The sequence below is a fragment of the Azospirillum brasilense genome (assembly GCF_008365405.1).
Lineage (GTDB): Bacteria > Pseudomonadota > Alphaproteobacteria > Azospirillales > Azospirillaceae > Azospirillum > Azospirillum brasilense_D.
Genome location: NZ_QOKV01000018.1, coordinates 56,547 through 138,273 on the forward strand (window position 1 = coordinate 56,547; position 81,727 = coordinate 138,273).

At 67.3% G+C, this 81,727-nt stretch carries 70 protein-coding genes, 1 tRNA gene and 1 rRNA gene (1 of these 72 running past the window's edge); 38 read left to right on the forward strand and 34 right to left on the reverse strand.

Going from position 1 to position 81,727, the window contains the following annotated elements; all coding sequences use genetic code 11:
- Window positions 1-164, reverse strand: the 5' portion of a protein-coding gene (locus DS837_RS23305) for an acyl-CoA dehydrogenase (protein ID WP_149166920.1). It extends 1,039 nt beyond the left edge of the window; only the first 164 of its 1,203 coding nucleotides appear in the window; its start codon is at window positions 162-164; the stop codon falls past the left edge of the window.
- A gap of 108 nt (window positions 165-272) precedes the next feature.
- Between DS837_RS23305 and DS837_RS23310 the strand changes: the two genes are divergently transcribed.
- From DS837_RS23310 to DS837_RS23330, 5 genes are all read left to right on the forward strand, one after another.
- On the forward strand, window positions 273-1,190 hold the full coding sequence (locus DS837_RS23310) for a LysR substrate-binding domain-containing protein (RefSeq protein ID WP_149166921.1): 918 nt from the start codon (window positions 273-275) through the stop codon (window positions 1,188-1,190).
- A 301-nt stretch (window positions 1,191-1,491) separates the two neighbouring features.
- Complete coding sequence (locus DS837_RS23315; protein WP_247890090.1) at window positions 1,492-2,589, forward strand: ABC transporter ATP-binding protein; 1,098 nt, start codon at window positions 1,492-1,494, stop codon at window positions 2,587-2,589.
- A 95-nt stretch (window positions 2,590-2,684) separates the two neighbouring features.
- The gene (locus tag DS837_RS23320; RefSeq protein ID WP_149166922.1) at window positions 2,685-3,731 is read left to right on the forward strand and encodes an ABC transporter substrate-binding protein; all 1,047 of its coding nucleotides are present in this window, start codon (window positions 2,685-2,687) and stop codon (window positions 3,729-3,731) included.
- Window positions 3,732-3,884: 153 nt separating this feature from the next.
- On the forward strand, window positions 3,885-5,147 hold the full coding sequence (locus DS837_RS23325) for an ABC transporter permease (protein ID WP_149166923.1): 1,263 nt from the start codon (window positions 3,885-3,887) through the stop codon (window positions 5,145-5,147).
- Entirely contained in the window at window positions 5,144-5,974 is an 831-nt protein-coding gene (locus DS837_RS23330; RefSeq protein WP_014198219.1) for an ABC transporter permease, read from the forward strand. The genes DS837_RS23325 and DS837_RS23330 overlap by 4 nt, the downstream gene beginning before the upstream one ends.
- A 62-nt stretch (window positions 5,975-6,036) precedes the next feature.
- Here the strand turns inward: DS837_RS23330 and DS837_RS23335 are convergent, their stop codons facing one another.
- Window positions 6,037-6,621, reverse strand: a complete 585-nt coding sequence (locus DS837_RS23335; RefSeq protein WP_145679236.1) for a cupin domain-containing protein — start codon at window positions 6,619-6,621, stop codon at window positions 6,037-6,039.
- Between the two features lie 140 nt (window positions 6,622-6,761).
- Between DS837_RS23335 and gabD the strand changes: the two genes are divergently transcribed.
- The 4 genes from gabD (at window position 6,762) to DS837_RS23355 (ending at window position 12,591) form a co-directional block, all read left to right on the forward strand.
- Window positions 6,762-8,222, forward strand: coding sequence for an NADP-dependent succinate-semialdehyde dehydrogenase (gene gabD, locus DS837_RS23340; RefSeq protein WP_211102395.1), 1,461 nt, complete (start codon window positions 6,762-6,764; stop codon window positions 8,220-8,222).
- Between the two features lie 28 nt (window positions 8,223-8,250).
- Window positions 8,251-9,537: a 4-aminobutyrate--2-oxoglutarate transaminase gene (gabT, locus tag DS837_RS23345; RefSeq protein WP_149166924.1), complete on the forward strand. Its 1,287-nt coding sequence runs from the start codon at window positions 8,251-8,253 to the stop codon at window positions 9,535-9,537.
- A gap of 145 nt (window positions 9,538-9,682) precedes the next feature.
- Complete coding sequence (locus tag DS837_RS23350; protein ID WP_149166925.1) at window positions 9,683-10,543, forward strand: hypothetical protein; 861 nt, start codon at window positions 9,683-9,685, stop codon at window positions 10,541-10,543.
- Window positions 10,544-10,920: 377 nt separating this feature from the next.
- Entirely contained in the window at window positions 10,921-12,591 is a 1,671-nt protein-coding gene (locus DS837_RS23355) for a methyl-accepting chemotaxis protein (RefSeq protein WP_282187584.1), read from the forward strand.
- A 111-nt stretch (window positions 12,592-12,702) separates the two neighbouring features.
- Here the strand turns inward: DS837_RS23355 and DS837_RS23360 are convergent, their stop codons facing one another.
- Genes DS837_RS23360 through DS837_RS23375 form a run of 4 tightly spaced genes read right to left on the reverse strand, consistent with a single transcriptional unit; the run spans window position 12,703 to window position 14,678 of the window.
- Complete coding sequence (locus DS837_RS23360) at window positions 12,703-13,068, reverse strand: DUF1428 domain-containing protein (RefSeq protein WP_149166927.1); 366 nt, start codon at window positions 13,066-13,068, stop codon at window positions 12,703-12,705.
- 39 nt (window positions 13,069-13,107) lie between these two features.
- Window positions 13,108-13,542 carry a VOC family protein gene (locus DS837_RS23365; RefSeq protein WP_149166928.1) on the reverse strand — a complete coding sequence of 145 codons (435 nt, stop codon included), beginning with the start codon at window positions 13,540-13,542 and terminating at the stop codon, window positions 13,108-13,110.
- 34 nt (window positions 13,543-13,576) lie between these two features.
- Window positions 13,577-14,041, reverse strand: coding sequence for an SRPBCC family protein (locus DS837_RS23370; RefSeq protein WP_149166929.1), 465 nt, complete (start codon window positions 14,039-14,041; stop codon window positions 13,577-13,579).
- Window positions 14,028-14,678, reverse strand: coding sequence for a TetR/AcrR family transcriptional regulator (locus DS837_RS23375; protein WP_149166930.1), 651 nt, complete (start codon window positions 14,676-14,678; stop codon window positions 14,028-14,030). Before DS837_RS23375 ends, DS837_RS23370 begins: the two co-directional genes overlap by 14 nt.
- On the opposite strand from DS837_RS23375, the gene DS837_RS23380 reads away from it, so the two are divergent.
- Window positions 14,677-14,964: a hypothetical protein gene (locus tag DS837_RS23380; protein WP_149166931.1), complete on the forward strand. Its 288-nt coding sequence runs from the start codon at window positions 14,677-14,679 to the stop codon at window positions 14,962-14,964. The genes DS837_RS23375 and DS837_RS23380 overlap by 2 nt on opposite strands.
- 113 nt (window positions 14,965-15,077) lie before the next feature.
- Here the strand turns inward: DS837_RS23380 and DS837_RS23385 are convergent, their stop codons facing one another.
- Complete coding sequence (locus DS837_RS23385) at window positions 15,078-15,716, reverse strand: calcium-binding protein (protein WP_247890092.1); 639 nt, start codon at window positions 15,714-15,716, stop codon at window positions 15,078-15,080.
- Window positions 15,717-15,983: 267 nt separating this feature from the next.
- Between DS837_RS23385 and DS837_RS32835 the strand changes: the two genes are divergently transcribed.
- Complete coding sequence (locus tag DS837_RS32835; protein WP_247890093.1) at window positions 15,984-16,742, forward strand: hypothetical protein; 759 nt, start codon at window positions 15,984-15,986, stop codon at window positions 16,740-16,742.
- A 79-nt stretch (window positions 16,743-16,821) separates the two neighbouring features.
- Here the strand turns inward: DS837_RS32835 and DS837_RS23395 are convergent, their stop codons facing one another.
- The 3 genes from DS837_RS23395 to rocF all read right to left on the reverse strand — a co-directional run bounded on the left by DS837_RS23395 (window position 16,822) and on the right by rocF (window position 20,261).
- Window positions 16,822-17,937 carry a M14 family metallopeptidase gene (locus DS837_RS23395; RefSeq protein ID WP_149166932.1) on the reverse strand — a complete coding sequence of 372 codons (1,116 nt, stop codon included), beginning with the start codon at window positions 17,935-17,937 and terminating at the stop codon, window positions 16,822-16,824.
- A 104-nt stretch (window positions 17,938-18,041) separates the two neighbouring features.
- Window positions 18,042-19,259 (reverse strand): ornithine--oxo-acid transaminase, encoded by a 1,218-nt coding sequence (gene rocD / locus DS837_RS23400; RefSeq protein WP_149166933.1) that lies wholly within the window; start codon window positions 19,257-19,259, stop codon window positions 18,042-18,044.
- Between the two features lie 36 nt (window positions 19,260-19,295).
- On the reverse strand, window positions 19,296-20,261 hold the full coding sequence (gene rocF / locus DS837_RS23405; RefSeq protein WP_149166934.1) for an arginase: 966 nt from the start codon (window positions 20,259-20,261) through the stop codon (window positions 19,296-19,298).
- Between the two features lie 130 nt (window positions 20,262-20,391).
- Between rocF and DS837_RS23410 the strand changes: the two genes are divergently transcribed.
- Window positions 20,392-20,820 carry an Lrp/AsnC family transcriptional regulator gene (locus DS837_RS23410; protein WP_149166935.1) on the forward strand — a complete coding sequence of 143 codons (429 nt, stop codon included), beginning with the start codon at window positions 20,392-20,394 and terminating at the stop codon, window positions 20,818-20,820.
- 1 nt (window position 20,821) lies between these two features.
- Here the strand turns inward: DS837_RS23410 and DS837_RS23415 are convergent, their stop codons facing one another.
- From DS837_RS23415 to hisG, 16 genes are all read right to left on the reverse strand, one after another.
- Window positions 20,822-21,901 carry a ParA family protein gene (locus DS837_RS23415; RefSeq protein ID WP_247890094.1) on the reverse strand — a complete coding sequence of 360 codons (1,080 nt, stop codon included), beginning with the start codon at window positions 21,899-21,901 and terminating at the stop codon, window positions 20,822-20,824.
- Between the two features lie 131 nt (window positions 21,902-22,032).
- Window positions 22,033-22,818: a galactosyltransferase-related protein gene (locus tag DS837_RS23420; protein ID WP_149166937.1), complete on the reverse strand. Its 786-nt coding sequence runs from the start codon at window positions 22,816-22,818 to the stop codon at window positions 22,033-22,035.
- Entirely contained in the window at window positions 22,815-25,301 is a 2,487-nt protein-coding gene (locus DS837_RS23425; protein WP_149166938.1) for a tetratricopeptide repeat protein, read from the reverse strand. The genes DS837_RS23420 and DS837_RS23425 overlap by 4 nt, the downstream gene beginning before the upstream one ends.
- A gap of 10 nt (window positions 25,302-25,311) precedes the next feature.
- Complete coding sequence (locus DS837_RS23430) at window positions 25,312-26,034, reverse strand: hypothetical protein (protein WP_149166939.1); 723 nt, start codon at window positions 26,032-26,034, stop codon at window positions 25,312-25,314.
- A gap of 19 nt (window positions 26,035-26,053) precedes the next feature.
- Complete coding sequence (locus DS837_RS23435) at window positions 26,054-27,031, reverse strand: glycosyltransferase family 10 domain-containing protein (RefSeq protein WP_149166940.1); 978 nt, start codon at window positions 27,029-27,031, stop codon at window positions 26,054-26,056.
- A gap of 165 nt (window positions 27,032-27,196) precedes the next feature.
- Window positions 27,197-27,272 (reverse strand) — tRNA-Phe (locus DS837_RS23440).
- A gap of 98 nt (window positions 27,273-27,370) precedes the next feature.
- On the reverse strand, window positions 27,371-27,556 hold the full coding sequence (gene yacG, locus DS837_RS23445) for a DNA gyrase inhibitor YacG (RefSeq protein ID WP_149166941.1): 186 nt from the start codon (window positions 27,554-27,556) through the stop codon (window positions 27,371-27,373).
- Window positions 27,557-27,559: 3 nt separating this feature from the next.
- Window positions 27,560-28,801, reverse strand: coding sequence for a ribonuclease E/G (locus tag DS837_RS23450; protein WP_149166942.1), 1,242 nt, complete (start codon window positions 28,799-28,801; stop codon window positions 27,560-27,562).
- On the reverse strand, window positions 28,798-29,403 hold the full coding sequence (locus tag DS837_RS23455; RefSeq protein ID WP_149166943.1) for a Maf family protein: 606 nt from the start codon (window positions 29,401-29,403) through the stop codon (window positions 28,798-28,800). The genes DS837_RS23450 and DS837_RS23455 overlap by 4 nt, the downstream gene beginning before the upstream one ends.
- A gap of 56 nt (window positions 29,404-29,459) precedes the next feature.
- On the reverse strand, window positions 29,460-29,678 hold the full coding sequence (gene infA / locus DS837_RS23460; protein WP_014198195.1) for a translation initiation factor IF-1: 219 nt from the start codon (window positions 29,676-29,678) through the stop codon (window positions 29,460-29,462).
- Between the two features lie 142 nt (window positions 29,679-29,820).
- Window positions 29,821-30,888: a lysozyme family protein gene (locus DS837_RS23465; protein ID WP_149166944.1), complete on the reverse strand. Its 1,068-nt coding sequence runs from the start codon at window positions 30,886-30,888 to the stop codon at window positions 29,821-29,823.
- Between the two features lie 110 nt (window positions 30,889-30,998).
- A complete protein-coding gene (locus DS837_RS23470) occupies window positions 30,999-33,305 on the reverse strand; it encodes a hybrid sensor histidine kinase/response regulator (RefSeq protein ID WP_149166945.1) in 2,307 nt (768 codons plus the stop codon).
- A 135-nt stretch (window positions 33,306-33,440) separates the two neighbouring features.
- The gene (locus DS837_RS23475) at window positions 33,441-33,902 is read right to left on the reverse strand and encodes an arsenate-mycothiol transferase ArsC (RefSeq protein ID WP_149166946.1); all 462 of its coding nucleotides are present in this window, start codon (window positions 33,900-33,902) and stop codon (window positions 33,441-33,443) included.
- Between the two features lie 16 nt (window positions 33,903-33,918).
- Window positions 33,919-34,401, reverse strand: a complete 483-nt coding sequence (locus DS837_RS23480; RefSeq protein WP_149166947.1) for a UPF0262 family protein — start codon at window positions 34,399-34,401, stop codon at window positions 33,919-33,921.
- The gene (gene hisD / locus DS837_RS23485; RefSeq protein ID WP_149166948.1) at window positions 34,398-35,705 is read right to left on the reverse strand and encodes a histidinol dehydrogenase; all 1,308 of its coding nucleotides are present in this window, start codon (window positions 35,703-35,705) and stop codon (window positions 34,398-34,400) included. Before hisD ends, DS837_RS23480 begins: the two co-directional genes overlap by 4 nt.
- Window positions 35,689-36,423 (reverse strand): ATP phosphoribosyltransferase, encoded by a 735-nt coding sequence (gene hisG / locus DS837_RS23490; RefSeq protein WP_425599272.1) that lies wholly within the window; start codon window positions 36,421-36,423, stop codon window positions 35,689-35,691. The genes hisD and hisG overlap by 17 nt, the downstream gene beginning before the upstream one ends.
- 528 nt (window positions 36,424-36,951) lie before the next feature.
- On the opposite strand from hisG, the gene DS837_RS23500 reads away from it, so the two are divergent.
- The 7 genes from DS837_RS23500 (at window position 36,952) to DS837_RS23530 (ending at window position 44,309) form a co-directional block, all read left to right on the forward strand.
- A complete protein-coding gene (locus DS837_RS23500; RefSeq protein WP_014198188.1) occupies window positions 36,952-37,152 on the forward strand; it encodes a hypothetical protein in 201 nt (66 codons plus the stop codon).
- A 73-nt stretch (window positions 37,153-37,225) separates the two neighbouring features.
- Window positions 37,226-38,005 (forward strand): MetQ/NlpA family ABC transporter substrate-binding protein, encoded by a 780-nt coding sequence (locus DS837_RS23505; protein WP_149166950.1) that lies wholly within the window; start codon window positions 37,226-37,228, stop codon window positions 38,003-38,005.
- Between the two features lie 197 nt (window positions 38,006-38,202).
- The gene (locus tag DS837_RS23510) at window positions 38,203-39,873 is read left to right on the forward strand and encodes an acyl-CoA synthetase (protein WP_149166951.1); all 1,671 of its coding nucleotides are present in this window, start codon (window positions 38,203-38,205) and stop codon (window positions 39,871-39,873) included.
- Entirely contained in the window at window positions 39,870-40,934 is a 1,065-nt protein-coding gene (locus DS837_RS23515; RefSeq protein WP_149166952.1) for a methionine ABC transporter ATP-binding protein, read from the forward strand. The genes DS837_RS23510 and DS837_RS23515 overlap by 4 nt, the downstream gene beginning before the upstream one ends.
- A complete protein-coding gene (locus tag DS837_RS23520) occupies window positions 40,900-41,568 on the forward strand; it encodes a methionine ABC transporter permease (RefSeq protein WP_149166953.1) in 669 nt (222 codons plus the stop codon). Before DS837_RS23515 ends, DS837_RS23520 begins: the two co-directional genes overlap by 35 nt.
- 10 nt (window positions 41,569-41,578) lie before the next feature.
- Window positions 41,579-42,379: a MetQ/NlpA family ABC transporter substrate-binding protein gene (locus tag DS837_RS23525; protein WP_051140568.1), complete on the forward strand. Its 801-nt coding sequence runs from the start codon at window positions 41,579-41,581 to the stop codon at window positions 42,377-42,379.
- A gap of 187 nt (window positions 42,380-42,566) precedes the next feature.
- Window positions 42,567-44,309 carry a hypothetical protein gene (locus tag DS837_RS23530; protein ID WP_149166954.1) on the forward strand — a complete coding sequence of 581 codons (1,743 nt, stop codon included), beginning with the start codon at window positions 42,567-42,569 and terminating at the stop codon, window positions 44,307-44,309.
- Between the two features lie 106 nt (window positions 44,310-44,415).
- Here the strand turns inward: DS837_RS23530 and DS837_RS23535 are convergent, their stop codons facing one another.
- Both DS837_RS23535 and DS837_RS23540 read right to left on the reverse strand, forming a co-directional pair.
- Window positions 44,416-45,708: a pentapeptide repeat-containing protein gene (locus tag DS837_RS23535; protein ID WP_149166955.1), complete on the reverse strand. Its 1,293-nt coding sequence runs from the start codon at window positions 45,706-45,708 to the stop codon at window positions 44,416-44,418.
- Between the two features lie 112 nt (window positions 45,709-45,820).
- Window positions 45,821-47,992, reverse strand: a complete 2,172-nt coding sequence (locus DS837_RS23540) for a hybrid sensor histidine kinase/response regulator (RefSeq protein WP_149166956.1) — start codon at window positions 47,990-47,992, stop codon at window positions 45,821-45,823.
- A 570-nt stretch (window positions 47,993-48,562) separates the two neighbouring features.
- Here DS837_RS23540 and glgX point away from each other — a divergent pair.
- Complete coding sequence (gene glgX, locus DS837_RS23545; RefSeq protein WP_149166957.1) at window positions 48,563-50,848, forward strand: glycogen debranching protein GlgX; 2,286 nt, start codon at window positions 48,563-48,565, stop codon at window positions 50,846-50,848.
- 210 nt (window positions 50,849-51,058) lie between these two features.
- Window positions 51,059-51,256, forward strand: a complete 198-nt coding sequence (locus DS837_RS23550; protein WP_149166958.1) for a Nif11-like leader peptide family natural product precursor — start codon at window positions 51,059-51,061, stop codon at window positions 51,254-51,256.
- Between the two features lie 15 nt (window positions 51,257-51,271).
- Here DS837_RS23550 and DS837_RS23555 read toward each other — a convergent pair whose 3' ends face one another.
- Together DS837_RS23555 and DS837_RS23560 are read right to left on the reverse strand one after the other, a co-directional pair.
- Complete coding sequence (locus tag DS837_RS23555; RefSeq protein ID WP_149166959.1) at window positions 51,272-51,613, reverse strand: hypothetical protein; 342 nt, start codon at window positions 51,611-51,613, stop codon at window positions 51,272-51,274.
- 12 nt (window positions 51,614-51,625) lie between these two features.
- On the reverse strand, window positions 51,626-51,904 hold the full coding sequence (locus tag DS837_RS23560) for a MarR family transcriptional regulator (protein ID WP_236778250.1): 279 nt from the start codon (window positions 51,902-51,904) through the stop codon (window positions 51,626-51,628).
- Window positions 51,905-52,128: 224 nt separating this feature from the next.
- On the opposite strand from DS837_RS23560, the gene gpmA reads away from it, so the two are divergent.
- Window positions 52,129-52,890, forward strand: a complete 762-nt coding sequence (gene gpmA / locus DS837_RS23565) for a 2,3-diphosphoglycerate-dependent phosphoglycerate mutase (RefSeq protein ID WP_149166960.1) — start codon at window positions 52,129-52,131, stop codon at window positions 52,888-52,890.
- A gap of 37 nt (window positions 52,891-52,927) precedes the next feature.
- Here gpmA and DS837_RS23570 read toward each other — a convergent pair whose 3' ends face one another.
- Complete coding sequence (locus DS837_RS23570; RefSeq protein WP_211102396.1) at window positions 52,928-53,590, reverse strand: hypothetical protein; 663 nt, start codon at window positions 53,588-53,590, stop codon at window positions 52,928-52,930.
- A gap of 110 nt (window positions 53,591-53,700) precedes the next feature.
- On the reverse strand, window positions 53,701-56,001 hold the full coding sequence (locus DS837_RS23575; protein ID WP_149166961.1) for a helicase-related protein: 2,301 nt from the start codon (window positions 55,999-56,001) through the stop codon (window positions 53,701-53,703).
- Window positions 56,002-56,549: 548 nt separating this feature from the next.
- Here DS837_RS23575 and DS837_RS23585 point away from each other — a divergent pair.
- The 5 genes from DS837_RS23585 to DS837_RS23610 all read left to right on the forward strand — a co-directional run bounded on the left by DS837_RS23585 (window position 56,550) and on the right by DS837_RS23610 (window position 64,869).
- Complete coding sequence (locus DS837_RS23585) at window positions 56,550-57,242, forward strand: WecB/TagA/CpsF family glycosyltransferase (RefSeq protein WP_145679165.1); 693 nt, start codon at window positions 56,550-56,552, stop codon at window positions 57,240-57,242.
- Between the two features lie 63 nt (window positions 57,243-57,305).
- Window positions 57,306-59,627: a GumC family protein gene (locus tag DS837_RS23590; RefSeq protein ID WP_247890095.1), complete on the forward strand. Its 2,322-nt coding sequence runs from the start codon at window positions 57,306-57,308 to the stop codon at window positions 59,625-59,627.
- 190 nt (window positions 59,628-59,817) lie between these two features.
- Complete coding sequence (locus DS837_RS23600) at window positions 59,818-61,086, forward strand: endo-1,4-beta-xylanase (protein ID WP_149166963.1); 1,269 nt, start codon at window positions 59,818-59,820, stop codon at window positions 61,084-61,086.
- Between the two features lie 146 nt (window positions 61,087-61,232).
- Window positions 61,233-62,159, forward strand: a complete 927-nt coding sequence (locus tag DS837_RS23605) for a class I SAM-dependent methyltransferase (protein ID WP_149166964.1) — start codon at window positions 61,233-61,235, stop codon at window positions 62,157-62,159.
- A 229-nt stretch (window positions 62,160-62,388) separates the two neighbouring features.
- Entirely contained in the window at window positions 62,389-64,869 is a 2,481-nt protein-coding gene (locus DS837_RS23610) for a cellulase family glycosylhydrolase (RefSeq protein ID WP_149166965.1), read from the forward strand.
- 169 nt (window positions 64,870-65,038) lie between these two features.
- Here the strand turns inward: DS837_RS23610 and DS837_RS23615 are convergent, their stop codons facing one another.
- Entirely contained in the window at window positions 65,039-66,520 is a 1,482-nt protein-coding gene (locus tag DS837_RS23615) for a lipopolysaccharide biosynthesis protein (protein ID WP_149166966.1), read from the reverse strand.
- Window positions 66,521-67,282: 762 nt separating this feature from the next.
- Here DS837_RS23615 and DS837_RS23620 point away from each other — a divergent pair.
- The 11 genes from DS837_RS23620 to DS837_RS23675 all read left to right on the forward strand — a co-directional run bounded on the left by DS837_RS23620 (window position 67,283) and on the right by DS837_RS23675 (window position 81,462).
- Window positions 67,283-68,728, forward strand: a complete 1,446-nt coding sequence (locus DS837_RS23620) for an exopolysaccharide biosynthesis polyprenyl glycosylphosphotransferase (protein WP_145628309.1) — start codon at window positions 67,283-67,285, stop codon at window positions 68,726-68,728.
- Window positions 68,729-69,010: 282 nt separating this feature from the next.
- Window positions 69,011-70,348, forward strand: coding sequence for an O-antigen ligase family protein (locus DS837_RS23625; protein WP_149166967.1), 1,338 nt, complete (start codon window positions 69,011-69,013; stop codon window positions 70,346-70,348).
- A 61-nt stretch (window positions 70,349-70,409) separates the two neighbouring features.
- Window positions 70,410-71,372, forward strand: a complete 963-nt coding sequence (locus tag DS837_RS23630) for a glycosyltransferase family 2 protein (protein ID WP_247890096.1) — start codon at window positions 70,410-70,412, stop codon at window positions 71,370-71,372.
- A gap of 7 nt (window positions 71,373-71,379) precedes the next feature.
- Entirely contained in the window at window positions 71,380-72,588 is a 1,209-nt protein-coding gene (locus DS837_RS23635) for a glycosyltransferase family 4 protein (RefSeq protein WP_149166968.1), read from the forward strand.
- A 78-nt stretch (window positions 72,589-72,666) separates the two neighbouring features.
- Complete coding sequence (locus DS837_RS23640) at window positions 72,667-73,794, forward strand: glycosyltransferase family 4 protein (protein ID WP_149166969.1); 1,128 nt, start codon at window positions 72,667-72,669, stop codon at window positions 73,792-73,794.
- Between the two features lie 117 nt (window positions 73,795-73,911).
- Complete coding sequence (locus DS837_RS23645; RefSeq protein WP_149166970.1) at window positions 73,912-74,823, forward strand: polysaccharide deacetylase family protein; 912 nt, start codon at window positions 73,912-73,914, stop codon at window positions 74,821-74,823.
- A 441-nt stretch (window positions 74,824-75,264) separates the two neighbouring features.
- Window positions 75,265-75,561, forward strand: coding sequence for an acyl carrier protein (locus tag DS837_RS23655; RefSeq protein ID WP_145628296.1), 297 nt, complete (start codon window positions 75,265-75,267; stop codon window positions 75,559-75,561).
- Between the two features lie 64 nt (window positions 75,562-75,625).
- Window positions 75,626-77,185, forward strand: coding sequence for a class I adenylate-forming enzyme family protein (locus tag DS837_RS23660; RefSeq protein WP_149166972.1), 1,560 nt, complete (start codon window positions 75,626-75,628; stop codon window positions 77,183-77,185).
- Between the two features lie 54 nt (window positions 77,186-77,239).
- The gene (gene asnB / locus DS837_RS23665; protein WP_149166973.1) at window positions 77,240-79,258 is read left to right on the forward strand and encodes an asparagine synthase (glutamine-hydrolyzing); all 2,019 of its coding nucleotides are present in this window, start codon (window positions 77,240-77,242) and stop codon (window positions 79,256-79,258) included.
- 93 nt (window positions 79,259-79,351) lie between these two features.
- Window positions 79,352-80,359: an NAD(+) synthase gene (gene nadE / locus DS837_RS23670; protein ID WP_149166974.1), complete on the forward strand. Its 1,008-nt coding sequence runs from the start codon at window positions 79,352-79,354 to the stop codon at window positions 80,357-80,359.
- The gene (locus tag DS837_RS23675) at window positions 80,356-81,462 is read left to right on the forward strand and encodes a GNAT family N-acetyltransferase (RefSeq protein WP_149166975.1); all 1,107 of its coding nucleotides are present in this window, start codon (window positions 80,356-80,358) and stop codon (window positions 81,460-81,462) included. Before nadE ends, DS837_RS23675 begins: the two co-directional genes overlap by 4 nt.
- 138 nt (window positions 81,463-81,600) lie before the next feature.
- Here DS837_RS23675 and DS837_RS23680 read toward each other — a convergent pair.
- Window positions 81,601-81,727, reverse strand: a 23S ribosomal RNA gene (locus DS837_RS23680); the annotation flags it as partial.

Below are 81,727 nucleotides of genomic sequence, written 5' to 3' on the forward strand. Positions count from 1 at the left end.
CGGTTGGCCTCGGTCACACGCGGCAGCAGCTTGTCCTGGCAATAGCTGCGCGCGGCGTCGCGGATCATCCGCTCGTCCTCGGTCAGCTGCTCGTCGAGAAGCAGCGGGTCTTCCCAGGCGAAGGAAGCGAGCTTGGCGGAGGCGGCTCCGGTCTTGGCGGCCATAATTGATGTCTCCCTAGGTCCGATGCGCCCCAACATGGCGCGGTCGCTTTCATGGTTCAAATACATTTATCAGGGGACTTTAATATGATCCTCATATAAGACACGGGCATGGATCTGCGCCATCTTCGCCATTTCGTCGCCGTCGCCGAAGAGCTGCATTTCAGCCGCGCCGCCGCCCGGCTGGGCATCGGGCAGCCGCCGCTCAGCCAGTCGATCCAGGCGCTGGAGGCCGAGCTGGGCGCCCGCCTGTTCGAGCGCACCAAGCGCCGGGTCGAACTGACCGAGCCGGGCCAGCTCCTGCTGGGCGAGGCGCGGGAGATCCTGGCGCGGGCGGAACGCGCCGCCGTGCTGACCCGTCGCGCCGCCAAGGGCGAGGTCGGCGAACTGCGCGTCGGCTTCACCGCGGCGGCTCCCTTCCTGCCGATGGTGCCGCGGATCATCGACGCCTACCGCCGCGCCCATCCCGATGTGCATCTGACCCTGGTCGAGCTGCCGTCCAAGCAGCAGTTGACGGCGCTGGCCGACCGCCGGCTCGACGTCGGCTTCATCCGGGAGCCGCGCTTCGTCCCCGAGCCCGAGTCCTTCCGCTTCCACGACGTGGTGCGCGAGCCGCTGCTGGCGGTGATGCGCGCCGACCATCCGCTGGCCGGGCGGGAGGTCGTGCCGCTGGCCGCGCTGCGCGACGAGCCCTTCGTCTTCTACCCCGCCGATTTCGGGACCAGCACGCACGAGCAGGTCTTCGCGCTGTGCGCCGCCGCCGGATTCCGTCCCAACGTCACCCAGGACGCGCGCGAGGCCTTCACCATCATCGGGCTGATCGCCGCCGGGCTGGGCGTGTCGATTCTGCCCGGCCAGCTTCGGCAGGTGGCCCTGGAGGGGGTGGTGTACCGGCCGCTCGACACGCCGGACGCCGTCACCACCCTGCAACTGGCGCAACGGAGCAACGAAAGCTCGCCTCTGGTGAAAAAATTCACCGGCCTCGTGGAGCGGATCGTTCCGTTTGTTCCGCCCGTTCCCGGCGCGTGAACGGCGACTCGGGAAAAATCGCCCGTCCAGACCCTAAACCTCCCAAAGTCTGGGTTTTCAAGCGGTCAAGGAAGGAGCAAACTCCCGTTCAAACCGCGTGCACAGCCTTCGCAGATGCACAAAATTTCGTCAGACCGATGCCGAACCGTTGAGTTGATCACAATGCGAGCATCGGGCTTGTCGAATTTATTAAACGGGTATACCGTCTGGCCCACTGCATAGGTCCTGTGTCGGGAACGCAACCCTGACTCCGGACCGCGCTCGGGACACCTCGGACGGGGGGAGGATGATGGACGGCGGCATGGTCACGACCGCACAGGCACTGGTGCGCTTCGTCGGGGTCCAGAAGACCTATGACGGCGAACACCTCGTGGTGAAGAACCTCGACCTCGACATCAAGAAGGGCGAGTTCGTCACCCTGCTCGGCCCTTCGGGCTCGGGCAAGACGACCACGCTGATGATGCTGGCCGGCTTCGAGGTCCCCACCCACGGCGATATCTATCTCGCCGACCGGCCGATCAAGAACATGCCGCCGCACAAGCGCGACATCGGCATGGTCTTCCAGAACTATGCGCTGTTCCCCCACCTGACGATCGAGGAGAACGTCGCCTTCCCGCTGACCGTGCGCAAGATGCCGCGGTCGGAGGTGAAGGAGCGGGTGCGCTCGGCGCTGCGCATGATCAAGCTGGAGAACCTGGCGCACCGCCATCCCGGCCAGCTGTCGGGCGGCCAGCAGCAGCGCGTGGCGCTCGCCCGCGCGCTGGTCTTCAACCCTCAGCTCGTCCTGATGGACGAGCCGCTGGGCGCGCTGGACAAGCGGCTGCGCGAGCACATGCAGCTCGAGATCAAGCAGCTGCACGAGACGATGGGCATCACCGTCGTCTACGTCACGCACGACCAGAGCGAGGCGCTGACCATGTCGGACCGCATCGCGGTGTTCAACGACGGCATCGTGCAGCAGATCGACAAACCGGACGCGCTGTACGAACGCCCGGTCAACAGCTTCGTCGCCAACTTCATCGGCGAGAACAACGTGCTGGCCGGCACCGTCGAGAATATCGAACAGGGCTTCTGCCGGGTGGCGCTGGCGTCGGGCGGTTCGGTTGTGGCCCAGGCGGTCAACGTCGCCGGTGCGGGTGCGGCCACGGCGCTGTCGGTCCGGCCGGAGCGCATCAGCATCCTGACCGACGGGCAGGTGCCGGACGGCATGAACGCCCTGCCCGCCCATGTCCAGGACACCATCTATCTCGGCGACCACGCGCTGGCCGTGCTGAAGGTCGCCGGCAACGGGGAATTCATGGTCAAGCTGCCGCCGGGCGCCCACGCGGGACTCAGCCACGGCCAGAGCGTGTCCATCGGCTTCCGCCCCGAGGACTGCCGGGCGCTCGATCCCGTGTGATCGGCCGCACCCGTCCGTCCGGTCTCTCCGGGAGGGGGGACCGGGGGCGCGCAACACCTCCTGACGCAACCACGCATAATGAAGGAACGGGGACGATGTCGAAGCTTAAGGTGGCAGTTGGGTTCCTTGCGACGTTCACCGCCAGTGTGGCGCTGGCCACCGCCGCGCAGGCCCGCGACCTGACGGTCGTGTCCTGGGGCGGCGCCTATCAGGAAGCCCAGAAGAAGGTGTTCTTCGAGCCGTTCAAGAAGGCCGGCACCCCGATGAACGACGAGTCCTGGGACGGCGGCATCGGCGTTCTGCGCGCCAAGGTCCAGGGCGGTGCGGCGACCTGGGACGTCGTGCAGGTGGAAAGCGAGGAACTGGCCGTCGGTTGTGAAGAGGGCCTGTTCGAGACGATGGAGTTCAACCGGATCGGTGGCGAGCAGGCCTACCTGCCGCAGACGGTCGACGCCTGCGGCGTCGGCGCGATCGTGTACGACTTCGTGCTCGGCTACGACAAGGACAAGCTGAAGGACGCGCCGAAGAGCTGGGCCGACTTCTTCGACACCACCAAGTATCCGGGCAAGCGCGGCCTGCGCCAGGGCGCCAAGACCACTCTTGAGATCGCCCTGATGGCCGACGGCGTCGCGCCGAAGGACGTCTACAAGGTTCTGGGCACCGAAGAGGGCCTGGAGCGCGCCTTCAAGAAGCTCGACACCATCAAGAACGACATCGTCTGGTGGAAGGCCGGCGCCCAGCCGCCGCAGCTGCTCGCCTCGGGCGAAGTGGCGATGACCTCGGTCTACAACGGCCGCATCGACGCCGCCAACAAGGCCGAGAAGAAGAACTTCGGCATGGTGTGGAACGGCGCGCTCTACACCATCGACAGCTGGGTGATCCTGAAGGGCAGCCCGAACAAGGAAGCCGCCTACAAGTTCCTGGAGTTTGCCGGCAAGGCGGAGAACCAGGCCAAGCTGTCCGAGAACATCGCCTACGGCACCTCCAACAAGGACGCCCCGTCCAAGCTGGCGCCCGCCGTCCTGAAGGACCTGCCGACCGCTCCGGAAAACATGAAGAACGCGGTCGAGATCAGCGTTCCCTTCTGGCTGGAGAACATCGACCGGCTGACCGAGCGCTTCAACAAGTGGGCGGCGAAGTAAGCCGCTGAGCAGTGCCCCCACCCTAACCCTCCCCCGCTGACGGAGGGGAGGGGATCAATCTCCCTCCCCCGCCCAGCGGGGGGAGGGCCGGGGTGGGGGCCCACCTCGACCACACCGCACACGTCTCTACCGCATTTTCGAAATAGGCCGCCCATGACAGCCGCGTTCGTCGCCGGCGCCGATGCGTCGCCCGAGGTGCCTCTCAAGCGCCGCCTGAAGCGGGCGGAGCGGACGCGCCGGCTCAAGGCCCTGGCGCTGATCCTGCCGCTCCTCCTCTTCCTGCTGTTCACCTTCCTCGGTCCCATCGCCGGCATGCTCTGGCGCTCGGTCGACGACTGGGAGGTGCGTCAGGTCATGCCCCACACCGTCGCGGCCCTGGCCGACTGGGACGGCATGGACGTTCCCGGAGAACCGGCCTTCGCCGCGCTGGCGGGCGACATCCGCACGGCCCGCGAGGCCGGCACCATCGCCATCGCGTCCAAGCGGCTGAACTACGCGCTGAACGGCTTCCGCACCATCATGTCGGGCACGGCGCGCAATCTGAAGACCCTGCCGGAACCCGGCACCGCCAAGGACACCCTGATCGGCATCAACCCGGCCTGGGGCGAACGCGCCACCTGGGCGGCGATCAAGGGCGCCAGCGGGCCGCTCACCAGCTTCTACCTTCTGGGCGCGCTGGACCTGACGCGCAACCTGGACGGCGCCATCGTCGCCGCCCCCGAGGAGCAGGCGATCTACCGCGACGTCTTCGGGCGCACCTTCACCATCAGCTTGGGCGTGACGGTCCTCTGTCTGATCTTGGGCTTCCCGGTCGCCTACATGTTGGCGACGCTGCCCACGGGCCAGTCGAACGTGCTGATGATCTTCGTGCTGCTGCCCTTCTGGACCTCGCTTCTGGTGCGCACCTGCGCCTGGATCGTCGTGCTGCAGAGCGAGGGCATCGTCAACGACAGCCTGCGCTGGATCGGCCTGATCGACGAGCCGCTGCGGCTGATCTACAACCGCTTCGGCGTCTATGTGGCGATGACGCACGTGCTGCTGCCCTTCATGATCCTGCCGCTCTACAGCAGCATGAAGTCGATCTCCCCGGCCTACATGCGGGCCGCGGCGTCGCTCGGCGCCTCGCCGGTCACCGCCTTCCTGCGCATCTACCTGCCGCAGACCGTGCCCGGCATCGGGGCGGGCAGCCTGCTCGTCTTCATCCTGGCCATCGGCTACTACATCACGCCGGCCCTGGTGGGTGGCGCCGCCGACCAGATGATCAGCTACTTCATCGCCTTCTACACGACGGAAACCGTCAACTGGGGTCTGGCCTCGGCGCTGGGCGCGGTGCTTCTGCTCGCCACGCTGCTGCTCGCCGTCGTCTATGGAAAGCTGGTCCACGGCCAGCAGGTCACGGGAGGGATGAAGAATTGAGCGACAACCACGCCCCCCGTACGGCCAGCCAGCGCGTCGCCTGGATCACCACCGTGGTCGTCGCCTCGCTGGTGCTGGTCTTCCTGATGGCGCCGATCCTGGCGATCATGCCGCTGTCCTTCAGCTCCGGCTCCTACCTGACCTACCCGCTGCCGGGCCTGTCGCTGCGCTGGTACGAGGATTTCCTGAACTCCCCGCGCTGGGTGTCGTCGCTGAAGAACAGCGTCATCATCGGGGTGGCCTCGACCATCCTGTCGATGGTGCTCGGCACACTCGCCTCGCTCGGCCTCGCCCAGTGGAAGAGCAAGTTCAAGCCGCTGGTGCTGGCCATCGTGCTGTCGCCGGTCGTCGTGCCGGGCGTCATCACCGCGGTCGGCCTGTACTTCTTCTTCGCGCCGCTGGGGCTGACCGGCAGCTACGCCGGCCTGATCCTGGCGCACACGGCGCTGTCCACGCCCTTCGTGGTCATCACGGTCAGCGCGACGCTGCAGAGCTTCGACATGAACCTGGCGCGGGCCGCGGCCTCGCTCGGCGCCTCGCCGATCTACGCCTTCCGCCGGGTCATCCTGCCGCTGATCCTGCCGGGTCTGGCCTCGGGCGCCCTGTTCGCCTTCGCCACCAGCTTTGACGAGGTGGTGGTGGTGCTGTTCATGGCGGGACCGGAGCAGCGCACCCTGCCCCGCGAGATGTTCAGCGGCATCCGCGAGAACATCAGCCCGACCATCACGGCGGCGGCGGTGATCCTGACGACCATCTCGGTCATCCTGCTCGCCACGCTGGAGGCGCTGCGCCGCCGCAACGAGCGGCTGAAGGGCAACCTGCGCTGACATGAAAAAGCCGGGCGGCCCGATGGGCGGCCCGGCCTTTCCTCAAATCCGGTGGAGTGATGTCACAGGTACGGCGGGGTGCAGGCGCTGATGATTTCGCATTCCTCGTCGCCGAGGTTGCGAAAGCGGTGCGGGATGCGGCTGTCGAAGAGATAGGCGTCGCCGGGGCCGAGGATTTCCTTGCGGTCGCCGACCGTCAGCTCAATCCGGCCCTTGATGATGACGCCGCCCTCCTCCGATTCGTGCTGGAGCATGGTGCGGCCGCCGGTGTCGGCGCCGGGGGCGTACTTCTCGTGCAGCACCTGAAGGTTGCGGCCGCGCAGGTCGCCCACCTGCCGGAAGGAGATGGAGCCGACCCGGCTCTTCACCAATCCGGTCAGTTCGACCAGATCGCCGCCCTTGAAGAAGATCTGCTCGCGCGGCGGCAGGTCGTCGGAGGAGAAGAACTCCGCCAGGGTCATCGGAATGCCCTGGAGCACCTTGCGCAGCGAGGAGACGGACGGGCTGCACCGGTTCTGTTCGATCAGCGAGATGGTGCCGTTGGTCACGCCCGCCCGTTGCGCCAACTGGCGCTGGGACAGGGCGTGCGCTTCCCGAACCTGCTTCAGGCGCGCGCCCACGTTGAAATCGACAGCGTCCACATCCATGGATCGGTTCCTCGCTCCTGACCGGAAGGCATACCGGATTCGCGTGTGTGCGTCATCAAAAACTCAACACCCGATTAGGGTTGTTTAATTTATTAAACATGGGTACGCTCCCTTCACATCGCAAATCGAGGCTGATTTCCATGCTGTCGCTGAACGACCAGAGCCTTCTTCGGACGCAAGCCTATGTGAACGGCGCGTGGCGCGACGCCGTCTCCGGCAAGACCTTCGCGGTCACCAACCCGGCGACGGGCGAGGAGCTGGCCCGGGTCGCCGACGTCGGCGCGGAAGAGACGCGGCAGGCTATCGAGGCCGCCGACGCCGCCCTGCCGGCGTGGCGCGCCAAGACCGCGAAGGAGCGCGCGGCCATCCTGCGCCGCTGGTTCGAGCTGATCATGGCGGCGCAGGAGGATCTGGCCGTCCTGATGACGCTGGAGCAGGGCAAGCCGCTGGCCGAGGCCCGTGGCGAGGTTGCCTACGGCGCCAGCTTCATCGAGTGGTTCGCCGAGGAGGGCAAGCGGGTCTACGGCGACGTGATTCCCAGCTTCGCCGGCAACAAGCGCATCGTCGTCCTGAAGGAGCCGATCGGCGTCGTCGCGGCGATCACCCCGTGGAACTTCCCCAACGCGATGATCACCCGCAAGGTCGGCCCGGCGCTGGCCGCCGGCTGCACCATCGTGGTCAAGCCGGCCGAGGACACCCCGCTGTCCGCACTGGCGCTGGCCGAACTGGCCGAGCGCGCCGGGGTGCCGGCCGGGGTGTTTAACATCGTCACCGGGTCCGACCCGGTCGCCATCGGCGGCGAGCTGACCGCCAGCCCGATCGTGCGCAAGCTGTCCTTCACCGGCTCGACCGAGGTCGGCAAGATCCTGATGCGCCAGTCGGCCGACACGGTGAAGAAGGTCTCGCTGGAGCTGGGCGGCAACGCGCCCTTCATCGTGTTCGACGACGCCGACCTGGACGAGGCGGTCAAGGGCGCGCTCGCGTCCAAGTACCGCAACTCCGGCCAGACCTGCGTCTGCGCCAACCGCCTGCTGGTCCAGGCCGGCGTCTACGACACCTTCGCCGCCAAGCTGGCCGAGGCGGTAAAGCAGATCCGCGTCGGCAACGGCATGGAGGCCGGGGTCACCCAGGGCCCGATGATCAACGGCCAGGCCGTCGAGAAGGTCGAGGAGCTGATGGGCGACGCGCTGGCCAAGGGCGCCAAGGTCGCTCTCGGCGGCAAGCGCCATGGCCTGGGCGGCACCTTCTTCGAGCCGACGATCCTGACCGGCGTCACCACCGAGATGCGCGTGGCCCGCGAGGAAATCTTCGGCCCGGTGGCCCCGCTGTTCAAGTTCGAGACGGAGGCCGACGCCATCCGCATGGCGAACGATACCGAGTTCGGTCTGGCGGCCTATTTCTACAGCCGGGACATCGGCCGGGTGTGGCGCGTGGCCGAGCGGCTGGAATACGGCATGGTCGGCATCAACGAAGGCATCCTGTCGACCGAGGTCGCGCCGTTCGGCGGCATCAAGCAGTCGGGCATCGGGCGGGAAGGCTCCAAGTACGGTGTGGAGGACTTCCTGGAGATCAAGTACCTGTGCGTCGGCCTGGGCGCCTGACGCCATCCTTTCCAATCGGGGGTTTGAGATGAGCAACCAGTCCTTCCAGGATCGTCGCAACGTCGCCGTTCCGCGCGGCCTTGCCAACGCCATGCCGGTCTATGTCGACCGCGCCGAGAACGCCGAGCTGTGGGACGTCGAGGGCAACCGCTTCATCGACTTCGCCGGCGGCATCGCGGTGCTGAACACCGGACACCGCCATCCGAAGATCATCGAGGCGGTGAAGGCCCAGCTCGACCGCTTCACCCACACCTGCGCGATGGTCACGCCCTACGAGTCCTTCGTGACCCTGGCGGAGCGGCTGAACGCGCTGGTTCCGGGCTCCACGCCGAAGAAGACCGCCTTCTTCACCACGGGTGCGGAAGCCGTCGAGAACGCCGTGAAGATCGCCCGCGCCCACACGGGCCGTCCGGGCGTGATCGCCTTCAGCGGCGCCTTCCACGGCCGCACGCTGCTGGCGATGGCGCTGACCGGAAAGGTCGTGCCTTACAAGGTCGGCTTCGGCCCCTTCCCGGCCGAGGTCTACCACGCACCCTTCCCCAACGCCTACCGCGGGGTCAGCGTCAAGGACAGCCTGACGGCGCTGGAGCAGCTGTTCAAGTCGGACGTGGACGCCACCCGCGTCGCCGCGATCATCGTGGAGCCGGTGCAGGGTGAGGGCGGCTTCAACATCGCCCCGCCGGAGTTCCTGCAGTCCCTGCGCAAGATCTGCGACGACAACGGCATCCTGCTGATCATCGACGAGATCCAGACCGGCTTCGCCCGCACCGGCAAGATGTTCGCCATCGAGCATTCCGGCGTCGAGCCCGACCTGATGACCATGGCGAAGAGCCTGGCCGGCGGTTTCCCGCTGTCGGCGGTCACCGGCAAGGCGGAGATCATGGACGCCCCGATCCCCGGCGGCATCGGCGGCACCTACGCCGGCAGCCCGCTGGCGACCACCGCGGCGTTGGCCGTGCTGGACGTCATCGAGGAGGAGAAGCTGATCCAGCGCTCCAACGACCTGGGCGAGCGCATCGCCGGCCGCTTCCGCACCATGGCCCAGCGCAACACGCTGTCGGTGATCGGCGACGTGCGCAACCTGGGCGGCATGATCGCCATGGAGCTGGTGAAGGACCGCGGCACCAAGGAGCCGGCGCCGGAGCTGACCAAGGCGCTGGTCGCCAAGGCGGCGGAGAAGGGCCTCGTCCTGCTGTCCTGCGGCACCTACGGCAACGTGATCCGCATCCTGGTTCCGCTGACCGCGTCGGACGCGCTGGTGGACGAGGGCCTGGACATCATCGAGCGCTCCCTGGAGGAGCTGGTCTCTGCGTAAGGCTGGGGCCTGATTTTTCAGGCCTGATTTCTCAGCGATGTCCCCTGACTGCACGCCCTCCTTCCCACATGGGAAGGAGGGTTTTTTTTTGTGCGCCCGCCCGCCCACGCTTTAGGATGAGGGCACGGGGCGGAGGGGCGAGCGCATGGCCGGCGGGATCGACATCGTCATCATCAAGAAGAACGGGCTGGGCGACGCCGGGGCCAGCGTCTTCGCCGAGGTCGCGGAAACCCTGCGTTTCGCGCTGCGTCGCCTGGGCATCGACGCGGAGATCGTGTGGAACCGCGTCGGCCGCCGACGCCGCGCCATCGTCCTGGGCGGGCACGACCTGACGCCGGAGGAAGGCGACCGGTTGCCCAGCGGCACCATCCTCTACAATCTGGAGCAGATCGCCACACTCCACCTCCGCAACGCCCATTATCTGGACCTGCTGCGCCGCTGCCGGGTGTGGGACTACAGCCCGCGCAACATCGCCGATCTGGCTCGCCAGGGCATCCGGGCGCGCCTCGTCCCCATCGGGTATGCCGACGAGATGACCCGTATCCCGAACAGCCCCGCCCCCGGCATCGACGTGCTGTTCTACGGCGCCGTGAACCCGCGCCGCCGCGCCATCCTCGACGCGCTGGGCGAGCGCGGCCTGACCGTGGTCAGCCTCCAGCATTATTACGGGGCACTGCGCGACCGCTTCGTCGCCGACGCGAAGCTGGTGCTGAACCTGCATTACTACGAGGCGGGCATCTTCGAGATCGTCCGCGTCTCGCACCTGCTGTCGAACCGCAAGGCGGTGCTGGCCGAGCGCCACCCCGACACCGAAATCGAGCCCGACCTGCTGGACGCCATGGCCTTCGCCCCCTATGACGGGTTGGTCGAGGCGGCCTGCGCGCTGGTCGCCGACGGTGCGCGGCGGGAGGCGCTGGCCGAGGCGGGGTTGCGGTGCATGAAGGGGCGGGATGCGGTGGAAGTGATGTGCGGCGCCGCTGCGGACCTCGGCATCTCTGACTTTTGAATGGGCATGCACAACCGGCCCACGAGGGAAGCGGACGTCCTTGGCCCCCTTCCCTCCGCCAAAGGAAGGTTCATCTCCCAGCGCAACACCTGCGCGATCCGATCCTCAGGAGAAAGCCCTTTTTGATTGTATTCCCTGTTTGTGTGTTTACGAAGACGCCGCGCGCTCATCAATTCTCTATTGCGACAAGAATTCAGAGAGCAATTATCGAGAATTACAAAAATATGAGCGGTGATTTTTCAAATTTAATCCCACCTCTTTTGATTTTTATTAACTTGCCCGCTTTAGGTCTCATGGCATGGGAGGATGAGCGCCGCTCTGAAAGACACCTCTTCATAAGATTGGAACCGACGGAAGGGATTGGAACGTTGTCCAAGTTGACCATAAAATCAAAAGTTGCGATTGTTTTCTTCATTCTGGCGGCGGTGACGATCGGTTCCAACCTCCTGTCCATCAACCGCCTCTCGGCCGTGAACGATCTCACGACGGAGAGTGAGGAGAATTGGATGCCGAGCGCGGTGCTTTTGGGCACGCTGAACACCAACACCTCCGATTACCGCATCCTGGAAGTGTCGCACATCCTGGCCGCCAGCGCCGAGGAGATGGTCACGATCGAGCGGAACCTCGCGGCCATGAAGGCGACGGTGCAGAACAGCCGCGCCAAGTATGAAACGTTCATCTCCTCCCCCGAGGAGCGCCGCGTCTACGAGCAGTTCGGCCAGAACTGGGACCGCTATCTCACCCTCGGCAGCCAGGTCATCGAACTGTCCCGCAACAAGGACACGGACAAGGCGGCGGATATCCTCCGGAATGCGTCGCGAACGCTGTTCGACACGGCGTCCGGCAATCTGATCGAGTTGATCGGCATCAACGCCCAGGGATCGGCGGAGGCCAGCCGGCAAGGCGACGCCATATACGGCACCGCCCGCACGCTTCTGATCGCGGCCTTCATCCTCGGCGCGCTCGTCTGCCTGGTCGGAGCGCTGACGATGATCCGCGGCGTGTCGGCCCCGATCGCCGCGATGACCGAGGCGATGCGGCGTCTGGCCGGCGGCGACAGGACCATCGCGATCCCCTCCGTCGAACGGAAGGACGAGATCGGCGCCATGGCTTCGGCCGTCCAGGTCTTCAAGGAGAGCATGATCGAACGCGAACGCTTGGCCGCCGAGCAGGAAGCCGAGCGGATCGCCAAGGAAAAGCGCACCATGGAGGTCGAGCGCCTGATCGAGGGCTTCGACCGGACGGTGTCGAATGTCCTGGGCAGTGTGGCGTCGGCTTCCACCGAACTCAGCCGGACGGCCGGAAGCATGGTCGAACTGGCCCACCAGACCAACCAGCAGGCCGGCTCGTCGGCCGCCGCCGCGGAACAGACGTCCGCCAACGTGCAGACGGTCGCCGCGGCGACGGAGGAAATGGCCGCCTCCACCCAGGAGATCGCCCGTCAGGTGTCGCGGTCCACGGAGGTCGCCGAGCGGGCCGTGCAGGAGGCCCAGCAGACCGGGGTGACGGTGCGCGGTCTGGCGGACGCGACCAACCGCATCGGCGAGGTGGTGAAGCTGATCAGCGACATCGCCAGCCAGACCAACCTTCTGGCGCTGAACGCGACCATCGAGGCCGCAAGGGCCGGCGAGGCCGGCAAGGGATTCGCCGTCGTCGCCAGCGAGGTGAAGGCGCTCGCCAACCAGACGGGCAAGGCCACGGAGGAGATCGCCACGCAGATCGCCAGCGTCCAGTCGGCCACGAGCGGCACCGTCACCGCCATTGAGGGAATCGGGCAGACCATCACCAGCATCAACGAGATCGCCGCGACCATCGCCGCCGCCATCGAGGAGCAGAACGCCACGACCGGCGAGATCACCCGCAACGTCCAACAGGCGGCCCAGGGCACCCAGCAGGTCAGCGACAACGTCCTCCAGGTCAACGAGGGGGCCACGCAGACGGGTGCGGCGGCAACGCAGGTGCTCGGCGCGTCCGACGAGCTGGCGCACCAGTCCGAAACCCTGCGCCGCGAGGTCGAGACCTTCCTCGCCGGCATCCGCGCCGCCTGACGCGGCCCAGGCGGTCGCCCAGCGAACGAGGCCCTTCCTTGCCGGCACAGCAAGGAAGGGCCTTCGTTTCACGTCAGCTTTTGGGGCGGCGTCCGGGTCAGCCGGGATCGCTCACAGCTCGACGACCGGCGCGAACCCGCCGAAGATCAGCCGCTTCCCATCGAAGGGCATCGGATTCGTCTCTGGACTGAACCGCTCGTCGGTCTTCATCAACTCCTCCATCCGCTTCATGGCGGCGTCCCGCGTCGCCTTATCCGGCCATTCGATCCAGGAGAAGACGACGGTCTCGTCCTCCGTTGCCTGCACCGCCCGGCGGAAATCGGTGAGCTTTCCGTTGGGCACGTCATCGCCCCAGCATTCGAGGACACGCGTCGCGCCAAGCTCCTTGAACACGCTGTCGGCCTTGTTCGCGTGATCGATGAAGGCCTGCTTGTTGGCCGTCGGAACGGCGATGACGAACCCGTCGATGTAAGCCATGTCTTTCCTCCCTTTTGTTTGAAGTTGCGGCTCCGTCCATCAGGGCGCCGCTGCCTCCGGGCATTTTGCACCGGTGTGGTTCAGCATCCAGGGCGTGCCGAAGCGGTCGGTGACCATGGCGAAGCGCTCGGCCCAGAAGGTCTCGCCCGGCGGCATCTCCACGGACCGGGCGTCCTTCGCCAGCACCGCGAAGATACGGTCGAACTCGGCGAGCGACGGCGGGGCGATCTGCACCCGGAATCCCTGCGGCGTGCTGTACATGCTGTCCGGCGAATCGGACGCCATCACCGTGGTCGCCCCCAGTTTCACCATCATGTTCATCACGAGGTGATCGCCGCCGGGCATCCGGCTGTCCGCATCCGGGGCGTCGCCGTTGCGGAACACATAGACGACCTCGCCGCCGAGGGTCTCGGCGTAGTGGGTCATCGCCTCCAGGCAGGTCCCGTTGAAGAACAGGTAAATCGTCGGTTCCATGGTTTCGTTTCCTCCCGGTAAGACTGTTTTTGAATCAGAGCGTTTTGGCGAGGGCTTCGAGCTGATCGGTCGCTTTGCCCCAGCCTTCGTGGAAGCCCATCGTCTCGTGCTCGTCGCGGGCCTCGGCGCTCCAGTGCATGGCGCGCGCGGTGTAGAGGGTCTGGCCGGCGCCCGCGTCCTCGAACCGCACGTCGGCGGTCATGAAGGCCCGGCCCGACGGCCGCCAGCCGGGGCGGAAGGCGTCGGTGAAGACCAGACGCCGCCCCTCCTCCACGTCGAGGAAGACGCCGGGCTCGCCGAAGGATTCGCCGTTCGGGCCGTTCATCAAGGTGAAGAACTCGCCGCCCGGCCGCAGGTCCATCCGTGCCTCGGACACGAACCAGGGCTTGGGGCAGAACCACTGTTTCAGCAGCTCGGGTTCGCTCCAGCAGCGCCACAGCGCGCCGCGCGGCGCGTCGAGGCTGCGGGTCAGAACGAGGTCGCGCTCAACATCCGTCATGGGGAGTCCCTTTCGAACGGGGCTGTGAAAAGAGCAGCGTGAGGTAGCGCTTCAGGTGATCGACGCTGTCCAGCGCCTCGTCCCGCCCGCCCGTCGCCTTGGCGAGGATGAAGGCGCCCTGGAGCACGGCCTGGGTGTGCCGCGCAAGGCTCGCCGGGGTCCAGTCGGCCTCGATCCCGCGCGCCGCCATGGCCGCCGCGATGTCCGGTTCGAGCGTCGCCGCGTGGCCGAAGATGCTGGCGGCGCAGGCGTCGCGGATCGCCGGATGCGACCCGTAGACCTCCTGCGTCATGGTCCCGACGAGACAGGTGAATTCGGCGGGATCGCCGTCGATGATCGCCTTGCGGAACTCGACATAGCCGAACAGCCGGTCGAGCGGGTCTTCAAGCCGCCGGTACGGCGCGTTCGCGAAGAAGGCCGAGGTGGTTTCCGCCCAATAGGCGGCGGCGGCGACGCCGAGCGCTTCCTTGGTCTCGAAATGATGGAAGAACGCGCCCTTGGTGACCCCCGCCGCCTTGCAGAGATCATCGACGGAGGTCGCCGCGAAGCCCTTGGCCCGGATGACGTCCCGCGCCGCTTCGAGAAGCCGGGTGCGGGCATCGCCGCGTTCGGGGTGATGTTTGGCGGGTCTCGGCATGGCTGAACCATACCGGCCGGTTGGTATGTGCGTCAAGCATGAGAAGCCCCGCCACGAAATCCGCCGCGCGATTCTCGACGCGCTGGGCGGGCGCCTGCCAACGGCCGTCTGCCGCCGGCATTGTTGCGGAGGGCTCCGCAATCGCTCCGCCACCGACGCGAATCTGGTGCTGAACCTGCATTTCTTCGAGGCGGGCATCTTCGAAGCCGTCCGCGCCCACCTCCTATCGAACCGCAGAACCGTACAGCTCGGGTGCGATGCCGTGGTTCACCTTCAAATGGCCTGACGCTTCCAGCCACAATCTGTTTGGAGCAGACATGATCTCAAAATGTTCATTAGATAAAATGAACTGGCGAAAATCATATCCGCCAGTTCATTTTTTATTTTATTCTCAATGTATCATGGCAGGCCGAGATAGCCCCAGAGGGATGTCGTATAACTGCCCACCTGAATATATTCGACCTCTCCGGAACCATGCCCAGCGCCATTGAAATAACCCTGGATCACCACTCCGTCGCTGATACCATTGGCCGCATCAGCATCCGTATATATAACCAAGTTGTTCGAATTGCTTGAATCCAAAGCAAAACGAAGGTCGTAAATAGAAGAAACATCATTGATCACAAGCTTATCGCTTGTTCCACTGGCATCGGCAATCCAAGAAAGGCCAGTATCGTTATAATAGTGAATATACGTATCATTCCCATCGCCGCCGGCAAGGACATCGCGAAAGCCCGAAGCGCCGCCATTGAGCGTATCGTTACCAGCCTCCCCTTCGAGCCAGTCGTCTCCGCTGCCACCGAGAAGGTTGTCATTGCCGGTCCAGCCTAACAGCGTGTCATTGCCGGCACCGCCATTGAGCAGGTCATTACCCGGATTGCCATCAAGGTAATCGTTGCCGTCGCCACCGTCGATGTAATCGTCAAGATTCCCGCCAACAATATAGTTGTCGAGGTTATTACCATAAATAGACCAAGACTCACTTGGGTTGCTCGCAGTCCAGCTAACCTGAGTAGACGTGAGAGAGTAATATCCCATTATGCGCACTCCTTGTTTCTTTGGTTTAAGACAGCGATACGGTCACAGCTATCTCATGGAATTGCCGTAACCACAATGAAATTTTATTCATGCATATGAATTACTTAGAAACCGAAGCATTTCAATGAAGTCAGAATTAAGAGTGTATTAACATGTTTACGCGAATATATGCGTTGATGATGCATCTCTTAGATACCTAATGCTTAGTTTTCTAAGCAATATCTGTACAACAGGCGCATACAACGCATACGGACGAAGGAGGAGAAGGTGATTATCTCGGATTTATCAGGAACCGCCGGTACGGCAAGGACAACCACGGCATTGCCCCCCTCAGGCACCGCAGCAGCAAAAAACGCGGGCGCTCAGGCTGTCAGCCAAGAAAACCCCCAAAGAGATTCTGTTTCTCTTAGCCCTCTTGCTTCTGAATTGAAGGGAGATTCACTTAAAGTATTTTCGCAATTATCCACCGAGGACCGAACAAAGCTTGGCAGTCTGGTTGCAACCGGAGCGATGAGTGCGCAGGAAGTAGGACTTGCTTTAACCAGCCAGTTGAAGCAACAGCGTGCGACCACATTCTGGAGCGAGGCATCCAAAGCCGTTGCATCCCTTTCGGGTCAAGCCGGCACTCAATCATCCGGATCACTCGACATTTCGTTCGACGAGCTTTCTCGCACATCGGCGCGCCGTTCCGCAGTCAAGAACAGCGGCATGTCTGGCAACGAAGAACTCAATGCCATGAAACAAATGCAGAAAGAATTCTTTGGCAATAATAAAGATCTCGATTCCTTTGAATCCGCCAAAAAATCATTTGGAAATCTTGATACGCCATACTTCATGAATGCTGGCGACGAACGCTATGTACAAAGAGACGAAGAACGTGAGGCGGGTCGACGGTTAAACGAGCTTGGGTTCAAATCAGAAAATTTTGATTCGGCCATCTCGATGCTGGCGCAGGCGGATGTGAACGAACACATGAAGGAAAACGAAAAACTTCTTGATAAGATCAAATCTGGATCGGCACCGTAATAGAACCCGGTCTTGTGAGCGTATTCAACGCTGCCACGTCGAAGTCAAATCTCGTAGAAACTCAGAAGGCGATGACGGCTCACGCGCTCAGCAACGGCCCCGTCCGCCGCAGCGTCGTCCCCGCCACCTTGGCGATCCGCTTGCCCGCCAGGGTGAAGCGGGTCGCGCTGTGGGCGTAGAGCACGCCCGCCGACTCGCTGCGCACCGGAGTCAGCGCGCCGGTCAGCGGGTCGAGGATGTCGGCGACCACGGCGCCGGCCGCCACGCGGTCGCCCGCCTTGTGGTGGAAGACCACCACGCCGCCCACTGGGGCGGTCAGGGGTTCGGAGGATTCCAGCGGGGTCGGGGCGCACAGCGGCTCCGGCAGGTTCGGCGGCTCGCCGGACAGGACGCCGGCATGGGTGAGGAAGCCGGCGATGGCCTGGGCGTCCGCTTCGCCCTGGGCGTGCTCCACGTCGGCCTGCCCGCGCAGTTCCACGGTCACGGAATGGCAGCCGAAGGGGATCGGGCGGTCGGGCCAGCGCTTGGCAAGCTCGTTCCAGGGGCGGCTGACCGCCTCGTCAAAGGGGTCGCCCCCGGATTCCTCGGCCAGGAACACCGCCTGCGCGCCCAGAAGCCGTTGCAACGGGGCGAAGGCCTCCGCCGAGGGCGTCAGGGTGTAGAGGTGCATCACCGCTTCCAGGTCGCAATGCAGGTCCAGCACCCAATCGGCCTGGAGCGCCAGTTCCAGAAGACGGTGCTTCATATGCTCCGTCTCGGTGCGCGGGCGGCGCTCGGCCAGGGACTCGGCCAAGGCGGCGCGGATGGCGGCCTTGTTGGCCTCGCCGTCGTCGGTCAGCCGGTCGGCCACGCGCTCGGCCACCGCCTCGGTCAGGTGGGGGTAGTCGCGGTTGAAGTTCTTGCCGTCGTCCTGGTCGAAGCGGCCCAGGTGATGGTCCATCAGCGACTGGCCCAGCCCCACCGGGTTGGCGACCGGGACGAGGATCACCTCGCCGGCGATCCGCCCCTCGGCCTCAAGCGTGGTCAGGATGCGGCGCAGCTTGTCGGCCACCAGCATCGCCGGGATCTCGTCGGCGTGCAGCGACGCCTGGATGTAGGCGCAGGGCCGCGCGCCCGCCGTGCCGAAGCGCTGGACGGTCAGGGTCCGCCGGGTGCCGGGGGTGGCGGACGGGAGGTCGATGATGGCGCTGTGCATGGCGGATCGCTGCCGGATGAATGAGAAGCCCGCCCCACCGTGGCGAAGGCCGGGGCGGGCCGCAAGCGCCTTTTGCGCCGGGCACCCTTTCCGCAGGCCCCCCTTTACGGAAGGGCGGTTCCCGTCAGCACGGCGTCGAACTGCTCCAACGCCCAATCGACTTGCTCGCGGGTAATGACCAGCGGCGGGGCGATGCGGATGGTGTGGTCGTGGGTGTCCTTCGCCAGGACGCCGCGCGCCCGCAGCGCCTCGCAATAGCGGCGCGCCCCGCCCGCCTCCGGGTGCAGTTCCACCGCCAGCATCAGGCCGCGCCCGCGCGCCTCGCGGATCACGTTGCTGCGGATGGCGCCGAGTTGCTCCAGGAAATAGGCGCCCTGGGCGGCGGCGTTGTCGATCATCCCCTCCTCCACCAGCACCCGCATGGCGGCGCGGGCGACGGCGCAGGCCAGCGGGTTGCCGCCGAAGGTGCTGCCGTGCTGGCCGGGCTTCAGCACGCCCAGCACCTCGGAGTTCGACAGCACCGCCGACACCGGGTAGAAGCCGCCGGACAGCGCCTTGCCGATCAGGGTGACGTCGGCCTCCACTCCCTCATGCTCCTCGGCCAGCAGCTTGCCGGTGCGGCCCAGCCCGGTCTGGATCTCGTCCAGGATCATCACGACGTTGCGCTCCGTGCACAGGTCGCGCACCCGGCGCAGATAGCCGGCGGGCGGGATGACCACCCCGGCCTCGCCCTGGATCGGCTCCAGCAGGACGGCCACCGTGTTGGGGGTCAGCGCCGCCTCCAGCGCCGCCGCGTCGCCGAAGGGCACGGTGCGGAAGCCCGGCGTGAAGGGGCCGAAGCCGCCGCGGGCGTCGGGGTCGGTGCTGAAGCTGACGATGGTGATGGTGCGGCCGTGAAAATTGTCCGAGCAGACGATGATCTCCGCCTGGTTCTCCGGCACGCCGCGCACCTCGTAGCCCCACTTGCGGACCGTCTTGATCGCCGATTCCACCGCCTCCGCCCCGCTGTTCATCGGCAGAATCTTGTGGGAGCCGGTCAGCGCCGCCAGTTCCTCGTAGAACGGCGCCAGCTGGTCGTTGCGGAAGGCGCGGGAGGTCAGGGTTAGCTTGGAGGCTTGTTGCACCATCGCTTCCAAAATCTTCGGGTGGCAATGGCCCTGGTTGACGGCGGAATAGGCCGACAGGCAGTCGAGGTAGCGGTTGCCCTCGGTGTCCCAGACATACACGCCCTCGCCGCGCGCCAGCACGACGTCCAGCGGCTTGTAATTGTGGGCGCCCAGGCGGTGTTCGGTCCCGATCAGGTCGGCGGCGTGCTGAAGCATGGCGTTCTCTCCGGGGGGTTGTTTCTTATCAGAACGTCAGACGGCTTGGCCGCCGATCTGCGACTGGGTGACGGCGGGGTCGATGATGCGGCGCCCGAACAGGCTCGCCACCAGATCGACCAGCAGCAAGGCGCTCTTGCCCCGCTCGTCCAGGAAGGGGTTCAGCTCCACCACGTCCAGCGAACCGACGACGCCCGCGTCGTGCAGCATTTCCATGATCAGGTGCGCCTCGCGGTAGGTCGCTCCGCCCAACACCGCCGTGCCCACCGCGGGCGCGATGGCGGGGTCGAGGAAATCCACGTCCAGGCTGACGTGCAGGTGGCCGCCGGCCTGCCGCACCCGCTCGATGATGCGGCGCATGTGGACGCCGACGCCGTGCTCGTCGATCAGCCGCATGTCCACCACATCCACCCCGCGGGCGCGCAGCAGGCGCCGCTCGCCGGGGTCGAGGGAGCGGATGCCGAACAGATGGACGTGCGCCGGGTTCACCGTGGCCCGCTGCTCCGGCGGGAAGACGTCGTCGAAGCCGTCTTCTCCGCAGAGCAGGGCCACCGGCATGCCGTGCATGTTGCCCGACGGCGAGGTGTGGGGCGTGTTGAAGTCGCCGTGCGCGTCCAGCCACAGAACGAACAGAGGCTTGCCGGCCTCCCGGCAATGGCGGGCCACCCCGGTGACGGAGCCCATGGACAGGCTGTGGTCGCCGCCCAGGAACACCGGCACCCCGCCCGTCCGCATCATGGCGTAGGAGCGGTCGGCCAGCGCCCGCGACCAGGCGGTGATCTCCGCCAGACGGGCCGTGGCGGCGTCGCCCTCGCTCCAGGGGTCGGGCGTCAAGTCACCCAGGTCGCGCACCTCGTGCCCCAGCTCGCGCAGGGCGCGGACCAGCCCCGCCGTGCGCAGCGCCGCCGGCCCCATCAGGGCGCCGGGATGGCCGGCCCCCGCCTCGATGGGAACGCCGATGATCTCCACGAAGCGCTGATCGTCCTGATCCCCCGACGCCATGCCGTCCCTCTCCCTGTGCGTTCGTGCCTCCCATGACTATCAGGGGCGGGAGAGGCGGCAGAAAGACGGAAAAGTGCCAACGAACGGCAGCCTTTTTGACAGTTTGGCAAGCCCGGCTTATCATTTTGGCATGGACGACCTGGACCATCGCCTGCTGGGCCTGCTGCGCGCCGACGCGCGCCGGCCCGTCGCCGGCCTCGCCGCCGCGCTGAAGGTGTCGCGCGCGACCGTGCGCGCCCGCATCGACCGTCTGGTCGAGAGCGGGGTCATCGCCGGCTTCACGGTGCTGCTGCGCAAGGATCTGCGGCCCGCCATGGTCCGGGCCATCACGATGATCGAGGTCGAGGGCCGCGCCGCCGAGACGGTCATCGCCCGCCTGCACGGCTTCCCGGAGGTGCGGACCGTCTACACAACCAACGGGCGCTGGGACGTCGTCGCTGAAATCGAAACGGAGTCGCTGGAGGCCTTCGACGACACGCTGCGCCGCGTCCGGCAGATCGCCGGCATCGCCTCCACCGAGACCAGCATCCTGCTCTCCGCCCGCAAGGCGGTGCTGTAGCTCAGCCGCCGAGCCCCGCCAGCACGCCCCCCAGGAGCGGCTGGCCGAACAGCGCGCCAAGGGCGAATCCGACGATCAGCCCGACCGCCGCCGCGACCAGCGCCCGGCCGCCGCCGCCCTTCGGCGCCTCAGCCCCAGCGCTGCGCCCGTTGCCGCCGCCCGTGGAGTCGTCGCCCTCGTCCGGCGCCGCCGCGCGGCGGGCGCTGTAGGAGGAGTCGGTGTCGGCGTGCCACGCGCGGATGCGGTCCTGCGCCGGCTTCAGCTGCTCGTCGGTCGGGGAGGAGCCGCGGCCGTGGACGATCTCCCAGCCCAACGCCAGGAAGCGGGTGGTCGTCCGCCCCTCCGGGCTGAAGATCGCGGCGGGCATCCGACGGTAGGTCGCCTTGACCACGTCCACGTCGTAGGGGATCGCCGTGCGGAACATCAGCTCCGGGAATTCGGAGCGCAGCAGGGTCAGCGATTCGCGCCCGACCTCGTCGTTGGTGATCGACAGCATCAGGATGCCGGCCACCGACAGGTTGGGGTTCATGCCTTTCTGGATGTGCTCGACCACCGACAGGGTGCGCTTCAGCCCGTCCAGCGCGTAACGCCCCGGGAAGACCGGAAGCACCAGCCGGTCCGACGCCGCCAGCGCGCCCGCCGCCAGATGGCCGAGCGCCGGCGGGCAGTCGATCACCACGTAATCCGGCGGGTTGCGCGAGAAGTGCAGCGCCTTGCGCAGGCCGCGCTGCGAGCCGCCGCGGGCGTCCAGCGCGTGTTCCAGCGAATAGAGCTTCCGCGCCCCGACGATCATCGACAGCCCGTCGAAGCTGGTCGGGGTGATGGCGTCCTCGACGAAGGTGTCCTGGCTCAGCAGGTCGTTGATGCCGACGCGCGCCTTCTCCCGCAGCAGGAAGTTGCTGGTGGCGCTGCTCTGCGGGTCGAAGTCGATCAGGACGACGCTCTTGCCCAGCGCGGCCAGCGCCAGGGCGAGGTTCACGGAGGTGGTCGTCTTGCCGACGCCGCCTTTCTGATTGTACACCGCCAGGATGGTCGGCTGCCGCGTCTCCGGCGCGTCGAAGACGTCTTCGTGGCTGGTCATGTCCATTCCGCTTCGTCGTTTCGCGGGGGTTCGTCCTGCGGGCCAAGAGCCGCCGAAAGCGGCGCACTATACGCATTGGAACGCGCCGGTGTCTTCCCGCAGATGCGCCGGTGTCCCGAAAGGTAACAGGTTCAGCGTGCCTTGAAGGCCGCCATCTGGCCGGGCAGCGGCGCCATGGTCAGGCGGACGCGCACGATCTCCCACCGTCCTTCGGCGCCGGGATGGCATCCGTCGCAGGGGCGGCGGTCGAGAATCTCGAAGGGCAGGCTCGACAGGCCGTCCTCCTCCGGGATTGTGCCGCCGGCCCAGTTGGCCTGGAAGACCCGCTTGTTGACCCGCGAGATGGGCGAGGCCGAGGCGTCGGGGTTGAAGCCCTCGTTGTCGTGGTCGAGCGGCTCGAACCGGCCGGGCCGCCGCGCGGTCGGGATGCGACGGGAGCGGATGCGCAGCGACAGGTCGAAATCCTCGTAGCCCCAGCCCCAATAGGCGTTGGAATAGCCGTCGATCCGCCGGAACACGTCGTTCGGCATCAGCAGGACGCCGCCCATCGTGCTCTCCAGGTCGGTGGTCACCGTCTGGTCCGAGCGGCCCGGCGCCACCGGCCGCTGCTCCGCCCCGAAGGACAGGATGGGGGTCGGCCGGTCCACCCAGGAGTAATCGGCGTCCACGGGCAGATAGTCGATGTCGTGCAGGCAGGTGTAGCCGCTCTCCGCCTCGCCCAGCAGGAAGCCGACATTCTTGATGGCGCCCCGGTTGAAGGGCAGCCCGGCCTCCTGCTCCACGATGGTGACGCGGTAGTCGATGGGATCGGGGAGCGTTGCGAAGTAAGCGCCGACCCGCGGCACGAACTCCCGCAGATGCGCCGCGCGGTCGCGGTAGGGCACGACGATGTGAAGCCGCCGGTCCATGGTCGTCATCGCGGGTCTCCTGCCGGTGCGAAGCGTTGCCAGATCGCCCGATAGGCGTCCTCCAGATCGCGGGCGAAGCGGTCGCCATCGAACAGCGGGCTGGCCGCCCGCGCCGCCGCCAGCCGCGCCTTCAGCCCGGCCAGCCGCTGCGGATCGCGGGCGAGGTCGAGGGCCAGCGCCTCGTAGGCCGCCAGTGAGTCGGTCACCAGTTCCGGCAGCCCCACCGTGTCGAGCAGGCTGGCCGCCACCCGCCCGGCGAAGGTCCCGCCGCGGCAGGTCACCACGGGAAGCCCGGTCCACAGCGCGTCGCTGGCCGTGGTGTGGGCGTTGTAGGGCAGCGTGTCGAGGAACAGATTGGCCAGCCGGTGCCGCGCCAGATGCTCCGCCAGGGGCCGCGGCGGCGCGAAGACGAGGCGCTCCGGTGCCACCCCGCGGGCCGCCGCCTCGCGCCGCAGGTTGCCGGCGACCAGCGGGTTGCCGGCGTAGAGCCACAGCACGCTCCCCGGCACGGCGCGCAGCAGCCGCGCCCAGACGTCGAACACAGCGGGCGTCAGCTTGTAGGGGCTGTTGAAGCAGCAGAAGACGAAGCCATCCTCCGGCAGGCCGCAGTTGGCGCGCGACGGCGTGCGCTCGGCGATGGCCCGGTGGCGGTCGTTGGGCTGGTAGCAATGGGGGAGCCGCACCACCGCCTCGCTGTAGAAGTCCTCCTCGCCCGGCGGGATGGTCACCGCGTCGGCCAGGATCACGTCGATGAAGTCCGCCCCCATGGTGCCGGGATAGCCCAGCCAGTTCACCTGCACCGGGGCGGGACGCGCCGCCAGGATCGCCGTGCGGGCGAAGGCCGTGTAGCCCTTGAGGTCCACCAGGATGTCGATGCCGTCGGCGGCGATGGCTTGCGCGGCGTCGCGGTCGGAGCGGTCGCGCAGATCCACGAAGCGCTCGACCGCCGCGGTCAGTCGGCGGCGCATTGGGCTGCCGTCGTCGATGCCGGTGGAATAGGCGGCGACGGCGAAGCGCGTCCGGTCGTGCCGCTCCAGAAGCTCCGCCATCAGATAGGCGGTGGCGTGCTCATGGAAATCGGCGGAGAGGTAGCCGATGCGCAGGCGCCCGCCGGCAGGGACGGCAGGCCGGGCCACCGTCGGCACGCCGCGCGCCTTCTGCCGCGCCCAATGCTCCGCCGCCGCCCGCTGGTCCGCCGGGGTCGTGTCCACCGCCAGCAGGCCGAAGGGCGGCACACCCAGCGCCCCGGCGCGCATCCGTCCGATCAGGTCGCGTTCCAGCGCCGGCAGGTCGCGCCAGTCGCAGGCGTGCCTCTGCTGCTGCACCAGCTGCGCCAGCGCCGGGTTGTAGGCGGGGGAGAGCCGGCGGACGCGGCGGAGGGCCTCGATGGACGGCGCGATCCGGTCCGCCAGCGTCGCGGCGGCGGCCAGATCCTCCCAGCCCGCCGATTCGCCGGGGTCGAGCGCTACCGCCCGGCGCAGCGCGTCGAGCCCGGCGTCCGGCCGCAAGGCGCCGGTCAGCGTCTGGCCGAGAATCCGCCACGCCGCAGCATGCTCCGGATACCTCCCGATCGCACCGCCCAGCACCGCCAGGGCGCCCACCGTGTCGTGCAGGCCGCGCAGCTCCGCCGCCAGATTGACCGCCGCCGCCGGGAAGTCGGGCTGGAGTTGAAGAACCGTCCGGTATTCCGCCACCGCCGCCTCCCGCCGGCCGGCGGCGGCGAGCGCGTTGGCGAGGTTGTGGCGCAGGGCGGGATCGTCGGGCACCAGCCGCACCGCCACCGCGTTCACCCATACCGCCTCGGCCCAGCGACCCGCCGCGTGGGCGGCGTTGCCCAGCAGCATCCAACCATGCCGGTCCGCCGGATTCAGCGCCGCCATGCGGCGGCCGATCCGCGACGCCTCGTCCCGGCGCCCGGCGGCCAGGGCAAGAACGCCGAGATTGTTCAGGGACACCGCGTGCTCCGGATTGCGCGACAGCGCCTCGCGGTAGGCGGTTTCGGCCTCGCCGGTCCGGCCCAGAGCGTCCAGCGCGACCCCCAGATTCTTCCAGGTGCCGGCGTCCTCCGGCCGGTGGTGAAGGGCCTCGCGGTAGGCCGCCTCCGCCGCGCCGGGGCGGTCCTGCTCCTGAAGCGCCACACCCAGATTGTTCCACACCTCGCCCAGACCGGGGCAGGCCGCCAGGACGGCGCGGTAATGCGGCTCGGCCTCCACCGGACGCCCCTGGGCGTGAAGAGCCAGCGCCACCCCGTAATGGGCGTCAGGGGAGTCGGGTGCCAGCTTCAGCGCCGCGGCGTAGACCGCCCCCGCCGGCCCCCATTGCGACAGGCCGGCCAGCAGGCTACCGAAATCCAGATAGATCTCCGCGTCCCTGCGCAGGGCCAGCGCCTGCTGGAACAGCGCCACGGCGTCCCGCACGCGGCCTTCGCGCTGGGCGACGATGGCCTGCCGGTGCAGAGCGGCGGCCCGTTCGGCGGTTTCGGAAAGGTCCATGGGCGCCCCCTCAATCCCGCTGGCGGGTGTGCAGCAGGATGCGCGGAATCTCCGGCGGGCGGCGGTCGTCGCCCCATTGCGAGATGTCGGGGATCGTGCTGACCCCGCGGCGGCGGGCCAGCAGGCTGAGGATGCTCTGGTCGTGCCGGTGGTCGCGGAACTCCGGGTAGTTGGGCTTGCCGCACTCGTTCGGAGCGTCGGTGAGGATGCGCTCGTCCTGAGCGAAGCGCAGCCATTCGGAGACGAAGGCGATGGTTTCCGGCGTCCGTTCGCAGACGATGAAACTCGCCAGGATCTGGGTGGCGTCGGTGTATTCGGGCCGGTCCAGCCGCATGAAATGGAAGCAGTCCCGCTTGGTCCAGCCGCGGTTCTTGAATTCGTCCTGGAGCGTGAACAGCAGGATGGGCAGCTCGCGCCGTTCCCGGCACAGCTCGATCACCGGGTCCGCGCGGTGCACGAAATGGGCGCCGCTGTCGCAGTAGAACAGCACGTCGCCGTCCTTCAGATGGTCGCGCAGCAGGGTCCAGATGGCCCAGGGCTTCCACAGCCAATAGCCCGCGCCGCGCGGCTGGTCGAGGATGAAGCGGTTGCGCTCGACGAAGGCCGGGTCGATGTGCCCGCGGCCCAGCATGGCCACGGAGTCGAAGCCGCCGATGTCCATCCCGCTCCGCGCGTTGCGCTTCTGCGCCGCCAGAAAGGCCCCGTCCGCGTAATTCAGAAGCACCCGCGCCATTCCGCCTCCCCTCCGGCCCTTACAGCCGGCTTTCGATCCAGTCGGCGAGGCGGTAGGCGTCGAAATAGAACTCCTCCGTCCCCAGGAAGGGCGCCACGGCGCGGTGGGCGCAATAGGCGTCGTAATCGTTGTCCACCGCCAGGATGTGCTCCACCGCCTCCCCGTCCGTGGCGAAGCGCGACACGTCGATGAAACTGCCGGCCGCCACCTCCCGCTCCAGGTCGGGATCACCCCAATAGAGCGGCACCGCCCCGGCCTGGAAGACGTCGAGGATCTTCTCCGTCAGATAGCCGGGATGGCTGGCGTTCTCGAAGGCGAAGGCGAAGCGGTAGCGTTCGAAGACGCGGATCTTCGCCAGCCAGCCCATCCTGACGACGCTGCCGGTGTTGTTCAGGTGCCAGCCCACCGAATCGACGCGCCGCCGCCCGTCCAGCGCCGGGAAGAAGCGGTTGCGGCGCTCGCCGTTCGGGTTCTTGTAGAGGAAGGCGCAGAAGCCGCGCTCCGCGAAGGCCGCCCGCGTCGGCGGCGCCGGCGGCAGCACGGGCGAGCAGAAATGCGGCACCGCCCCTTCCCGCATGTGCTCGTAGGCGTGCATGACGTAGAGCGGCAGGCGGTAATGGCGCGGGTCATCGACGCGGTCGAAGGACACCGCCATGTCGAAGCCGTCCAGCGGCGGACGCACATTCTCCCCGGTGAAGAACAGGGTGCGGCGGCTGCGCGCCTCCCGGTGCCGCCCGCCGAAGACCGACACGATGGCGAGGTCGCTGTCGTTCTCGACCACCGACAGGTCGAAGCGGCTGGATAAAATCTCGATGAAGAAGTTCGTGCCGGAGTCGAACTCCGGCCAAAAGTCGTGGAAGGCCAGCTTCAGCCGCGGCTTGCCGCCGCGCCGTCCGCGGTAGGGACCGTGCAGCAGGAAACGGTCGAGCCGCTCCGGATCGCCGCCGGGCTTCGCCAGGAATTCCTCAAGAAACACGCTTGTCCGCTGATCGAGCATCCCGCCATCCGTGCCGGATCGTTGCGCGACGCACGATACGGTCGCCGCGGCGCGAACGCCACCCCTTCCGCGCGCTCGCCAGACCGGGGGACGCGGCGCAAACAACAAAAACGCCCCGCGGATGACGGAGCGTTCGCAACACCACGATCCCGTAAGGGAATGAAGTGGTGCCCAGGGACGGAGTCGAACCGCCGACACGGGGATTTTCAGTCCCCTGCTCTACCAACTGAGCTACCTGGGCACCGAGGCCGCGGTGGAAACCGCGGCGCGTCGAGGCGCGCTTTGTAGGCAAATTCGCCGGGCCTGTCCAGCCCTAAAATGCACAAATCCGCCGCCCCGTCACTCGCGCTCGTCGGCCTCTTCGGCGTCCGGGCGGTCGGGGCTTTCGATGCGGTAGACGCCCCCCAGCCAGCGCGACAAATCCACGTCGGCGCAGCGCTTGGAGCAGAAGGGCTTGGTCTCCGCCGCCGCCGGACGGCCGCAGATCGGGCAGGCTTTCTCGACAGGCTTTTGGTTGTCGTTCATCGCTCAATCCTCCACCGCCACCCTGCGGCCGGTTCCCAGCAGATCGGCCAGGGCCGTGCCGCGCCGGGCGCGGGTCATCTCCACCAGGCCCAGCTTGGACAGGCCATAGACCTGGGTCTGCGCCGGGTCGTCCTCCACCGCGCGGGACAGGGCGTTCAGCAGCCGTTCGGCGTCGCCCCGGTTGCGCATGTTGACGAAATCGACGACGACGATCCCCCCGGCGTTGCGCAGGCGCAGTTGCCGGGCGATCTCCGCCGCCGCCTCCAGATTGACGTCCAGCGGGTTGCCGCGCTCCCCCGCGTTGACGTCCACGACGGTCATCGCCTCGGTCCGCTCGATGACCAGCGACCCGCCGCCGGACAGCGGCACCCGCGTGCCGAGCAGCGTGTCGATTTCAGCGTCGAGGTCGCGCAGGTCGAACAGCCGCTGCCGGCCGTCCGACGGCGCGGCCAGCAGCCGGGCGTCGAAGGGCTCCACCCGCTCCTCCAGGTCCGGCGCGCGGTCGGCGCACCATTCGGCAAGGTCGCGGGCCAGGGCCGCATCGTCCACGATGATCCGCGACGGGGCGCCCGCCCCATGCTCGATCAGGGCGCGGCGCGGCGCGTCGGGGCCGGGCAGCAGCAGAGTGGGTCCGCCGCCCCGCTCCGCCGCGTCGCGGATGGACCGCCACGCCAGATGCAGCGCGTCCGACTCCGCGGCCAGAAGCCCGTCCGGCGCCGTGGCGGCGCCCGCCCGAACGATCCAGCCGGCGCCGGGGGCGATGTCCTGGATGCGGCGGGCCAGTTCGGTGCGCTCCGGCCCGCTGCCAAGACGCTTCGACACCGCCACGTCGCGTCCCAGCGGCGCGTGCACCAGGAAGCGGCCCGGCAGGGTAATGTCCATGGTCAGGGACGGCCCCTTGGCCCCGGTGGCGTCGGCCTTCACCTGCACCAGCACGGTCTGGCCGGTGCGCAGCAGGTTGCCGATCCGCTCGCCCTTGGCCTTCGGGCGCCCCTGCGGCCCGCGGGCGTCCAGCGCCGAGAGCAGGCCGGACTTTCCGGTGCCGAGATCGACGAAGGCGCCATCCAGCCCCGTCGCGATGCGCTCCACCCGGCCCAGGAACACATGGCCCAGCAGGGAGGGACGCTCGGCATGGTCGATGTAGAGGTCGGTCAGCCGGCCGCCGGTCAGCACGGCGGCCCGCGTCAGCGGACCCTCACGGTCGATCAGGATTTCCGATGCGGCGCCGACGGTGGTCCCCGTCACGGCAGCGGGAACCCCGCGCCGCGCAGCAGCGCCGCCACCTCGAACAGGGGCAGCCCGACCACGTTGCTGTAGGAGCCGCCGATCCAGCGGACATGGGCCGCCGCCCGCCCCTGGATCGCGTAGCCGCCGGCCTTGCCCTGCCATTCGCCGCAGGCGATGTAGGATTCGGTCTCTTCGTGGGACAGCGACTTGAAAGTCACGTCGGTGCGCACCAGCCGATCCGACCGGCGCAAGACCTCGCCGTCGCCGGTGGGCGACAGCAGCACGACTCCGCCGAACACCCGGTGACGCCGCCCGGACAGCAGGCCGAGGCAGGCGCGCGCCTGCTTCTCCTCCTCCGCCTTGGGCAGGATGCGGCGGCCGCAGGCGACCACCGTGTCGGCGGCCAGCACGAAGGCGCCGGGATGGCGCGCGGCCACCGCAGCGGCCTTCTCACCGGCCAGACGCAGCGCGTGCTGGGGCGGAAGCTCCCGCGGCAGGGGCGATTCGTCGATGTCTGCGGGGTCGACCGCGTCCGGCACCACGCCGATCTGGCGCAACAGGTCGAGCCGGCGGGGCGAGGCGGACGCCAGCACGAGCCGGTGGGTGGTTTCGGTGCTCATAACGCGGGGAGGATGGCCGACGGTGGAAACCGGTTCAACGCGGAAAACCGGTTCAATCACTTGAACCGGAACGTGATCCGGCCCTTGGTCAGGTCGTAGGGCGTCATCTCGACGTTGACGCGGTCACCGGCCAGCACGCGGATGCGGTTCTTGCGCATCTTGCCGGAGGTGTGCGCCAGCACTTCATGCTCGTTGTCGAGCTTCACACGGAACATCGCGTTCGGCAGCAGCTCGACGACGGTTCCGGAGAACTCGATCAGATCTTCCTTAGCCATAGCCCCTTAAGTCCGTAACAGTTTCGAGGCAATAACTGACCTCCCGAAGCCGCCCGGTCAAGGGGGATTCCACCGGGGGCGGTGAGCCTCCGGCGTGGGGGTTGGCCAAAGCCTTCCAGATGGGACGGAAACAGCCGGCGGTTCAGCCGAACGGGTTTCCGTCGCCGTTTTCATACTCCGACGCGCCGTCCGCGTCCATGCCCGCGGTGCCGCCGAGCGCCGCCGACTGGAAAGAACTGAGCGGCGACGGGCCGCCGTCAAGCCGGACACGGGGTTCCGCGGCCTGCGCGATGCGCTCGAACATCTCCTTCTGGTCAGTGTCCATGCGCCGCGTCAGCCGCGCGACGGTCTCCGACGCGGTGAGTTCCCGGCCCGAGGCACGGTCGTAGAAGAGGCCGCGGTTGCTCCGCGCCGCGGCGGGCAGAAGCTCCGCGGCGGCCGCCCTGGGCGACGACTCGGCGGCGCGGATCAGCTTGGCGGCCCCGCCCACCCCCAGCACATAGGCGATGCGGCTCTCGGTCTCCGACACCGGGCGCTTCAGCCGCTCCTCCAGCCGGTCGCGCCCCTCGGACAGGTAGCGCGCGGCCATGCCGGCGGACAGATCGACGTCGTGGCGCAGCGCCAGGATCTGGCGGCGCACCGCCGGGTCCTTGACCGAGGGGATGCCGTTGCGGCTCTGGATCGCGCTCGCCAGTTCCCCCTGGCCGTAGGCGGCGCCATGGCGGCGGAACAGGTCCAGCCACGTCCGTTCCAGGAACTGGAACGGACCGGCGGCGGAGCTGGAGCGGTTGCGGGCCGCCGGGTCGAGCCCGCTTTCTTGGGTCGCCTGGGCGAGGATGGCGGTGAAGCTGTGGCCCGACAGGCCGGCGACCTGCTGGGCCGCCAGAACCACCTGCCCGGCGGCGGGGTTGCCGGCCAAGGCGGTGCTGATGGCCGTCGGCTGCTGGGCGGAGACCGTGGGGGCGTCGGGCTTGCGGGCGGGAAACGGCACGCGGGTCCCATCGGCAAGCTGGATCGGCGCCTCCGGCTTCGTCGCCGGCAGGGGCGGAACCTTCTGTCCGTTGGCCAGCCGCCCGCGCGGAACCGGCTGGACCTCCGCCAGCGCGCTTTGGAACGACCCGCCCGACGCGGCGCCAGCCGAGGATGGTGACGCGGGGACGTCCGGCTTGCGCTCGGGAATCGGGGCGAGTGGAGGCAGCGCGACCTTCATGGAACACCGGAACCGTCAAACCGGAACCGCTCTGGCGGAACCCTTCACCGCAGCTTTAGCACAAAAGCCTTAATTTTTCTTAATCATTGACCGGATCATGGCGGCGGGCCTCAATTGCCCGGCGTGTCGGCCATGCGGAAGGGGCCAGGATCAACCGCCGTCCGCCGCCCCTCGCCGTTCCAATGGTCGACGGCGGCCAGAAGGCGGCTTTTTTCCAGGGGCTTGGCCAGATGGTCGTCCATGCCGGCCTGCCGGCAACGCTCCACCTCCACGGCCAGCACGCCCGCCGACAGGGCCAGGATCGGGATGCGGCCCAGCGGGCCGGGAAGCGCCCGGATGCGCCGCGTCGCCTCCAGCCCGTCCATCACCGGCATCTGCACGTCCATCAGCACGAGGTCGTAGGCGCGCTCCTGCACCGCGGCCACGGCGGCGGCGCCGTCGGGCACCGCGTCCACATGGTGCCCGGCCCGGGTCAGCATGGCGATGACCAGATCGCGGTTCATCGCCAGATCCTCGGCCAACAGGATTCGTGCGCCGCGGCTGGACGGTTCGTGCTGATGCAGGGCGCCACCGTCGTGGTCGTCCCGCTCCGGGGCGCTGGCCGGTTTCAGCGGCAGGCTGAACCAAAAGGTGCTGCCGACTCCGGGACGGCTTTCCACACCGATCTCGCCGCCCATCAGCTCCACCAGACGGCGGCAGATGGCCAATCCCAGCCCCGTGCCGCCGCGCCCGCGCTCCAACTGGCTGAAGCGCTGGAACAGCTCGCGCTGGCGGTCTTCGGGCACGCCGATGCCGGTGTCGCTGACGGTGAAGGTGTAGCGGCGGGGGCCGGACTCGTCGCCCATGGCCTTGACGGTCAGGCGGATGCTGCCCGTGTCGGTGAATTTCACCGCATTGCCCAGCAGATTCAGCAGGATCTGGCGCACCCGGTCGGGATCGCCCAGCACATAGCCGCGCGCCGCCGCGGAGACGGACGTGTGTATCTCCAGACCCTTCTGCTCGGCGGTCAGCCGCACGATGGCCTGGCAGCGGTCGGCCAGATCGTCCAGCCGGAACGGCACGCAGACCAGATCCAGCTTGCCCGCTTCCAGCTTCGACAGGTCCAGAACGTCGTTGATGACCGTCAGCAGGGAGCGCCCGGCGTCCCGCACCTGGGAGGCGTAGCGCCGCTGCTCCGCCGTCAACGGCGTCTCCATCAGCATGTCGGCGAATCCGATCACGCCATTCATCGGCGTGCGGATCTCGTGGCTCATGGTCGCCAGGAAGTCCTCCTTGGCGCGGCTGCCGGCGCGGGCCTCCTCCATGGCGGCGCGCAGTTCCTGCTCACGCCGCTTCAGCCGGCCCGACATGTCGTTGAAGGCGTTGGCCACCAGCCGGATCTCGTCGGGAGCGCCGCGGGCCTCCACCACGGTCCCGACGTCGCCGGCACCGATCCGGGTCGCTGCTTGGCTGAGAACGCGCATCCAGCGCAGGACCGAGGCATGAAGCAGCGACCAGAGCGCCGCCACGCTGAACAGCCCGGCGATGCCGAGCAGGACCAGCCCGCGCAACAGGTCGCGCTGCGCATCCGCCACGATCGGTCCGGTCGGCATGCCCACCGCGAAGACGGTATCGGTTTCCGGAGAATGGCGGAAAGCCCAGATGCGGGTGCGCCCGTCGGCGCTTTCGCTTTCGAACACGCCGCTGCCCTCGGTCAGCATGCGCTTGACGTATGGGAAATCCCCCAGACTGCGTCCGACCCAGCCTTCCGGGTCGGGCTGGCGCGCGATCAGGACCCCGCGGCGGTCGAGCACCAGGATGCGCGCGTCGTCCTGCTTCGTCACCTTCACCAGATCGGTCAGCCAAGCGAGATCGATCGCCACCCCCAGAACCCGCTCGACCTCACCGTTCGCCAGCACCGGCTGCACGGCCAGGATCAGCGGCTTTCCCGACCGCTTGCCGATCACCACGTCGCTCAGCACGAAGGATTTGGTGTCCAGCGCCCGCTGGAAATACTCGCGCTCGCGCAGGCTGATGCCGGAACCGGGGCCGGTCGTGTCGCAGATGATCAGGCCGTTCGGGTCGGTCACCCACACGCCGGTGGTCCAGCGGTGCTGCCGCGGCATCGGCGCCAGCGTGGCGACGCACGAGTCGGTGCTGCTGTGATTGGCATCGCGGATCGCCGGCACCAGGGCCAGAACGCTCAGCAGGTTCCGCGCCTCGCCGATCAGGTCGCGCTGGCGCTCCACCCCGTCCTCGGTCAGGTGACGGGCCAGTTCCCGGGCGCTGCTCAGGCGCTGGTCGAGCTGCTGGTCGAAGAAGTACAGTGCCCCGGCCAGCGGCAGGGCCAGGGACGCCAGAACGACGCCCATCAGACGCAGACGGAGACTCCGCAGGCCGGTGACACGAAACAGGCGGGACGGTAAACCGGCGAGCATCACGCGAAGAACCTCTCAAGGACCTCTAGAGACTAGGCGGAGGTGCGCACGTCGTTCGATGATTCATCTCAATACCACCTCAACCCATCCTTGAAAAAGGACTTCACAAAATCCCGCTGCCGAACTGGCGGACGATCACACCGTCGGGCCGCGGGACAACGGAAACCGCTCCTTGACCCTGTTCAGCAGCCCGTCCCGCACCTTGCGGTAGGCGTCCAGCATGGCCTCGCGGTTGCCGTCCACAAGGGTGGGGTCGAAGGTGTTCCAGAACTCCACCTCGCAGGCCATCGTGCGGGTCATTTCGATGGCGCGGTGCTGCGCCTCCGGCGACAGCGACACGATCAGGTCGAAATTCGTGTCCTCCAGATCCTCGAAGCTGCGGCAGCGGTGGCGGGACAGGTCGATGCCCATCTCCTCCATCACCGCCACGGCGAAGGGATCGACCTCGTCGCCCTCGCGCACGCCGACCGAATCGACATAGACGCGCGTGCCGTGGAAATGCCGCATGATCGCCGCCGCCATCGGGGAGCGGATCATGTTGTAGGTGCAGGCGAACAACACGCTCGTCACGGGGAGCGGTTGCAGCACCGGGGCCATGCGCCGCCCGACCCCGTCAGCCGCGGATGTGGAGGACGCAGATCAGCGTGAACAGCCGACGCGCCGTCTGGAGATCCATTTCGACCTTGCCGGCCAGCCGTTCGCGCAGCATCTCCGATCCTTCGTTGTGCAGGCCGCGGCGCCCCATGTCGATCGCCTCGATCTGCGAGGGCGAGGAGCGCTTGATCGCCTGGTAGTAGCTTTCGCAGATCAGGAAATAGTCCCGGACGATCGACCGGAAGCCGGTCACCGGCAGGGTGATCTTGTCCAGCGCGCTGTCGTCGTCGCGCCGCACGTCGAAGACCAACCGGTTGTCCTCGATCGACAGATGCAGGTGGTAGGGGCCGCAATCGGCGTGGTCGCAGGGGCAGAACTCGTTGTCTTCGAGCAGGTCGAAGATGGCAACCGCGCGCTCGTGCTCCACCTCCGGCTTGCGCCGGATCACGGTCTTCTCGTCGAGCGTCACGTGGACGATGCGGCGGTTGCCCTTCGTGCTCACCCCTGACCTCCCCCCGGCAGGCGCAGCGCCACCGACAGCGCGTGCGCGTCCAGACCCTCCGAGCGGGCCAGCGTCACCGCCGCCGGGCCGATCGCCTTCACACTGTCCGCGTCGCAGGCGACGAAGGTCGTCCGCTTCATGAAATCCAGCACGTTCAGGCCGGACGAGAAGCGCGCGGAGCGCGCCGTCGGCAGGACGTGGTTCGGGCCGGCGACGTAATCGCCGATGGCCTCCGGCGTGTAGCGGCCGAGGAAGATGGCCCCGGCGTTGCGGACCTTTGCCGCCAGCGCGTCGGGGTCCTCCACCGCCAGTTCCAGATGCTCCGGCGCCAGCCGGTCGATCAGGGCCGGCGACTCGACCAGCAGATCGCGCACCACGATGATGGCGCCGTGCTCCCGCCAGCTCTCCCCGGCGATGGCGGCGCGCGGCAGAGTCTCCAGATGCCGGTCCACCGCCGCCGCCACCGCGTCGGCGAAAGCCGGGTCGTCGGTGATGAGGATCGACTGGGCCGAGGTGTCGTGCTCCGCCTGGGACAGCAGGTCCATGGCGATCCAGGCGGGATCGTTCCGGTTGTCGGCGACCACCAGAATCTCCGACGGGCCGGCGATGCTGTCAATCCCGACGGTGCCGTAGACCAGCCGCTTGGCGGCGGCGACAAAGGCGTTGCCGGGGCCGACGATCTTGTCCACCGGGGCGATGGTCGCCGTGCCGTAGGCCAGCGCGGCCACCGCCTGGGCGCCGCCGATGCGGTAGATCTCGGTGATGCCGCAGCGCTTGGCGGCGGCCAGGACCAGCGGGTTGATCGCCCCGTCAGGGGTCGGCACCACCATGACGATGCGCTCCACCCCGGCGACCTTGGCCGGCAGGGCGTTCATCAGGACGGAACTGGGGTAGGACGCCGTGCCGCCCGGCACATAGAGGCCGGCGGCCCCGACCGCCGTCCAGCGGGCGCCCAGCCGCACGCCCTGGGCGTCGCGGTAGTCCGTCGTCTCCGGCACCTGCAGGCGGTGGAAGCTCTCGATGCGCTCGGCCGCGGTGTCGAGCGCGCGCAGCAGGTCGTCGCCGCACTGCCCGACCGCCGCGTCCACCTCCTCCTGGGAGATGCGCAGGGTGGCCGGGGTCAGCGTCTGGCGGTCCCAGCGGGCGGTGTAGTCGATCAGCGCCGCGTCGCCGCGCTTGCGCACGTCGTCGATGACGCCGGCAACCAGGACCTGCACGTCCTCGCTGGTCTCGCGCTTGGCGTGCAGCAGACCTTCGAAACCGTCGGCGAAGCGGGGGTCCTGGGCATCAAGCCTGACGGGCATTCACAGCCTCCCGGAAGCGGTCGATCCAGCCGGAGATTTCCTCAGGCCGCGTCTTGAAGGCGGCCCGGTTGACGATGAGGCGGGAGGTGACGTCGGCGATGTGCTCGATCTCCACCAGCCCGTTCGCCTTCAGCGTCGAACCGGTGGACACCAGATCGACGATGCGGCGGCACAGGCCGAGAGTCGGGGCAAGTTCCATCGCGCCGTTCAGTTTCACGCACTCCGCCTGCACCCCGCGCGCCGCGAAATGCTTCCTGGTGACCTCCGGGTATTTGGTCGCGACGCGCACGTGGCTCCAACGCGACGGATCGTCGCTCTCCCCCAGTTCGACCGGCTCGGCGACCGACAGGCGGCACTTTCCGATGCCGAGGTCGAGCGGCGCGTAGATTTCCGGATAGTCGAATTCCATCAGCACGTCGTTGCCGGCCACGCCCAGATGGGCGGCGCCGAAGGCGACGAAGGTCGCCACGTCGAAGGACCGGACGCGGATGATGCTGAGATTCGGGATGTTGGTCGCAAAGCGCAGGAGCCGGCTGTCCGCGTCGTCGAACGCCGCTTCCGGCTCGATGCCGGCGTGGGCGAGCAACGGGCGCAGCTCCTTCAGGATGCGTCCCTTGGGCAGGGCCAGAACCAGCGGCTGACCGGCCGGCGCATCGGAAGGCGCATCGGTCGGCGTGCTGGGCGCCGGCGCGCCAAGAGCACGGGTATCGGCGGGCAAAGAACTCTCCTCGGGCTGAACCGCTGCCCGGATATACCACATTCCGCGCCGCCGTCACGGTCTTAGGAGGCATAAGTGCGGTGCAGGGCGGCCTTGTTGGTGCCGATCGCCGTCCGTGCCCCCACGCTTCACCCGCCGGCAAATTCAACACAGTGAAAATGTTCTATGCGCATTTTCACACATTAACTCTCATTTTCCGCCTTGACCGAATGCCCATCGACATTGTAGATAAATCTCCGGACGCCCAAGGGGGGCGCCCCGCGGCAATTTGATCGCCAGCTTGCGCCGCGTCACCAAACGCTAAAGCGCCACGATACCGGTCGTGGAACTCTGACAGGAGTGACCGGAATGACCATGATGCCCCTCCCCTCCCCAGCCGATCGGACCGGCACCGTGACGGGCCTGTGTTGCCGAATGCGCAGCGCCTCGTGTCGCCGCTGACCCCAGCGCGCCGACCCGTCCAGTCCAGCACCCGATCCGCATACACCCCGCGCGCCGCAGCGCCGCGGGCCGAGGGAGAACTCCGTCATGAGCACCTCCAACGCCTACGCCATTGAAGTCCAGGGCCGGTCCGCCGGCATCGTCGTCGCCGGTCAGGGCGGCTTCACCTTCTTCGTGTCCGACTGGTCCTTCAAGGACCTGGACCGCAAGACCTTCCGCAACGTCGGACAGGCCGAGCGCGCCGCCAAACAGTTGGCGGCCCGGCGCTCCGGCGTGCGGCGGCGCTGATCGCGCGCCTGCGTTTCACACGCCCCCATCGCTCGACCAAGCCATTCCACACCACGCATAAAGGACCTGTTCCGTGAAAGCCTTTCTGACGTCCCTTGTCACCGCCGCCCTGCTCACCGTCTCCACCGGCGCCGGCGCCGCGGCCCTGAAGCTCGGCGTGTCCGCCGGCCCCTATGGCGAGATCCTGGACTACACGGCGAAGATCGCCGCCAAGGAGGGCCTGAAGGCGGAGGTGATCGAGTTCACCGACTGGAACATGCCCAACGCCGCGCTCCAGTCCGGCGACATCGACGCCAACAACTTCCAGCACCAGCCCTTCCTCGACAACCAGATCAAGCAGCGCGGATACGACATCGTCCCCGTCGCCAAGAGCATCGTCGTGCCCATGGGCATCTACGCGAAGAAGGTGCAGTCGCTGGCCGACCTGAAGGAAGGGGCCAGCGTCTCCATCCCCAACGACCCGACCAACGGCGCCCGCGCCCTGTTCCTGCTGGCCAAGGCCGGGGTGATCGGGCTGAAGGACGGGGCGGGCCTGAACACCTCCATCGCCGACATCGCGTCCAACCCGAAGAAGATCAAGCTGGTGGAGTTGGACGCCGCCCAGCTTCCGCGCTCGCTGGACGACGTGGACGCCTCGGTCATCACGCTGAACTACGCGGTTCTGGCCGGGCTGACCCCCAAGACCGCCCTGGTTCTGGAGGACGACCAGTCGAAATGGCACCTCGTCTGGGCCGTCCGCAAGGACCGCGCCGAGGACCCGGCGATCAAGCGCTTCATCGAGCTGTACCGCTCCGCCGAGGTGCGGGACTTCATCAACACGCGCTTCAACGGCACCATCATCCCGACTTGGTGAGCGCCATTCTTCCATCCCCTCTCCCGCCCCGGGAGAGGGTGGCCCGAAGGGCCGGGTGAGGGTCGCGCGAGGATCAAGGCGCTGATCCTTGCCGGTACCCTCACCCTTCCCACGCTGACGCGCGGGCCCCTTCCCTCTCCCGGGGCGGGAGAGGGGTATCAACGGGCAAAATTTTCGACTTTCCAGGAAGCTCCGTCATGACCGGCCCGTTCAGCCGCACCGCCTCGATCTATGACCGCGGCCTCGCCCCCGATCCCGCGAACCACGTCCCGCTCAGCCCGCTCAGCTTCCTGAAACGCGCGGCGAAGGTCTATCCGGACAAGCCGGCCATCCGCCACGGAAGCCGGATCATCACCTACGCGCAGTTCCTCGACCGGGTGCGGCGCTTCGCCGGGGCGCTGGTTCAGGCCGGGGTGGGTCGGGGCGACACGGTGTCGGTGCTGGCGCCCAACGTCCCGGCGCTGCTGGAGGCGCATTACGCGGTGCCGTTGGCCGGCGCAGTCCTGAACGCGCTGAACACCCGGCTGGACGCCGCGGCCGTCGCCTTCATCCTGGACCACAGCGAAACAAGGCTCCTGGTTGTGGACCGCGAGCTGTCGCCGGTCGCCAAGGCGGCGCTCGCCCGGACAGAGCGCCCCGTCACGCTGGTGGAGATCGCCGACGAGCAGGTGCCCGACGCGCCGTCGCTGGGTGCGGTGGAGTATGAGGACTTCCTCGCCGCCGCCGACCCCGCCCCCTGGCGTGGGCCGGACGACGAGTGGCAGGCCATCGCGCTGAACTACACCAGCGGCACCACCGGCAACCCCAAGGGCGTCGTCTACCACCACCGCGGCGCCTATCTGAACGCGCTGGGCAACGCCTTCACCCTGAACGTCCGGCCCGAGAGCGTCTTCCTGTGGACGCTGCCGATGTTCCACTGCAACGGCTGGACCTACAGCTGGGCGGTCACCGCCGCGGGCGGCACCCATGTCTGCCTGCGCCGGGTGGAGCCGGCGGCGATCTTCGACGCCATCGCGGAGTTGGGCGTCACCCACCTGTGCGGCGCGCCGATCGTGCTGAACATGCTGATCCACGCCCCGGCATCGGTGCGGCGGCCCGCCCCCCGCCAAGTGATCGTGGGGACCGGCGGAGCCGCTCCGCCGTCCGCCGTGCTGGCCGGCATGGCGGCGCTGGGCTTCGCGGTGGTGCACATGTACGGGCTGACCGAATGCTACGGCCCGGCCACCGTCTGCGCGCCGCAGGACGGCTGGGAGGATCTCGACGCCGACGGGTTGGCTCTGCAATTCGCCCGCCAGGGGGTGAACCACATCGCGGTCGAGGACGTGACCGTGCTCGACCGCGAGAGCGGCCAGCCGGTCCCCGCCGACGCCCTGACCATCGGCGAGATCGTGCTGCGCGGCAACACGGTGATGAAGGGCTATCTGAAGAACCCCGCGGCGACGAGGGAGGCGCTGAAGGACGGCTGGTTCCGCACCGGGGACCTGGGCGTCCTGCATCCCGACGGCTATATCGAGGTGAAGGACCGCAGCAAGGACATCATCATATCCGGCGGCGAGAACATCTCGTCCCTGGAGGTGGAGGAGGCGTTGTACCGGCACCCCGCCGTTCTAGAAGCCGCCGTGGTCGCCCGCCCCGACGACCGTTGGGGCGAGAGCCCCTGCGCCTTCGTCACGGTGAAGCCCGGCGCGGAGCGCCCCTCTGAGTCCGACATAATTCAATGGTGCCGCGACCGCATTGCACACTACAAGGTGCCCCGCACCGTCGTGTTCAGCGATCTGCCGAAGACATCGACCGGTAAAATCCAGAAGACCGTCCTGCGCGACGCCGCCCGCGAACTGGGCGCACGTCGGGAGGCCAAGAGCGTATGATAACCTTCGAACAGCTTCAGAAAACCTATCCGTCCCGCGGCACCGGGCAGCCGGTCCAGGCGCTCGCCGACATCGACCTGACCATCGGGCGCGGCGAGATCTACGGCATCATCGGGCGGTCGGGCGCCGGCAAATCCACACTGCTGCGCACCGTGAACCTGCTGGAGAAGCCGACCTCCGGCCGGGTGCTGGTCGACGGGGTGGACGTCACCGCCCTGTCGCCGCGCGAGTTGCGCGCGGCGCGGCACAGCATCGGCATGATCTTCCAGCACTTCAACCTGCTGTCCTCGCGCACGGTGTTCGACAACGTCGCCCTGCCGCTGGAACTGGCCGGGGTGGCGAAGGCGCAGATCCGCGCGACGGTGGAGCCGTTGCTCGACCTCGTCGGCCTCACCGACAAGCGCGACCGCTACCCGGCGGAGCTATCGGGCGGGCAGAAGCAGCGCGTCGGCATCGCCCGCGCGTTGGCCAGCAAGCCCAAGGTGCTCCTGTCGGACGAGGCGACCTCCGCCCTCGATCCGGAGACGACGACCCAGATCCTCCACCTGCTGGCCGACATCAACAAGCGGCTGGGCCTGACCATCGTCCTGATCACCCACGAGATCGCCGTCATCAAGGAGATCTGCCACAAGGTGGCGGTGATGGAGAACGGGCGGATCATCGAGCAGGGGCCGGTCTTCGACATCTTCGCGCACCCGAAGCACGAGACGACGAAGACCTTCGTCGATCCGGTCATCAACCGCGGCATCCCGGACAGTCTGCGCGCCCGCCTGTCGGCCACGCCGGTGCCGGGGTCGAACATGGTGCTGCGCATCACCTTCACGGGCGAGCGCGCGACCTCCCCGGTGATCAGCGCGATCAGCCGCAAGCTGAACCTGGACCTGAACATCTGGCACGGCCAGATCGACGAGATCCAGGGCGCGCCCTTCGGAACGCTGGTGGTCGAGGCCATCGGCAACCCGCAGTCCATCGAGGCGGCCATCAGCCTCCTGAACGTCAACAAGCTCGGTGTCGAGGTGCTCGGTCATGCTGTCCCCGGAAATCTACGCGCTGCTGTTTAAGGCGCTTCTCGACACGCTCTACATGGTGGCGGTGTCGGGCCTTCTGGGCACGGCGCTGGGCCTTCCGCTGGGCGTGCTCCTGGCCGTCACCGGCCGGGGGGAGCTGCTGCCGAATCTCGCCTTCAACCGGATCGCCGGCGTGCTGGTGAACATGACGCGCTCCACCCCCTTCATCATCCTGGTGGTGGCGATCATCCCCTTCACCCGCCTGATCGCCGGCACCTCCATCGGCACCGCCGCGGCCATCGTGCCGCTGACGGTCGCCGCCGTGCCCTTCATCGCCCGCATCGTCGAGGGCGCCGTGCGCGAGGTCGACCGCGGCCTGATCGAGGCGGCGCAGTCCATGGGCGCCACGCCCCTCCAGATCATCCGCAAGGTCCTGCTGCCGGAGGCGATGCCCGCCATCGCGCTGGGCCTGACGCTGTCGGTGGTCAGCCTGATCGGCTATTCGGCCATGGTCGGCGCGGTCGGCGGCGGCGGCCTGGGCGACCTCGGCATCCGCTACGGCTACCAGCGCTTCCTGCCGGAGGTCATGCTGGCCGTGGTCGTCGTGCTGATCGTGCTGGTGCAGATCGTTCAATCGACGGGCGACTGGATCGCCCGCCGCGTCAACAAACGCAACCTGAAGTCCTGAGGAGTTGGAGATGTTCCGTACCCGTGTGCTCGGCGCGGCCTTTGGTCTGGTGGCCGGCATCGCGACCCTGGCGACCGCCGTCGGCGCGTCGGCCGAAGCCCTGAAGATCGGCGTCACCCCCGGCCCGCACGGCCAGATCCTGGAGAAGGTCAAGCCGCTGGCCGCCAAGGAGGGCCTCGACCTGACGGTTCTGGAGTTCTCCGACTACGTCATCCCGAATCAGGCGCTGTCCCAGGGCGACCTCAACGCCAACTCCTTCCAGCACCAGCCCTACCTGGACAACCAGGTGAAGGACCGTGGCTACGAGCTGGTCAGCGTCGCCAAGACGGTGATCTTCCCGATGGGCGTCTATTCCAAGAAGGTGAAGAGCCTGGACGAGTTGCCCGACGGCGCCAAGGTCTCCATCCCCAACGACCCGACCAACGGCGGCCGCGCCCTGCTGCTGCTCCAGGCCAAGGGGCTGCTGAAGGTGAAGGAGAGCGCCGGCCTGAAGGCCTCTCCGCTCGACATTTCCGAGAACCCGAAGAAGCTGCAGATCCTGGAGCTGGACGCCGCCCAGCTTCCGCGTTCGCTGGACGACGTGACCGTGGCGGTCATCAACACCAACTTCGCCATGGAATCCGGCCTGGACCCGAACAAGGACGCCATCGCCCGCGAGGCCAGCGAGAGCCCCTACGCCAACGTCATCGCCGTCCGCAAGGTCGACCAGGACAAGCCGTGGGTCGCCACGCTGGTGAAGGTCTACCAGAGCGACGAGGTGAAGCAGTTCATCCTCGACCGCTTCAAGGGTGCGGTGGTTCCGGCTTGGTGAAAGCCAAGGGGTCTCTCACGTATTGGCGAGAGACCCCTATTCTTTGTATGCAAATAAATGTGACAGCTTTTTCTGAAAGTACAGGCGATTAGCGCATTCACAGAATTTTAATTCAAAAATGGGCTTGACCGCTTAACTGGCTTCCTATGGATTGGTGAATGTTTGATTCAAAGTTAAGGAGCTTTCAATGGCAACCCCAGAAAGTGTCAATCAAGAATTACGCGGCGGAGTTGATAAACTCTTTAATCAGAGAGATTCTTTTATAGTTATCGGACTAACTGGAAGAACAGGAAGCGGTTGCAGCACAGCAGCCAGAATATTAGCAAGTGAATTTTCTTCCATTTCCCTGCCCCCCATCACCTGCCCCATGAAGGACAATGAGGGTAGGAAATACGGCATTATACGCGAATGGGCAACCAAGCACTGGCAGCCATTCACTGTTATTAATGTTAGCAGCATAATATTTGCTCATCTTTGTATGGTTTCCGAAGGCGAGTTTAGGGGAATTGTCGAGAAAAAATGTGATTCCAGTGATTTTGCTAAACTGCTTGGCATTGTTGGCAGCGTTAAAGAAAAATTAGAGAAACATAAAATTGAAAGATACAAATCAAGAGACAACGAGGATGTTGACGACATAAGGCGCGCCTATAATTTCTATTATATTGAGCTTCCGAAGCTCACTCAAGATTTCAAGGAAGAAATCAGCTTGAGCGGCGCTTCTGTTTACACAGATGTAATGCAATCGATCGGAGACGATATCAGGGCGTCTGGTGTCGCAGGGGTTCAACGCGCTGATCACAACCAAATTTATACACTTCCAGAGTTCTTAAATAACCTAATTAAGTTAGGAAGACGGTATTCTGAAATAGAGAAAAGGCCGGGCTACTTTGTCATAGACGCCATCAGGAATCCATTCGAGGTAGAGTTCTTTCGAGGAAGGTACTCAGCATTTTATCTTTTTGCGATAACAACAGACGAGGCATGCCGCAAAAGGCGACTGCATGCAATGAACTATACAGATGAAAATATTAAGAAAATTTCGGAGAAGGAGTATCCGGAAAAAGACAACCTTAAAGGATACAATATACTTGTATCTCAACATATCGGGAAATGCCTAGAGCAAGCGGACATTATTGTCGAGAACCCTGATTCAGGGGTGGATGGGACATGCGAGCCTTTATCCATATCAATTATTAAATATGTATCACTTATACAACATCCGGGGTTAATTTCTCCAAACCGGGTTGAGCGCTGCATGCAAGTCGCAATCACAGCAAAGTTAAGTTCTGGCTGCATTTCGCGCCAAGTCGGCGCTGTTGTCACTGACGAGAATTTTTCAATTAGAGCTATCGGCTGGAATAGCACTGCAGAGGGGCAAGTGCCATGTAACTTACGAAATGTAATGCGCTTAAAGGATAGAAGTGATGCTAACGCTTTTAGTGATTTTGAAAGAAATTCTTCTAACGAAGAATTCAAGAATGAATTCAATAAGTTAACAGGATTTATTGGCCACGGGCACTCAATTGAAGGGCGCCCCCTATCCTATTGCTTTAAATCTCTCTACAACAAGGCAACAGGAGAAAAGAACCAAGTGTTTACTCGCGCCCTCCACGCTGAGGAAAACGCATTTATGCAGATAGCAAAATATGGTGGACAGAACATAAAAGGCGGCGTTCTATTTTCCACGGCCAGCCCTTGCGAGCTCTGCTCAAAGAAAGCTTACCAGCTTGGAATATCCAATATCTATTACATCGACCCCTATCCAGGGATAGCAAAAGAATTAATACTATCTTGTGGCGACAACCGCCCCAAGCTACATCTATTTACTGGAGCGATCGGACGTGCATATGTTCAGCTGTACCAGCCTTTAGTTCCTTTCAAAGACGAACTGGAGGCCATAATGGCAGTCAATAATTCAAGTAACAGCTAATAAAGCAATTGTGCCGAATACCCGTCAGGGTCCGTCTGGCTGAGGGCAGGCGATGTCGTGGCCCGGCTGCGACACGCTCCCACAGGAACTTTGCCGCAGATTGGAACTACAGCTTGAGCCCCGCCACACCGTCGAGAATCGCCCCGTCGGACAGCGAGCGCAGGTCCACCTTCGCCCCGAACATGCGGGCGTTGGTCAGGTCTGTCTTCGTCAGGTCGCAGCCGGACAGGTTGGCGAAGGACAGGTCAGCGCCCGCGAAATTCACCTCGCGCAGGCAGGAGCCGCGCAGGTCGGCGTAGCGCAGCCGCGCGCCCGACAGGTCGGAGGCCATCGACCGCTTCTCGTCGAAATAGAGCGGGCGCAGGTTGGCCTTGCGCAGGTCGGCGTTGTTCAGCTTGGCGAGGCGCAGATTCACGCCGCGCAGGTCGCCGTTGATCAGTTTGGCGAGGCGCAGGTCGCCCTTTTCCAGCACCGCGGCCTGAAGTTGCACGCTGGTCAGGTCCAGCCCGTACAGGGTCGCCCCGACCGCCCGCAGCATGGTCAGGCAGGTGTGGGCCAGCGACGGGGCGTGCCGCAGGTCGAAGCCCGACAGGTCCAGCGCCGTCCCCTCCGCTCCGCTGGACCCCACCCAGCGGATGTGCTCGTGCAGAAGCTCGTCCAGCGGGCGCCCGAGTTCGGCGACGACGCGGCCCACCGGATCGTCGGTCAGGGCGTCCTCCAGGTCGGCGTCGGCCAGCTCGGTCATGACCATGGTGGCGCCGGTCAGCACCGCGCCGCGCAGGCAGGCGCCGCGCAGGTCCGCCCCCGAGAGGTCCGCCCCCTCCAGGTTCGACCCGGTGAAGTTGGCCCCGCGCATGGTGGCGCGCACCAGCTTGCACCCGCGCATCAGCGCGTCGGTGAAGTCGGTGTGGATCGCCATGGCCCCGGACAGCCGGGCGTTGGTCAGGTTGGCGCCCGACAGGTCGGCCCCCGACGCTTCCGTCGGCTGGCCCTCCACCCGGATGACGCGCAGGCTGCCGTCGCGGTCCTTTTCCGCCAGCGAGCCGTCGCGCAGGTCGGCCTCGAACAGGTTGGCGCCGATCAGGATGGCCCCGCGCAGGCAGGCCCCGCGCAGGTCGGTCTTGATGAGGCTGGCGTTCTCCAGGTTGGTCAGACGCAGGTCGGTGGCAAACATCGACGCGCAGTCCAACCGGGCCCCGGCCAGATTGGCGCCGCGCAGGCTGGCCCCGACGAAGTCGGCGTGGGCGAGGTCACGCCCGGTGAGGTCCAGCCCGCTCAGGTCGAAAAAGGACAGCGTCGCCCGTGCCCCGCCGATGCGGGCGTTCCGGAACATCTCGTGCCGGCGCACCACCGCGTCGAGCTGGACCTGATCCAGACGGGTGAGAGGACGCTGCTGCATGGCCGTGTTCGCCTCCGATCACGGTTTCAGAGTACCCTTCGCAGCCTTCACGAATGATTAATGCAACCCAGAATGGGATGCTTTTCCTGCCGGGAAAGGCGTCCTCCGGCCTTCACGCCGCAGACGGCTGGCTCTGCCGCACCGGCACGCACTCCGCCCCCAGCGCGTTCAGCGCGTCGCGCAGCACGTCGGGGGTGACGGGCTTGTGCAGCAGGCGACAGCCGGCGGCCACCGCCTCGCGGATGCGTTCGGGGCCGGTGTCGCCGGTCAGGATGATGCCGGGAATGGGTCGTCCTTCCTGCTCCGCCGCGCGGGTGACCGTCTCGGCGCCGGTCAGCGGTCCCGGCAATCGGAAATCCGACAGGATGACGTCCGGGCAGCGCGGGGCGGCGCGCAAGACCGCCAACGCCGCCGGCCCGTCCGCCGCCAGCAACACGTCGTGTCCCCAGCTTTCCAGCAGGAGTTGCATCCCGGCGCTCTGCACCGGGTCGTCCTCGACGATCAGGATCAGGCGGGCCGCCGGATCCTCCGCCCGGCCGGCGGGGGCCGGGACCGCCGCGTCCGTCCGCGATTCGCTGGCGGCCAGCGGGACCATGACGGAGAAGACCGACCCCTGGCCCGGCCGCGAGCGAACCTCCACCGCGTGGCCCAGCAGCGCGGCCTTGCGGCGCACCTTGGGCAGCCCCAATCCCAAGCCGCGGCGGCGGTCGCGCTCCGGGTTGCCCAGTTGCACGAAGTCTTCGAAGATGGCGTCCAGATGCTCCGCCGCGATGCCCGGGCCGGTATCCCACACCTCGATGCGCAGCCATTGGCCGCGCCGCCGGCAGCCGACCACCACCCCGCCCGCCGGCGTATAGGCGATGGCGTTGCGCAGCAGATCGCCGAGCATCCTGGTCAGCAGGGTGGCGTCGGTGCGCACCATGGCGGCGCAGCCGCGCACCCGCAAATCCAGCCGCTTGTCCGCCGCCAGCTCCCGGAACTCCGCCGCCACGCCGTCCAGGACGGTGGCGATGGACACCTCGGCGATGTTCGGGCGGACCACCCCGGCGTCCAGCGTGGCGACCTCCAGAAGCGCGTGCAGCAGCTTCTCGCCGCTGTCCAGCGCTTCGCCCATCTTCTCGGCGATGGACCGCTCGCGCGACTCCTTCAGCCGCTCCATCAGGAGGTGATGGAACAGGCGCAACGCCTGGAAGGGCTGGCGCAGGTCATGGTTGGCCGCCGACAGGAAGCGGGCCTTAGCCTGATTGGCGCGCTCCTTCTCGGCCAAGGCGCGGACCAGCTTCTGGTTCAGGGAGCGCAGGTCGGCGGTGCGCTCCTCCACCCGCTGCTCCAGCCGGGCGTTGGCGTCGCGCAGGGCGTCGCGGGCCGCCGCCTCGCGCCGCAGGCTGGCCCAACCCAGTGCGCCGAGCCCGAACAGCGCGATGACGCTGACGCCGACCATCGTGAAGCCGTGCTGCAGACGGCTGCTCCACGGCTCCAGAACGACGGCGCGCGGCAGGGCCACCGCCGCCACCGCCGGAAAGTCGCGCATCCGCTTCAGGCCGATGACCACGCCTTCTCCGCCGTCCTGACCGCCGATGGTCCAGTCGCCCTCGACGCTTTCCGCCCCCGGCTCCAGCGTGGGCAGCGGGCCGATGCCGCCGATCCCAGCCCCTCCAATGCCGGCCAGCCGTGTGCCGTCCAGGCGGAACAGGCCGGCGACGCTGTGCCGCCCGTCACTGAAGACATCGAGAACCATGTGCAGGCTAGAGGAGGGAAGCGCCAGCAGGACCGCGCCCTCCACGGCGCCCCCGCGCCCCAGGATGTGGCGGACCATCAGGATGGAGTCCTGCCCGTCCACCCGCCCATGCAACAGCTCCAGCCCGCCGCCCGCCCCGTGGAAGAGGCTGGCGGTGCCGCCGTCCGGTTCGATGGAGGGGCCGAACACCGTCCGGCCGTCGGCGTCCAGGATGGACAGCACGGCGAACTGCGACGCCGCCAGCGCCTCGCCCAGGGCGCTGCCCAGGGCGCTGTCGGAAAGCGACGCGAGCCCACCACCCTCCAGCCGGTCGGCCACCCGCGCCAGGACGGCGGCGCCACCGTCCAGCACCGCGTCGGCGTGGCCTTCGAGAAAGGCCGCGGCCTGCCGGGTGCCGCGCTCGGCCCGGTCAAGCGTGTTGACGTAATCGACCAGCGACAGCGACCCCCAGGCCGCGCCGCCCAGCAGGGTCATTGCCAGGACGATGGCCGTCAGGATGGCCTTCGGGTGGAAATTGAGCAGGGCGTTGACCGAAAGCCGGATCATGGGCGGAGGCGTCTTGGTGAGGCGGATCGGGAGCGGCGCCGCCGGTCCGCCGAATGCACGATGCCGCCGGGCACCGACAAAGCCGGAGCCGGGGGCGATGACCGATGTGTGGAGAGCGGACTCAATGGTCTACGGATTGTTGGATAGAAAATCGCTCTTGAGCCGCAAAGGCCGGAGAGGACCAGCCTTCGGAACTGCTGTACGCTGAACTCGCCACGTCTTCAGCACGAAAGAAGCGGTGATGACGCGGCACAGCGAAAGTTGTCATTTGCGTTACACCCGCTTCCTTGGTCCTATGTCGGACAGCTCCCGGACATCCCCCAGAAGTTTATTTGCCTTTATTGTCTGGGAACGATGATAGCACGCGATAGTTATCGGCGCGACCTGCCATGACGACTATGACAATGCTCATACCGGACCCACTCTTTGGGTGAGGTGGCACGAAATGGTTCGGCCAGGAGTTGAAGCTTCGCCGAACATCGGAAATTGTGCCGATGACGGGATCACCAAGGCGGTCTGCGCGTTCCTGTGCTGCTTCATGCCGCAACGCGCCCACACCGAGGTTCAACCGTGAAGAAGCCGCCGTTCGCTCCTAAGGTTTTCCGCCAGTCCCGCATCCGGGAAGGTCTTCCCTATCCCCTCGGCGCCACATGGGACGGGCTGGGCGTCAACTTCGCGTTGTTTTCCGCCAACGCCACCAAGGTGGAGCTGTGCCTGTTCGACCAGGACGGACGCCGCGAGCTGGAACGGATCGAGTTGCCCGAGTACACCGACGAGGTGTGGCACGGCTATTTGCCGGACGCCCGCCCCGGTACGGTCTACGGCTACCGCGTGCACGGGCCGTACGAGCCCAAGGCAGGCCACCGCTTCAACCCGAACAAGCTGCTGCTCGACCCCTACGCCAAGCATATGGTCGGACCGCTGCGCTGGTCGGACGCGCATTTCGGCTACCGTGTCGGCTCGCCGCGCGGCGACCTGTCCTTCGACCGGCGCGACAGCGCCCCCGGCATGCCGAAATGCGTGGTGATCGACCCGGCCTTCACCTGGGGCCACGACCGCCACCCGGCGATCCCCTGGGAGAAGTCGATCTTCTACGAAACCCACGTGCGCGGCTACACCATGCGGCACCCGGCGGTGCCCCCGCAGTACCGCGGCACCTTCGCCGGCCTCGCCCAGCAGGAGGTGGTGGAGTACATCCGCTCGCTGGGCGTCACGGCGGTGGAGCTTCTGCCGGTCCATGCCTTCGTGGATGACCGCTACCTGCTGGAAAAAGGGCTGCGCAACTACTGGGGCTACAACAGCATCTCCTTCTTCGCGCCCGACCCGCGCTACATGGCGACCGGCGCGATCCACGAGTTCAAGGAGATGGTCGCCCGCCTGCACGACGCCGGGATCGAGGTGATCCTCGACGTCGTCTACAACCACACCGCCGAAGGCAACGAGATGGGGCCGACGCTGTCCTTCAAGGGCATCGACAACGCCTCCTACTACCGGCTGGCGCCGGACCCGCGCTACTACATCAACGACACCGGCACGGGCAACACGCTGAACCTCGTGCATGCGCGCGTCCTCCAGATGGTCACCGATTCCCTGCGCTACTGGGTGACCGAGATGCATGTGGACGGCTTCCGCTTCGACCTCGCCACCATCCTGGCGCGGGAGACCTACGGCTTCGACCACAGCGGCGGCTTCCTCGACGCCTGCCGGCAGGACCCGGTGCTGTCGCGCGTCAAGCTGATCGCCGAGCCGTGGGACTGCGGCCCCGGCGGCTATCAGGTCGGCGGCTTCCCGCCGGGCTGGGCGGAGTGGAACGACAAGTTCCGCGACACCGTGCGCTCCTACTGGAAGGGCGACGAGGGCAAGCTGCCCGAGCTGGCGACCCGCATGGCCGCCTCGGCGGACATGTTCAACCGGCGTGGGCGCAAGCCCTGGGCCAGCGTCAACTTCGTCACCGCCCATGACGGCTTCACGCTGCACGACCTCGTCTCCTACAACGACAAGCACAACGACGCGAACGGCGAGGGCAACCGCGACGGCCATTCGCACAACATCTCCTGGAACCACGGGGCGGAGGGGCCGACCGACGATCCGGAGATCAACGCCCTGCGCTTCCGCCAGATGCGCAACCTGTTGGCCACGCTGCTGCTGTCCCAGGGCACGCCGATGATCCTGGCCGGCGACGAGTTCGCGCGCAGCCAGAACGGCAACAACAACGCCTATTGCCAGGACAACGAGATCAGCTGGATCGACTGGGAGGGCGTCAGCGACGAGGGCTGGGCACTGACCGACTTCGTCCGCCACCTGATCGGGCTGCGGCAGAGCCATCCGTTGCTGCGCCGCGGGCGCTTCTTCACCGGCGCCTACAACCCCGACCTGGAGGTGAAGGACCTCACCTGGATCACCCCCGCCGGCGAGGAGAAGACGACCGAGCAGTGGCAGGACCCCATGGCGCGCTGCCTGGGCATGCTGCTCGACGGGCGGGCGCAGGCCACCGGCATCAAGAAGGCGGCGTCCGACGCCACGCTGTTGCTGATCATCAACGCCTACCACGACGTGGTGCCCTTCAAGCTGCCGGAGGTCGCCGGCGGCAGCCGCTGGCTGACCCTGGTGGACACCACGGAGCCCGACCGTCTGGAGGTCGCCACCGCCCAGACCGGCGATGAGATCCCGGTCAACGGGCGCTCCCTGCTGCTGTTCGAGCTGATGCCCGACCGCCGCTCCGACATCGGGCTGAAGGCCGCCGCGCGGGCTTTGCGCGCCGCCTCTGGGCCGGGCGAGCCGGTGGCGGCGATCACGCCGGACAGCATCGCGTCGGGCGCCAGCCCGGCCGAGACGGTGCAGCAGCCGGGCGAGTGATCGCCGGGTCCCGATAGACCGTCAAGGAACGATGCGGCAGGACGCCGCATCGTTCCATTCTCATTTTTATCTACAATTTTAGGCAAATCGGCGCTATCAAGGCATCGGACTGTCTGCCCCGGACCATTGCTTGTGCGCGCAACGCCGCATCGGCCGCATTCCCGCGCTCCAGGGCAAGGAACGACCACAACGATTCCAGGAGGTCTGAGCATGTGTCATGGCGACTACATCCGATTCCTGGTCGCGACCGAGGCCGACCCGGCCCTGCGCGCGGCGTTGCGGCGGGCGTCGCGCGGCCTGTTGACTCTGGGCGATCTGGTCGATTTCGCCGCCGGTCACGGCTTTCGCTTCACCGAGGCGGACATTCCCCTGGCCGTGGCCCAACCCGCCGGCTGCGGACCCGACTGAGCGGGGGGGGCCAGGTCACGGCGGCGGCGCGGTGGTGCTGCAACTGCCGCGGATCGTCAGCATGATCCCGTCGTCGGACGGGAAGATGTCCTTGTCGGCGTCGCGTGGGATGGGAATTTTCTGACGACGGCAGAAGAGCAGGAGGATGCCGAGCGTCTTGCTGGGCATGAAGGCGACGTCCCGCACCTTCGCAGCCCCCTGCTGCACCATGACCACCACGCCCCCGTCCGATTTCGGAACGACGGAGGCGATCATGCCCAACGGAAGATCGGTCTGATTCGGCACCTTCTGGTACCAGCCGAAGGCTTTCTTGAGGGCCGAGTTCGTGAAGACAAGGTGACGCGTTTCGAAAATCATTCCGGACCAGTTTCAGGCCCGGCCGCCCTCCAGTTCCGGGTTCAACCGGAACGTGATCGCACGCCCCAGCTTGGAATCCCGCAGAAGGATCTGCTTGGTTTCCAGCAGCTTTATGGCCCGGTTGACGTTGGGCCGCTGCATGCCGAGCGCATCAGCCAGTTCGGACTGGAGCACCGGCACGGGACGGTCGAAGTGGAGCCGCCGGCTCAGGTAGGTGAACACACGAAGCGCCTCCAGGGTGATGTCCCGATCGGTCGAAACGGTCCTGGAGAGGAGGTCATGATGCTGCATGGCGGCCTCGGAACGCAAGTTGGCTCGGCGTCGCAGTCCGGCTGCGCAGGCGCCGGACGGATAATTTCGCTTGCTCCGCAGGCTACCCCGCCTTTGTTGTCCGAATGTGTCGCGCGTGTTTCCAAGTTGACATAAAGCCGCGCGCTTTGTGACTCCGCGTCCGGAACCCTTCCCCCGCCTTCCCGTTCCCGGAAGAAGACATCGTCACGTCAGGAGGAGGGACCATGCATCGGCTCGTGCTGCTGCGGCACGGTCAGAGCGTCTGGAACCGCTCGGATCTGTTCACCGGCTGGACCGACGTCGATCTCACCGAACAAGGGGTGGCCGAGACCCGTCACGCCGCCGGTCTGATGAAGCAGGCCGGATTCGATTTCGACGTGGCCTTCACCTCGGTCCTGAAGCGGGCGATCAGGACGCTCGACATCGTTCTGGAGGACATGGACCGGATGTGGCTGCCGGTGCACAAGCACTGGCGCCTGAACGAGCGCCATTACGGCGCGCTCCAGGGGCTGAACAAGACGGAGACGGCGGCCCGCCACGGCGCCGATCAGGTTTTCCTGTGGCGACGGAGCTGGGACGTTCCGCCCCCTCCGGTCGAGCCCGAGGACCCGTGCTCCGCGGTGTCGGACCGGCGCTACGCCGGCATCGGCCGCGCGAATCTGCCCCGCGGCGAAAGCCTGAAGGACACCACGGACCGGGTGATCCCCTTCTGGGAGGAAGGCATCTGCCCGGCCCTGCGGCTGGGTGCGCGGGTGCTGGTGTCGGCCCACGGCAACAGCCTGCGCGGCCTTGTCAAGCATCTGGACAAGGTGCCCGACCAGGACATTCCGCTCTTTGAAATTCCCACCAGCCGTCCGCTGGTCTACGAGCTTGGCGCCGATCTGGTCCCGCTGCGCCGCTATTTCCTGAGCGAAGGCGGCGCGGTGGAGGAGATCGCCTGGACCGGTCCGGACAGGGAGGCGGGCACCGGCAGCGCGGTCGCCTGATCGGGCCGGCCCGTTCCAGGGCGTCCGGGCCGAAGGCTCACCAGGCGCCGTCGTCGCCGGGAAGCCAATCGGCCCTCTGCCAGCCGGGATCGAACAGCCCGCCCATTCCGTCCCAGCCCAGCCAGACCCTGATCGTGTTCTGCGTGGGGTTGACGTAGGGGGTGGCCGCCATCTGGTTGTTCGACACGGTCCCTCCGGCGCCCAACTGGATCAAGACGAAGCGGATCAGCAGCCTCTCCAGGTTGATGTCGACGCCGTCCAGCGTCAATTTGAAGGTGCTGTCGTCTCCGGGCGGGATGACCGCACCGTGGTTGATGGGATTCCATACCGGACCCGTTGGGAGTTCAAGCACTTGATCGCGGTCGGAGTCCAGTGCTTGAACCCTCCCCCAGGTTACCCCGATCGCCCGCATCACCGCAGCGTTGAAGCCCATCTCCGTCACGGTGGCGAGCCGCGTCTTGAAGCGCTCCCTGATGTTTCCTGAAATCCCGATGTAGCGGTTGTTCGTCAGCGTGTTCACGATGATGTAGAAGCCAGGCATCGCCATGCCGTCCGGCAGGGTGGCGTTGGTGAATCCGCCGCCGTCGGCCGGTTCAGGCGCCATTCCACTGCAATTCGCGGAATTGATCAGGTTGTAGATTATGTGAAACATCTTCTGCCCCCTCTTCCCGCCGGCGGAAGCGCCCGAAACGGGAACCACCGGTCGCTCTTGGAGGACGAGGGGGCAGAGAAGTCCGTGAAATCACATCATGGATGAACCGGCTCCAAGGCCGGCGAGTTCGATCGCATGGACAGCGGCGGGGCGGGCTTCTAGGACGAGGCCGGCCTCCGCCCGCGGTGACCGGCACCGCCCTTCCCGCGCTTGCGGCCCGGCAAGGGATGGTGGAAGTGCGGGTGCCCACCCTGCGGCGGTTGCGGCTGACCGGATGCGTTGTCCGACGGCGCGCTGCCTCGGCCATCCCTGCGCGGCCCGCCGTTGGCACCGCGACGGCCATGCCGTTCACCCTGCCTTTCCTCCACACGCCCGGCGTAGCAATTGTCGCAGACCCGGAAACGGTGGTTGGCCTTCAGCCGTGTGCCGCAGACCGGGCAGGCGCGGGCCAGCGAGCGTTCAGCCAAGGTCCGCTCGATGAAGGCGTTCAGCATGGCCCGGCGCTCCTGGCACAGGTCCATGTCCGGATAGGCGTCGGGGAAGCGGTAGGCCAGCCACGCGTAGGCGGTCAGCTCCTTCACCGCGCGCTCCGCCTTCTCCAGCTCCACGTCGGTGCCGACGCGGTGGTGGAAGCGCTCGGCGGCGTCAGGGGCGGAATTGGCAACGCCCTTGCCCTGGTTCGTCGCCCACAGCGCCAGCAGACGCAGATTGTTCTGGTCGCGCACGTCGATCGGGCAGCGCGCCAGCATGTCGCGCTCCGCCAGCGGCAGCTTCGCCCGGTCCACCGCCGTGGCGGCCTGGATGCGCTGCTCCAGGTCGGTCATGCGGAAGGTCTGGTTGGCGCGCAGCAGCTCCTGCCCCGCCGTGCGCAGCACCTTGGCAAGGCTGTCGGTGTCCAACTCGCGCGCGATGGCCTCGACATGGGTCAGGTTGGGGCTGATCCAGGCCCGCGGGTCCTCCGGCGGGACCGGCGGGGTGGTCAGCGCCCGGCGCACCGGGTTGATGTTCTCCCCCTCCAGCACCGCGACGCGGCCTTCCTCGTGCATGCCGAAGCGCCCCGCCCGCCCGCCGATCTGGCGGATTTCGGAGGAGTTCAGGTCGCGCTCCTCCCGCCCGTCATACTTGCGGGTGGTCGACAGCACGACGCGGGCGACCGGCAGGTTCAGCCCCATGCCGATGGCGTCGGTCGCCACCAGCACGTCCGCCGAGCCGTCGCGGAAGCGCCGCGCCTCGGCCCGCCGCACCTCCGGCGACAGGGCGCCGTAGATCACCGCCACCGTGTGGTCGCGGGCCAGCAGCTCGCGCCGCAGCCCCATCACGTCCTTGCGCGAGAAGGCGATCACCGCGTCGCCGCGGCGGACATTCTCCAGCGGCACCCGCTCCTCCTGCACGCGCAGCGGCGACTTGCGGGTGAACTCCACGACCTCCAGCTCCTCCCCCAGGGCGGTTGCGAGGCGCTGCACGTAGGGGATGGCGTCGGCGGAGCCGGTCATCAGGATTTCCGGGGCGGCCACGCCGGCCACCGCCTGGGTCCAGGCCCAGCCGCGGTCGGGGTCGCCGATCATCTGGATCTCGTCGATGACGCAGGCGCCCCAGACCTTCGAGGTGTTGACCATCTCGATGGTCGATGAGGTGAAGGACGCGCCGGGCCGCACGTCGCGCTCCTCACCGGTGACGAGGCTGCACGGGCGCCCGCGCGTCTCCAGCGCCTCCTGCCCCTCCAGCGCCAGCAGGCGCAGCGGGGCGAGGTAGCAGCCGCTCTGCGCCTCGGCCAGCCGGTCCATGGCGGCGTGGGTCTTGCCGGAGTTGGTCGGGCCGACGAACAGCCGCAGTTTGCGCACCATGGCGCGGGCCGTGGCGAAGCTGTCGAGATAGACGCCGAGGCCGGAGGCGTTCTCCAGCCGCTCCCGCCGGACCTTCAGGCCGGCGCGGGCGGCGGCGGTGGAGAAGGCCTCCTCCAGCGCGTCCAGCAGGGTCTGTAGGCGCGGGATGCGCCCGCCGAAGCCGATCACCCGGCCCAACTCGTCGGCGAAGCCCTTGGGCCGCCACGCCTCGCCGAAGCCGTTGGCGCGCTGCGCCATGGAGGCGAACCACCCGTCCACCCGCCCGCGCGCCTTCTCGATGGCGGCGGAGGACAGGCAGGCCGCCTTGACCCGCTTGCCCAGCGCCTTCGCCTGGGGACGGCCGAAGCCCTCCTCCGCGGTCATCAGGCCCCACAGGTCCGCCTCGATGTCGGGCAGCGGGCCGAGCGCCACGCGGAAACGCAGCTTCAGCTTCCGGTCGGTTCCGGGGACGACCACCTCGTGGACGACGGCGACCGACCAGCGGGCCGGGGTGCTGTCGGCGTCCACCTCGATCCCGTCGCCACGCACCACCGCGGCGATGGCGCGCAGCGCGTCGCGGCGGTCGAATTCGTCGGCGGTGCCCGGTTGGCGAGGGGTGGTTTCGTCGTTGCTCATGGACTGGTCTTCTTCCGTCGCCGCCCCCGGAGAGATCGGCCTGGGGATTCAAGAGGCTGGGGGTCTGATGGGGGCTCTGCCGGATCTCGAACAGTGCCGCGCCGCGGGGCGGACGCCCACCCCCTATTCTGCACACCGGCGCCCCACGGGCGTACCTATATGGTCGGAGCCATAGGATAGGGCAAGCCGATTCAGGGGTTCCACCGGCGTGGCCGGGCTAATTCGCCTGAACTTTCCCCTCTCCCATCCCACCGCTGCGAAAAAGGGGCGGTGCCAGCCACATCATTCCCTGTTGTCCGGCGGTCGTGTCGAAAGGGGTACCCGGTAACGGTCTTACCGGCTGCCACCAATCGAAAGTGTTAGCAAGCAATATCGTCTTACTGCACCGCAAACCGTCGGGCATCATCGTTGCACTGACAACGTAACCGTCGTCGCTTCGCAGATTTGGTTAGGAGATGTGCATGCCGACCCCTCGTGACGTCCTGGCACTGATCGAGAGAATACGGTGTATTTCTTGCGAGGACGAGCGCCATGCATTGATAAAGACATTGTCAGCCGTCGAGCGTCCGACCATCCTGTCGTTCCTCAACGCTCACGGCGTGAACCTCTGCGCGGGGTCCTCCGCCGCGTGGTCGGCCTTCCGCGCCTCCGACGTCCTGTTGCGGGACGGGGTGGCGCTGGAGACGGCTCTGCCGTGGCTCGACCAGCCGGTCGGGCTGAACATGAACGGGACCGATTTCATCCCGCTTCTCCTTCGCCACCTGTCGCCCCGGCGGGTCGCCGTCTACGGCACCGCGGCGCCCTGGCTGGACGAGGGGATCGAGCGGCTGAAGGAGCGGACCCCGCACGACTATGTCGATGCCCAGCACGGGTTCCATTCCGTGGAGCATTACATCGCCCGTGCGCGGGAGATTGAGCCCGACGTCATCATCCTGGCCATGGGCATGCCCCGCCAGGAAGAGGTCGCGGCCCAGCTCAAGCGCGCGCTGGATCATAAGGTGCTGATCATCAACGGCGGCGCCATCATCGATTTCCTCGCCGGGCGCTTCACCCGGGCCCCCGCCGCCGTCCAGCGCATCGGGCTGGAATGGGCGTTCCGGTTGGTCCAGGAGCCCCGCCGTCTGTTTCGCCGCTATTGCGTCGGCGCTTTCGGCTTCGCCCACACCGTCATGCTTATGCGCCGTGCCGCCATGCGTTCGTCCAGCGCCCCAGCACCAGCGCCCATGCATAAGGAGCTTTGAGACGTGGAAAATCTGCCCCAAGTCAATCATGGCGGCCATCACGGCGGGCATAACCCGGGAAACATGCCGGCTCCGGTTCCGGCATGGCCCGCCTCCCCCGGCCCGTCCCGGCGCAGCGAGTTCGAATCCCAGACCCCGTCCATGGGTCCCGACTTCCGCTTCATCCTGCGCGTGCTGGGCAGCCACAAGTGGCTGATCGCGGCCATCGTGGTGGTGCTGACCGGCCTGTCGGCTCTGGGCGTCTCCACGCTCAAGGACCAGTACACCTCCGAAGCGCTTCTGCTGGTCGACAACCGGCAGGTCCGCGTCGTCCGCGAGGTCGAGCAGGTGGTGGGCGCGATCCCCACCGAGGACGCCGCCATCCTGAGCGAGATCGAGATCCTGAAGTCGCCCCAGGTGCTGAACCAGGTGGTGAACGATCTCCAGCTCGCCCAGCATCCGGAATTCAACCCGCCGGCGCAGGAGGACGAGACGCTGCCGCTCGTCGAGCGCGTGGTGGCCTACGGCCGCGACCTCGCCGGGCGCTTCTGGGAGGGCACTCCGCCGGCCCCGGTCGCCTGGCTGCTGAGCCACGGCGACGAGGTGGCGCAGGACATCCGGGCGCGCGAGGCGCACGCGGCGCTGGGCAACGACCAGATCATCGCGCGCATCCACCGCAAGCTCGACGTCGCCATCGTCGGCCGGTCGCGCGTGATCCAGGTGCGCTTCACCTCCAAGGAGCCGCAGCTGAGCCGCGACGTGGTGGACGGCATCGTCCGCCGCTACATGGAAACCCGCCAGCAGATGGACCGCGACCTGTCGACCAGCGCGATCTCCTGGCTGCAGGACCGCATCGTCCTGCTGCGCAAGGAGGTGGCCGAGGCCGACGCCAAGGTCGAGGAGGCCCGCGTCAAGGGCGGCCTGCTGAAGGGCGGCACCGGCCTGATGGCCCAGAACGAGCTTGAACAGACCCGCCTGCGCCTGAGCGAGGCCTCGGCCATCCGCGCCCGCTCGGTCGCCCAGGCCGACACGCTGGAGCGCAACCTGAAGGCCGGCAACTGGAACGCCATCGGCGGCAGCATCGCCTCCCCGGTCGTCGCCCAGCTCCGCGCCACGGTCGCCGCCATCTCCACGGAAATGGCCCAGCTGTCCCGCCAGTACGGGCCGAAGCACCCGCGCATCGTCGAGCTTCAGGGCCGCCTGAACGAGGCCAACTCCTCGCTCCAGCAGGAAATCCGCCGTGAGATCAACGGCGTCCGCGAGGCCGCCCAGGTCGCGGTGGAGCAGGAAACCGCGCTCCGCTCGATGATCACCCGCATGGAGGGCAGCTACGCCACCATGCAGGAGCAGGCCATCCCGCTGCGCACCCTGGAGTCCGAGGCGACCGCCAAGCGCCAGCTTCTCGACAGCCTGCTGGGCCGTCTGGAAGAGGTCGAGGCCCAGAAGGACAGCCGCGCCTTCCCGGCCGCCGTCAAGCTGGTCTCCGCGCCGCAGGTGCCGCACGAGCCGTCGGGTCCCTTCCGCGTCCTGCTGCTGCTGGCCGGCTTCGTCGCCGCCCTGGCGCTCGCCATCTTCAGCGTCTTCGGTCTGGAGCTTCTCCAGCGCCGCATCCACACCCCGGACGCCGTGCGCCGCATCCTGGGCGTCGGCACCGTCCACATCGTGCCGCACCACAGCGACCGCGGGGCCAAGGGCCGGCTCTACAAGATCTTCCAGCGCCACCCCTTCTCGCTGTTCAGCGAATCCCTGCGCGCCCTGTTCCGCAACCACCTGTCGGATCTCGGCCCGGTCGGCGCTCTGGCGGTGACCTCGGCCCGCCCGCAGGACGGCAAGACCTCGCTGACGCTCGCCGTCGCCCAGGTGGCCAGCCAGGCCGGCCGCCGGGTGGTGGTGGTGGACACCGACTTCCGCCGCTCCCGCATGGAGGGTCTGTTCGACCTGTCCACCAAGAAGGGCCTGTCGGACTGGATCGCCGGTGACGCCATGCTGGACGAGATCGTCCACACCTCCGACGACGTGCCCTTCGCCATGGTTCCGGCGGGCAAGCTGAACCCGATGACGCTGGACCGCTTCAACGTCGATAGCCTGGTGCAGCTGATGGCCGGCCTGTCGCCCAGCTTCGATCTGGTGGTGTTCGACACCGCCCCGGCGCTGGCCGTGTCGGATGCCCGCATCGTCTGCGGCGCCGCCTCCAAGGTGCTCTTCGTCACCCGCTGGGGCCACACCACGGCGAGCGACCTGGACGCGGTGGCCGACCTGGGTCCGATCGACCACAGCAAGTTCGTCTGCGTGATGACCGACGTGAACCTGAAGAAGGCGGCCAGCAAGGGCTACCAGGGTCCGTACAACAGCTACGTCGCCACGCGGAAATACTACGGCGACCAGACCCTGCGCGCCGCGCCGTAAGCGACGTCTCCTCCCTCTCCCGTCCTGGGAGAGGGGGCCCGCGAAGCGGGCGGGTGAGGGTACCGCGAGGACACAGCCTTATCCTCGGCGGCACCCTCACCCTTCCCGCGCATCGCGCGGGCCCCTTCCCTCTCCCGGGACGGGAGAGGGAATTTTCATTTCATTCCAAACAACACGAGGCCCGACGCCCATGGCCCAGACCTCGCCAAAAGCCACCTCGCCCAAACCCTTCTCTTTCACCCGCCGCGACGCGCTGCGCGCCGCCGCAGCCGCCGCGGTGCTGGCAAGCTGCAAGGCCGCCGCCGGCCCATCCGTCGCCGAGGCGGCGTCGGCCGCCGTGTCGAACGTCGTGCCCAACCCGACCCTGCGCGACGCCTGCCGGGCCGCCGGCATCCTCCACGGCGCCGCCCGCGACCATCTGATCGAGCCGGAAGACCCCATGCTCGACATGCTGATGGCGCGGGAATGCGACGTGGTGACGCCCGAGAACGGCGGCAAATGGGCCGTCTTCCAGCCGCAGGAGGGCAACTTCGACTGGGGCCGCTTCGACGCCGGGGTGGAACTGGCCCGCCGCATCGGCGCCAAGCCGAACTGGCATTGCGCCCTGTGGCAGCACATGGGCATGCCCGACTACATGACGCTGCCGGCGAGCCGCCAGCGCGCGCTGGGCATCGCCGAGAGCGCCTATTTCTCGGCGGACGGCACGCTGTCCGAGGACAATTACTGGCCGCGCTTCACCGCCATGGTCGCGGCGGTCAAGCAACGCTACGGCGACAGCTTCTACCGCATCGACGTGATGAACGAGGCCTTCTTCTGGGAGACCGAGCGCAGCCACCCCCAGGAGCAGGACCGTTACGGCTTCCGCAAGGGCATGTGGTGGGTGGTGGCGGGCGGCGCCAAGGGGCCGGAGTGGCTCGACCCCTTCTTCCACCACATCCGCAAGGAATTCCCCTCCGCCAAGCTGGTCATCAACGAGTTCGGCATCGAGATCGACGAGGGCTGGCAGCAGCGCAAGCGCGCCTATTTCCAGACCTGGCTGACCGACGCGGTCAAGCGCGGCGTGCCGATCGACGGGGTGGGGCTGCAAAGCCACCTGATGGCCGGCAAGCCCTACGACCGCGAGGGCATGAAGGGCTTCCTGCGGGCCATGGACCGGCTGGGCCTGCCAATCCACGTCACCGAGTTCGACGTGAACGAGAAGCATCTGCCGCGCTCCTGGTCGCGGGCGGAGAAGGACCGCGCCATGGCCTTCCTGGCCGGGCAGTATCTGGGCGACATCGCCGGCAACGCGCGGCTGGCCGAGCTGTGCTGGTGGCACCTGCGCTCCGACCTGAACTACATCGCGCGGGAAATGCCGGAGCTGAAGCCCCACCCCTCCCCCTACGACGCGGCGTCGCGCCCACTGCCGCTGTACGAGGCGTCGGTGCAGGCGCTGCGCGGGCGCAACCGGTCTGGTTGAGGCCGGTCGGGAAGCGGTGCGGTACCTCTTCCGGTCCCGCTACCCCGCCCGATCGCGTGGCCCGCTCCGCCGTCCGCGCCTGTAAGGATTTCCGACAGCGTCCTTAGATTATCGGAACAGCGGCGTTTCTCCCAACGAGGTGATCTGTGGACACGTTGACGTCGGATGAGCTGGTCGCCCGCTACAAGCGGAAGTTCGGTCTGGCCCCGAACTACCCCCTCAGCGAAACCATGGTCCGCCAGCATTGGGACCTGGAACGCCAGCTCGCCCGCGAGCTGCTGGATTCCCGCCGCGAAGAGCGTTGGACGGTGTTCGAGCGGAATTACACCACCCTCTACAGCGAGTGCCCCTGGCTGAACGATGCGGTGGACACGGCGGCGCAGAACGACGAGCTGGACTTCCGCCACTTTCTGACGCTGCTCAAGGGCGCGCGGGACGTCTACGAGGTCGGGTCGGGCAAGGGCCGGCTGCTGACCTATCTGGCCCGCCACGGCCACCGTTGCGTCGCCACCGAGATCACCCGCGAGCGCGGGGAGCGCTGGACCGACGAGCGCTCCAACGTGACGTGGCGCTGCTGCGACGGCGTCAACCTCGCCGAGTTCGAGCCGCGCGGCCATTACGACGCCGTCGTCTCCACCCACGTCATCGAGCATCTCCACCCCGAGGACGTGTCCGTGCACCTGTCCAACGTGCACGCCATCCTGAAGCCGGGCGGCCGCTACGTGCTCAGCATGCCGCACAAGCACGCCGGGCCGATGGACCTGTCGGAGGTCTTCGGGCTCGACGAGCCGATCTGCATGCACCTGCGCGAATACACTTGGAGCGAAACCGAGCGCGCCCTGCGCGAGGCCGGCTTCGCCCGGATGGAGGCCGTCTATGTCGCCCCGATGGCGGTCCGCAAGCGCCTGCCCATCCACGGCTCCGGCGCCGGCTATCTGGCCTATGTGAAGGCCGTGGAATCCGTCATGGGGGCGATGCCGTTAACCCTGCGCCGCAAGCTCGGCAAGCTCGGCCAGCTCTACCTGTTCCGCCCGGAGGTCTTCATGGTGGCTCACAAAAGTCACGAGGGTTGAAGCCGCCGATTCCGGAAACCTTTCTGTAACAAGACTTTACACTTCCCCCTCCTCGTGGCCGCAAAGCCCCACTGTGGCGCGGAAACCGCAGCGAAGGCGGATTTCCGCGCCTCATTCTTTTCACAGCCCACCGTGGCTTTTGAGCAGCATTTCCCTAAAATCCGAAATACCTCGTTAACCAATTGGGCGCCACCTTTGCTCCACCGAAAATGGAGAGAGGTTACTTCCAATGGCAACGACCACCACGGGTCTCGTCGACACGACCTTCGTCGTCAACGCCTCGGGGCAGGCTGCCGGCGGGATCTGGCCGCAGTTCCGGCTGCTCCTGGATGGTGTCAACCTCGGCCAGGCGACGGTCAGCTCGACCAGCGACGGCCGGTACACCTTCAAGGCCCAGGTCGCTCCGGACCAGGCTCACAAGCTTCAGATCGTCTACTTCAACGACGGCTATGTGAACGGGCAGGACCGCAACCTGCTCGTCAAGTCGCTGGAAGTGAACGGCAAGCCCGTCGCCTCCACCAGCTCGCTGGTCAGCTACGACCGCGGCGCCTCCGACGGCAAGGACGTGATCCCCGGCCAGGAAGGCATGTGGTGGGACGGTTCGCTCGATTTCGCCCTGACCAAGGACTACTTCCCGGTCCCGACGCCGCCGGCCCCCGCCGGCAACACCCAGGTCATCCTGAACCTGCAAGGCAACGCCGCGGGCGGCGTCAACGCGCATTTCAACCTGCTGATCGACGGCAAGAAGGTCGGCGAGGGCATGGCCGGCGCCTCGGCCAAGGACTACGCCTTCTCGATCAACGCCACGGCGGACCAGGCGCACAAGGTCCAGATCCAGTACGACAACGACGCCACGGTGAACGGCCAGGACCGCAACCTGCTGGTCAACAAGATCACCATCAACGGCAAGTCGGTCCTGCCCACGGACAGCAACGTCACCTATGACAAGGGCGCGCTGGACGGCAAGGACGTGGTCAAGGGCCAGTCCGGCCTGTGGTGGAACGGCACGCTGGTGGTCGACGCCGACAAGAGCTTCTTCCCCGGCTCCACGACGCCGACCACCCCGACCAACCCGCCGCCGCCCCCCGCCCCGACGAAGCCGACCCTGTCGGTCAGCGACGTGTCGGTGACCGAGCCGACCGGCAAGACCGCCGGCATCGCGCCGGGCTTCCTGCACACCGAGGGCGGCCAGATCATGGACAGCAGCGGCAAGGCCGTGAAGCTGACCGGCGTGAACTGGTTCGGGTCCGAGGGCTACGCCTTCGCGCCGCAGGGGCTGTGGATGGACAGCTACCAGAGCCACATGAACCAGATGAAGGATCTGGGCTTCAACACCATCCGCCTGCCCTACTCCGACGCGATGCTCGACAACGGCCGCATGCCGACCGGCATCGACTATTCGAAGAACCCCGACCTGCGCGGCAAGACCTCGCTGGAGGTCTTCGACAAGATCATCGATTACGCCGACAAGATCGGCATGAAGATCATCCTCGATCACCACCGCTCCGGCGACGGCGCGTCGGCCAATGAGAACGGGCTCTGGTACACCAGCCAGTACCCGGAATCGAAGATGATCGAAAACTGGAAGATGCTGGCGACCCGTTACAAGGGCAACGACGCCGTCATCGGCGCCGACCTGCACAATGAGCCGCACAACCCGGCCACCTGGGGCGACGGCGGCCCGAACGACTGGGCCCGCGCCGCGGAGCGCATCGGCAACGCCATCCAGTCGGTCAACAAGGATTGGCTGCTGATCGTCGAGGGCGTCGAGACCTATCAGAACCAGTGGTACTGGTGGGGCGGCAACCTGCTGGGCGAGAAGAACTACGAGGTCAAGTTCAACGAGCCGGGCAAGCTGGTCTATTCGGTCCACGACTACGGCCCGTCGCTCTACATGATGGACTGGTTCAAGGCCAACAACTTCCCGAACAACATGCCGGCGAAGTGGGACCAGATGTGGGGCCACTTCATCCAGAACGACGAGACCCCGATCCTGGTCGGCGAGTTCGGCAGCCGCATGGAAACCGCCATCGACAAGGCGTGGATGCCCAAGCTGATCCAGTACATGAACGGCGACTGGAACGGCGACGGCAAGATCGATCTCGCCGCGGGCGACCAGGGGGCGAGCTGGACCTACTGGGCCTGGAGCCCCGGATCGGGCGACACCGGCGGCATCATGAACGACAGCTGGAAGGTGGACTACAACAAGTACAACGCCATCAAGTCCGGCCTGTACAGCAGCAGCACCGCCAGCCCGGTGACCACCGACGCGGTGTTCACGGTGAAGCTGTCCCAGGCCTACAGCCAGACGGTGACGGTGGACTACGCCACGGCGGACGGCACGGCCAAGGCCGGATCGGACTATCTGGCGACCAGCGGCAAGCTGACCTTCGCCGCCGGCGAGACCACCAAGACGGTCGCCGTCAAGGTGCTGAGCGACGACGTGACGGAGGGTGTCGAGACCTTCAACCTGAAGCTCTCCAACCCGACGCAGGCGACCATCGCCGACGGGACCGGCATCGGCACCATCAACCCGCCGGGCTCCGCCCAGGCCCTGTCGGCGGACCTGCTGGCCCATACCCTGGCCCAGGACACGGCGACGGTGCAGTCGGTGGGCGTGCAGTCCGCCATCGACCTGTCGTCGATCGACTTCTCGCACATGATGACGGTGGACGCCGCGAACCTGCTGCTCGAGCATCAGGCCGCGTAACGACCGCGAAAGCGGTGAAACTACCCCTCTCCCGCCCCGGGAGAGGGTGCCCGCGTAGCGGGCGGGTGAGGGTCGGACGAGGATCAGGGCGCCGATCCTTGGCGGCACCCTCACCCTTCCCACGCTTTGCGTAGGCCCCTTCCCTCTCCCGGAGCGGGAGAGGGAAATTTCAGGACGCCGACTGCAGGCGGCGGACACGGCCGAGCAGCAGCTTGCCCAGCATCGCCCGGCCCGTCGACCCCATGCCCGGACCGAACACCGCCGCCGCCAGGAACACCAGCACCAGCACCACCTTCTCCGCTGTGAAGGCCGGATCGACCTCGGTGCCGAACAGGTACCAGCCCGCCGCGTAGGCGAAGGCCGCCGGCACCAGGATCCAGCCGATCCGCACGGCGTTCAGCGGCACCTCGTCGCGGCAGATGCGGCGGCGCACCGTCTCGGTCAGGGCGATCTGGAAGACCTCGCGCCCGAGATTGGCCAGCGCGGCGCCGAGCAGGCCCCACTGCCAGACCAGCGCCAGGGCCAGCGCCGACCCCACGGCGAGGCTGGCCGCGGAGATCCAGGGCAGCACGCCGACGCGCTTGGCCTTCAGGATCGCCACCTCCGGGTTCATGCGCACCCCGTGCAGCACATAGGCGAGCACCAGGAAGGGCATGCTGGTCAGCACCGGCGTGTAGTCGGCGGACGCGATCAGCCAGAGGATTTCCGGCGCGGTCAGCGCCAGCCCCAGCCCGGCCCCGGTCAGCAGCACGACGAACAGGTGGAAGACGAAGTCCGCCTGGCCGTGGTCCGCCGCGCCATGCTGCGCCTCCAGCCGGCTGACCGACCAGATCTGCAGGAAGGAGGCGGTCAGGAACATGAAGAGGATCTGCGACAGCCGCATCCCGAAGGCGAACAGCCCCACCGCCGCCGTGGACAGCAGGATGTTCAGCAGCCAGCGCGAGACGAAGTTGTTGGCGATGTCGAGCAGCGACTGCGGCGCGTAGGGCAGCCCCAGCGCCGCCACCCGCTTCAGGATCGGGAAGGAGAAGGAGAACCCGGTGTCCTTCAGGATCGCCACCACCAGCAGGAGGCCGAGCGCCAGGAAGGACGCGCCGTTCGCCAGGAAGATGCCCTCCACCCCGAGGCCGAGCGCCCACAGGAACAGCAGGTTGAAGGCAAGCAGGGCCACCACCTTGGCCAGCGACACCAGCAGGCACAGGCCCGACCGCTTGCGCGCCCGGTAATAGGCCAGCGCCAGCTCGAACAGGGTGGTCAGGGCGACGCCGGCGAGCGCGATCGCCATCACCGCCGCGTGGCCGGTGTCGCCGAACATCGCCCAGCTTCCCGCCATGCCCAGCGGCCAGGCCAGCCCGACCATCGCCACCGACGTGCCGACCACCGCCAGCAGGCAGGTGCTGGCGACGCGCCGCCGGTCGCCCTCCTCGGCGTGCTCGAAATAGACGGCGGTGAAGGCGTTGTTCATGCCGATCATCAACATGACCGCCAGCAGGTCGGCGACCACCACCACCAGCGCGTAGACGCCGAATTCGGAAGGGCTGAGAAGCCGGGTGTAGAGCGGCAGGAGCAGAAGCCCGGCAGCCCGGTTCACCACGTTGGCCAGCATGAACAGCCAACCGTGTTTCAAGATCGTCGCTGCTTCGGACGCCATCAGGAACTCCGCCTAGAACTCCGGTGGGGCGGCACTGCCGCACCCGCGAACGCAATTCCGATGATTGGAACCGGACCGGGACGTTTCAATTTCGCGTTGGTGCCGTCGCGCTGTTCTTCAGGCTTATCCCCATGAAGGCGCATCGGCGGCGTCCACTGCCCCCACCCCGCAGACAACCGACCAAGCCTGCGAGGGCACTCCACCGCGATCAACGGGGCGTTGGAGACACCGTCTCATCCGGAATCGTCCGGCGGCTTCTTATGGGATACGTCCGTGCCGCCGCCTCGGAGGGACGGGCGGTCCAACCCGGCGAAACCCGCCACCACCCGGCGTCGCCCCCGACCATAGGAGACGGGGAACATCCCCCCAATACCCCCAATTTGCGGGAAGAAAAGGAGTAGCCGGGGAACGGCGGTGGCAGCGTCGCCACCGATCCGGATGACCCGGACGAAGTCACCCGCTTTCCTTAATCTCTTCAAACTCACCCGAGGGAATCCACGCTGGATGTAAGGGGTATCGCCGCTGGCGCAGGAGGCCTCTTGTGATTTGTTGATTGACGGCAGCCTTTATCCTAATTCGTGGAGAACAGCGCAACCTTCTGATCTGTCTGCACAGAGGCGAGGCATGCGCTGATATTTGTGTGTCTTTCTGAACACAGAAAGACTCAAAGAAAAAGCTGATGAGAAACCGTCTTTCGCTGCCGCGCGTTAGGTCAGGCGCGAGACGGATGACATTCCGTTTCACATATAAATGGGACCTGCGATGAGCAAACTCGACCCAGAAGCGGTCATCAATCTGGCCCCGGTGAAGAAGACGGCCATGCCGACGGTGGGACCCGGGCTGCTGTTGGCGCTGTCCGACGGCTTCATGCTCGCCCTGCTCGGCTGGACGCTCATCCAGCTGTTCGGAAGCGACACCCTGACCGCGGAAGCGGACCTGTCGCAGCGCGCCCTGGTCACCGGCCTGATGCTGGTGCCGCTGGTGAAATCGGTTTTCGGAATTTATTCGCTGGGCCGCTTCGACTATCTGGAGCGGACCCGCCGCACCTTCCAGGCGGCCCTGCTGTCGGTCGCCGTGCTGGCCGTGCCCTTCATCGTGATGGACGGCTTCCGCTCCTTCTTCGTCGAGGCGCTGTCGGTCGCCCTGATCGGCTTCGCGATCACCTACGCCGCCGACCTGCTGTTGGTGCACGGCCTGATGGCCAGCGCGCTCAACTGGCGCACCCCGGTGGTGATCGTCGGCGCCGGCCCGCAGGGTGCCGCCATCGCCGAAAAGCTGCAGCGCCTGCCCTGGCTGGGGATGCGCCCGGTCTGCTTCTTCGACGACGACGACACGCTGTGGCAGACCCGCGTCGCCAACCTGCCGGTGGTCGGCTCGACCGACCTGCTCGCCAAGTCCCCGGCCTACGCCCAGCAGGCCCAGGCCGCCATCGTCGCCGACATCGGGCGCCACAAGAAGGAGCTGACCGCCCTGGTCGAGCGGCTGCCCTTCAAGCAGGTCTATTGCCTGCTGGGCGAGGGCAACGTCAGCGCGGTCGACGCCACCTACCACAACCTGCACGGCTCGCTGGCGCTGCGCGTCTCGGTGCGTCCGCCGACCAGCTACCTGCGCATCCGCCGCGCGCTCGACATCCTGCTGTCGGGCATCCTGCTGGTGGCGGTGGCGCCGCTGATGCTGGGCATCGCCGCGGCGATCCGGCTGGACAGCCCCGGCCCGGTCATGTTCCGCCAGAAGCGCTGGGCCGGCGGCGACAAGACCTTCGACGTGCTGAAGTTCCGCTCGATGCACATCAACGCGGAGGAGCATCTCCAGCGCCTGCTGGAGAACGATCCGAAGATGCGCGAAGAGTACATGACCTACCACAAGCTGACCTACGACCCGCGCATCACCCCGGTCGGCCGCTTCCTGCGCAAGACATCGCTCGACGAGCTGCCGCAGCTGGTGAACATCCTGATGGGCGATATGAGCCTGATCGGCCCGCGCGCCTACATGCCGAAGGAACTGCCGGAGGTCGGTGCGTCGGCGGAGGTCATCGGCTCCGTCCGTCCGGGCCTGACCGGCTACTGGCAGGTGTCGGGACGCCACCGCACCACCTTCCAGGAGCGCGTCGCCATGGACGTCTTCTACGTCCGCAACTGCGGCCTGCTGTTCGACTTCTACATCCTGTGCAAGACCGCGGTGATCGTCCTCAAGGGCGACGGGTCATGACCCCGCGGCGCTCCATCCAGGCCCCTCTTCCCACGCGGGAGAGGGGCTTTCCCTTTTTCGGGACCTTGTCCGGATCTGGGCTGCATATGCCCTGCGGGACCCGCAAGATCGGGGTGGGTGGCCCAACCGGAGGTAGCCCTGACGGGGACGGCCTCCTTAGGCCTAATGCCTCCGCCCGGCTACAGGTCCGGGCATCGGGTTGGCATCTTCAGAAAACGATGCGGTGCGCCCGGCATGGGCGTTCACTGCCATAGCAGCCCTTTTCACCGGAACAGCGGCCCCATGAAAGTCCTCGAAGTTCTGGAAAAGAGCATCACCGTCTTCTGCATCGTCTCGTTCGGCGGGTCGGTGCTCCCGGCGCTGCTGACCGGCGGCGGCGCAACCGATCCGGACGCACCGGGCGCGGTGATCTACTTCATGGCCGTCTATGTCATGATCCTGGGCCTGATGGCGCTGCGGCCCAGCCTGGCCTTCCGCATCCCGACGGGAAGCCCGGCGGTGTCGCTGATCGTGGCGCTGGCCTTCCTGTCGGCCCTGTGGTCGATCTACCCGGACGTGACGCTGCGCCGCGCGGTGGCTTTCCTGTTCACCACCGCCTTCGCCGTTTATCTCGCCCTGCGCTACACCTTTCCGGAGATCGTCCGGATGCTGGCGACGGGTCTGTCGATCCTGATGGTGCTGTCCTACGTCTCGGTCTTCGCCATGCCGGCGGTCGGGCTCGACCACGAGCAGCATGTCGGCGCCTGGAAGGGTGTCTTCTGGCAGAAGAACGTCACGGGCCGCATGATGGTCTGGCTGGTGCTCTGCCTGCTCTGGCTCGACTGGACGCGCGAGGGCAAGCGCTGGGTGGTCCGCCCGCTGCTGCTGATGGCCCTGCTGCTGATCGTGATGAGCCGGTCGGGCACCGGCCTGGTGACCTCGATCCTGGTCGCCGGGCTGCTGCTGGTCAGCGGCTTCGTGCGCGGCGGCATCCGCAGCTTCGCGCCGGCCATGGCCTTTGTCCTGCTGGTCGCGGTGGTCGGCATCACCAGCGGCACGACCTTCTGGCACGACATCCTCTATATGCTGGGCCGCGACCCGACGCTGACCGGACGCACAGTGCTGTGGGAACACACGCTGATGTCGATCCAGGACCGCTTCATGCTCGGCTGGGGCTACGGCGCCTACTGGTACGGGGCCTACGGTCCGGGCAGCACCTTCACCCAGGGCTGGGGCATCAACTCCGCCCACAACGGGTGGATGGAAGCCTGGCTCGACCTCGGCCTGCCCGGCGTGATCCTGACGGCGATGCTGATGGGCCGGCTGCTGATCCAGGGCTTCGCCGCCATCCGCTACAGCGGGAACCGCGCCGAGCCCGCCTGGATCTTCACCGTCGGCTGCGCGCTGCTGCTGATCTCGGTGTCGGAAAGCGTGTTCCTGGAACGCCATTCCCTGAACTGGATCGTGCTGGTGATCGCGGTGACCCGCCTCGTGCAACGCCGCCGCTGGGCGAAGATGCAGGCCCGGATGGAGGACCAGCAGCAGGCCTCCTACGCTGCCTACGCCAGTTCCTCCCCCTACGGAACCTCCTACGGCGGGCCTCCGGCCGCCGGCTGGAGCGGTCCGGTCCGGCCCGGCTGACGGAAAGGAGCCACCGCATGTTCCGCCCCCCGAATTCTCCGTCGCGACAGAAGGTAGTGTCATGACGCCGCCGCAAGAGACGGGCCCGCAAGAGATGGCCCCGCAAGAGATGGTCACCGTCGTCATTCCCACCCGCAACCGGCCGGACATGGTCGCGCGGGCCGTGGAAAGCGCCCTGGGACAGACCTACGCCCCGCTTGAGGTGGTCGTCGTCATCGACGGGCCCGACCCCGCCACCGAGGAGCGCCTGAGGGCGTTCGGCGATCCGCGGCTGACCGTGATCGCGCTGGAACAGAACCGCGGCGCCGCCGGCGCCCGCAATCTGGGCGTGGACCGCGCGAAGGGCGCCTGGATCGCCTTCCTCGACGACGACGACGAATGGATGCCGGGCAAGGTCGCCCTGCAGATGGCCGCCCGCCCGCCCGGCGTGCGCTACCCGATCATGAGCTGCCGCTGCAAGGTGGTGACCGCCCGCGGCGACTTCGAATGGCCGCGGCGCCTGTGCACCCCGCGGGACCGGATCGGCGACTACCTGTTCGTCCGGCACGGGCTGTTCAAGGGCGAGACCTTCGCCCCCACCACCACCCTGCTGGCCCCGAAGGCGCTGCTCCAGCGCCAGCCGATCCCGAAATCGGCCTTCGACGACTGGGAGTGGCTGATCGCCTGCGGCCAGATCGAAGGCTGCGCCCTGGTGACGGTGCCGGAGGTGCTGGCGATCCACTACACGGAATCGGACCGCATCACCCTGTCGACCTGCCACAACATCGACATGGCCCTGAACTGGGCGGAGTCGGTGCGGCCCAAGCTGTCGCCCCGCGCCTACGCCAGCCTGCTGCTCCAGGCAACCGGCGGGGAACAAGCGGCGCGCACCCCGGCGGTGCGCAAGCGCATCCTGAAATCGGCGCTGCGGGACGGCGCGCCGACCCCGATGGCGCTGACCACCTTCCTGATGCATTCGCTGATGCCGGTCGGGCTGCGGCGCCGGCTGCGTCAGGCCATCTTCTCGGCTCCCGGCGCGGCGTGAGGGCAGAATGGGTTTGATCGACAGGGGTTTCCGGCGCAAGAAGGCGTCCCGCGCCTGCATTGTCTTCGCCACCCCCGGCGCGCTCGACGGCGGCGGGGGGATCGGGCGGATGACGGGCTACATCGTCGACGCCTTCCAGAACAGCCCCGCCGCCCCGGAAACCGTGGTGCTCGACACCCGCGGCACCGGCAGTGCCCTGCTGTCGCCGCTCTATCTGGCCGGCACGCTGGCGCGGCTGGCCGCCCTGATGCTGCGCCGCCGCCCGACGGTCGTGCACATCAACGTGTCGGAGAACGCCAGCGTCTGGCGCAAGGCGGTGGTCCAGCTCTTCGCCGGGCTGTTCTGCTGCCCCACGGTGGTGCATCTGCACGGCGCGTCCTTCATGGAGTATTTCGACAAGGGGCCGGTGTCCCGCGCGATCAGCCGCTGGCTGTTCGACCGCTGCGGCATCGCGCTGGTGCTGGGCGAGAGCTGGCGGAACTTCCTGGTGCAGTCGGTCGGGACGGACCCGCACAAGGTGCGCGTGCTCTACAACGCCGTACCGGACATCGGCGCCGACCTGCCCGTCCGCGCCGCGCCGCCCGAAGGGGCGATCGTGTCGCTCCTGGTGCTCGCCAACCTGTCGGAGCGCAAGGGCATCGGCACGCTGCTGCGCTCCTGCCGGCTGATGAAGGACCGGGGCTTCCGCTTCCGTGTGACCATCGGCGGCGGCGGCGACGTCGAGGGCTACCGCCGCATGGCGGCGGAGCTGGGCTTGGACGGCGACTGCCGGTTCGAGGGCTGGATCTCCCGCGAGCAGGCGCACGCCCATCTGCGCGACCACGACATGCTGCTGCTGCCCTCGACCCACGAGGGGTTGCCCATGGTGATCCTGGAGGCGCTGTCCACCGGCATGCCGGTGGTCACCACCCCGGTCGGCTCGATCCCGGAGGTGCTGACCGACGGGGAGACGGCGCGCATCGTCCCGGTCAACGACCCGGAGGCGCTGGCCCAGGCGGTCCGCGACCTCGCCGCCCGGCCGGCGCTCTACGCGCGCCTGTCGGCGCAGGGCCGGCGGCTGTTCCTGGAGAAGTTCGTCATCGAGTCCTATGGCCGCAGCCTTCAGGACATCTATGCGGAGCTGAACCGCCCCGACGCCGTTCGGCGCCCCTCATTGGGGGCGCTGCCCGACGCCGCGACGGCCAAGCCATCGCTGACCCGCGCGGGCCGGCAGTAAGAACCCATTTTTCCGCGGGGTCCCTAATTCCTTCCTCCCTGAAGCTTCGCGAGGGGAGCGCGACAGTCAGGAGCGGATATGATCTACATCGTTTCACCCGGCGGCACGCTCGAAAAGGGCGGCATGGGGCGAATCGTCGACAACTTCACGACGGACTTACGGGAGAACCGTCCCGACGTGAAGTTCGAGGTGATCGACAGCTATGGGCCGGACGCGAAATTTCACCTGATGCCCTTCTACTTCGCCGCCGCGCTGCTGCGCCTGCTTGGCTGCTTCGCGACCGGCAAGGCCCAGCTCGTGCACATCCACATGGCGGAGTACGGCAGCGTCCTGCGCAAGGGGATGATCGTCGCCATGGCCTCGCTGTTCCGGGTGCCGGTCGTCCTGCACCTGCACGGCGGGCGTTTCCCGAAGCATTACGAGGACGCCAAGCCGCTGTCCCGCTGGGCCATCCGCCACATGATGGAGATGACCAGCGAGGTGGTGGTTCTGGGCGAGTACTGGCGCAACTGGGTGGTCACCACCTTCCCGGCGGTGCGCCGCGTCACCCTGCTGCACAACGCCGTGCCGGGTCCGGAGACGATCCCGGAGCGCGCGGAGGACGGTCCGGTGCGCCTGCTGTTCCTCGGCCGCCTGATCAAGCTGAAGGGCATCGACGTGCTGCTCGACGCGCTGGCGTCGGAGGCGTGCCGCAGCCGCTCCTGGCAACTGACCATCGCCGGCGACGGCGACCTGGAGACCTACCGCGCGCAGGCCAAGGCGCTGGGGCTTGATGAGCGCGTCCGCTTCACCGGCTGGCTCGACCAGACCGGCTGCCGCAAGGAGCTGGTGCAGGCCCATGTGCTGGTCCAGCCCTCCATGTTCGAGGGGCTGCCGATGTCGGTGCTGGAGGCCATGGCCAACGGTCTGACCATCGTCGCCACCCCGGTGGGCAGCGTGGGCGACGCCATCGCCGACGAGGAGACCGGCCTGCTGGTGCCGCCGGGCGACCGGACGGCCCTGGCCGAGGCGCTGGCCCGCGTGATCGACGACGCCGAGCTGCGCCGCCGGCTGGGCCAGGGCGCCCGCCGCCGCTTCGAACGCCAGTTCGACATCGCCGTCTACCGGGAGCGCATCGTCGAGATCTACCGACGCAACGCCCGCGGCTGGATGTCCGAACCGGCGCCGGCCGCATCCATCGGGCCGCGCCGGGCGCGGTCCGGCTGACCGTCCCGCCGATCCGGGCCCGCTTCCGAACCGGGCCCGTCCTGCCTTTCAACCGGTCCGCAACCGCCTCGCCAGCCGTGAACAAAGGACCGGACACACAGCAGAGGTCCAATCCCCATGAAGCAAGCCATCGCGGCCGGAATCGTGCGCTGGACGGGAGTCGGTGCCCTGTTCCGAAACCTGTTCGCGCGCCGGAACGTGACCATCGTCGTGTATCACGACCCGGACCCGGAGGTGATGCGCGCGCACCTCGCCTGGTACGCCGAACGCTACAGTTTCACCACGCTGGACGCGGTGGCCGACGCGATGGAGAGCGGGCGGTGGGGTGACCTGCCGCCCTATCCGCTTGTCGTCACCTTCGACGACGGCCACCGCAACAACGCCCGCCTGGAACCTCTGTTCAAGGAGTTCGGGGTTCGCCCGACCATCTACCTGTGCAGCCGCGTGGTCGGCACCGCCCGCCCCTATTGGTGGAAGACCGCCGCGGCCGGGCGAATCGGCGCCGAGACGCTGAAACGCCTCCCCGACCCCGAGCGCCGCCGCCGGCTCGCCGAAGCCGGCGACGATCCCGACCGGGACGGCGCCGACCGCCAGTCGCTGACCTGGGACGAGGTGCGACATCTTGCCGCCGTCACCGATTACGGCGCCCACACGCGCACCCACCCGATCCTCCTGCAATGCGACGACCAGCGCTGCGCCGAGGAGATCGCGCTGTGCAAGACCGAGCTGGAGGAGGCCACCGGCCTGCCCTGCCGCCATTTCGCCTTCCCCAACGGCGATTTCAGCGACCGCGAGGTGGCGATCATCCGACAGGCCGGCTACCGCACCGCGCGCACCATCGATCCGGGCTGGAACGGCCCGAAGACCGACCCGCTGCGGCTGCACGCCGTGCCCATCTCCGACGACGCCTCGGTGGACTGGCTGTCGGTGCAGGCGACCGGCATTCCGGCCTGGCTGCGCAAGCGCAGGAACGGCGGCGGTGCACCCGCCCCGGCCCCGACGCACGGCGATCCGCTGCCGGCGGCGTGATCCTGGCCTTTGGCAATCCTCCCCGATGTCCCCTCGCCCCTCTGGGGAGAGGGAAAGCACGCCCACTCCTCAGCAACCATGACGAGAGCGATAGGCCCGCCTACGCCGCAAGTCAGAGAGGGTTCTCCAAGAGTACGAGAAGGTATTCCCTGCTCAATTGCAATGACCCTGAGTGGTTAGCCACTGTCTTCACCGTCCGATCATCCTTTGCACTCTCGAAAACACCGCATTCGAATGCAATAAAGAATGACGTACTCGGCGGCGTTGCCGGAACCTCACTGCGAAGAACGGGAAATGCCTTTCCCAATCCCACGCAATGAGGCGGTAGCACCGAAAGGAACGGACCGGTCCCTTTGGATTAATCCTCTTAGGGGGCCGGCCTCTCCGTCCCGATCTGCCGGCCAAGGATCGACGACCAAACCCACAGGAGTTGCCAGCGACATGCGGACCGCCATCACCACCGACACGACGACCCTGAGCGCACCCGCCACCCAGGAGATCCGCGCCTTCATCGTGGAGAACTTCCTGCTGGGCAGCGACTCCGGCTTCGACAACGCCGAATCCCTGCTGGAGACCGGCATCATCGACTCCACCGGCATCATGCACGTCGTGGCCTTCCTGGAGGAGCACTTCGGCATCATCGTCGAGGACGACGACATGGTGGCCGACAACCTCGAATCGGTCAGCCGCATCGCCGCCTATGTCGAGCGCAAGCGGGCCCTGAAGGACGCGGCCTGATCCTTCCGCCAGGACGGAACGGGCCATCGGGACAGTCACCGAAGCCAGGCAAGGGAACAGCGTCATGGCGCACCTGCTTCATCAGCTCCTCAGCGAAACCGCCGCAAGGCGGCCTCACCACACCGCGCTGATCGCGGGTGAGAACGCCGTCACTTTCGCCGAACTGGACCGCCAGAGCGACGCCGTCGCCTGCGCGCTCCAGTCCGCGGGGGTGGTGCGCGGCGACCGTGTGGCGGTCATGCTGGAGAACTCGATCGAGTATGTCGCGGGCTTGTTCGGCGCGCTCAAGGCCGGGGCCGTCTATGTCCCCGTCAACCCGTCCACCAAGGCGGACAAGCTGGCCTACATCCTGACCGACGCCGGCGTGCGGGCGCTCATCGCGCCCGCCGCGCTCGCCCGGCAGGTTGTGCCGGCGGCTGGTGAGGCACCCCACCTCGCCACCACGCTGTGGGTCGGGCCCGCCGTGCCGGCCGGGGCCGGCGGGCTCTCCTTCACAGATATCGTGGCTACCCACCCGGACCCGCAGTCCGGAGGCACCAAGCCGCAGAACCGCGGCCTGATCGACCAGGATCTGGCCGCCATCCTCTACACCTCGGGAACCACCGGGCGGCCCAAGGGCGTGATGCTCAGCCACGCCGCGCTGGTGAACACCACCTGGTCGATCTCCACCTATCTGGAGAACACGCCCGACGACGTCGTCATGTGCGTCCTGCCGCTGACCTTCGGGTACGGCCTGTCGCAGATCCTGACCGGGGCGCGGGTCGGCTTCACGGTGGTCCTGGAACGCTCCTTCGCCTTCCCGGCGGAAACGCTGGCGCGCATGGTGAAGCACCGCATCACCGGCCTGCCCGGCGTGCCGACCTTCTTCTCCACCCTTCTCGGGATGGAGGCGCTGAAGACCGCCGACCTGTCCTCGCTGCGCTACCTGACCAACGCGGCGGCCCCGCTGCCGACCGCCCACATCGACCGCCTGCGCGAGCGCTTTCCCGATGCCGCCTTCTACTCGATGTACGGCATGACGGAATGCTGCACCCGCATCTGCTACCTCGACCCGCGGGACCTCGGCACCAAGACCGCCTCGGTGGGCCGGGCCATCCCCAACTGCGAAGCCTATGTGGTGGACGAGTTGGGCAACCGCGCCGCCCCCGGCGAGGTCGGCGAGCTGGTGGTCCGCGGCGCCAACCTGATGCGCGGCTATTGGAACCGCCCGGAGGAAACCGCCAAGCGCCTGCGCAGCGGGCCGCAGGGCGAAACGCTCCTCTACACCGGCGACCTCTTCACCATGGACGCCGACGGCTGCCTCTACTTCGTCAGCCGCAAGGACGACGTCTTCAAGTGCCGCGGCGAGAAGGTCAGCCCCAAGGAGGTCGAGAACGCCCTCTACGAGCTGGAGGCCGTGGTCGAGGCCGCCGTCCTCGGCGTGCCCGACTCCGCCGACGGCATGGCGGTGAAGGCCTATCTGGTCGTCCGCCCCGGTGCCACCCTGACCGAGATGGCGATCCGCCAGCACTGCCGAGGCCGCCTGGAGAGCCATCTGGTGCCCAAATTCATCGAGATCCGCGACGAGTTGCCGAAGACCGAGTCCGGCAAGATCAAGCGCGCGATGCTCGCCGAAACCGTCTGACCCTTTTCCGCCTGATCCTTTTCCGCTGGCCTTCAACACACAGGAGAGCGTGCGATGTGTGGTGTCGCCGGAGTTCTCGCCGGGCCGCGTGCCGAGCCCGCCGGACTCGACGAACTGAAGCGCATGATCGCCATGATCGGGCATCGCGGCCCGGACGGCTACGGCTTCTACCGCGACGGGCGGATCGGGCTCGCCCATGCGCGCCTCAGCATCGTCGGCTTGGCCGGCGGCTTCCAGCCGATCCACAACGAGGAGCGGACGCTGTGGATCACCTTCAACGGCGAGATCTTCAACCACGTCGAGCTGCGGCGTGACCTGGAGGCGCGCGGGCACCGCTTCTACACCCGCACCGACACCGAGGTGATCGTCCACGCCTTCGAGGAGTACGGCCCTGCCGCCTGGGCCAAGCTGAACGGCCAGTTCGCCATCGGCCTGTGGGACGCGGTGAAACGCGAGTTGTGGCTGGTCCGCGACCGGCTGGGCATCCTGCCGCTGTTCTACGCCCGCAGCGGCGACCATCTCGCCTTCGCGTCGGAGGCCAAGGCCCTGTTCGGCGGCGGGCGTATCGAGCCGCGCTTCGACGCCGCCCGCCTCGCCCAGGTCTTCACCCACTGGAGCGTCGCCCCCCAGGGCAGCGTCTTCGCCGGGGTGCAGAGCGTGCCGCCGGCCACCGCCATCCGCATCGACGCCGACCTGCGCCTGCACGAGGCCCGCTATTGGGAGCCGGACATGGCCGGCGATCCCGCCCTGTCCCGCATCACGCTGGACGAGGCGGCGGACCGGCTGGAGGAGAAGCTGCTCGACGCCATCCGCCTGCGGCTGCGCGCCGACGTGCCGGTCGGCGTCTACATCAGCGGCGGGTTGGACAGCTCGGTCATCGCGGCGCTGGCCCGCAAGCTCGACACCACGCAGATGCACAGCTTCGGCGTGCGCTTCGCCGACAACGCCTTCGACGAGACGCCGCAGCAGCGGCTGGTCGCCGGCCATGTCGGGACGGAGCATCACGACATTCTGTGCACGGCGGAGGACATCCAGGCGGCCCTGCCCGACGTGATCTGGCACGGCGAATCGCCGCTGGTCCGCACCGCCCCGGCGCCGCTGTTCCTGCTCTCCCGCCTCGTCCGCGACAGCGGCATCCGCGTCGTGCTGTCCGGCGAGGGCGCCGACGAATGGCTGGCCGGCTACGACATCTTCAAGGAGGACAAGGTCCGTCGCTTCTGGGCGCGGCAGCCGCACTCCACGGCGCGGCCGAAGCTGCTCAGCCGCATCCACCCCTACGCCGCCACCAGCGGCCAGAAGGACAGCCCGCTCTGGCAGGCCTTCTGGAAGCGCGGCATGACGGAGACGGACGACCCCTTCTACGCCCACCGCATCCGCTGGCAGAACACCGCCTGGACCCAGCGCCTGCTGGCGCCGGACGTGCGCTCCGCCGCCAACGCGCAGGCCTTCGACGAGGTCGTCTCCGCCCATCTGCCCGCCGGCTGGTCGCGCTGGAGCCCGCTCGCCCGCACCCAGTGGACGGAGATCGCCGCCTTCATGTCGCCCTACCTGCTGACCAGCCAGGGCGACCGGGTGGCGATGGCCAACAGCATCGAGGTGCGCTACCCCTTCCTCGACCCGGAGGTGGACGACCTCTGCGCCGCCCTGCCCGACCGGGTGAAGATGCTGGGGCTGCGCGACAAGCTGGCGCTGCGCCGCGTCGCCTCGCGCCTGCTGCCGGCGGAGATCTTCCACCGCCCGAAGCGGCCCTACCGCGCCCCGATGACCACCGCCCTCTTCGGCGCCCAGGCCCCCGCCTATGTCCAGGACCTGCTGTCCGAGGAGTCGCTGAACCGCTACGGGCTGGTCGACGCCGCCGGCGTCGCCGCGCTGGCCGCCAAGGCCCACCGCACCGACGGCCGCATGGCCGGCGAGCGCGAGGAGATGGCCCTGGTCGGCGTTCTCACCCTCCAGATGCTCGCCCGGAACGTGCTGGACGAGCTGCCGGGCCGGGCCTCGACCCTCCGCGCCCGCTTGGACGCCGCTCCCATCCACATTCTCGAAGAGCATTTGGACAGCGCCGCCGCCGCCTGATCCGGCGGACCGGCGCGGTCCCCAAGGCAGAGTCCATTCCACAGTCCCCCTTCCACAGTCGATGCAACAACGCCAACCGGGAAAACCGACACCATGCTGAACGCCCTGCATCCCTTCGACGCCAACGCCCTCTCGCTCGACTGCGCGGCCGCGGCCCGGGAGATCGAACAGTTCATCCAGCGCACCGTCGCCCACGACCTGAAGCGCCAGGGCATCGTGCTCGGCGTGTCCGGCGGCATCGACAGCTCGGTCTGCGCGGCGTTGGCCGTCCGCGCGCTGGGGCCGGAGCGCGTCCTGGCCATCCTGATGCCGGAGAAGGAGTCCTCGCCCGACAGCACCCGCCGGGGCCGGTTGCTCTGTGAGAGCCTGGGCATCGAGCCGATCATGGAGAACCTTACCGCTCCGCTGACCGCGCTCGGCTGCTACGACCGCCGCGACAGCGCCATCCGCCGCCTGTTCCCGGAATACGGGCCGGGCTGGAAGCAGAAGATCGGCCTGGCCGCCGGCCTGCTCGACGCCGACCGCGTCAACTACTTCACCATGACGGTGGAATCGCCGGAGGGCGACCGTCAGACCAGCCGCATGCCGGTGGACGTCTATCTGTCGGTGGTCGCCGCCACCAACCTGAAGCAGCGCGTCCGCAAGACCATGGAATACACCCACGCCGACCGGCTGAACTACGCGGTCCTCGGCACGCCGAACCGGCTGGAGTATGAGTTGGGCTTCTTCGTGCGCGGCGGCGACGGTCTGGCCGACCTGAAGCCGATCGCCCACCTGTTCAAGACCCAGGTCTACCAGATGGCCGCCTATCTCGGCCTGCCCGACGACATCCAGAGCCAGTCGCCGAGCACCGACACCTACACCCTGCCGCAGTCGCAGGAGGAGTTCTACTACGCCATCCCCTACGACAAGCTGGACCTGGCGCTCTGCGCCTACGGGCGCGGCGTGCCGGAGGACGAGGCGGCCCACGCCCTCAACCTGTCGGTCGAGCAGGTCCGCCGCGTCTACAAGGACATCGTCCTGAAGCGCCGCACGTCGGGCCGCATCCTGCGGAACGCCGCCCTGGTGCAGCCGGTCGAGGTGGATGGGAGCGACGCATGACCGCAATGCCCTGGCTTCAGCGGGGTGTGGAACGGTTCATGTCCGAGGATCGCGTCGCGCTGGAGTCCTTCCAGCGCGACCACTTCGGCGCGGACTCCCCGCTGCTGGACGACACCCATTTCAATTGGCTGTTCGAGGAGCCGCCGACCCCCGATCCCGAGGGGATGCAGTTCTGGGTCTGCAAGCGGAACGGGGGGATCGTCGGCCAGCAGGCGGGCATTCCCTTCGCGTTGAAGGTGGGGCAGCGGGTGCGCCGCGCCTCCTGGGCGATCGACCTGATGGTCGCCCCGGAATGGCGGCTGCGCGGCGTCGGGCCGGGCCTCTCGGAGACCCACGCCGCCGCCAGCGAGGTGAGCGTCTCCCTGTCGATGACCGACGCCGCCTACAAATCCTACAAGCGGGCGGGCTGGCTCGATCTCGGGAACATCCCGACCTATCTGCGCGTGATCGACCCGCAGCGCTGCCTGCGCGTCAGCCCCTACGACGGCGGGCTGGCCCGCCTGATGGCGCGGCTGGGCAAGCCGGCGATGAGCGCCGCTTCGCTGGTCGGCCACGCGGCCGCCCGGACCTTCGGCGCCCGGCTGGTCGAGGTCGACCGCTTCGACGACCGGATGGACGGCCTGTGGGAGGCCGCGGCCCCGCAGCATCTCTGCGCCGCCCGGCGCGACCACGCCTATCTCCAGTGGCGCTTCGACAAGATCCCGAACGCGGCGCGGCACCGCCGTTTCCTCGTCATGCGCCGCGACACGGTGATGGCCTATGTGGTTCTGCGCGTGGACCGCTGGCGCGGCGAGAGCGTCGGGGTGGTCTGCGATTATCTGGCCCGTCCGGGCTGGCTGATGCCCGCCTTCGCCCTGCTGGTCGAGCGCGCCCGGCGGGACCGGCTGGCCGCCCTGGTCTGCCGCACGCTGAACGCGCAGGCCGCCCGTCCCCTGTCGATGATGGGTTTTCTGTGCCTGAAGAACGGACTGCGCCAACCGACCCGGATGATGGCCCGCCCCGCTGCCGACCGGCCGGAGCTGACCCCGCTGATCGGCGACCCGAAGAACTGGTTCGTCACCGCCGCCGACAGCGACATGGGTTTCAAGGATCTCGGCGGATAAGCGGTTTTGCCCAAAACGACAAGGGCGCCCGCAGTGATGCGGGCGCCCTTGTCGTTTTGGGTCGTGCACAAAGTCGAGAATGTGAGGATGCATAATCCGAGCGCATGAGCGGTTTGCCGCTGCACGCGACGTTCATGAAGGATCAAGCCGATCGAGCGATTAGTAAGGCTCAGCTTCAGGCGTTGCCGCCCGTCCACATGCCTCCTATCGACGTGATGGTCTGTCACGGCTCTCAAGGGAGTTCTGGTTTTGAGGTGGGTTTCCC

Coding starts and splice junctions, on each gene's coding strand:
- DS837_RS23320 (WP_149166922.1), top strand. CDS start 2,685: ATGTCGAAGCTTAAGGTGGCAGTTGGGTTCCTTGCGACGTTCACCGCC.
- DS837_RS23645 (WP_149166970.1), top strand. CDS start 73,912: ATGAAGCAAGCCATCGCGGCCGGAATCGTGCGCTGGACGGGAGTCGGT.
- DS837_RS23335 (WP_145679236.1), bottom strand. CDS start 6,621: ATGGATGTGGACGCTGTCGATTTCAACGTGGGCGCGCGCCTGAAGCAG.
- DS837_RS23365 (WP_149166928.1), bottom strand. CDS start 13,542: ATGGAACCGACGATTTACCTGTTCTTCAACGGGACCTGCCTGGAGGCG.
- DS837_RS23380 (WP_149166931.1), top strand. CDS start 14,677: ATGGCTGAACCATACCGGCCGGTTGGTATGTGCGTCAAGCATGAGAAG.
- DS837_RS23560 (WP_236778250.1), bottom strand. CDS start 51,904: ATGCAGCATCATGACCTCCTCTCCAGGACCGTTTCGACCGATCGGGAC.
- DS837_RS23385 (WP_247890092.1), bottom strand. CDS start 15,716: ATGGGATATTACTCTCTCACGTCTACTCAGGTTAGCTGGACTGCGAGC.
- DS837_RS23660 (WP_149166972.1), top strand. CDS start 75,626: ATGGCGCACCTGCTTCATCAGCTCCTCAGCGAAACCGCCGCAAGGCGG.
- DS837_RS23530 (WP_149166954.1), top strand. CDS start 42,567: ATGGCAACCCCAGAAAGTGTCAATCAAGAATTACGCGGCGGAGTTGAT.
- DS837_RS23520 (WP_149166953.1), top strand. CDS start 40,900: ATGCTGTCCCCGGAAATCTACGCGCTGCTGTTTAAGGCGCTTCTCGAC.
- DS837_RS23465 (WP_149166944.1), bottom strand. CDS start 30,888: ATGAAGGTCGCGCTGCCTCCACTCGCCCCGATTCCCGAGCGCAAGCCG.
- DS837_RS23525 (WP_051140568.1), top strand. CDS start 41,579: ATGTTCCGTACCCGTGTGCTCGGCGCGGCCTTTGGTCTGGTGGCCGGC.
- DS837_RS23415 (WP_247890094.1), bottom strand. CDS start 21,901: ATGACCAGCCACGAAGACGTCTTCGACGCGCCGGAGACGCGGCAGCCG.
- nadE (WP_149166974.1), top strand. CDS start 79,352: ATGCTGAACGCCCTGCATCCCTTCGACGCCAACGCCCTCTCGCTCGAC.
- DS837_RS23475 (WP_149166946.1), bottom strand. CDS start 33,902: ATGGCCCCGGTGCTGCAACCGCTCCCCGTGACGAGCGTGTTGTTCGCC.
- hisD (WP_149166948.1), bottom strand. CDS start 35,705: ATGCCCGTCAGGCTTGATGCCCAGGACCCCCGCTTCGCCGACGGTTTC.
- DS837_RS23310 (WP_149166921.1), top strand. CDS start 273: ATGGATCTGCGCCATCTTCGCCATTTCGTCGCCGTCGCCGAAGAGCTG.
- DS837_RS23655 (WP_145628296.1), top strand. CDS start 75,265: ATGCGGACCGCCATCACCACCGACACGACGACCCTGAGCGCACCCGCC.
- rocF (WP_149166934.1), bottom strand. CDS start 20,261: ATGGCGTCGGGGGATCAGGACGATCAGCGCTTCGTGGAGATCATCGGC.
- DS837_RS23360 (WP_149166927.1), bottom strand. CDS start 13,068: ATGGCTTACATCGACGGGTTCGTCATCGCCGTTCCGACGGCCAACAAG.
- DS837_RS23420 (WP_149166937.1), bottom strand. CDS start 22,818: ATGACGACCATGGACCGGCGGCTTCACATCGTCGTGCCCTACCGCGAC.
- DS837_RS23515 (WP_149166952.1), top strand. CDS start 39,870: ATGATAACCTTCGAACAGCTTCAGAAAACCTATCCGTCCCGCGGCACC.
- rocD (WP_149166933.1), bottom strand. CDS start 19,259: ATGCTTCAGCACGCCGCCGACCTGATCGGGACCGAACACCGCCTGGGC.
- asnB (WP_149166973.1), top strand. CDS start 77,240: ATGTGTGGTGTCGCCGGAGTTCTCGCCGGGCCGCGTGCCGAGCCCGCC.
- yacG (WP_149166941.1), bottom strand. CDS start 27,556: ATGAACGACAACCAAAAGCCTGTCGAGAAAGCCTGCCCGATCTGCGGC.
- DS837_RS23620 (WP_145628309.1), top strand. CDS start 67,283: ATGAGCAAACTCGACCCAGAAGCGGTCATCAATCTGGCCCCGGTGAAG.
- DS837_RS23375 (WP_149166930.1), bottom strand. CDS start 14,678: ATGCCGAGACCCGCCAAACATCACCCCGAACGCGGCGATGCCCGCACC.
- DS837_RS23315 (WP_247890090.1), top strand. CDS start 1,492: ATGGTCACGACCGCACAGGCACTGGTGCGCTTCGTCGGGGTCCAGAAG.
- DS837_RS23500 (WP_014198188.1), top strand. CDS start 36,952: ATGAGCACCTCCAACGCCTACGCCATTGAAGTCCAGGGCCGGTCCGCC.
- gpmA (WP_149166960.1), top strand. CDS start 52,129: ATGCATCGGCTCGTGCTGCTGCGGCACGGTCAGAGCGTCTGGAACCGC.
- DS837_RS23370 (WP_149166929.1), bottom strand. CDS start 14,041: ATGACGGATGTTGAGCGCGACCTCGTTCTGACCCGCAGCCTCGACGCG.
- DS837_RS23425 (WP_149166938.1), bottom strand. CDS start 25,301: ATGGACCTTTCCGAAACCGCCGAACGGGCCGCCGCTCTGCACCGGCAG.
- DS837_RS23615 (WP_149166966.1), bottom strand. CDS start 66,520: ATGGCGTCCGAAGCAGCGACGATCTTGAAACACGGTTGGCTGTTCATG.
- DS837_RS23470 (WP_149166945.1), bottom strand. CDS start 33,305: ATGCTCGCCGGTTTACCGTCCCGCCTGTTTCGTGTCACCGGCCTGCGG.
- DS837_RS23550 (WP_149166958.1), top strand. CDS start 51,059: ATGTGTCATGGCGACTACATCCGATTCCTGGTCGCGACCGAGGCCGAC.
- DS837_RS23410 (WP_149166935.1), top strand. CDS start 20,392: ATGGACGACCTGGACCATCGCCTGCTGGGCCTGCTGCGCGCCGACGCG.
- DS837_RS23675 (WP_149166975.1), top strand. CDS start 80,356: ATGACCGCAATGCCCTGGCTTCAGCGGGGTGTGGAACGGTTCATGTCC.
- DS837_RS23455 (WP_149166943.1), bottom strand. CDS start 29,403: ATGAGCACCGAAACCACCCACCGGCTCGTGCTGGCGTCCGCCTCGCCC.
- DS837_RS23630 (WP_247890096.1), top strand. CDS start 70,410: ATGACGCCGCCGCAAGAGACGGGCCCGCAAGAGATGGCCCCGCAAGAG.
- DS837_RS23435 (WP_149166940.1), bottom strand. CDS start 27,031: ATGCTCGATCAGCGGACAAGCGTGTTTCTTGAGGAATTCCTGGCGAAG.
- DS837_RS23350 (WP_149166925.1), top strand. CDS start 9,683: ATGGCCGGCGGGATCGACATCGTCATCATCAAGAAGAACGGGCTGGGC.
- DS837_RS23395 (WP_149166932.1), bottom strand. CDS start 17,937: ATGCACAGCGCCATCATCGACCTCCCGTCCGCCACCCCCGGCACCCGG.
- DS837_RS23575 (WP_149166961.1), bottom strand. CDS start 56,001: ATGAGCAACGACGAAACCACCCCTCGCCAACCGGGCACCGCCGACGAA.
- DS837_RS23430 (WP_149166939.1), bottom strand. CDS start 26,034: ATGGCGCGGGTGCTTCTGAATTACGCGGACGGGGCCTTTCTGGCGGCG.
- gabT (WP_149166924.1), top strand. CDS start 8,251: ATGAGCAACCAGTCCTTCCAGGATCGTCGCAACGTCGCCGTTCCGCGC.
- DS837_RS23540 (WP_149166956.1), bottom strand. CDS start 47,992: ATGATCCGGCTTTCGGTCAACGCCCTGCTCAATTTCCACCCGAAGGCC.
- DS837_RS23640 (WP_149166969.1), top strand. CDS start 72,667: ATGATCTACATCGTTTCACCCGGCGGCACGCTCGAAAAGGGCGGCATG.
- DS837_RS23325 (WP_149166923.1), top strand. CDS start 3,885: ATGACAGCCGCGTTCGTCGCCGGCGCCGATGCGTCGCCCGAGGTGCCT.
- DS837_RS23635 (WP_149166968.1), top strand. CDS start 71,380: ATGGGTTTGATCGACAGGGGTTTCCGGCGCAAGAAGGCGTCCCGCGCC.
- DS837_RS23590 (WP_247890095.1), top strand. CDS start 57,306: ATGCCGGCTCCGGTTCCGGCATGGCCCGCCTCCCCCGGCCCGTCCCGG.
- DS837_RS23610 (WP_149166965.1), top strand. CDS start 62,389: ATGGCAACGACCACCACGGGTCTCGTCGACACGACCTTCGTCGTCAAC.
- DS837_RS23625 (WP_149166967.1), top strand. CDS start 69,011: ATGAAAGTCCTCGAAGTTCTGGAAAAGAGCATCACCGTCTTCTGCATC.
- gabD (WP_211102395.1), top strand. CDS start 6,762: ATGCTGTCGCTGAACGACCAGAGCCTTCTTCGGACGCAAGCCTATGTG.
- DS837_RS23555 (WP_149166959.1), bottom strand. CDS start 51,613: ATGATTTTCGAAACGCGTCACCTTGTCTTCACGAACTCGGCCCTCAAG.
- DS837_RS23600 (WP_149166963.1), top strand. CDS start 59,818: ATGGCCCAGACCTCGCCAAAAGCCACCTCGCCCAAACCCTTCTCTTTC.
- DS837_RS23535 (WP_149166955.1), bottom strand. CDS start 45,708: ATGCAGCAGCGTCCTCTCACCCGTCTGGATCAGGTCCAGCTCGACGCG.
- infA (WP_014198195.1), bottom strand. CDS start 29,678: ATGGCTAAGGAAGATCTGATCGAGTTCTCCGGAACCGTCGTCGAGCTG.
- DS837_RS23510 (WP_149166951.1), top strand. CDS start 38,203: ATGACCGGCCCGTTCAGCCGCACCGCCTCGATCTATGACCGCGGCCTC.